Here is a 103,627-nt window from a genome sequence, read left to right as displayed (position 1 = left end):
TAGCAATTAAATTACTAGTTTGTTTTTGTTGAAAACAGCTTTCTGTTTTCTGCCCTGCGATTACCAGTGAGACTTTACGTCTCATTGCTTTTCGTCTTCTTCTTTGTTCAGTTTTCAAAGGTCAGTTAGTCGCTTTTATGCTTGATGTATGAATGTTTTCTTTTGTTTTTTGCGACTTTTAAATCATATCATTTCAGCGTCTATCTGTCAACAACTTTTTAAATTTATTTTATGTATAAAATTCTTTTAAATCACTGCTATTGTAGCGCCGAAAACTAATATATCAAGTTTTGAGATATATGTCAACTGAATTATGCATAAAATTAAATAAAAATGAAAAAAATATAAAAACACCTAGCTAAGCTAAGTGTTTTTGTTTAATTATTTAATTGTTTTTCTTTACATTCTGGACATGTGCCATATACTTCCAGTCTATGATTATCAATTTCATAGCCGGTTACATGGGCTGCGAAATGTTCGACTTCGTCTAAGCCAGGATAATGAAAGTCTACTATTTTTCCACATACATTACAAATTGCGTGGTAATGGTTCGATGTTGAGAAATCGAATCGACTAGATGCATCACCGTAAGATAGTTCTTTAATTAGACCCGCATCTCGAAAAACGCGCAAATTATTATACACCGTTGCTACACTCATGTTAGGGAAGTTTCCTTCTAAAGCCCGATAAATATCATCTGCGGTTGGGTGGGTGTGTGAGTTAATTAAAAATTCAAGTATAGCATGACGCTGAGGAGTGATTCTGACTCCTGTTTTCTTTAAGACATCTACTGCTTCTTTCAGAGTTGCATTAGACACCGCCATGCACTCCCTTCCAAAAATAATTATTATATTAATAATACCGGAAATAACGCTTAACTGTCAATAGAATGGCATAATTTATAGTTTAATAACCTTTGTTTAAATCAATTTCATTACGTAATTTTGTATTTTCTTTCAAATGATTTATATTTTCGAACCAAATCTCAAAACTACGATCTAAATACTTATTAGAATGCCCAGATACATGGGGGGTGATAGTTATATTGTTTGCATGCCATAAATTGCTATCTGGAGGGAGGGGCTCTTCTGGTAAAACATCTAAATAAAAATGAGCGATTTGTCTATCTTTAGAAGCTCGTTCAATTGTCTCTAATTCTACTGCACTTCCTCTACCAATATTGATAAATACAGCACTAGATTTCATTTTCCGAAAAAAAGATAACTGATAAATTCCTGAAGTTTCTTCGGTTTGTGGTAAAACACTAACGAAAAAATCGGCTAATGGAGCTACTTTTTCCAAATCGGTCATAGCATATGTTTTACTAAATGGTTTTGCTGCATGGCCAGTTGTATTAATCCCTAAAACTTCCATATCAAAAGCTTGAGCGAATTCTGCTACTTTTGCTCCGATAGCTCCTGTACCTGCCACTACTAAAGTTTTCCCTGCTAATTCAGTAATAGGTTCTTCACTCGCCCATTCTTCTTCTTTTTGCATTTGATAGAAGAAAGCCGCTTTTTTTACGTGAGACAACATAAATGATAAGGCATATTCACCCATTGGTATTGCGTGAATCCCTCTTACATTAGCAACTTTTATTTTTTGCTTTTGAATAATTTTTCTTGGCAGGCTATCTATGCCTGCAGAAAACACCATTATTAATTTTAGTTTAGTAGCTTTTTTTACTATTTCTTCTGTGATGTTGGATCCGTATGTAATGATGACATCCAATTCGCCTAGATTAGCAAAATGATTAATATTCTCATAATAGAAAGTATCGTCCGGAAATTTTTCCGCTTGTAACTTTTGAAGGTGTTCAGGTACATCGAGTGTAAATAAAACTTTCATACTGCCCACTTCCTCTCTTTAGCTCTACTCTAATTTTATGCTTTTTTTCATTTATCAGCAATAATATTGTTTTTTCGATTGCGGCATCTCACTTTTTCGCATAGAATATAGAAGGTATTAAAATTTTGAGGAGATGACAAAATGGATCATTCAATGTCAAAAAAATTGCATGACGAAGCACTTTTACATATAGTTGGCGGGGTTAATAGCCCATCCAGGTCAAATAAAGGAGTCGGCGGTGGCATACCTGTAACAATGGAGCGAGCTGACGGAGCTTATTTTTATGATGTAGATGGCAATAAGTACATTGATTACTTAGCTGCATTTGGACCAATTATTACCGGACACGCGCACCCTCATATTACAGAAGCTATTACAAAAGCTGCGCAAAATGGGGTTTTGTACGGTACACCTACTAAACATGAAATAACTTTTGCTAAAATGCTAAAAGAAGCCATACCTTCTCTTGAAAAAGTTCGGTTTACAAATTCCGGAACAGAAGCAGTTATGACAACTATTCGTGTGGCTCGTGCTTATACCGGACGGGATAAAATCATTAAATTCGCTGGTTGCTACCATGGTCATTTTGATTTGGTGTTAGTGGAAGCTGGTTCTGGCCCTTCTACACTTGGTATTCCAGATTCTGCTGGAGTGACAAAATCAACAGCGGAAGAAGTTATTACGGTTCCATTTAATGATCTTGCATCTTTCAAGGAGGCATTAGCGGTTTGGGGAGACCAAGTTGCTGCTGTTTTAGTAGAACCAATTGTTGGGAATTTTGGAATGGTTGCTCCCGCGGAAGGCTTTTTAGAGGCTGTGAATGAACTTGCACACGCCAATGGTTCTTTAGTAATTTATGATGAAGTTATTACTGCTTTCCGTTTTATGTATGGTGGAGCTCAAAATTATTTAGGTGTTATTCCTGATTTAACTGCTATGGGTAAAATTATTGGTGGCGGCCTTCCAATTGGCGCTTACGGCGGTCGTGTCGATATTATGGAAAAAGTTGCACCGCTTGGCCCAGCCTATCAAGCTGGAACGCATGCTGGTAATCCAGCCTCTATTCTTTCGGGTATTGCATGTCTTGAAGTTTTACAAGAAGAAGGGCTTTATGAACGCTTTGAAAAATATGGTTCAATGTTAAAAAACGGGATTGAAGATGCTGCTGTTAAACATGGTATCTCGGTGACGGTCAACCAAATTGTCGGCGCTCTAACTGTTTACTTCACGGATGAGCCTGTAACTAATTATGCTGAGGCTGGTGCAACGAATGGTGATTTATTCGGTCACTTTTTTAAAGGTATGTTAGAAGAAGGTATTAATTTAGCACCTTCAAAATATGAAGCTTGGTTCATTACTTCAGCTCATTCAGAAGCAGACATTTTAGAAACAATCCAAGCAGTTGATACTGTTTTTGGAAAAATGGTTCAAGGTAACTAGGTAATATTACTGTATAAACTTGAAAGAAACGTTATAATAGAAGAAGAATGAGCGGGAAAATAAAAAATCCCGCTCAAATAGTCTATAGAAAGGAATAACCTTCCATGAAATTCGGAGCTAGAATTTTGAAAACAGGTATTGCAATTACATTGGCACTTTTTATTGCCCAACTTTGCAATTCACCCTCTCCATCTCTGGCAGGCATTTCCGCCGTTTTTGCTATCCAGCCTTCTATTTATAGGTCATATCGAACTATTCTAGAGCGGGCACAAGGGAACGTTATTGGAGCCATCATTGCAATTATTTTCGGACTTTATATTGGTAATGATTTTATTTTAATTGGTGTTGCTTCGATTATCTGTGTAGCTTTATTAATGCAATTTCGTTTGGAGAATACGATTGGCCTTGCTGTAGTTACTCTAATAATTGTCATGGACTCTCCTGGTAATGACTTCTTAGAAATCGCTCTTATTCGTTTTGGGACAATTATGTTAGGTTTACTTGCTGCATTTATTGTCAATCTATTCTTTTTACCACCGAAGTATGAAGTTTCATTGTTTCAGTTAATTTATAATACGAATAGCGAAATTGTTCGTTGGATTAAATTAAACTTGCGTCATGCCGCTGACTTCCCGCTTCTAAAAAAAGATATGGAATGGATGCAAAAACAGTTAAATCAAACGCGTAACTTATATGGATTATACCGAGAAGAGCGTACTTTTTTAAAGAAAAATGCTATTTCAAAAGGTCGGAAAATAGCTGTTTATAGGCAGATGTTACTTTGCTCACAAAAAGGTTTTGAACTGTTAAAAATCCAACACCGTTATGAAAATGATTATTTGCAACTACCTCCAGATAAACAAGAACTAATTAGGCAACATATTGATTACTTAACAGATAAACACGAGCAACTCTTATTAACATACATCGATAAAGTTTCCATTGATCTCGAATATGTAGAATCACATTTAGCGCAAGATCCGCAAGATTTAATGCAACTTTTCCTACGTGAAATGGAAGAAACAGAAAAAGATGAATACGAAGACATGATGGATAAATATCATTTAATGCGTATTATTGCCTCAGTTTTTGCTTACCAAGAAACAATCGATTATTTAGAAAAATTAATTCATAGTTTTAAACTTCGACACACAGAAGAAAATCAAATCGATATTAATGTTAATGAAGAATAAACAAAAAACGAGCTTGGAGATAGACTCCTAAGCTCGTTTTTTTAACGATATTCTTTATACTTTTCATACCAAATGTCAATGTAATCAGGAGAAAACGGACCTTTTTTGTCCAGAATCCAGTGGCTTAGCACATCTACATTAGTTTTTAGTATCCGATCAATTGAATCTGGATACTTCATTTGGCGACGGTGTTGTTCGTATTCGCCTTCATCAAGCAAATGGAACCTTCCATCTGGGAAAACCTTAATATCGAGGTCATAATCAATGTACTTCAGCGCTTGTTCGTCTACCGCAAAAGGTGTACCTAAATTGCAGTAATGATAAATACCATCTTCTCTAATCATCGAAATTACATTAAACCAGTAATCACTATGAAAATAACAAATTGATGGCTCGCGCGTTACCCATTTACGTCCGTCTGCTTCCACAACTAATGTATGGTCGTTTCCGCCGATAATAATATTCTCCGTAGATTTAAGCACCACTGTCTTTTTCCAAGTACGATGAAGTTTACCGTTATGTTTGTAACTCTTGATCTGTATTATTTCTTTCTCTTTAGGTAAGTACATCCTTTATCCTACTTTCCTCATGTACTATCAAAATCATTTTTATTATAACATAAGGCAAGACAGCAAAAAAACAATATCGTGCTGAAACAGAAGATTTTCCTGAAAAAAGAATGTTTTTTACATCAAACAGCTGATTTTCCCCTGTTTTGCTTTACTATACTAAAAGTGTTCTGCCGCCATCTACTAAAATAGTTTGCCCGCGTATCATGTCTGCTTTCTCACTAGCAAGGAATAATACAGCATTTACTAAATCATTTGGCTCAATCATTCGTCCAGCTGGCGTTTTACTTACTGCGTCTTTTAACAATTCTTCGCGATTTGGAAAGTGATTTAGTGCATCCGTTTCAATTAAGCCTCCAGAAACAGCATTAACCGCAATACCAAATGGTGCAAGTTCTACTGCTAAATAACGGGTAAGTGATTCTACCGCCGCTTTTGAAACACCGACTGTTGTGTAATTTTCTAAATAACGAATGGAACCAATTGAGCTTAAACTGATAATCTTCCCACTTTGGTGGCGTTGCATTAACTTAGCTGCCTCCTGACCTGCAAATAGTAGTGCCTTCGCATTAATATTCATCGTCCAATCCCAATGCGATTCTTCTAACTCCATCAAAGGTCGAAGGACACCGCTCGCTGCATTATTAATAAAAACATCTAAACGACCGAATTCTTCGTCTACCGCTTTAAATAAGTCTCTAATTTTTTCCACGTCACCAACATTTGCTTTAAAAATAACGCATTTTCTTCCTATTTGTTCAATTTCTTGCTGTACTTCTTCTGCCTTTTTGCGATTTCTAGAAAAATTCACGGCGATGTCATAGCCTTCTTTTGCAAGTGCGATGGCTATTTCTCTTCCAAGACCTCTACTACTTCCTGTTACTAATGCTACTTTGTTCATTTGTTACTCCCCCTTAAAATCTTTCCAGGCTTGCCACATTTTTTGATATGGTACTGGAAAAGCAAGCCGTTTCATTTCTTCTTCCGTCGCAAAATACCAATTTTCATTTGGGACTGCTGACTGAAGTTTTGCCACACGAATGTCCATTTTCCAGACTAAATGAGAAAAAATGTGTTTGATATGCGCAATTGGCTCGTTTTCTAGTAAAACTTCTAAGCCATAATTATGTAAAAATTGTAGTTTAGCTACTTCATCATTTTCTTTTTTTGAAATTTCAATAGTAGGAAATTGCCACATATTCGCAAGTAGACCATTTTCTGGCCGTTTTTCTATAGCAATTTTTCCTTCTTCTGAAATAACAATAATGCTTAATAGTTCTTTGGTTTTCGTCTTTACTTTTTTAATTTTTACTGGATAATTCGTTTCGACGCCATTTTTATGCGCTTCACAAAACGATTGCAGAGGACAGAGCAGGCACATTGGTTTTGTAGGTGTACAAACAAGTGCGCCAATTTCCATTAAACCTTGGTTAAAGGCTGCCGGATTTTCTTTGTCGATTAGTTGATATAACACTTCCTCAAAAATTTTCCGAGTGGATGCTTTCATAATATCCTCGCCAATTTCTAATACGCGCGCGATAACACGCATAACATTTCCATCCACAGCTGGTTCAGCTTGATTGTAAGCAATACTTAAGATAGCTCCCGCTGTATATGGACCCACACCTTTAAGCGATAAGATAGTTGTTAAGTCAGTAGGAACTTTACCAGAAAAATCTATCATCACTTGTTTCATCGCTGTTTGGAGATTTCGGACACGTGAGTAATAGCCTAATCCTTCCCATGCTTTTAATATATCTGCTTCATCAGCATTTACAAAACTTTCCATTGTTGGAAATTGAGTCATAAAACGATTAAAATAAGGGATCACAGTATCGACTTTTGTTTGTTGAAGCATGATTTCTGAGACCCAAATCCGATAAGGTTCAGTATTTTCGCGCCACGGTAAGATGCGCTTATTCGCTTCATACCAGGAAACGAGTGCCTCTTGAAAAGCAGTTATTTTTGTTTCATCCCATGTTAGTCTCTTCATTTTTCTCATTTTCCCCTCGTAATTCTAATAGATTTCTAATGTGTGATGCTCCGGATGTGTAGTATAATGTAAACAGGGAATAAAATAGTATACCCATTCTTAAGCCGTTTTCTATTATACCGAAAGCTGACTTAATTGAATAGTGTTGTGCTTTCTCAGACGACACCACTTATATTTTTAAAGACCGATTTTAGAGGAGGCAAAGTCACTTGGATACTGGCACACATGTAGTAATGGGAATTGCACTCGGAGCGTTAGCAACCGTTGACCCGGTAGTTGCCGGAAGTTCTCAAGCTGCCATTGGTATTATGACAGCAACAATTATTGGTTCACAAATTCCAGACATTGACACTGTATTAAAACTTAAAAATAACGCTGATTATATTAGAAATCACCGAGGAATCACGCATTCCTTGCCGATGCTTGCCATTTGGCCATTACTTATTTCATCTATTTTGTATTTACTTTTCCCAGCAGCTACGTTTATTCATTTGCTATTATGGACATTTATAGCGGTTGGGTTGCACATTTTTGTTGATATTTTTAATGCGTACGGAACGCAAGCAATTAGGCCGTTTAAGGAAACCTGGGTTGCTTTTGGATTTATCAATACATTTGATTGGTTCATTTTCGGCTCTCACGTCGTGGCTATTGCGGCTTGGTTGTTAGGTTCTCCTGTACTACCTACGTTTGTCACGCTCTACGTTATTTTGGCACTTTACTATGTGGCAAGATTTGTTACGCAGCGAATGATTAAACATGCGGTTCAAAACTTAATCCCCGATTCAGAAGAAATCATTATCGCGTCCACAATTCATTTCTTTCAGTGGCGTGTGGCGGTTACAACCAAGGATCATTACTACGTAGGTAGAGCTTTCAAACGAAATATCTCTATTTATGAAAAATTTGACCGTTTACCTGTTCCAGATAACGAAATCATCCGTTCTGCGAAAAAAGATAAAAATCTCGCTGCTTTTATCTCATTCTCCAAAGTATATAATTGGCGCATTGAGGAAAAACTAGACGGAACTTATGTAACATTTACTGATTTACGCTACCGTAGTAATGGGCATTATCCATTTGTAGCAGTAGTTAAATTAGATGATAATTTAACTATTATTTCATCTTACACTGGTTGGATTTTCTCCACTGAAAAATTATACAAAAAACTAGCACCTGTTAGTATTTAAAAAAAGACCCGGCATTCCGGGTCTTTTTCGTTTACCTACCAGTACTTCCTACCCCACCAATCCGTGATTCGTTTGCAACATTGTCTGTATCTGCTACTAAGTATTTTTGGAATACGCCTTGAGCGACACGTTCGCCAGACTCAATTTCTACTGATTTTGAAGAGAAATTTTTAATTGCAATACCGATATTACCGTCATTACCTGGGTTACTATAATAAGAAGAATCGATTATTCCAGTACCGTTACATAACAATAAACCTTTTTTAATGCCGATAGAAGAACGCACGTGGATATTTAAAACTTCATCTTCCTGCATATAACTTTTAATATCTGTCCAAAAAATATGTTTTTCTCCGGGTGCGATAGTTATTGTTTCATTGGAGAAAAAATCATAGCCAGCTGAACCTTTGTCGCCGCGTATTGGTAACGATATGGTTTGTTGTGGAAACTTTCTACTTGCTTCATTAACTACTTCAAATCCTCTTACTTTCACTTTGTTCACTCCTATTTGTTTGGGTCTTTGCGTTCTACTTGGTGTAAAAAATTGCCATGGCGCTCGATTTGCTGCCGCACATAATCCGCCGCGTACTCAGGGCCACGGTATGGGTAACCTGCTTTGGCATAGGAACTTTCGAAATCTGACCAAAGCATTTCAATCCACCATAAAGCTTGTTCTTTATCTAAATGCGGGTTTTTAGCCATTAATTCCGCTGTTAGTTCATCTAAATACGTATACAACTCACTCTTCCTCCTCAAAACTGATTTCATTTTCAGTTAGGTATGATTGAATTGTATCATAAGAAAAACCTTTCTGCATTAGTGATGTGATTGTTTTTTGTTTGGCAATACTAGGTTTGTAACGTTTATTTTTACGCATCGTTTTTTCGACTTGCTTTTGTAAAATTTTTGCTTCTTCAGCCACATCCAATTCGCTCGTTGCTTCAGTTGCAGCTACTTTCGCTAATTCACTCGTATAGCCTTTTTGGATTAAATCAGTAATGATTTTTTGTTGGAGCATTTTTTTAGCACTTTTATTATTTCGTTTCATAATTTTTATTGCTTGTTTGGTGGCATTTTCTAGCTGAGCCTCATCCGAATATTCTTCCATTACTTGACTAATAATTTCTCTTGTTAAACCTTTTTCGACTAATTCACGTTCAATCGTTCTTGGACCTTTTAATGTAGTTTTGATTTGTGTTTTTGTATATAGTTCCGCAAATTCGACATCATTAATGTAATCCATATCAGCTAATTTTTTTAAAATCTCATCAATAGCAAAAGCTTCCATTTCTTGTTTTCTTAAATAATCGCGAATTTCTTTTTCCGAGCGGACCCGGTGAGACAAGAAATTAATTGCTTTATTAAGACCTTTGCGAACCATATCAGCTTGTTTAATTTCTTCTATCTCGACTTCAGTCAACACTTTTCCTTTCATCAACTGAAATCGGGCTAAAACCTCTTCATCTACACTAAAGTTGTATTTTTCATCAATAAATATGTTATAGCGTTCTTTGTTTTTTTGTTGGACACTTATGGACGTGATTTTCATAATCCGCCTCCTTCTAGCTTCTATCATACCGCAAAAATTGGTTTTAATACTACTAAAAAGGGAATAAACTAGTTAGGACAATGAAGAGGTGATAAAATTGCATATCTTACTTACAGGCGCAACAGGTTTTATTGGTGATCATTTAGTACATGAACTAGAAAAATCAGATCACGAGCTTTATATTTTAACAAGACAAAAGCTAAAAAACCGCGCAAATATACATTATATTGAATGGTTAAATGAAGATAGATTGCCGAATTTAGAAGATTTAGCAGTGGATATTTGCATTAATTTTGCAGGTGCTGGTTTGATGGACGAAAAATGGACTTACGACAGAAAGAAAGTGATTGTAAATAGCCGCATCGAAGCTACTTCAGCACTCTTATCGATTGTGAAGAAAATGAAATCCAAACCAAAATTATGGATTAATGCAAGTGCAATTGGGGCTTACACATCCTCTAAGTCAACTATTTATCTGGATACAGAAGAAAATACCTATGCTGATAACTTCTTAGGAAAAACAGTTTATGAGTGGGAAAAAACAGCCAGTGCGGCAAGTAATCTAGGTATTCGTGTTGTTTATGCTCGCTTTGGCCTTGTACTTGGAACTGATGGTGGGTCGTTCCCTATTTTCAAAAAATTATTCCAAACATATACTGGCGGAAAATTCGGCAGTGGTAGACAATGGTATTCTTGGATTCATGTCGATGATGTTGTAGCAGCAATATTATTTATTTTTAATCAGGAACAAATTAGTGGTGTAGTTAATTTTACCGCGCCTCATCCTGTTCAAGAAAAGAAATTTGCCGAACGACTTGGTAAAACAATGCATAAACCTTATAAGACTCCAGTACCGAAAAAAATCATTAAATTCATTCTCGGTGAACGAGCAATGACTATTTTAGATAGTCAAAGAGCATATCCAGAAAAATTAATGAGTAATCATTTTGAATTTCGGTTCGAAACGTTACAAGATGCTTTAAATGACTTAATTGACTAAGAAAAACCAGATTCTGCTTTACTCAGAATCTGGTTTTTCTATTTCTTCATTTAGTGGGAAGTCGAGCACTACTTGATTGTTTGCAAGTGGTCGTTTTTTTCCAACAAGAATCATTAGCTGGAGCATCGTAAACGCAATGGAGCTTCGTTTTCTAAATGCTACAAATTTTTGTTCCCATTCTGTTACATATTTAGATTTGAAATTTCGTAAACCTTTAAATCCATAAAAACCTTGACTATAACGGTACACAAGCCCTGCCAATCGTTCACCTAGAAACGCATACTTACTTTCACCAACGTTTGCTAGTGGCGCCATGCCTGCGTTAAATATCTGAAAACCGTCTTCTTTCGCTTTTTCAAATAAATTAATGAAGAGAAAATCCATGATGCCTGATGGAGCTTCTTTTGAGTATCGCATTAAATCAATTGAAGTCATTTCATCCGTATACGACGGCATCATCGAAGCAAAACCAACCACTGTTCCATCTGCATTTTTAGCGAGAGCTATATCTGCTTGTTCTAAATAATAAGTATCAAAGAATCCTAGAGAAAAGCCCTTTTCTTCTCTGCCATCAAGCCATTCATCGGAAACAGCTCGCAAAGTTTTCCATGTGTCATTATTAAAGGGAGGCTGAATAATTTCAAAAGTGTAACCTTCGCGATCTAATTTGTTCATTAGCGCTCGTTCACCTTTTTTCTTCTTACCACTCATTGTAAAGTTTTGGACATCAACAAAACCTTCCTCGCCAAGCTTAATGAAGTCAAAACCGTGATCATGTAAATAAGGAATCATTGTACCCCGTACTTCATAAAACACAGGACGATAACCAAATCTATCTGCATTTGTCATGACTTCTTCAATGGCATCCTCCATTTTGTCCATATTTCCAGTTGGTTCTCCCATAATTACCATCTTATCAGCAATAATTCGGTAAGAAAAAAGTACTTCCCCATTGGCTGCCCAAAATAGTAATTTATCACGTAAGAACATCGTATGGCTTACTTCATTTCCACCCCATTTAGTTAAATGTTCGCGTACTTTGACCGCTTCAAATGGGGAGCCGAGTTTTTCTTTGGTAGTAGATAAGTAAATATAAATAATAACTAAACTAACAACTGCAATAAAGACGCCGACAAACCCTACTAACCATAAATGTTCAGAAGCAATACGTAGATAATCAGGGATTTCTTTGGAATGCTTGATGTTTGGTGAATTATAAATACCGATAACAATATAACCTGCTAAACATACGATAAAGATGATACTATCAATAATTACTTTACTCCATGTGTACACTAATTTTTCTCGGTAAAATTCGTTTCTAGCAAGGAATAAACATAGTAAAACAATTCCTAGGAAAATCGCTTGTTTCATCGAAAATACGCGAGCAAGTGTATTGAAAATAGCGCAACCTAATACGATTACAGTTATAATGTATGCTTTTTTAGTTTTACATTCAATACCTCTGGCAAGTCCTAGAAGCAGAAACCCAAACGCAACAATAGTAATTTGTGATGTAAACAAGAAGTTAAACGGCATGATTTTGTATAAGAACGGAACATGATAAATTGCATTTGGCACTGCGGAAGATAATATTAGTAATAGCCCCGATCCATATACGAAAAACACTAAAAATCGATGTGCCACTTTTTGTAAGAATAGTAGTGGTAAACCTTCTAAAAAATCATTCAGACGTTTTCCAGCTTTTTGAACAAAGAATAGCAAGCCGACAATAAACGGGATAATATAGTAGAAAATACGGTAAAATAGCATCCAAGCAAGCGCTAATTCTTGAGAAACACCTAACTGGCTAAGTCCAAGAATCATCACTACATCAAAAGTCCCAACGCCTCCAGGAACCATCGAAGCAATACCAATAACAGAAGCGATAACAAATAGTGGAAATACCTTGAAAATATCTACTGGTTCTCCCATTAAAACACCAATAATCGCAAAACAACCAAACGCAAAGCCCCACTCTAAAAGAGAAGCTACAATTAAAGTTAATTCTCTTTTAATTGGCAAATCTACAAACAATGATTTGCTTTTCCATTTAGTAATCGTGAATAAAATCGGAAAGTAAAGACCACCAGCTAGAAGCCATGGCCAGTAGTTAACGAAATGATCAGCAAAACCCGGAATGAGTAAAGTTGTTAATGATACTAAACAGTATATTGATAAACCTGATACTAAAAATAAGGCAATTTTAGAGATGGCAAGTAAAATTTCTTTATGAGAAGCATTCTTTCCATAAAAACTTGCCCTTAAACTTGCGCCTAACACCCCACCAAATCCGCCTATATTAGTGAATGTATTTGTAATCCAACCAGATGCAACTACATGAATTGGCGAAAACTTTCCTGGCAAAAGTTTAACAATAACATAATCATATAAAAGCATTGGTGTAACGGCAATTAAGCCTACAATAAACATAATAAAAATTTGTTCTGGGCTTTGAGAAGTAATATTTGCTTTTAATGATGGATAGTCAATTCCTGTCGCAATATTAACAATCTCAAATATAACAAATCCCATTACAAAAGTAATAAAAACTATTTTTACAATCAAACTATTTTTTTGGAACCAAGCATAGGCTTGCATTAACTTTTCTTTCATAACTAATTCTCCTTAACGAATACATTCATCTTCTTTTATTTATACGTTTTCTAACTGGTGGAGTAACATATGCAAGTAACACACCAATTAAACCGCTTAACGTGTTCAAAATAACATCATCTACATCTGTAGAGCGGTTTGGTGGAAGGGAGATGCTTTCAAATCCTGTAATCATTGTGGTCTGAGCAAATTGCAACAATTCAATCCCACAAGAAGTAAGGAAAATAACAAGTATAGTTTTTCCTGCTGTACTCGTGATTTTAAAGTAAAGTAGAAAGAAAGACAGCGGACATAATAATAAAACATTCCCGATTATTTGAATAATTGTTGGCATCGTTGGTAATGTTTGTTCGAATGTATTTTCTATTGTTGTAAAAGGGATTAAATTAATCATTTCTTTTTGAATATGAAAATCTCCTGTATAAGTGCTGTTTACAAAGTCACCAATAGAAATATAAGCCACTAGGTGTACGAGCACAAATATATATAAAATAAATACACAAAACCAGATAAAATCAATCCAATTTTTTAATTTAGCCATTTTCGTTAAAATAAGTGTCGTTAATAAAAGTATAGAACTATTAGTAATCGTATTAATTAAATCAGCATTATTCCCAAATTGTAATGCAAGTGAAACTCCATATAAGAGATATAATACTGGCAGTAACAATACAAAAAAACGGCATTTTTGGACTTGCATTCTCGTACTCCCACGCCTTCCGTTTCAAAATCAGCTTTCAGACTCTCTGAATAAGCACTTAGTATCAGTTTAGCAGATATAAATTTGAAAAGAAAGCTTGTTTATGCTTACATTTTTGCAAGCTTCTTGAAAGCTACTTAGTTCCTATTTTCTTTTTAACTGAAAAAGTGCTACAATTTCTTAATGATATTCTTGGAGGAGACTAGTATGAAAGAATTATTAGGATTATTAAAAGAAGGCAATAAATCAGCTTTAACCGCAGCACTTGTCAATACGATTGTTTCAGTTATAAAAGGCGTCACTTATTTTTTCACAGGGAATATTGCGATGTTTGCTGAAACGTTACATAGTCTTGGTGACGCAGCTAACCAGTTTTTCGTATTTATTGGTTCTGCTTTGAGTAAGAAACGGCCGACGCAACGTTTTCCTCATGGCTTTGGCCGGATGGTTAACTTAGTACTTCTTGGTGCGGTAATTGTTGTTGGCATTATGGCATTTGAGACAATTCGAGAAGGTTTCGCGCACATTATAGACCCGACAAGTTCAACTGGTTTTCTTATTAACCTTCTAGTACTTCTACTTTGTACTACCTTAGAGTTTTCCGTTCTAGTAAAGGCGATGCACGAAATTGCTCATGATGTTGGTTTGGAATCAAAAGGTCTTGGCTTATTTAAAGATAGTATTTTAAATCTTGGTAAGGCAAAAGCAGCGACTAAACTAGTATTTTTGGAGGATTCGGTTGCAACTGGTGGTGGTTTGCTTGCGATGATAGCAGTCATTATTTCTCACTACACCCCTTTTCATCAAGCAGAAGGTATTGCCTCGATGTTAATCGGCGTTATGATGTTTATTGTGGTTGGGAAAGTATTTTTAGATAATGCTGCTGGAGTTATTGGCGAGTCAGATCAAAGTATGCATTTAACAGTTGGACAATTAGTAATGAATGATCCCGATGTACGCGATATACAAGTACTTACTGTATTAAAAGAAGGTGATCTATTTCACGTTGATGTTGAGATAGAGCTTGATCCAATGCTCACACTTGCGGAAGTAGATGATATTAAAGACCGTTTAGAAGAAAATATTGGTAAACTCCGCGGAGTAGCTGATGTATTAATTTCTTTTGATGAAGACGATGCTATTCGTAACTGGGAATATGGCGACGGACGTTAAAAAAGAAAAAGCCAAGTGGGCAAATTGCGCCACTTGGCTTTTTTAGTCTAGAGGATTTATAATTGCTAGTACTTGATGATCTTCCCAAGTTCCATTTATACGCACATTTTGAACCGCTAGCCCTTCTAAATGGAATCCGGCTTTTAGTAAAACTTGCTTAGAACGCTCGTTTTTTGGCATAACACCCGCTTCAATACGATGAAGTCCAAGAATGTCAAATCCAAAATCTACTATTAACTGTACTGCCTCGGTAGCATATCCATTTCCATTATGAGCCTTATCCAAAAAATAACCGATAAATGCAGATTGTAACGATTCACGCAAAATACTAAACAAATTAATCGTGCCAATAAGTTCATCTGTATCTTTCAAGAAAATTCCATAATAATACTCTACATCACTTGCAGCAAAGTCTTCTAATCGCAAAATAAGTGCTTGTTGCTCTTCTACCGTATAAAAACGCTCATCTCGCTCCATCGAATAGCCTGCAAAAAAAGCCTTATTCGCTAAATGAAAAGCTAGTTTTTGATTCGCATCGGTTATTTGAAAAGGTCGTAAGTAAATTCGTTCCCCCGTAATTCGCATCCCTATCCCTCCCGTATTTTTCTAAATTATAAGATTGTTCTAACAGGATTGCAAGTAACTCTACTAAGCTAAATTTTTCTATTTTTTTCATTTTATAAAAAAATAAATCTTCTAATACAAATATAAGTATGTTATTATGTTGATGTTGGTTATTTTCATATTATTTTTCTAAAAAATGGAGGTTTTTTTAATGAATGTTAATGCGGAAACAGAAGACGCAACTCTCCTTCTCGATGGTTTACTTCAAAACGTGGCAATAATTCGTTTTGATACTAATAAAAAAGTAACTTATGCTAATGCACTTTTCGCGGAAGCTATGGGGTATACAGAAGAAGAAATGTTGCAATTATTGCACTCTGACTTATGCTTTCCTGACTTTGTCCAAACTGCTAGCTACAAAGCAATGTGGACTAATCTACTTGCTGGACAAAAATTTCAAAATAAAATTGAACGAAAAAACGCTCGTGGCGAACGTGTTTGGTTTGAAGCGACTTATATCCCTATTATTCGCGAAGAAATAGTAGTCGGAGTTGCAAAAATAGCAACTGATATTACGAGAAGAGAAGAAACGGTCCATGATTTTGCATCTGGTTTAAAAAGCATGGCGACAAATTTAAAAGAACATTCCAGTGTTGGAAAAACGCGTAGTGAAGCTCTCCTGGAACTAGTGAAATCAATCACGAAAGAATCCAATGAAAATACAGTTACACTTCATGATTTACAAATAGAAGCACAAAATATTCATGGTATTATCAATACAATTAATGGCATTGCTTCTCAAACAAATTTACTTGCACTGAATGCAGCCATTGAAGCCGCACGTGCTGGCGATGCTGGGCGTGGATTTAGTGTTGTAGCTGAAGAAGTTCGCAAACTTTCAAGCCGTGTAGAAGAGGCGATAAAAGAAGTTGAAAAAAGCGTCAACGGTATCACACAAGAAATTAATACGATTTCCAGTGGTACAGAACGAGTGGAAGCAAAAGTCGAGGAAAGCCAAGAAGTACTTATTTTATCTTTAGAAGATTTTAATCAAATCGAATCAGCCTCTACTGCCTTAGATCAAAATGCCGGTGCTTTCACAAAAATGATTTAACTGACTGAAAAAAGGAGCGAAGAAATCTTGAAACTTATTGGAAAACATCCTTCTGGTCGCGCCATTATTATCCGTTTGAACAACCAAGAGTACCATTATGAAACCGCAAATAGTTTTGGAAGCGCCACTTCATTAACGCGAGCAAAAACAGAAGCAAGAGCTGATAGTTTTACATCTAGTGAGATGGACCAAGGTTTACATATCGGTAATTGGCACTGGAAAGAACTTGGATGAAAGAGAATCCCACCTAACAATAGGTGGGATGTTTTTATTTATTCAAATCTTGTTCAAGTTGATTTTTAAAGTTGATTGCTACATCAAACACGGTAACAAATTGGAAATCGCTCATGTTGTAATGGACGACAAACTCGTTATCACGCCGGCGAACCATTATGGAAGAGCGGACTTTATCACCGATTGCATCGCCAGCTTGTGTTCCACTATAGAAAACCCAGTGTGTTGCTTCGATTGGATTTGCCATTTTTTCTGCAAGATCGCTTTGAATTAGCTGTTTTATCATAGCACTTAATTCAGGTTCAAACTCATTTTCGATATAACCGTACCAAATAGTTCGGTAGTACTTATTTTCAAATTCATTCGTTTCATCAAATAGTTTTTTCATAGTAGTTCCTCCTGTGTTTGCTATTTATGATACCTTTTTAAGCGTTCTTCTAATGTCCCGGCGTGTAATTCAAACAGATGATTATCATAATCATAAAAATAAACGGATCGTCCTTCGCCTTTTACTCTAGCGCGTTCTGGTTTTATTTCCATGCCGAGTGATTTAATTCGCTCGATATACTCATCCATTTCCTCCGCTTGAATTTGGAAAGCAATATGGTTGTAAGTGCGCTCTTGTAAAGATTCACCTTCCATAATGCAAATCCACAGGCCAGCAATTAGAAAAAATTTTTCTTTGGAAAGCGAAAATGTTTCATCGCCACTAGAATAGATTTCTTCTGCATCAAAAATTTCTTCTAAGAATGTGGTTGTTTTATTCAAATCTTTCACAATTAAAGTGATATGGCTTAATCCTGAAATCATGTACCACCAGTCCTTTTAGTTATCTTTTAATTGCAAAAGCACTACTGTTTCGACGTGTGCTGTTTGCGGGAACATATCGACAGGTTGCATATAGCGAATGCGGTATTTCTTCGCAAGTAAAGCCAAGTCGCGTGCTAATGTGGACGGATTACATGATACGTAAACAAGTTGTTTTGCTTCTACTTGTAACAGCGATTTAATTAAACCTTGGTCACAGCCACTTCTTGGTGGGTCAACGATGACAGCATCTGGGCGGAAACCTTCATTTACCCATTTTGGCAAAACATCTTCTGCTTTCCCTACTTCATAATAAACGTTTTCGATACCATTTTTCTCTGCGTTTCGTTTGGCATCTTCAATGGATTCTGGAATAATATCCATACCGCGGACTTCTTTTACTTTTCCGGCAAAGGCTTGACCAATTGTTCCAACGCCGCAATAAGCATCTACTAATGTTTCACTGCCTGTTAGTACGAGCGCTTTTTCGACTTCTTGGTATAATCGCTCTGTTTGGAACGGATTTAATTGGAAAAAGGCACGAGCAGATAGATCGAATTCGAGTTCCATTAATTTTTCTTCGATGCTTTCTTTTCCGGCTAATAGGAACGTTTCGTCCCCAAAAATAAGTGAGGATTTTGCTTGGTTGACGTTTTGCATAATTGAAGTGACTTCTGGAAGAGCTGCTTCGATTTCTGCAAGCATTTCACGTTTTTTAGGTAACTTTTTACTATTTGTAATGAAGACGAGTTGTGTTTCTCCAGTTTTTACGCCTGTACGGACTACGATCGTGCGTACGATTCCGCTGCCAGCTTTTTCATCATAAATCGGTACGCCATATTTTTCGAGTAAATCACGTACAAAATTGGTTACTTTGATGGTAACTGGTTGTTGGACGATGCAGTCTTCAATCGGAACAAGTTGGTGAGAATTGGCTCCGAAAAGCCCTGTTTCGACTTGACCACTGCCTACCATTCTTGTTTGGAATTGGCTTTTATTGCGGTAACGCCAAGGGTCTTCCATTCCGATTGTTGGGCGGATTTTTAATTTTGCTGGATCGATTTTTGTATGTTTTTCGATTGATTGAATAACAATATCTCGTTTTAATTCAAGTTGGGCGCTATAGGCCACATGTTGCAACTGGCAACCACCACACGCCTCGTATACTGGGCAAGGTGCGGTAACTCGGTTTGGAGATTTTTTACGAATTTTATTTAATTTTGCTTCGGTGAAACGATCGCGAACTTTGACCGCTTCGACAACTACTTCTTCACCTGTAATTGCGCCAGGTACAAATACAACTGCTTTTTTAAAGTAGCCGATTCCCTCCCCGTTGATTCCCATGCGTCTAATAGTTAGCGGGAACTTTTGGCCTTCTTCTACTGGATTTTGATTCATTATTTTCCTCCATCATTCCAAGTCTTCATTAATACTAACAAAAAAACTGCCACTTGTCAGTAGTTTATGGCATGAGTTCAAGACTTTCATCGACAATGATACTTTTTTCAACAGAACGAACCATCGAACAGTATTTTGGGGTTAATTTTAGTGCTTTTTCAAGTGGATTAGGATCTAAGTCAGCACCGGTAATTTTAAAATGAAGATGAATCGCGCTAATCCGATTTTCTTCTTCGGGAATACGTTCCATTGTCGCGTCTACCCATAAATCAGTAAAATCCACTCGTTTTTTCCTTAAAATGTTACGAAAAACAATGGCGCTACAACTGGCAATAGACATCAACATCAAATCTGCTGGTGAATAATCGGTCATTTTGTCATCAATTAAAAAACTTCCTGTGTCAAACCCATTTTCGGTATAAACTAGCTTTAATGGTTTTGTCATCATTATCCCTCATTTCTTCTCTTTTATCGTACAAAAAATCTCCTTATTAAGCAAATTAGTAGTATAATGAACAGATAGTCGACCAAAAAGGAGGCTACTCGTTTTATGGAAGGAGTAGGAAATAAAGTGATTGTTTTAGCAGGAATGATTGGCGCTGGGAAAAGTAGTTATACAGAGCTAATTGCAAATGAACTTGGAACAAAGGCATTTTATGAAAGCATTAAGGATAATCGCATCCTTGAAATGTTTTATGATGACCCAAAAAGATGGGCTTTTGCCTTACAAATATATTTTTTAAATACCCGTTTTCGCAGTATTAAAGCTGCACTAACGGATCAAAATAATGTGCTTGATCGGAGCATTTATGAGGATGCGCTTTTTACGCAAATTAATTTTGAAGAAGGCAACATTTCGGAACCTGAGATGGATACATATCTTGATTTACTCGATAATATGATGGAAGAGCTCGCATATATGCCAAAAAAAGCGCCGGATTTGTTAATTTATTTACGTGGAAGTTTGGACACCGTGTTAAGTAGAATTTCCTTACGTGGCCGTCCTTACGAGCAAACCTTTGATAATCCTGGTTTACTTGATTACTATAAGCATCTCCACAGTCGCTACGATAGCTGGTTTGCGTCTTACGATAAAAGTGATACACTCGTTATTAATATTGATGAGATTGATATTAATAAACCAAGCGACGCAAGATATGTCATGCAACTTATTCATGAAAAATTAAAACGCTAAAACTGCCCACTGCAGTTTTAGCGTTTTTTAATTGATTTCGCCTAGTTCTTTTTTCTTTTTACGGATTGCAAGTGTTGCATTCAGCTCTCCGCCAATCATTAAAATAATACCAGTTAAGTAAAACCACAACATTAAAATAATAATCACACCGATACTACCATATGTTGCGGAATAATTGCCGAAGTTATTTACGTAATACGCAAAACCAACTGAAGCTACTGTCCAGCCAATGGTTGAAAAAAGCGCTCCAGGAAGAACACTAATTAACGTACTACGCCTATTTGGCGCCACCCAATATAAAAAGGTAAAGACGACAAAAATAACAACGAGCGTAACAGTCCAACGAAGATTATTCCAAAAACTAAGAAAGTCTTCCGAGAAATTCAAATGGTTAATTAAAAACATTCCAATTTGTTGTCCAAATACGAGTAATAGCAAAGTAGCCCCCACCGTTGCAAGCATTGCTAACGTGAAAAACATCGATAATAAGCGCTGTACGACATAGTTCCGTTTATTCGTTACACCATATGCTTTATTAAGCGATTTCATCACAGCATTCATACCATTAGATGCCGACCATAAAGTCGCGATAATCCCGATAGAAAGCAATCCACCATTTTTCTGCGTTAGTAAGGTGTTTAAATTTTCTTCTAAAAAGCTCATAATCTGATCTGGTGCAAATTCTTTTATCATATTAAAAACCGAATCTTTATCAATATGAAGATAAGCGAGCAACGTGGCCGCGATTAGAAGCATTGGAAAAATCGAAAACAGCATATAATAAGCTAGCTGTGCTGCATTCCCAGAAACGTCATTTCGCCCTACTCGTGCGCTTACTGTTTGGCCCACTTGGACAATTCCGTTATGTTTGATATAATTTACTACTTTTTTCCACACTGATAAGGTCCCCCTTTTTCTAGTCATTCATCTGGAAGTTTTTCTTCTATTATGGTAAAATTTTGTCTATTAGCTTGAAAGGAGCAAAAAGATGAATCTTGAAACCCCTTCACAGGAAAACTTAGATTTTATGTTAGCAGAGATTACTACTAAACTAAAAATGGTGAATGTTGGCGTTTTTGAAAACCTCGAGCTTGACTCTGTTGATTATAACGCACTTACTGATATTTATCAGCTAATTAAACGTAAATCAAATTTTAGCCCACGCGAAATGCAATTATTTGCAGAAGAGTTGCGGAGGATTAGAAAATAAAACAAATTCCAGCCACTATTTAGTGGTTTTTTGTTTGGAAATAATGGGTTCCAAAATCCACTAAATCACACATATCATAGATTTTAGTTGGCGCTCCTATAATCGTCGTTGGGTGAAAATCACGTTCTTTCTCATATGTACGACCTAACGCGATAAACGCTTCACTGTTATAATCAATTTCCTGATACTTCTCCCAAACAATCTCACCTTGTTTCAAAAATGCAGCTTGATTTTCGATAAGCGGAAACATATTTGACCGTTCTTCTGCTAAATGAAGAGAAGTATTATTATTGTTATCCACTCCAAACAAAATTATTTTAGCTGAAAGTTGATATAACTTACCGAGCGGTGAATCATCCCCTAAGCTTTTTGCAAGAGGTTGGTGAGCTAGTATTTCTTCTTTGTCTTTTCCCCATGCGCAAAACGAATGATATGGATGAAAACTGCGCGCCACATCTGGCATAGCTCGAAAGGTTTCCGCAATTACGCCCATACCACGAGTTGGTGTTACTAATGGATCAAAGGGTGGCGTCTCTGCTCGAATTGTTTTCCACCAGCTTTCTGGAACGGGTGGATTTTCCCATTTTTCCGGGTCGCTCAATTGTCCGGTTTGCGCTGGCATGATGATATTTCCTTTAATGCCAACCGCCTCTTGAAGGGCATAAATCACCGCCACCGGTCCTCCGCAAATCCAGTGTGCTTTTGACATGGAGGCATGAAAAATAACCGTATCACCTTCTTTAATACCCGCTTTTTCCAGGTCTGACACGATTTTTTGTTTTGTTGCTGGTTTTTTCGTTCGCCAGATGGCCATTTTTTCTCCCAATTGTCCTGTCACCACCTCTAAAAATAAAGCCAGATGCCTAGAAAAAACGTTAAAGTAAAAACAGATGTAATAAACTACATGTTTTTACTCCAATTCTGTTCTAAATTCATCTGGCTCACTAATTTAATTAATCATTTTCGCCTTGATAGGTTAAAATTTCTGGACCATCTTTTGTAATGGCAAAGGTATGTTCATATTGAGCAGATAAAGAACCATCAACCGTTCTCGCAGTCCAGCCATTATCATCCATTTTGGCTTTCCACGCGCCCATATTTACCATTGGCTCGACTGTAATGACCATACCTTCTTTTAAGCGTAGTCCTTTTCCAGCATTACCGTAATGCGGAATATCTGGTTTTTCATGTAAAGTAGGTCCAACACCGTGACCAATAAACTCACGTACAACAGCAAGGTTTTCAGATTCTACATATGTTTGGATAGCATGACCAATGTCACCTACTCGAGCTCCTACCTGTGCTTGCTCGATTCCAAGATAAAGAGCTTTATGCGTTACATCCATTAAGTGTTTCACATCATCAGAAACTTCTCCTACTGCATAAGTCCATGCGGAATCAGCAAGCGCACCATGATAGTTCACGACCATATCCACTGTAATAATATCGCCTTGATTTAACTTTTGTTTGCGCGGAAAACCGTGACAAATTTCATCATTAATACTTGCACAAATGGCATATTCATAACCTTCAAAGCCTTTTTGTTCTGGAGTTGCACCATTTTTGCGTAAAAACTCATCTGTAAATACTTCTAAATCCCAGCTAGTAATACCAGGTTTAATGATTTTTTTTAGTTCTTTATGCGTATCGGCAAGGATTTTCCCTGCTGCTTTCATCTCATCGATTTCGCGTCTTGATTTGAGTGTAATCATCTTTTCATTCCCTCCTAAAATTTCCACTATTTACTATTATAGCTCGAAAACCCTTAGAAATAAAGTAATCTGGAAAAAAGGTTGCAGTTTTTCTGAAGACATTTATAATAGAATGTATCAGTTGAAAAATGGTAGACTGGCTTGTGCCATTTTAAACAATAAAAAATTCAGAAAATGGTGATGCAAAATGACAAAAGTGATGATCGTTTATGCCAGCATGACTGGTAATACACAAGAAATTGCCGACATTTTAGGTGAAGAATTAGAAAAATACGATATCGAAGTAGAAATTGAAGAATGTATTTCAGTTGATCCTGAAGATTTACTAGAATATGATGGCGCACTAATTGGTGGCTATACTTATGATGATGGTCAGCTTCCTGATGAATTCGTTGATTTTTATGAAGATATGGCGGACGTTGATTTTAGCGGCAAAGTTTGTGCTTCTTTCGGTTCTGGCGATACTTTTTATGATGAATATTGCTTAACAGTTGATTTAGTTGAAACTCGTCTGAAAGAACAAGGCGCTACAGTTCCAGTTGCTGGGCTAAAAGTAGACCTTGATCCTGACGAAGAAGATGTTGTTCGCGCAGAAAGTTATGCAAAAACTTTCGTTGAGGCATTAAAAGGATAATAAAAAAGCAAGTCCTCTTTTTCGGACTTGCTTTTTTATTTATTTAAAAATAGCAAAAACAGTAGCCTCGTGGTTGCTTTACCTCATTAATTGAGATACAATTCTCGTATTGAATAAAAAGATTGGAGTGATTAATTATGACAGTATTTAGTGAAAAATTAGAAAAGTATGCAGAATTGATTGTAAAAGTTGGTGTAAACGTCCAACCTGAACAGAAAGTAGTAATTATGGCTCCAGTTGACGCGGCTCCCCTAGTTCGCCTTATTTCCAAATATGCTTTTGAAGTAGGCGCAGAGGATGTCATTATGGATTGGCGCGATGAAGAATTAGGCGCATTACGTTACAAAAATGCTCCACTACGCGTTTTTGAAAGCGCTCCGGTTCACCGTGTTGCAGAAAAAACAGAACTTGCCAAAGAAGGCGCTTGTTTTATTTCCATCACCTCGGAAGACCCCGATTTACTAAACGGTGTGGATAGCAACAAAATCGCTACTTTCCAAAAAACAATGGGTGGCGCAATGAGCGAGTTTCGTGAGTTAATGCAAGCAAATGTCGTAAGCTGGACAGTTGTTGCAGCAGCTTCACAAGGATGGGCAGCAAAAGTATTCCCAGATTTAACACCAGTAGAACAAATGGAAACACTTTGGGAAGCTATTTTTGAAACAACTCGTATTAACACAGAAAACCCGGTAGAAACTTGGAAAAATCACGATCAAACACTTGCTGCAAAAGCAGAAAGTTTAAATGAAAAACAATTTACTTCTTTACATTATACGGCTCCTGGAACAGACCTTACAATTGGTCTTCCAAAAAACCATCTTTGGGTTGGCGCTGGTAGTAAGAATAAAAAAGGACATGAATTTATGGCCAATATGCCAACAGAAGAAGTTTTCTGTTGTGCGGATAAACTAAAAGTGGAAGGCTATGTTTCAAGTACGAAACCACTTAGTTATGCAGGAAATATTATCGATGACTTCAAAATCACTTTTGAAAAAGGTCGTATTGTTGGTGTTGAAGCTGCATCTGGCGAAGAAATTTTAAAAGATTTAATCGCAACGGATGAAGGTTCTCATTATTTAGGCGAAGTGGCTCTAGTTCCAGATCCATCCCCTATTTCCCAATCCGGCATTTTATTCTACAACACGCTATTTGACGAAAATGCATCTAACCATCTAGCAATCGGTAGTGCGTATGCGTTTAATGTTAAAGGTGGCGAAGAAATGTCTCGCGAAGAATTAGAAGCTGCTGGTGTAAACAATAGTTTGACACACGTTGACTTCATGATTGGTTCTTCTGAAATGGACATTGATGGTGTAACAGAATCTGGTGAAGTTGTTCCTGTTTTCCGTAAAGGTGATTGGGCATTCTAATCCTTTTTTAAACCTTATACCTTTTGCGTAAAACCCTTGTAGCTACTAGCTTTCAAGGGTTTTCGTTTGTTATTTTCATAGAAGAGAGCGAGGTGCATTAGATGAAATTTAGTACATGGGACATCAATTTAAAAGTAAGGCTTTTTGGGGAAGCACTACTTGATATTTCTTTTTGGATGGTGTTCCCCTTTTTAACGATTTACTTTTCCGAAAGTATTGGCCGTGAACTTACAAGCATTCTACTGATTGTTTCACAAATTTTGGCGGTTTTCACAGCATTACTTGGTGGCTATTTTGCTGATAATTTTGGTAGGAAACGGATGATGAGTATTTCTGTTATCGGAGAAGGTTTTGGTTTTCTTGTTTTTGCGATAGGTGCACTTCATGTTGTGGATTCTCCTTACTTAAGTTTTGCTGGTTTCGCGATTGCGAGTGTTTTTATGGCGTTTTATCAGCCAGCAAGTCAAGCAATGATTGCGGATGTTGTTCCACCTGAGCATCGGACGCATATTTATTCGGTGTTCTATATGATGATTAATATTGCGGTCGTTATTGGTCCGATTCTTGGTTCGGTATTATTTTATAATTTCACGACAGAAACATTACTTGCTATTGTTTGTGCGGACTTATTACTTCTCTTTTTACTGCAAAAATTTGGTCACGAAACAGCACCTCTAATAGTTAATCCAGATTTACAAAAAGCCGTTGTTCAAAAAAGCATTGGCACTGTTTTAATGGAGCAGTTGAAAAACTATAAAATTATTTTTAAAGACAGGATTTTCTTCTTGTATATTATTGCTGGAATTATTGTTTCTCAGGCGTTTATGCAACTGGATTTGCTCTTCCCACTATACATTAAAGAAGTTATCGGTGCCTCTAACTTATTCGCTTTTCATTTTACTGGTGAGCAATTATTTGGTGTTATCGTTTCTATCAATGGATTCTTTGTTGCTGCGCTTACAGTTGTTGTCACTCGCTGGATGAGCCACTTTAGGGAAAAATTTGTCTTTATGAATTCTTCTTTTCTTTATGGAATTGCGATTTTCTTATTTGGTATTTCGACCGGACCATGGGGAGCGATTTGCGCCATTATTCTCTTTAGCTTTGCAGAATTAATGACAGTTGGGTTACAACAAACGTTTGTTTCACAGTTGGCTCCGGAAGATAAACGAGCAATGTATTTTTCCGCGGCCGGTCTCCGTTATACACTCGGTAAAGTAATTGCCCCACTTGCAATTACACTTTCGACTTTAATTGGCTATACTGGAACCTTTACTATTATTGGTATTTTAGCGCTCCTTAGCGGATTGATTTATTACTATATGTATTCAGAGTTTGAAAAACAACGTAAAATTTCCTAATAAAAAACGACTAGCTATTATGGGTAGTCGTTTTTTATTGGATTACTTTTTTTACGATTTATTTACGAAACAACTAAAAAAACTGTTATATCTCGTGTTTAAATTACCTTTTCATGTCAACCATGTTTAAATAATGCTTATACGCTGAAAAAAGTCTATACTGTTAGTTGTACACCTAGAATTTACTCGCTATTTTTAATAGAAAGTTAGGTGTGAGAATGTTTGGAACAACAACTATAGGAATTGATTTAGGTACTGCAAATATTTTAGTTTACAGTAAAGAAAAAGGTATTATTTTGAATGAACCTTCTGTGGTCGCGCTAAATACAAATGATGGAACGGTACTTGCGATTGGCCAAGAAGCAAAAGAGATGATTGGTAAAACGCCCACTTCCATTTCTGCTGTAAGACCTATGAAAGATGGTGTTATTGCTGATTTTGATTTAACGAGTGGATTATTGCGCGAGATTATGCGTCGAATCTCCGTTAGTGGTGTTAAAAAACCTAATGTGGTTGTTTGTACGCCAACTGGTGCAACATCGGTTGAGCGCCGTGCTATTTCTGACGCGGTAAAATCAACTGGAGCTCGTTCGGTTGTTTTAATTGAAGAACCTGTCGCAGCTGCGATTGGTGCTGATTTACCTGTAGCTGAGCCTGTCGCGAATGTAATTGTGGACATTGGTGGCGGCACAAGCGAGGTTGCTATTATTTCGTATGGTGGTGTGGTTTCAAGCACTTCGATTCGAACTGGCGGCGACCATATGGACGAAGAAATTATTCAATACATCCGCAAGAATTACAACCTTTTAATCGGCCAAACGACGGCAGAGCGAATTAAAATGGAACTAGGTTACGCGCCAATTGAACATGTAGCTCAAACTGCTGACATTCGTGGTCGTGATTTACTTACTGGCTTACCAAAAACGATTCAAGTAAGCTCTACGGAAATCCAAAGCGCCTTAGCTGAAACGCTACAACGTATACTGGAAGCTATTCGAAATACGCTTGAACTATGCCCACCCGAGTTAAGTGGGGATATTGTCGATCGAGGTATTATTTTAAGCGGTGGTGGCTCTCTCCTTCAAGGATTCCGCGACTGGCTAGTAGAAGAAATCGATGTCCCTGTACATATGGCTCCAAGTCCGCTTGAATCCGTGGCAATTGGCACAGGGAAGTCCCTCGTTTTCGTAGATAAATTAGCTAAAAACTAATGAAAAGAAGCATTTGGATTGGCGCTTTATTCCCCAATCTAAATGCTTCTTTATCTTGCTCTTAATGTTTATTTCTGGTAAACTTATTTCTGTTGTTTATATCTCAAGTCCCTGTAGCTCAGTAGGATAGAGCAATTGCCTCCTAAGCAATAGGTCGCTGGTTCGATTCCAGTCGGGGACGTCAAAGAATAAAGCTAAAAACCTCATTTTAGGGGTTTTTAGCTTTATATATCTTTTAATATTTTGGATAGCTCATTCTTTTCTTTGTAAAATAAATGTTGATTTTGTTTGGTTAATGGATGATTTGCTAACCAAATTTCTTAAAAACTAATTTTCTTCATTTACTATAAACATTTAGCCAGAACTAAATGTTATTTTCTCTATTTTGTTATATAACTTTGTAAATATTTTGCTGTGTAAGAGTCTTTATTTTTCAATAAATCAATTGGGTACCCTTCAAACAATATCTTTCCACCTAAATTACCTCCTCGAAGTCCCATATCAATAATCCATTGAGCATTACTAATAATTTTGAGATTGTGCTCTAAAACAATTAATGTTTTATTTTTTTTCAAAAGTTTATTAAATAATAGAAGTAAATTATCAATATCAATTTCATGTAGCCCTGTTGACGGTTCATCTAATATTAATATATTTGAAGTATCTTGATAAATTGTCTTAGCTATCTTTAGGCGTTGAAGTTCCCCGCCGGAAAACGTATCTAAAGACTGTCCTAGCTTGATATAACCCAAATTAACATCAATTAGGTCTTGCATGACTTTGGTTAATTGGCCATCGTCAAATAAATTTATCACTTTATCGACTGGTAATTGTAAGATATCATAGATATTTAAGCCGTGCCATAAAACAGAAAGAGCCTCATCGTTATACCTTTTTCCGTGGCACCCCTCACAAACTTGTTCGACATCCCCCATATAAGCTAAGTCTAGCTTAATATATCCTTTACCTTTACAGATAGAACAAGCTCCTTTTCCATTGTAGCTAAACAGAGATGCACTTTTGCTTGAATGATGAGCGAAGATACTTCTAAGCTTATCAAATATGTTTAGATACGTAAGCACATTTGAACGAACACTACCACTTATCTGACTCTGGTCTAATATACTTGCTTCAGGATATCTATTTTTAAAAAGATACCTAATTAAGGTGCTTTTACCGGAGCCAGCTAACCCTGTTACAACTGTTAATGATTGCTTGGGTACTCTTATCGAAACCTTTTTAACATTGTGCAAACTAGCATTCTCTAATTTATAATAACCAGAGAAGTTTTTTCTTTCTGGATTAATATTTACCTTCGTAGATAACACTCTCCCAGTAACTGTATTTGATTTCAATAATTCTCCGTAGCTTCCTTCAAATGTAATAGTTCCACCTCTATCGCCGGCTCCTTGTCCTATCTCAATGATGTGATCTGCCATTTTGATAATATCTGGATCATGATCAACCAGCACTACGGTATTTCCTTTATCTTTTAGTCCTTTAATTATTTTTGATATTCCGTGAACGTCTTCGGGGTGAAGTCCGATACTCGGTTCATCAAAAATATATAGAACATCACTAAGCGCGCTACTGAGATGTTTGGTCATTTTTATTCTTTGAGATTCTCCTCCAGAAAGAGTTGCAGTTGGGCGATTGAGAGATAAATAACTTAAGCCTACATCCTCTAAACTTTTTAATTTTTTAATTAAATCCTCCAAAATTATCTGAACGGTAGGAGACTGAATACCTTTAATGAATTCTATTAATTCAACAATAGTCATGGTTACACAATCTGCAATAGATTTTTCATTAATTTTTGCAGAACGAACTAGTCTATTCACTCTAGTTCCTTGACAACTTGGGCATTCTTTAACTTCTAAAATACGTTTTAATTGCATAGTATATTTATTAGCCGCTTTTTCGATGAAGTTTTTAGTAATTCTTGGAATAATACCAACATAAGTTGCTGTCTTTGGCCATTTTTCCGTAGGATTGATGGGGGAGCTTCCACGATTGTTTAGTAAAAGTTCCAATTCAGTTTTATTATAATCTTTAATTTTTTTATCATTATCAAAATTACCAGATTCTGTATATCTAGTCAGTCGCCATCCACCTGGCTGAAAAGTAGGAAAGTCAATCGCACCATCATTTAAAGACTTGTCAAAATCAATCAGTTTAGATATATCAATCTCTTTAACCTCACCTAATCCTTTACATGTCTCACACATTCCTTTTGGATTATTAAACGAGTATGTCATAGAGTAGCCTATAAATGGGATGGCAATTCTTGAAAACAAGAGTCTTAAGCTCGCATAAATATCTGTTACAGTGCCTACTGTTGAGCGCGCGTTATCCCCTATTTTTTTTTGGCTAATCACAATAGAAACTGGTAAATTTTCTATTTTATCAACAATTGGGTGCGGATAATGCGGCAGTAGCTGTTGAATATAACTGGAGTAAGTTTCATTTAATAATCTTTGAGATTCAGCAGCTAGAGTATCAAAAACCAAAGAAGACTTACCAGAGCCGGAAACCCCAGTTACGACACTGATTTGATATTTAGGAAATTTAAGAGAAATATTTTTTAAATTATTTGTTTTGGCTCCTTCTATAGAAATAAAACTATTCATAATCTCTCAACCTTTCTAATTTAAGCGCATTCAAATATTTTTCCGCTAGGGATTTAAACTGCTCTTTTTCCTCCGTTTCAAAAACTGTATTTGCAACTTGTAAAAGATGAGCGTGTCCACTATCAATTTGAGCTAGTAATTGGTGTCCGTCTTTTGCTAGAAAAGTTAGTAACTCCCGACCATCTTTATCATTTGGCTTCTGTTTAATATAGTTCATTATTTTTAATTCTTTTAATGCCTTTGATAGTTTTGTTCTGCTAGTTCCAAGTAAAATACTGATTTTGGAGGGAAGCATCTCGGACTCTGAATTAAGAAGATTTAAGATATCATATTGAAGCCAACTAATGGTTTTCGGATTATTTCTAGTCCTTTCTGCGACCAATTCACACTGTAAATCCTTTAGCACATTTTCTAACTGAATCATTTACTTGTCCTCCTCGATATAGTTTCTATATAGAAACTATATCAAAAAAGCAATTAAATACCAAGCGCTAATAGTTAAACAGATATAACTTGCCCATCCTAGAGATTAGTTCGTAGCTTGATTCCTCTTATCGGCATTCCAAAAAGCCAAAATTCTTAATTTAACAAGGATTTTGGCTTTTTTACAATCATTATTTTGAAACTTTACTCATACATAAAAATCTAAATCATTTTTCTTTGCTGAAAATTTTAAAGCATATTCAGCATCATCTGAAAATGGTCTGGAAGCAATTTTTACTCTAGTATATTTCTTAGGGCTGATTTAATCACTTTGACACCTATTTCTTCATCAACAACTACACAAAATATATTTAAAGCAAATTGCTTATTGGGATTCGCGGTTTGTCCTATGTCAAAACCATCTACAATTCCTAAACCTTTCCAACCCAGATTGTCATTTAAAACATCTGTATAAAAGAAATTTCAAAAGATAATATAACTCGCAATTATTTTCTGATTGTATACAAAACCCAATTTCCCTTTTCTTTCTCCACTACTTCTCTAAAGCCAATTTCTTTCAAGAGTGCTGTTAGTGTAGCATTTGTTTTATATTCGTCCATATGATAATCAATTTTGTCTTTTTCGGACGACACTATTAAAACACCTTTTTGTGACATGACCCGATAGATTTCTTCAAACCCCTTTTTAGGATTATCCCAATACATATGGGTTTGTATGGCATAAACTACATCGAAAATACCCGCTTGATAATTCATCGATGCAACATCTTGTACAGATAGCTCTACTTTGCCATTATTTATTGCTTTTTTATTCAAATTTGTGGCTGTTTTATAGGAATCTTCAGAAATATCCACACCATAAATAGTTAAATTTTTATTTAGTTCAACGAGGTTTTTAACATTGGAGCCGCCGCCGTAACCAATATCTAATACATAATTAACATCGCTTAGTTCAGTATTACTAATGGTCCACTCACTCAAATCTTCAAAATAGGATGACCATATTTTCGTAGTAATTTCACCAATAATCCCATGCGGGTTCGCCGCTTGTTCGCTTAAATAGTTAATTAATGGTTTATATAAAATAAAACTCAAACCGATGATACCTCCCAAAATGATTAACGTTATTTTCTTTCTTTTTGTTATTTTCATCATAATTAAAGTCCTTTCACGGGTCTTTAGTTTTGAAATAGTTGTATTTATATTTCAAAACCATTGTATAATAATCCCATCTTACAAGTCAATAACTTTTGAAATTTACTGCTTCATATTTCAAATTAAATGCTTTTGTGTTATATTATTACTGAAGATAAGATTAGCTTAGGGAAGTGTTTAGGACATGAATAATTATGAAAAAAGAACACTAAAAAAGAAGACTGCAATTATTCAGGCAGCCCTTTCTTTATTTGGAAAACAAGGTTTTTCTGATGTAAGTATTAAAGATATTGCAAGTCTCGCTGGGGTCTCCCAAGTTTCTATATATAATTATTTCGGAAATAAGGAAGCTCTCGTTGCTGAATGCGCTAAAATCATTATGCAAGATACGATTACTTTAGCCGCAGAAATATTAGTTTCTGAAGGTAGTTTTACAGTCAAACTAGCACGCGCCATCCAGCTTTGCCAAGCGGAAATCAACGTGTCTTTAAGTAAATTTATATCTACAGAAGCCAGCAAGGATTCTCAATTTATAACACTTTTAGTAAACAATATTAACAAGTTAAAAAAAGATATTTATATGGAATATGTTGCCGCTGGAAAAAAAGCAAAAGTAATCAATAACGACATTTCTGATGATGTAATCCAACTTTTCATTGATTCTATTAATGGATTAGGTTTAACAGTTCCAGAAGAAGAACTAGAGAAGAAACAAGCGGAGATTATTCATTTATTTTTGTATGGGTTGATTGGGAGATAATTAGAATACGAAAGACACATATAGGAATGCTAAGATAAAATATCCATCCTATATGTGCCTTATTATATATAGCTGTATCAATTTATAAGTATCTTTCCACTACTGGAATAATCTTATCTGCATGATTAAAAATGTCAATCACATCAACAATCTCTATTGTAGTTTTTCCTTCGTCATTTATCACAAAATAAGTTCTTGCATTATTCATATATAATCTTAAAACCCATTTTCTAATATTATTATCTATAATTATGTTAAAGTAAGATTTATTATCTCTATAAAAGATTCTAGAAGTATCGATAGTATCCTTGAGTAATAATTTAGTTGTTGTAAATGCTTCAATTTCTGCTTCAGTGGTAATAATATCTTCTTCATCGTCATTTACTTCTATTTGAGGAACTTCTAATTCTTCTACTGAAACAGATGTATTAAGCGCTGCATTTAGTTTACTATTCACTTGATCTGCAATAAATTGTCTAAATCCTCTTTTTACAACAGGGGTAAATTTATCAATAATTACTTTTGTTTTCATTCCATCATAAATCTCTCCAAGAATAAATTTAACAAATTCTTCGCTTGGATCATTAACCTCTTTAGTCAAAAATTCTTTGACAAAATTAAGATATTTTAAATCGGATGCTGCTTTTGAAATATTGTCTACATCAAAATTTTCTTTTTGGAATTTAAAAATTTCAGAAATTTGAACATCTTTTATTTCTGTGAGCACAAAGGAAAAGAACGGTGTTTTATCCATTTTATTCGGTTCTTCTAAATCAGTATAAAATCGATATTCATTCCCGTTAGTTAAAATTCCGAATTTAGCTGTTGTAGTTCCAAAATATCTAAATAACTGTGAATCATGGTTTTTTAGATCTTCCTTAATAGATTTCGCTTCAATTAAAATAATGGGATTGTTATTATTTAAAATAGCATAATCTACTTTCTCCCCTTTTTTTATCCCTACATCTGCAATGTACTCTGGAGAAAATTCAAGCGGATTAAAGACATCATATCCTAACAATTGAAAAAAAGGCATAATTAATGATGTTTTAGTCGCCTCTTCTGTTGTGATTGAATCCTTAAGCGCAGATACTCTTTCTCCTAATTTTTTTACATCTAATAACAGCGTTTCACTATCCATTTTCATCGTCTCCTATTTATGTATTATTATTCACATTTATTTCTAAATGGAATAACCGCTCAAACAAGTTAAGTGTAATATAAATTTCTTTATCCGTCTATTCTTTTTAAAATATCACAAATATCAAGTGTTAAAATACACATTTATGGATTAAAAAATAGGTATAATTCACAAAAAATAAATACTAAAAAACAGAAACCCTCTAATATAAAAGAGAATTTCTGCTTTTTTAAAATTTTATTTCTTCTCAACCAATCTAAAATGTTGCCACGGTAGAATGGTATCTAGTAAATAACGCTCTTCTGGAACAATTCGAGCAACAATATTGGTATTGCCTGAGTTTTCCATTTCTTGAAGGGCTACTTGCATTTCGCCTTTGTAGCGTTCGTAGCCGTCGTTGTCGATTGTTACATCGCCTTTTGCAATGGTATTTGTGTCATGTGCAGGGAAGTCAAATTGTTTGAAATTAACACGGGTCATTGTCGAGCGTAAAACATACTCGGAAGCATCGCCACGGTTGAAATGTTTTTGTGTTAAGACAATTTCTTTTTCCACATCTGTTGCACCATCTAAAAATTCAACAGCGAGTTGTAATTCATTGCGGTTTAATTCGCTTAAAGCGCGTAATTCATCTTCTGAAGCGAACATATTACCTACAATGACATCATCAATAAGACCAGTGTTCCAAAGATCTTTCGCTTGAACCGTAATGTCCACGCCACGATGTTCTTCCATTGTTGGAAGCCCGCCATCTACAACAAACCATGGGCCGAATTCGCCGCTGTTAGAAGAAACGAAAGCGGCTGTACGTAAGTTTAAGTCTTTGAATTGCTTACTTGTACGCAAGAAATGTTCTCTAGAAAGACCAGTATATTTTCTTGGGTAGAAGTTGTGACAACCAATAATATTTCCTACGTTTGCTTGGTATGATAGAATATTTTCCACGTAGCGAGTACCATTACTGATGTTTAGCTCGATTTTTAGGTCTGTATCGTCAAATGACATAGCAGCCTCTTCTGAACCAGAGAAGCCCAAATCAAGACGAAGCCCTGCTAAACCAAGTTCTTTAAAGCGATCTAATTCTTTATAAGTGATATTTAACGATTCAAATACAGTCGGATCAACATCAGCAATAACATCAAATCCTAGTTCTTTAGCGCGTTTGCAAATTTTCTCTAATTTAGCAAATTCCGCTTCGTCATTAGCAGAAATCAAACACGTGAAAATGCGGCTAAAACCATATTTTGCAGCTGTTTCAATGTATTCTAATGATTCTTCAAGCGCTACGTGTTGCGGAAATACGGATATTCCTAATTTTCTCATTTAAATCATCCCTTCAAAAGCTTATTTAGAACGGTATAAATCAACAATTTCTTTTGCTAAATCTTTAAAAGTAATAGCATTCATTAAGTGATCTTGTGCGTGTACTAAAAGCAAAGAAACTTCTGCTTTTTCACCGCGCGCTTCCCCTTGAATTAATGAAGTTTGTGAATGATGCGCTTCAAGTAGTGCCGCTTCTGCATTTTTGATTTGCTCATCTGCAACGTCAAAATCCCCTTTTTTTGCCGCTTCGATTGCTAACATTGCATCACTCTTGGCGTTACCCCCGTGTACGATTAATTGCATAATTGTTTGTTCTAATTCCATTGTTTACACATCCTTTTCATTTATCAAAACTGTGTCTTTTTCCTCTTCAAGCAGTATCTAAACTTGAGGTGATTAGTTAATCATTGCTAGTGCATCATTTAGCACTTTTTCGCCGTCCATTGTCCCGTAGTCAATCCCATTAATAATTGCAACTGGAATACCTAATGGATCCAGTACCCGTTTCAAATTCTTCTCTAAAAAACGAACTTGTGGAGCAAGTAAAACGACGTCTACATTGCCTTTATACTTATCAAAATCAGCTTCTGCAACTGCTATTACAGTGGCATCTACCTGATTGTTTTCGATAGCTTCTGTCATTTTTTTTACAAGAAGACTTGTGGACATACCGGCCGAGCATACTAACATGATGTTTTTCATTTCATAAACCTCCCCGTTTGAAAAGCTGCACGTATATATAATATGCAAGATATGTGCCAACTTTTCTTGTTATAAGTTGCTTCCGTTCGAACTTTCCACTTACACAAGTAAAAAAGCCAAGTGTGTAAGACAATACACACTTGGCAGGTTTTTTTCTAGTTTACTTCTACCTGATTAGAGAGCATCATCTGAGTTAAATAAGCAATTTCTGATTGTGGGATAACGATATCATACTCAATTTCAACATTTTCCATCATTTGTTGCGTAATCTGCATTTCAACCATATGATTTTTTGCAAATTCATTTAAATCTGGGAACTCTCTATCTACCGCGCCTAGTTTAACACGTTCAATTAGGAAAGCTAAGTGAAGAATCATACCGATATCTACACCCGATTCAAGAATTACATTAAGTTGCAGCTGTAGTTCTGAAATCACTTTTCTGAGGAAATAAACAAGTTGTTCAGCAGAACTCACGGCTTGTAAATTACCTTCTAATGAGGCGATTAATTTTTCATAAGGTACTTCATCGTTTAAAATTCTGGAAACAATTCCTAAACCGCCTTCTGATAGTACTTCAAGTGCGCTAAAGAATGGAATATCACGATATTCAAAAGCAACTGAACCCATAATTGCTAGAATATTATACTCTTCCATCAGTTGATCAATCCGCTCTCTGAAAGCTTCTTTATGCAAGAACTGTAAAACGATAATTTCGATTTTTGTTTCATCAATAATTGGCGCTACGACTTTGCGCAGTTGTTCAGCTACCCCTTCACCAGTAAAACAAGTAAAGATGACAGCATTTTTCACTGGCTTAGCTCTTAATACATGCGCTTTATATTTATTTTCAAATAATTGCTCACAGCTTTGGTAAATATCTTCTAAGCCACGACCTAAAGATGCTTTTCGCATTGCTTCAAGCACTACAGGTGTACTGACCATTGTTACCGTTTTCGTGCGGATACCGAGTTCTTCTGTAAGCATATTCCCAAATGAAGTGAGTGAACCCATATCAGAAAGTATCAACACACCTTTGACAGGATTTAATTTAATGACGGTTTGTTTTAGTTTTTCATACATCGCTTTCACTTCAACTGTTAGAGGCATATCGAGGGCAATTCCGCTTTCAATGCTTAGTAACTCTTGCACGGTTTCGACCATACTTGTTGCAGTGGACCTGCCATGCATCATGACTATTACTTCAACTTGATTTTCCTGAGAAAGCGCTGTATCTACTACTTCCTCTGTCAAAAACATTGTCAAAAATCCGATTTCATCAAAAGGAATCTCAATGCTAAGTTCTTGTTCAATCAATGCGGATAGATCAATTGCGACTTGGAATTCTTTTGGATATTTTTTACGGATATTATTTAAATCAGGATGAATAATATGTTTTTGTTCACGAACTCGTTCAATCGTGCTTTGTAAATGCAAGGAAAAAGCGAATTTCATTTTTTCATTATATTTACGATTTAATTTTTCTTCTGCCATTGTGTAAACTTTTTCTGTTAATTCCCAAACTGCTGGCGCGATAATTTCTTTGGCTGTTTGGTGGGTAGGTAATTGGACCATATAGTCGTGGAAATATTGATCCACATCGACATAAAGCGCTTCTTCTAACTCACTTTGGTCTTTACCTTCTTTCATTAACTGGTCTGCTTTTTCTTGGATGGCATGGTAAACATCGTGCACATCTTCCACTTCAGCAGAGGCATCACTTGTATCAACAAATTTAAAAATCGCTTTATTAACGTCAATTAAGCGGTTTAATTTTTCTGGTTCGTCTTTTAAATGTAGCAAGCCTTTTTGGACGTGAATAGGTAAGTCATCTTGTTCGATTAAAATATAATTGGCCGTTTTTGTTTTATAATGTAAGAATGCTTTGGCACAGGCTAATTTTAAATCTCTTTGCAATTGACCAACGTTGGCGCTTGCATGATAAAGTAAAAAGGCAATGAGTGCTTTTCGGTGTACGCGAATGGATTGATGCAGTCTGATTGCTTCTTGGTTTAAGAAAAACTCGACTAATTGATAACGTTCTTCTAAGTTTCTTTCAGCAAGGGATGGCAAGGTAATAGTCATCGGAATACGTCTAGTGAACGTTTCTAGTAAAAAGTTATCTGGTGATTCTGTTGTTGCACCAATGATTTGCACTTGCGCATGATGAACGTTAGCGCTTTCTCCAAGTGGCCGAAATTCGCCTTTATCAATGAAAGTGAAGAGCATTTCTTGTCCTTCTGGAGGTAAACGGTGAATTTCATCTAGAAATAAAATACCGCCATCTGCTTTTTTTAGTAAACCTTCACGAGTTTCTTCTGCTCCTGTGTATGCTCCTTTTATAACACCAAAAATATGACCGAATAAAAGTTGCGGGTTTTGCGCATAATCGGCACAATTAAAGGATATAAATGGCGCATCAGCGGGAATAGTCTCAGATTCTTTCGCGAATTGATACATACATTCCGCAAAAAGGGATTTCCCTGTCCCAGTCCGACCTAAAATCAAACTATGAAGTCCATTTGGGGGATATAGTATCGCCGCTTTTGCTTGTTGGATGCTTACTTTTAAGCTATCTTCTGACCCAATTAATCTTCCAAATGCAGACTCTTGATAGATCCCTGTTACTTCTTCTGCTTTAGAAGTAGTTTTTAGTGCCTGATAAAATACTGGTTTCCCAGGAAGTTTGTCTATTCTTTTTTCTTTAAAAAGATCATTTAGATAACGACTAGCGTTTGCTCGGTCCATTTGAAGCAATTCTGCGACATCCGCTGCAGATACTTTTTCTTCTTTTCCATTTAGAAGTTGGAGGACTTCTTCTTTTCTACTAGACATCTACTCTACTCCTTTTTAAAACTCTCTATTTCCATTATACCTTTTTAAATAGCATACTCGCAACGATAAAAATTAAGTAAAAAAAAGCGCGAATGCTTTTCTATCTATCAAGAAAGAAAAACATTCAGCACAGTTTATGATTTTTTAAAATTATTTGGTTTTCTATTAGTTTTATTCGGTTTGTTATTCCTTGTTATTTTAGAAGAACTGGTAGACTTTTCTTTACGGAAAGGTTTTTTCGTTTCTTCTTTTTTACCTTTTTGAACTTGCTTCGGTGGTCTAGTTGCTTTTTTGGCAATTTTATTTTCTGGAACTGCTCCGTCGAGAAGTTTTCCTTGATAAAATCGAACTTGTTTGCCTTTTAGATGATGGATAGTTAAATATTGTTTTAACGTTCTGATTTCACGAGGGTTGGCAAAGGTAATCACCGTACCTGTTTTTCCCATTCGTCCAGTACGACCTGAACGGTGCGTATACTCTTTTTCGCTTGCTGCTAAGTCATAATGAATCACATATGGTAAATCTTCTATGTCTAGTCCACGGGCCGCAACATCTGTTACGATTAAATAAGTTAACGTGCCTTTTTTAAAGTCGTCCAAATATTTTTTGCGTTTTTCTTTACGAATTTCGCCGTGGATTCCAGCTGCTTTTACTTTATCATAATGTAGTTTTTCTAATAAAATTTCCATGCGTGGTTTATCTTTCACAAAAACCAAGCCTCGCATATCTTTTATGTGAGAAATTCGGCGCAGCAGAGTCGCTTTATCGCGTGACTCTACATCCATGTATAAATGCTCTACGTTCGTTAATTCTTCTGGTTTTGCTGTTACTTCAAGCATCACTGGTGTTTTTTCTGTTTGTAAGAAAAAGGCTTCAGGATTTTCCAGTTTTGTTGCGGATACTAATGTCAATTGACGATCGCGCACAGCACTCTCAACTATTTCTAGAGTACTTTTGAAGTTCTCTTGGCGAAGTAATTGGTCACACTCATCCAAAGTAATCGTTTTAATTTCGTGCATTTTTATTTTCTTTTGTTTGATTAGTTCAAGTGCACGACCTGGAGAGGCTACGATAATTTGTGGTTTTTTCTTCAATTTTTCGATTTGCCGTTTTACATTGGCTCCCCCGATTAAAGAGATTACTGTGAGTTCATCACTTGGTAACCACGAACGGATTACTTCCGTGATTTGCATAACTAATTCATGAGATGGCGCTAAAACAAGCCATTGCGTTTTTGGAATTGCTTCTATTTTTTCAAGAGTTGGCAGTGCATAAGCGACTGTTTTCCCCGTTCCAGTTGGTGACACTGCGAGTACATCAGCCCCGTCTTTAATTGGTTGGTACATCGCACTTTGAATCTCAGTTGGCGTTTCATAACCATGTTCTTTCCATTTTTCCGCCCAAAAGCTAGGGATATTTGATTCTGTCATGACCCGACTCCTTTATTAGTTCTTCTCTGTATCATACCATGCTTACTGCAAGTCTGCACTTTTATTTAGAATTTTTGTTGCTAGAAAAATGTAAACAAGAGCCATCAAAAGATTAAAACCCAGCTGGATAAAATTAAAATGAACACTTGAAAAAAGGGAATAATAAAAATGGATTTCTGAGCTACTTTTAGGTAAAAAATCTGTTCCGATAGATATTTGAATGGCGTTAATTAGTACAAAGTAGACTAACGCGCCCATAAAACCAACGCGGAAACCATTGACTGGTACCATACTCAAAGCTGTTGCTAAAAAAAGGATACATACTAAAGAAAAAGTATTAAGACCCATCGCTAAAAAAGTATCAAAAATGATATTTAATATTACTGAAAAAGACATCTCTGCGCCACCTATTATCGCCAAGCTAATTATAATCACAAGAACCCCAGCCGTTAGAATAGCCGTTTCGATTAAGACGATGATTAATTTATTCAATAGAATTTTCCAAATAGGTATTTCTGTTTGAAAAAACAAGTAACGGTTTTCATCGTAAATCCCAGATCGAGCTGCTGCCAAAAATAAAAGTAACCAAATAAGTAACCAACTAGCACCAACAAACCCTATTAAAGCTATGAAAACACCATCGCCGGACCCAAATACAACTCCGTCTATATCTGATTCCATTACAAGCGGCTCAGATAAGCCATTTCCTAATTTAGAAAAAAGGCCAATAAGTAAACTAATCAGCCAACCAACAAAAGTTGCAAAAAATATGTAACGATGCGAGTTCCATTCTAATTTCCAGTGTGCTTTAAGCATGCCCAAATACCTCCCGATAGTAATCCACCACTGATTTACTGTATTCTTCCCGAAGTGTTTCTGTGTCTATTTGCTCGATTATTTTGCCTCGTTTCAAAAAGATAATTTCATCAAACATCATTTCCATATCTTGGATTAAGTGTGTTGTGACAACAAGAGTTGCATCTTCTTTAAGAAACGTCGCGATGCTTTTAATTAGGTCATCGCGCGAAATCAAATCAATTTCTGAAAATGGCTCATCCAGCAAATAAAGATCTACATCTCGACATAAAATAAGTGCCAACATTACTTTTGCAGCATTGCCTTTGGATAAGTATTTGGTATTTTCTTTTACGTTGATTCCCATTGAATGAATCATTTGTTTTGCTTTTTCTTGGTCAAAATCCGGAAAAAAGCTCCGATAAATTTGAAAATAGTCACGAATAACCATATTAGGCAGAAAATCTTCACTCGGTAAATAGGCGATTCTGCTGTTTTCTGCTAAGTTTATTGTTCCTGATGTTGGTTTAAGCAGACCAGATATGGCATTTAACAAAGTCGTTTTTCCCGCGCCATTCGGACCAAGTAGCCCGATGATTTTCCCTTTTTTAAAAGAGAGGTTAATGTCATTTAATGGTTTTCTTTTTCGATATTTTTTCGTTAATTTCGTGATTGTAATAAGATTTTCATCCATGGTTGCGGCTCCTTTTTATTAGTAATTCTATTGCTGTCTGATCATCTAAACCGATACTTTTCGCTTCTTCCAAAAAGCGATTTGTAATTTCATCTGCTAACTCTTTTTTTAATTGGTCGAAAAGTGCTCTGTCGGAAGTGACAAATGACCCCATTCCGCGTTTTGCATAAATATAACCCGCTCGTTCTAACTCTTGATAAGCACGGCTAACGGTATTAGGATTTACTGCAAGCATTACGCCCATTTCCCGAACAGAAGGCAACTTATTCTCCTCCTTCCATTCACCTGTAATCATTTGTTTTTTCATCCAGTCGACGATTTGACTATAGATTGGTTTATCTGTATGAAAAGTCGGATTCATCGCTACCTCCTTTTTAAACGAAACTAGTGTATTAAGTAAATAGTACACTTGTGAGAAAGTATTTGTCAAGAATAAAAAAAGCTAGAAATCGCGAGGGTTTCTAGCTCTTCAACATTATTTTTCTGCGTCAAACCAAATATCGTTTTGGTGGCGTAGTTCGTTTGAAACACGTAATACTTTTAAGCTTAAATCGGCCAAGTATTCGTATGTATCTCGGTCCCCTTGTTCGATAATTCTTGCAAACTCAGCTGCTTCAAATTGCATATCATTAGCGACAACTGGACCAGCCAGTTCTGTTTCTTCTTTTGTCGCATTATCATAAAAAGTAATTTTTTCAATTCCTGTAAGTGGATCTACAATTAATGTTCCTTTTTGACCGTAGATTTCACTTGGTAAGAAGGATTGTGAATTTTTTCCTTGAATGATAGTGATATTGAAGGATGGATATTCAAGAACAATTGGCCCAAGTCCGTCTACACCAGTTGGTAATTTCGTTGCAAAATAAGTTGCTTTAATGGGTTCACCAAATAGTGTAATTGCTGAATATAATGGATAGACACCTAAGTCAACTATCGATCCGCCAGAGAATTTCAACGAGAAAATATTTGGTTCTTCTCCGTTTAAAACTTGATCGTATCTGGAAGAATACTTCATGTAAGCAAGTGTTGCGCCGTGAATTGTGCCAACTTTTTCAATGTTTTGTTGTAATCGTTTGAAGTTTGGTTCTTGAATGTGGCGTGCTGCTTCAAATAAAAAGACATTGTTTTCACGAGCAATTTGGTGCGCATGCTCTAATTCTGCTACGGTAGAAAAAATCGGTTTTTCTACAATAACATGCTTTTTATTTTTCAGTAAGCTCACTGCATGCTGATAATGAAGCGCATTGGGAGAAGCAATATAGACAGCATCAAGCGCATCTGATTTTCCCATTTCTTCGATATTTGTAAAATAAGTTAACTCGCCGTATTTTTCTCCAAATGCGCGTGCTTTTTCTTCTGTTCTTGAATAAACAGCAGTTAAATTCCATTCGCCTGAATTAATTGCGCCTTCAATAAAAGAATCCGTAATCCAGTTCGTTCCCATAATTCCTAGTTTCATTAGCCAACAGCTCCTTTCATTTTATCTTAAGTATACCTTAAAATAAGGAAAAAAGCGTACTAACTGTTTGAAACAGATGGACCACTGATTCTAGTTGTATAGATTATTTCATTTTCAGCTTTTTCACCCTCGAGAAGTTCGACAAGTTTATCCGCAGCCACTGCTCCCCATTTGTACTTCGAGTATTCGATAGTAGCTAGACGCGGCACTAAATATTCGCTAATATCCGTATTATCAAAGCCAATAATTCGCACGTCTTTGCCAATTTCTAAATCCGTTCCAGCAAAATAACGATACATCCCAATCGCCATATTATCGTTTAAAGCAAAGACGGATACAGGTGCTTTCCAGCCTTTAGCAATAATTGCCGCTGCTTTTTCACCACTCTCTTCGGAAAAATCACCTTCAATAATATGCACTTTTTTATCATTCGAACGAGCCAGTTCTTGTTTTGCTGTTTCTAGACGGACTCTTGCATCATAAGAATCTTCCGGGCCGGTAATGACATAGAAGTCACCTTTAAAATTAGTTGATAAGTAATCAATTGCTAGTGTTGCGCCGCCTTTATTATCTAGAAGGACTTGGCTCACGTTCTCATGGGTAAGTTCGCGGTCAAGCACAACTAATTTATGACCACGATTGGCATAATTAATGATCTCACTTGAAGGAAAATTTGCATCTAAAATAATAGCGCCATCAATCATTTTCTCGGGTAAAAAACGGTGTGTTTTTGTACCACTGCAAGCAATTAGTTCATATCCATGTTTGTATAGCGTCTTCGTTAAACCTTCTAGTAAAGTCCCGTAAAAAATTCCGCCGTAATTCGTTAAATAAACGCCGATAATTTTTGTTTCTCTTGTTTTTAACGTTCGCGCTGCCATATTGGGAATATAATTCAATTCATTTGCGATGGTCATAATTCGTTTTCGCGTTTTTTCGGTTACTTTCGGGCTGCCATTAAGCGCGTAGGATACTGTTGAAATGGAAACCCCTGCCTTTTTCGCGATATCTTTGATTCCTACCACATGAATCGCATCCTTTTCTGTTTTCTTTTATTATACACAAAACAACCTTAGAGACGGTTATTTTTTTGAAATTTAATCGTAATTTGTGAACATTTTGTCGTTAAGTTCTTTTTCGCTAAGATGAGCGCGCCATTTCGGTATAGATTCGCTTCATTTTCAACAGGCTGTGCTTCACCGTTAACTATAATTCCAGGCTCATCGGCACTTTCAAAAGTAATATCTAATGGATAATTATCTAGTTCCATATGGCATTCTAACCCATCCAGTTCTTCTGGTAAAATTGGGTCAAAAATAAGCGCATATTCTGTTTGTCGAATACCAAGAACAGAACTTATTAACTGATGTAAATAGATTCCTGGACCGCTAGAATAAATCCGCCAGCCGCCTTTCACCGGAATGTTGCCTTCTTTCACGCGACTAAACTCATTTTGCGCCTGATAGCGATCTAAAAATGCTGCATCAGAACTACTAAAATAAGTGTTACTTTGACGAAGTGCCGCATTTGGAACAACTTCTTTAATATTAATTGGATTAATGACATCAAGCATATGCCAAGCGGATTTATCGCCAATTTTAGCTAAGGCTTCAATATAACGAATATGCGCATGCACGTATTGCAAACCAACTTCTCGGCCAAAATTGGCTGCTTGTTCAGCTCGTTTAAAATGAGTGCTCACGCCACCAGCATAATGTGCTGGCTCGCTCATTAATCTTACGCCATCAGGATGAAGTAAATGCTCGTCAATAATTTCAAAATTACGACTGGCTTGCTTTTTATCGACTAATTCGGCAATGACACTGCGCGTAAGTGGAATTAAGCGATACTTAATATTCGTTTCTTTATCTTCCGGGTGAATCATCCAAACTGGCGCTTTTCCTTCTTCTAAATATAGGAAGCCTGGAATAACATCGGTATCATTTGTCATATATTTCGTAAAGTCCGCTTGAACATTTTTTGCTAGCCTCTCGTATTTCTCACCTACTGGTAAGAATGCAGCTAAACGTCTAAATGTTTGATAAGTTAGCGCGACCGTCCAGCTGGACACCATGTTTTTCTTAAGCTTTGCATTTGCTGGTTGAAGTGTGTCATCCCAATCACCATCGCCGTAATTAGAAAGAGCCGTTCCTTTCATAAAGCGTGCTTCGATTGTTTCTACTGCGAGTTCAATGTGTTCAAGAAGAGTTCCTTGCTCTTTTGTAAAGGTTTTAGATTCGCGGTCAACAAAAGGAATAGCTTCTTCTAAAATCCCTGTATCTCCGCTCATTTCCAAGTAATCACCAATAATTTTCAGAGGCCAAACAATAACATCACCATGGCTCTCTTCTTGCTGAATCGATGTATATTTATCAAACATAAACCATTGTGGCCAATCACCAGTATCTTGATATTGATGAGAAAAAATCGTCAACACTAGCTTACGTAAAACAGCCTTATTGCCCGTTGCAAGGAAAAATTCAAATGGACCTTGACTCACATCACGCGTACCCCAAGCCGCCCCGCTATACTGCTCTAACCCATGCGGCGAGGCATAGTGTACTAACATTTGATGTGCATACCAATAAACCGTTAAATTTAACTTTTCCGCTGTTGTACTTTGATGATTTAAATGGAACTGAGCAGTTAATTCGTCATAGCTAGCGCGAATTACTTTGTTGTTTGCTTCTAAATCCTCCGTTGGTTTCGAAAATTCATCGGTGAGTTTTGCTTGAACGTGGAAAGTCGCTTTATCACTTGGTTCAAAAACAAACACATCCAAACCTGCTGTTCCTGTGTATTCTTTCGCAAAATAACGTTCGTCAGTCAATTCATTATAAGTTCCATCTACGCGGAATTGAAGTGCCGGATAGGTTTCTAAAATCGGCGAGTCTTCTGCTGGAAAATAAGTGACGATTCCATCTTTAATTTCTTTTTTCACGGTAGTATCGTATTCATTTGTTCCCATAGTTACTTGATTTGTTAAGACTAATTTATATGAGTGACCTTTTTCCGAATGAACGGTGACGAATGCCTCTTTACTTTCAGCAGTTAATGTCGTTTGCACCGTGATTAGGTCGCCGTTCCACTGATAATACCAAGTCGAGTAATTCGTACTAGTTTCCCAGACAGACGGTACGCCAAGTAGTCGAAGTTCGGAATCTAACTCGATATAAATTCTTAATCCACTTGTTTGAAGAATATTAAGCGGATTACGAGCATGGCTATTCCATTTGTTCATATTCGTATTTCCAGCAACTAATTGTGATAAAAATGCCCCATACATGTACGTTGTTGCCGAAAGAGTCGCTTCTGGATTTAACACATCGACTTTATCAAGCAAAATACTGCCATGTGGGCGTTCTAATTCTACTTCTTTTTCGCGCATCACAACATGTGCATAGTTTGGTGTGAAAAAGGAAAGCAGCGCGCCGTTTTGTTGTTCTTCTTGAATCCGGTCCGGGAATTTCTCTTGGAGCCAGCTGTCAGAAATTGTTTCGCCGGTAATTGGAGTTCCTATATGTTTATTTAGTATAGCTTTAGTACTTGGTTGGTAAGGTTGCTTGGAAATATTACTTTTTAGTTCTGCTAAATTTTCGATTGGTGCTCCAGATGCTTTTGGTTGATTTTCTGTTGCATACCCGTAAAAGCTTGTTTCACCGTGATTAGTAAATAGCTCTGTTTGTAAGGAAATTTGAGCGAATTCATATTGGTAGACTCGGTTTGGCAATGATTTCCCCTTAAGGTTAGTTAGTTCGCTAGTCAGTTTATAATTAGTTCCATAAATATCAAAACCATCTGTTGCATACCCTACAATTTTCGTTAATGCTCCAATTTGAACTGCTGGGAAACGCTCATTTTGTGGTTGGTTTTGGCGGGCTTGAACCGTGAAACCAGTCGCGTCTTCTGTCACATGATAATCAATATACTGCGACATATAAGCTTCATTTGTTCTCACTGCCGCTTGTTCTGCAAGCCCTAAGTCTTGTAAGTAAACAAGATCAAACTCCAAATCCCCGTCCACTGTAACATCATAAAACCAACCGCGCGGGTGAAAATGCATTTGCACGTTATAACGAAATGGTCCAACTACACCGCGATACTCCACACCGTTTTCATTAAAACTAACTTCCGCATCTCTGTTAAGTAGTGGATAAATTTCTATTTTATCTCCTAAATGCGCGCGTACATATATTTGCGACAGACGATTCTCTAATGGATTTTGAATTACTTGATTTAACATAATATCTTTCCATTTTAGCCAAGCAAGCTCTCCGCTCGGATAAAATGCGGCTGATAAATCCGCTTTTTTAATTTCTTTTAACATTGTCACACATATCCACCCACTTCCACTTCAAAAACGTCTACATCTTCACTACTAGTTCCAACAAAAACTCGGTGAAGCCCCGGTTCCTGCACTTTTTCAAGTTGATGGTTATAGAATGAAAATGCCTCGCTTGTTAATTCAAATGTAACTGTTTTTTCTTCGCCAGCTTGAAGCGCTACTTTTTCAAAAGCTTTTAATTCTTTGACAGGACGCGAAATGCTCGCTGTCACATCTTGTAAATACACTTGGATTACTTCTTTTCCAGCAATTTCACTCGTATTTTTAATAGTTACTTCCACATGAAGCGATTCGCCTAGGTTTAATTCTGTCGGAAGTTCTGCCGTTTTCAGTGCAAATTCGCTATAGCTTTTTCCGTAACCAAATGGATAAAGTGGTTCATTTGGTATATCAAGATAATGCGACACATAGCGTTCACCTTTATTTTCCGGTGTTTGTGGTCGTCCAGTGCGTAAATGATTATAATAAACCGGAATTTGACCCGTTGTTTGCGGGAAGGACATGGATAATTTCCCTGAAGGATTACTTGTACCACTTAATAATTCTGCAGTGACACGACCTGCTTCTGTTCCTGGGAACCATAATTCAAGAAGCGCATCACTAGATTCTGCTAATTCTTTCACTTCGAGCGGTCTACCATTAAATAATGTAATAACGACTGGTTTTCCTAGTGTTTGGACGAATTTTGCTAATTGATATTGTGCTTCTGGTAAACGAATAGTAGCAAGACTTCCTGCTTCACCGCCCCATTCATTTTTTTCACCTAGAGCAAGCACGACAACATCCATATTCTGTACTGTCGCTTTCACTGCTGCTTTGTCTTCTTCTGACAATTCAGTGTACCCTGTTGAAACGATCTCAACTGTTTCAAATACTTCACGCAAACCTGTTTCAACATTGATACCATCTTTTTCTTCGCCGTATACATTCCAACCGCCGAGAATATCAGGTGACGTTGCAAGCGGACCGACTAAGGCAATTTTTGCTTCTTTAGCCAGTGGAAGTAATTGGTTTTTATTTTCTAATAACACAGCGGATTCAACGCCTGCTGCAAGAGCTTTCCCACGACTTTCATCGGTTAAAATGTCTTTTGTGCGGTCGTTATTTTTTAATCCGCGATATGGATCTTCAAATAGTCCTAAATCATTTTTTAAAGTTAACATCCGAAGTACTGCTTCATCTAAAAGGCTTTCGGATAATTTGCCTTCTTCAATTAAACCTTTTAATTCATGGATATAACAAGTCGTCATCATTTCTAAATCAACGCCTGCTTCCATCGAAAACTGTGCAGCTTCTTTAGGATTTCTGGCTGTTCCGTGATTAATTACCTCGGCAACAGCGCCCCAGTCAGAAATAAGTACACCATCAAAATCCATTTCACCTCGTAGTACATCTCGGTTAAGCCATTTGTTCATTGTTGCTGGAATCCCGTCCACCACATTAAATGCTGTCATAACTAATTTAGCTCCGGCTTGAATTGCTGCATGATAAGCTGGTAGATAATTTTGATATAGTTCGCGCGTAGACATATTAACTGTGTTGTATTCCAGTCCAGCCTCCGCAGCCCCGTAAGCCGCAAAATGTTTGACACATGCCGCCATCTGCTCCAAGTTTTCATGTAGTTTACTCGCATCACCTTGGTAACCATCTACCATTGCTTTTCCAAGTTCACTATTTAAAAATGGATCCTCACCAGTTGATTCCATCACACGTCCCCACCGAGGGTCCCGTACTAAATCAAGCATTGGTGAAAAAGTGACATGATGCCCATCTGCCGTTGCTTCAAGCGCCGAAACTTCTGCCATCACTCGAACAGTCTCCCGGTCAAAAGAACAACCAAGTGCAAGTGGAATAGGAAAAACCGTTTTATAACCATGTATAACATCCGCCATAAAAACAAGCGGAATTCCTAATCGATTCGTTTTTAAATAAGCTTCTTGAATTCCAATCATATCAAGTGCCGAACTTGATCCAAGTACCGAACCCGCATTTTCAGTATGCGCATCCGTTAATTTCATTTCTTGAAGAAGTGGCCCAGTTAGTTCTGTATTTTTGCTTGTACCTTTAAAAAGAAAAGGCGAAAGTTGAAGACATTGAGCGATTTTTTCATCTAAGGTCATTTGACTAACTAATTCTTGTACTTTTTCTTGTTTCATAGGAACCTCCTGCACACATTTTTCGAAACGTTTCTATTCAAATATAACAACAGTATAAGCGCTTTCTTTTCTTTAGTCAACCAAAACTAACATTCACATGGTGAAAACATCCGATTTTTCTATTTCTTCTATATTATCTCGTTTCCAAAAAAATCCATTCAACAAGTTTCTCACTACCGAAAACCATTGATACACAACAGTTAATCTCTATAATTTAAAAATAAAATAACAATTTACTTGAAACCGATTACATTATATACTATAATAACCTTGTCGAAACGTTTCTATAAAATATTGTGTATGTGAATTTATTTTCACAATTTGCTTCATCCCGTACGGCGCTCAAGTTCCGTACAACAGTTTTTATTCTTTAACAGCTTTTAGCTAGTCAAGTTGCTTTGAAAAAAACAAAAAAATGGAGGAAAAATCATGAAGAAAAAGATGTTTGTCGTATTAGCTTTAGTGTTATCGCTTAGTTTGGTATTAATGGCGTGTGGCGGGTCAAAGGATGATGTGAATTCCAGCGATTCTAAAGTATTAAATGTTTGGGCAATGGGAGATGAAGCCAAGTCATTAAAAGAACTCGCACAAAAATTCACGAAAGATACTGGCATCGAAGTCAAAGTTCAAGTTATTCCTTGGGCAAATGCACATGATAAATTACTTACAGCTGTTGCTTCTAAATCCGGTCCTGATGTAGTCCAAATGGGAACTACTTGGATGCCTGAATTTGTCGAAGCTGGTGCGTTACTAGATATTACAAAAGATGTCGAAAAAAGTAAAAATATGAATTCTGATTTATTTTTCCCTGGTTCCGTGAAAACAACTCAATTTGATGGCAAAACTTACGGTGTTCCGTGGTATGCAGAAACTCGCGTATTATTCTACCGTACCGATTTACTGAAAAAAGTTGGTTATAATGAAGCGCCAAAAACTTGGGACGAACTTTCCGACGCTGCACTAAAACTTTCTAAACGTGGTAAAGATATGTACGGCTTTGCCATTGATCCAAACGAACAAACGACTGGTTTCATTTTCGGACGTCAAAACGGCTCCCCTCTTTTCGATAAAGATGGGCAACCAGTATTCAATAAAAAACCTTTCGTAGACACTGTTACTTATTTAGATAGTTTCATTAAAAATGGTTCCGCGCCAGACACTGACCTTGGTTTAGATGCATCTCAAAGCTTCGGCGGCGACGGCATTGTGCCAATGTTCATGAGTGGTCCTTGGATGGTTAATACACTGAAAGACACTGCCCCTGACATTGACGGAAAATGGGCAACTGCTGTACTACCTAAAAAAGAAAATAACGAATCAAGCCTTGGTGGCGCTAACCTTTCCATTTTCAAATATAGTGATAAGAAAGATGATGCTCTAAAATTCATGGACTACATGAGTCAACCTGATGTGCAATTATCTTGGTTAAAAGATACAAACTCCATGCCAGCTCGTATGGATGCTTGGGAAGATGATATGCTGAAAAATGACCCTTACTACAAAGTATTCGGCGAACAAATGAAAACAGCTGAACCAATGCCACTTATCCCACAATTTGAGGAAATCGCTCAATTATATGGAAAATCTTGGGAACAAATTTATCGTGGTGGTGCAGATGTACAAACACAAATGGATACTTTCAACGATCAAGTAGAAGCACTTCTTAAAAAATAACGAATAAAAAGGGCAAATGATTTATTCTGCCATTTGCCCTTTTAGAATGGACTGGATGTTATGAAACAATTTTTAAATAAAAATACACCCTATTTGTTTATATCGCCAGCACTGTTTTTACTTCTTCTGTTTTCCCTACTTCCGATTTTGCTTGCTTTTGTCATCAGTTTTACGGACATAGATTTAGTCGGGCTTGCCGATTACTCTAAAATTAACTTTGTTGGTGTGGACAATTACGTCAATATTATGCAAGACCCGGTATTTTTAAAATCTATTTTTAACACGCTTTTCTATGTAGTTATTGGCGTTCCACTGGTTATCGTTTGCTCGCTTGGTATTGCGCTTATGATTAACTTTTCGCAAGCAAAGATTTTCCAATTTTTCCGGTTAATTTTCTATACTCCTTCAATTACAAACGTTGTCGCTGTAGCCGTTGTTTGGAGTTACTTATATAATCCGCGCTTTGGTTTACTTAACTATTTGCTTTCGTTTTTAGACCTAGGACCAGTTCCATGGTTACAAGACCCTACAATTGCAAAATTATCCCTGATTATCCTAGCTGTTTGGCGAGCAATCGGTGTAAATATGATTATTTTCTTAGCCGCACTTCAAGGCATTCCACGTGAATATTATGAAGCAGCCTCACTTGACGGAGCAAATAGCCGCCAACAACTATTTAAAATTACTGTTCCAATGCTTCGTTTCGCGATTTTCTTTGTAACAGTTACAACAATGATCGGTTGGTTACAATTCTTCGAGGAGCCGTTCGTTATGACAGAAGGTGGACCACTTGATAGTACAAACTCTGTCGCACTCTTTATTTATCAAAATGGTTTCCAATTAAGTAAATTTGGTTATGCCGCTGCTGGATCGTTTATCTTGTTTATCGCGATTATTATTATCACGATTATTCAATTCCGGATTCAGCGCAAAAATAATGATGGGGATATTTAAGAGAGGAGTGTTTATAAATGAATCAATATAGACAAAAGTCGCGCGGCGCTCAAATTGCCGTCATTAGTATTTTAACGGTTGGCGGATTCTTTATGATTTTACCGTTCATTTGGATGGTGCTCTCCTCTTTGAAAACGGATGCTGAAATTTTAAAAATCCCACCTACTATTTGGCCAGAAACTTTTACACTAGATAATTTCACCAAACTATTCACTGAAATGGACTTTGCTATTTACTTAAAAAATACGTTAATCATTGTGTTCTTCTCGTTTTTCGGTTTATTTTTAAATGCGATGGCGGGTTACGGCTTTGCTAAATTTAAATTTAAAGGGAAAAACAAGTTATTTTATCTTGTTCTGGCTACGATGATGATTCCAGGGCAAGTAACAATGATTCCCGTTTACTTGCTGCTTAATGCGGCTGGATTAACGAATACAATGACAGGGATTGTGCTTCCTGGACTTGTTGGTGCATTCGGGATTTTCTTATTCCGACAATTTATGTCAACCATTTCCGACGATTTACTAGAAGCAGCAAGGCTCGATGGTGCTAGTGAATTTTACATTTTCTGGCGGATTGTTATTCCGATTTCCAGACCAGTGCTTGCGGTTCAAGGGATTCTTACCTTTATCGCTGGTTGGAACTCGTTCTTATGGCCGTTAATTATCGCCAACGACGAAAAATTCTATACCCTATCAGTTGGACTTCAATTATTAAAAGGTCAATATGGTAGCAACTATGCCTTACAAATGGCTGGGGCAACCTTCATGGTTATTCCAATCATCTTAATTTTCATGACTTTCCAAAAATATATTTTAAAAGGCTTCAATGTTTCTGGAATGAAATAATGGACCAAAAAAGAGCTTACCCTTTTTTAGGATAAGCTCTTTTTTATTAAGGTAAAAATGTTTCACCCATCAAGTAAAAGTCAACTTCACGAGCCGCTTCTCTTCCTTCTGCAATTGCCGTTACTACTAAGCTTTGACCATGACGTGCATCGCCGCAAGCAAATACGCCTTCTTCGCTTGTACGGTAAAATCCTTTAGCAGCATCAATTGTATGGCGTTCTGTTTTTCCTACACCGAAGTTTGTAAAAATATCTTCTGTTGTACCTGCAAAACCGATGGCGATTAAAACCATATCTACTTCAAAATATTTTTCGCTACCTTCTACAGGAATATATTTCCTTTCTTTCTTGTTTTCCACTACTTCTATAGTATGCAGTCCTACAAGATTGCCCGCCTCGTCTTTTTCAAAAGATGTAGTATTAATGAGATACTCACGTGGATCTCTTCCGTATACCGCTTCTGCTTCTTCGTGCGCGTAGTCCATTTTAAAAACGCGTGGATATTGTGGCCAAGGATTCTCTCCAGCACGTAATTCAGGAAGTTTATCTTGAATACCAAATTGATAAATACTTTTTGCACCTTGTCTTAGTGCAGTTGCTACACAGTCGGCGCCTGTATCCCCGCCACCGATAATTACCACATTTTTATCTTTAGCAGAGAGGGTTTGGATCCCGCCGTTGTCCAAATTATCCCGCGTGCTTTGCGATAAATACGGAACAGCAAAGTGAATACCAGCTGCATCACGTCCAGCAAGTGGGATATCGCGTGCATTACCGGCTCCTGTCGCAAGAACGATAGAATCATACTCTTCGCGTAGTTCTGCAAAAGTAACATCTGTCCCTGCTGCAACACCTGTGACGAATTCGATTCCTTCTTCCGTCATCAAGTTCACTCGGCGCGTTACTTGTTCTTTCTCCAGTTTCATCGTTGGAATACCGTACATTAATAAGCCACCAATGCGATCACTTTTTTCAATGACCGTTACGCTATGGCCAGCTTTATTCAATTGATCGGCGCAGGCAAGTCCAGCCGGTCCTGATCCAATTACAGCAATTCGTTTACCGGTACGTTTTTTAGGAGGAGCCGGTTTAATCCAGCCTTCTTCAAAACCTCGGTCAATAATCGCTTTTTCGATGGATTTAATCCCTACAGCAGGTTCCGAAATTGCCACCGTACAGCCACCTTCACACGGTGCCGGGCAAATTCGACCAGTAAATTCTGGAAAATTATTTGTTTTTAATAGTAATTGTAATGCCTCATACCAGTCCCCTCGGTAAACAGCATCATTCCACTCTGGAATTAAATTATGCAGCGGACAACCTGATACGCCGTTTTTAATCTCCATTCCTACACTACAAAACGGTACGCCACAATCCATGCAACGAGCCGCTTGTAAAGTTAAATCTGCTACCGGCATTGGTAAACTATATTCGTTCCAGTCACGGGTCCGACTTTTCGGATCACGCCCTGGAGAGGGAATTCGGTCATATTCCATAAATCCAGTTGCTTTTCCCATGGTTTCACTCCTCTCTATTTCGCCACTCCGGCAACTAATTTTCCATCTTTATGTTCATAAAAAGCTTGTAATTCTGCTTCATCATGGGTTTTTCCAGTTTGTTCTAGTGAAGTTATTCTTGTTAGCATCATTTCATATTCGTTTGGAATGACGAAAATGAAATTCGCCTTTTCATCTTCCCAGTTACTAAGAATTTCTTTTGCAAACTCACTTCCAGTAAAGTTAGCATGTTGCTCGATTAATTGTTTTAGTTTAGCTAATTCTGGTGCAGATAACGTAGACCTCCTGTTTACAAGTTCGTGGTTGATTTTTGTAGTTGTTTCCTGGCTGTTTTTCGTATAAATGTAAGCAACCCCACCAGACATTCCAGCCGCAAAGTTCTCACCAATATCACCGAGAACAACTACCGTACCTCCTGTCATATATTCGCAACCATTGTCGCCGATACCTTCTACTACAGCTGTTGCACCACTATTACGTACAGCAAATCGTGCACCTGCTTTTCCGTGCATATACGCATATCCACCTGTTGCCCCGTAAAGCGTTACATTTCCAACAATCGCGGAGTCATGAGCTTTAATTGGCGTTCTATAATCTGGACTAACAATCAATTTACCACCAGAAAGCCCTTTTCCAAAATAGTCATTGGCATCGCCGTGAATTCGGAGCGTCATGCCAAGTGGCGTATAAGCACCGAAGCTTTGTCCAGCTGAACCAACAAAATCGAGTGAAATGGTATCTTCCGGCAATCCTTCTGCACCATATTTTTTGCTAATAAAGGAACCAGCAATCGTTCCAATCGCGCGGTCAACATTCCGTACATCGAAAATTCCAGTTACTTTTTCACCATTTTCTAGTGCTGGCTGAATTAATGGCACAAGTTCGCGCATATCGAGTGTTTGGTTGATTTTGTGGTCTTGTTGTTTTGTGCAATATTGGACTTGGTTTTTATAGAAATCATCGCTATAAAGCATATTCGAAAAATCGATATATTTTGCTTTCCAATGCGCTTCTTTTTTCTCGTGAGTAGTTAAAAATTCTTTATGTCCAATGATTTCTGTTAAACTTCTAAAGCCAAGTTCTGCCATCATTTCACGCATTTCAGCAACGATAAAATGGAAGAAGTTCACGACATAATCTGCTGAACCACTGAATTTTTTCCGAAGCTCAGGATTTTGCGTTGCTACCCCAACTGGACATGTATCTAAATGGCAAACACGCATCATCACACAACCTAATGTTACGAGTGGTGCAGTTGCAAAACCGAATTCTTCTGCGCCGAGCATGGCCGCAACAAGGACGTCTTTCCCTGTCATTAACTTACCGTCAGTTTCCACAACCACTTTGTTTCTAAGTCCATTGAGAAGTAACGTTTGGTGTGTTTCTGCTAAGCCAATTTCCCACGGTACTCCTGCATGACGGATACTGGTTCTTGCCGCGGCACCAGTTCCGCCTTCATAACCACTTACCAAAATAACGTCGGCATTTCCTTTTGCTACACCCGCAGCAATCGTACCAATACCAGTTTTCGAAACTAGCTTCACATTGATCCGCGCATTTTGATTCGCATTTTTCAAATCAAAAATCAGCTGAGATAAATCTTCAATGGAATAAATGTCATGATGTGGTGGTGGTGAAATCAATCCTACACCTGTTGTTGAACCACGTGTTTTCGAAATCCATGGATAAACTTTATTCCCTGGCAAGTGTCCACCTTCACCGGGTTTTGCCCCTTGAGCCATCTTGATTTGTAGCTCTTCGGCATTGACTAAGTAATGGCTTGTTACACCAAAACGACCAGATGCAATTTGTTTGATAGCACTTCTACGCCAGTCGCCATTTGCGTCAGGAATAAAGCGGTTCGGGTTTTCGCCGCCTTCTCCACTATTACTTTTCCCGCCGATACGGTTCATTGCGATAGCAAGCGCTTCATGAGCTTCTTGACTAATCGAACCATAAGACATCGCGCCAGACTTAAATCGTTTAAAAATCGCTTCTGCCGGCTCTACTTCATCCAGTGGAATCGGCTTGCGGTCACTTGTAAACGTTAATAACCCCCTTAAAAAGGCATTATTTTGATTTTGCATTAAATCTGAATATAGATTATATGTTTCTCGATCATTTTCTCGAGTAGCTTGTTGCAAAGAATGAATCGCAAGTGGGTTATATACGTGATATTCTCCGTTTGAGCGCCACTGATACTCTCCGCCTGTATTAAGTGTGAAACTTTGGTACCCGATATCATGATAGGCTTCGCGGTGTCGCAACCAAGCTTCTTGCGCGATAACTTCCAGTGGAATTCCACCAATTTGTGAGGCTGTTCCCGGGAAATAATTTTTAATCACATCATCGCCAATCCCAATCGCTTCAAAAATCTGGGCACCACGGTAACTTTGAACGGTAGAAATCCCCATTTTTGACATGATTTTTAAAATCCCATCGGTAATTGCTTCAATATATCGGCTTTCCGCCTCATCTAGCGTGAAGCCTTTAATACGTCCTTCTTTAATTAAGCCATCAAATGTATCAATTGCAAGACTTGGAAATACTGCGTCTGCCCCGTAGCCAATTAAAAGCGCACATTGATGAACGTCTCTTGCTTCTGCCGTTTTGATAATAATACTCACTTGAGTTCGCGTTCCAGCTTTAACTAAATGATGATGTAAGCCGCTGACAGCTAAAAGGGCTGGAATTCCAATCCAATCTGCGTTCACCCCGTCGTCTGATAAAATAAGCAATTCTGCCCCACCTGCGATTTTTTCATCTGCTTCTGCAAATAATACTTCTAAACGTGCCGCTAAACCATCCCCTTCCTCTGCTTTAAATAAAATTGGTAAAGTAACAGTTGGTTGGGCAAATTTTGTTTGTTGCTCAAGTGCTCTAAATTCCCTTCGAGATAAAATAGGCGTTTTCAAGCGAATCCGGTTTGCATTTTGAGCAGATGGATTTAGAATATTGCCTTCGTCTCCAAGTAGCGTCATCGCAGAGGTCACTGTTTCTTCGCGGATGCCATCAATGGGCGGATTCGTTACTTGGGCAAAAAGTTGCTTAAAATAATTAAATAATACTTGTGGTCGTTGGCTTAAGACAGCAAGTGGTGCGTCGTAACCCATCGCCCCCATTGGATCCTTTTTCTCCGTTACCATCGGAATCAAAATTTTATTTAGTTCATCTTGTGTGTATCCAAATGCACGTTGTTTTTTAAAGCGTTCTGACTTATCCATTGCTTCATAATTTAAATCTGCTGTCACTAAGTCAGCGATTTCTGCCATTTCCGCATCTAACCAGGCACGATATGGTTTTTCCAAAGTTAGATCTTCCTTTAATTCAGTGTCTGACACAATTCTGCCTTCTTCTAAATCAATTAACAACATCGTTCCTGCTCCAACAGTTTCTTTGCGAATAACCTCACTCGGATCCACTGGCACAACACCTGTTTCCGAAGAATAAATGATTGTATGGTCTTTTGTTTCGTAATAACGTGCCGGCCGTAAGCCATTTCTATCCAAAATCGTCCCGATAACACGACCATTTGTAAATGAAATCGATGTCGGTCCATCCCAAGGCTCCATTAACGTACTATGATATTCGTAAAAAGCGCGTTTTGGATCGGTCATGTGTGGATTTTTGTCCCAAGGTTCTGGAATTAACATCATCGCCGCATGAGGTAACGAACGTCCTGCCTGCACTAAAAATTCTAATGCATTATCCAAAGTAGCTGAATCACTACCACTTTCATCTATAATTGGTAGTAATTTAGCTAAATCTTCACCAAGTAAATCAGATTCTGCTCTTTTCTCCCGAGCTTTCATCCAGTTAACATTGCCTCGTTGTGTATTAATTTCACCGTTATGAATTAAATAACGATACGGATGCGCTCGTTCCCAACTTGGAAAAGTATTCGTGGAAAAACGAGAATGCACCAGCGCAAAAGCCGATACATACGCTGGATCTGCTAAGTCTAAATAATATTGATTAATTTGTTCTGGTAATAGCATTCCTTTAAAAATAACCGTTCTCGTTGATAAACTTGGAACGTAGAAAGTCTCTGTAATTTGTTCGGAAGTCGCCGCAAATTTTTCGATTTGCTTTCTAATTAAATAAAGTGCTCGTTCAAACCCAGCTTCATCTAGCTCAGCTTTTTTTTGAATGAATAGTTGATAAATCGCTGGTTCTGTTTTTCTTGCACCGGCACCAACCTTTGTTACATCAGTTGGTAATTTACGCCAACCAAGGAAAGTTTGGCCTTCACTCGCAATCAGTTTTTCCGTTTCGACCATTAAACATTCACGTTCTGTTTTGTTTTGAGGGAAATTAAACATCCCAACCGCATAATGATATTTTTCAGGCAATTTAATACCTAATTTGCTACACTCACGTCGGAAGAAAGAATCTGAAATTTCAAGTAAAATACCAGCGCCATCGCCCGTATCCCCACCAACTTCTCCACCACGGTGCTTTAACTGACAAAGCATATGAATGCCTTGCTCGACAATTTTATGAGAAGAAATCTTTTTAATATTTGCTACGAAGCCAATTCCACAAGCATCGTGCTCATTTTCCGGATTGTATAGGCCGTGTTTTTTTGGTAAATTAGTTTGTTTCATCTTAGTTCCTCCTCTTCAAAAACCGAATCCTTCAGGGGTTTTTCTGGTAATTATTTAAATTAACTGACAATTAACCAGCGATTCAGCTTACCTTACATTTCTTGTAGTATCTATTTTATTCCTTTTCATTTATCGAAACAATATATATAATAGAATAAAACAATCTCATTTCGAGAACAATTGGAGGTAAGAAATGGAACTACGACAATTAAAGTATTTTATGGAAGTAGCCCGTGTCGAACATATGACCAAAGCTAGTGAGAATTTACACGTAGCCCAATCTGCCGTTAGTAGACAGATAACGAAACTAGAGGAAGAACTAGGTGTTCCGTTATTTGATCGCATTGGTCGCAATATGCAACTTACAAGTGTCGGTCAAGATTTCCTGAGCCAAGCTACCATCGCATTAAATGAACTGCAAAAAGCGGAGGCTCTCGTAACCGAATACACTGATCCCACAAAAGGAACTGTTCGTGTTGGCTTACCCAATTCATTATCTACCAAAGTCTTGCCGTCAGTTATTTCTACTTTTCGAGAAAAATATCCACAAATCACCTACCAATTTATGGAAGGAACAAATGAAGAACTTACCGAAATGCTTGTGAATGGCGTACTTGATATGACTTTTCTTTCACCTGTCCCTGAATCTAATGAACAAATCGAAGCTATTCGTTTTTTTGATGAAAAGTTGAAATTAATCGTTCCAACAACCCACCCACTTGCAGAAAATTTCAATGTTTCACTCAAAGAACTCGCCAATGAAAAATTCGTTCTTTATCCAGAAGACTTTGATTTATATAAGATTGTTACAAAAGCGGCAAATAAAAAAGGCTTCGAACCACAGATAGCCTTTCAAAGCAGGGATTTTTACACAATTCAAGGATTGGTCGGCGCTGGGCTTGGCATTAGCATTTTACCAGAAATGATTTTAGATGGTGCAATTTTTAAAGAAACAAAAAGTATCGCTTTACGGGATAAAGAATTGCGTCGTTCCGTTGGCATTATTACGACAAAAAAACGGAACCTATCCCCTTCCGAGAATTTGTTCCGTTCCTTTATTATTTCATTCTTTTCTCATTAATTATTTTCAGAAAAAGCGGGTGGATAATGAATAGTTCCGGCTAAATTTTCTAAGCTTCCATCATACAATTCTAATAACATAAAGTATTCAGCAGGCACATCAAATGGCGCAGGAATAGCAAAATGCTCAGAAGGAATAAATCCAAATCGCGGATAATAATTAGCATGTCCAAGCACTGCAATGGCTGGATATGCTTTTTCGCGTGATAAGCGGATGCCTTCTTCCATTAGACTTGAGCCAACTCTAGTCCCTTGATATGTTGGTAAAACAGCAAGCGGTGCAAGTGCTAAAATAAACCTACTTCGTCCCGCGGCTTCAAGTGAAATTTCACTAAACATGATGTAACCAACAATAAGTCCATCCTCCGCTTCTGCGACTAGGGATAAACCCGGTTGGTAATAATCGGATGTCCGGATACTTTCAATTAAATCTGCTTCCACAGTGCCTTTAAAAGCTTCCTCATTCACACGACGAATGGCCTCGTAATCTTGTGGTTGTTCTTTACGAATAATCATTTTTACTTAGTCACTCGTTTCATTGCCATACTATCTTCTAACTGTTTCATTGCATTTAATACCACATCAGCCGTCATTTCTCCAGGCATCATATGAATTGTTTCATGCGGTTCAGTTGCACGTTTAGATACTGCCACAAGCGTTTCTTCTGCGAGTGTCGCAAGCCCCATATCATACAAACTAGTTGGAAGACTTAATTTGGAATAAAACGGTATTAGTTGGTCGATTTCATTCCATCTATTTTCGATAACTAGTTGCACTAAGATTCCATAAGCTACTTTATTACCATGTAATAAATGATGTGTTTCTGGAACCATAGTTAGCGCGTCATGAATCGAATGCGCTCCGGCACAACGGCCATAATCATCCCCAAAACCGCCAACCATTCCTCCAACTAAAATATTTGTTTCGATAATTTTCACGAATGCTTCATTTAATTCCTGGTTATCCATTGCGTTAAGTGCTTCTTCACTAAATTGCAGTAAATTATCTCGGCACATTTTAGCAGCAATATGAGCAATTTCGATTTCGACGGATTTAGTTGGTAATGATTTAATAATCACATCTGCTTCATACCATTTAGCGAGCGTATCGCCAATGCCTGCAACAAGCAATTCTTTTGGTGAATCTAAAATCATTTCCGGATCAATTAATAATAAAGCATTGCTGCTAGCGAATACATCATAACGAATCATTGCCCCTTCAACGTCATACATCACACTAAGCGGTGTATAAGCCGCACAAGTGGAAGCAAGTGTTGGTAAAATAATCACTGGTAATCGTAAAACTGCCGCTGCTGCTTTACATACATCAGCAATTTTTCCGCCACCGACTGCTATAATCGCATCCATATTATTTGTTTTCATTATCGCTACCAAACGATCACGTTCCTCATAGGTAGAACCACCATTATATACTTCAAAAGTAGATGTAACACTTGATAATTCAGGGAATTTCTTTTTAGCCACTTCCCAAGACGCATTTCCACGAACTACTAAAACATTTTTCAAACCGCGGCGTTCTAAGTGAGCAGGCAATGTATCCCATGCGTCTACTTGGCAAAAATACTCTTGTGGAGCTCCGCGAACAATCAATTCTTTATTCAACAAAAATCATCCCTTCTGTCTGGCACGGTCGGATATTCGGCTGCGACATTTATAATTCAAATTGTATCGGAACTTAAACCTACTGTCAATCGCGCTATTGCTTAGCTATTTCATCATCACCAAACCATTTTTTACTAATTTCCTGCATTTTTCCTTCTTTGTATAATTTTTCAAAAGCTTCGTTAATTTTTGTTTGCAGTTCTTTATCGCTTTTGCGCATACCTACAGCAAAATCTGTCGGATCAAAACCACCAGTTATAATGGTATAGTCATCTTTGTTTTTTTGTTTATCAATATAGTAACGTGCGTATACTTCATCAATAATCAAGCCATCAATACGTTTATTATTCAAATCAATAAAAGCTGTATCGAACGTATCATACAATTCTGGTTCGTTGTTTTTGATAATATCTGTGAGCACTTCTGGTTTTTTAGCCATATCATCAATGGAACTTGCGCCGTTTTGAGCCCCTAGTGTTTTATCTTTCATATCACTAAATTTATTAATATTATTTGACTTCAATGTCACTAATACTTGTTCATTTTTCATATAAGGTTTACTAAATGCAACTTGTTTTTTTCTTGCGTCCGTTACAGTATAGCCATTCCAAATTAAATCAATCGATCCATTTTTCAGCTCGGACTCTTTCATCGTCCAGTCAATTGGCGTGAATTTCGCTTTAATACCGTATTCTGCAAAAACAGCTTTTGCAAGATCAATATCAAACCCGACTAAATTATCATCTTTATCACGAAATCCCATTGGTACAAAACTATCATCTAAACCAATTACAACTTCCTTATCTTTTTTTATTCTACTCCACTGGTCTTCCTTGGATTCACCACTTGAACATGCCCCTAGCGCTAACATTACGATTGCCATTACCGTTATTAATAATCCTTTTTTCATATTAATTTGCCTCCTTTTTAAGTGGTTCTACTTCCATCATTTGATTTGCAACTTTTTTTGCAAAGTCGTGATCATGTGTCACAATAATCTGTGTAATACCAACATTTTTCAAACTCAAAATTAACGACGCCACATGATCTCGTAAATCAGGGTCTAAAGCCGATGTAGGTTCATCAAATAGTAGTACTTTTGGATTCATTGCGAGTGCCCGAGCAATCGCCACTCGTTGTTTTTGTCCTCCAGATAATTGATAAGGCATATTATCCGCTTTGTCTGCTAAATCAAGTAAGCCAAGTAACCGTTTAGCTTCTTTGATAGCTTCTGCTTTTTTCGTTTTCCTAGCAAGGGTTGGTGCTAAAATCAAATTATCTAACACACTTAAGTGCGGAAATAAGTGGAATTCTTGGAAAACAACACCAATCGTATTTTCGACATCTTTCCTCGACATGGGATCAATTTTTTCACCGTTAATAAAAATTTCTCCGGTATCCATTTTTTCAAGGCCACTAATACAACGAAGCAAAGTGGTTTTCCCGCCACCAGATGGTCCGACGATAGAAAGTATTTCCCCGTCTTGAAGCGCAATATTCACATTATCTAAAATCGTTTTTTGATCAAATTTTTTCGATAAATTTTTAATTTCCAACATTTTCTTCACCTCATTTATAATAACTAAAACGTTTTTCGAGTTGTTTAAATAGTAGCGTTAGGATAGCCGTTAACGTTAAGTAAATTGCAGCAACTAATACGAGCGGTATTAAGGTAACATCTCTACTCATAGCAATTTTTCCTGCTCTTAGTAAATCGCCAATGCCAAGGATGTAAACTAACGAAGAGTCTTTTACTAAATTGATGACTTCATTTCCGATTGCTGGCAAAACACGTTTGACAACTTGCGGTAAAACAATCTTTCGAAGCGTTTGACCGTAAGTAAGACCAAGAACTTTAGCACTTTCATATTGTCCGCTTTCGATTGATAGGAATCCCCCGCGGAAAATCTCTGCGAAATAAGCAGCATAATTTAGAATAAAAGCTATAAACACGGCATCCATTCGGTCAAAAACAACCCCAATAATCGGTAAACCATAATAAATAAAAATTAATTGTAAAAGTAATGGGGTGCCTCGCATAATCCAAATGTAAATGTTTAAAATAAATTTCAGCGGGGCTATTTTACTAATGTTTCCTACTGCCACTATAGCTCCGAGTGGAATAGAACAAACTAGCGTGACGACAAAAACGAGTAAGGTTGTTTTCGCCCCGTCAAGTAATGCTGGTAAAATCTCCATGATATAATCCATAATTATTCGCTCCTTTTTTACATAAAAAAATCTCGTCTCACTTGGCACAAATTGGCCAAGAGGACGAGAATACTATTCACGTGGTTCCACCTCAATTTGCTGATACTTCACAGTACCAACCTCTGTTAGTTCGAGACTAACAAGCTATAACGGGCTTAACCCGAGTTCGCCTACTCACTTATGCTTCAGCAAACCAGCTCCGAGATGTGTTCGATAACGCTATCTTTATCCTTTCACACCAACCAAGGACTCTCTTTTAAAGAATTACGCTCTACTTGTTCTGTTCGACGCTTTTACTTCTTCTTGCTAATACTCTACCACGATAAAGCGATAGAGTCAACAATTTTAATTAACAAAAAAAGACAAGCAAACGAGTCACTGTTTACTTGTCTTTTTATTAATCTTTCGCTATTAGTAAGTAATCGTCTTTTTGTTCGAAATAAAGCCGTACTTCTGTCCCTATTTCACTTTTAGATTCAATACAAATTTCATGACCTAACTTCTTCGCCATTTGTTTAGCAAGATATAGCCCCATCCCAGTAGCTTTTTTTTCTTGGCGACCGATTGTACCTGTAAAGCCTTGTTCAAATACACGAGGTAAATCTTCTTCTTTAATACCTCGACCGTTGTCTTTAATGTGAAGCACTTTTTTTCCAGTTACTTCAGTGTCGCACCAAATTTGAACATCGCCACCATCAGCAGTATATTTTAATGCGTTAGATAACACTTGGTCGATAATAAAGCCAAGCCACTTACTATCAGTTCGCACATCAATATCTACATTTTGCAAATCAAGTTTCATTTTTTTTCCAATAAAAAGTTTGGAGTGACGCTTAACTGACTCACGAACAACAGCACCAAGGTTTTGTTCTTGGATAAAATAGTCTTTAGAAAATGTATCAAGCCTTGAAAAATAGAGTGCTTGCATTACTAATTTATCAATTGTCTCTAATTCTTCATCAATCTGTGTAAAAATTGTTTTGGTATCATTTAAATCTGGGTTATTAATTAACATTTTGCTTGCTACAACAGGAGTTTTCACTTCATGTACCCAGTATAAAATGAAATCATGATATTCTTGCTGCTTATCTTGAAGTTTACTAATAGTTCGTAATTCTTCTTTATGTTTTTTTGCCATTAGCTGATTAAAAAAAGCTTGCTCACGCGTTCGCGGTTTTGGTAGTAATTCAATAATATTTTCTTCAATTTCGCCACTTACTAGGTCTTCCATTTCGCGCCAATAATTGTATTTAAAGAAGTAGCCTAACACTAAGTAAGAAAGTAGGAAGACAAAAACAAAGACATACAAGTAAATGAAATTCCCGAGAGTTAATTTACTATTAGGATCAATTGAAATTAATACCCCGACGAAAAACATAATACTGCAAAAGAACAACAAGAAAAATCGTTTATCTTTTATATAGCTCCACCAGTTCATATCGCACCTCCCTCATTCAAGTTAATTTACTTCAATTGGAATAATTTGGAATGTCGCAAAATCAAATAAGCCTTGATCGGTTAGTTTTAATTCAGGGATTACTGGTAAAGTCAGGAATGACAATGTTAAAAATGGATCAAATCCTTTAGCTTTACTTATCTGATTAAATGCTTTTAAGAGCCCAGCTAAATCATTTTCTACTTCTTCGTATGATTTATTGCTAAGAAGACCTGCGACCTGAAGTGCTAAATGATGCAATACGTTACCTGCAGCATCTACTACCGCAATGCCACCGCCTGTTTTTGTCACATGGTAGATTGCTTTTTCCATAGCCTCATCGCTCACACCAACTGCGACAATATTATGGGAATCATGCGCGACGGTCGTTGCAATTGCTCCTTCTGTTAAACCGAAACCTTTAACCACACCTAAACCAACGCAGCCAGTATTATGATGACGTTCCACAACAGCCATTTTTAGTAAGTCTTTTTCGATTGATGGGACAAATTTGCCATTTTTAATTGTAACTTGTTCAATCAGTTTTTCTGTAAAGAGATTATTTTTTTTCATCCCAATGACATAGCAAGTTTCATTTGTTAATGGAAGTTCTAAATCTTTGATGTTTAAATGATGATTAATTTTTGGAGAAATGAACTTCGCTTTGATTTCCTTTTTAAAGGCTGCTTCTTTACGAGTTCCGTTTTCAACGACTACTTGGCCATTTTTTAAAACTTTGCTAATTTCAATTGTTTTTAAGTCTTTTAGAAAAACAATATCTGCCTGATAGCCTGCTGCAACTGCACCGAGATAAGGCAAGTTATGGCAATTAGCCGCATTAATTGTCGCCATTTGGATGGCCGTAATTGGCTCAATATCGTTTTCAATTGCGAGTCGGACATTATAATTAATCGAGCCTTCTGTTATTAAATCATTAATTAGTTTATCATCCGTACAAAAACAAAAACGATGGCTATTTTTTTCCGTTACTGCTGAAATAGTTTGCTTTAAATCTCGACCAACAGTTCCTTCGCGTAGCATTACAAACATTCCCGCACGTAATCGGTCAAGTGCTTCTTCTGTATTCGTACTCTCATGATCGGTTCGAATGCCAACAGCAAGATAATTATTTAAATCCGCACTCGTTAAACCCGCCCCGTGGCCATCAATTCTGCCACCTTCTTTTTTTGCATCAATAATTTTTGTCAAAATATCAGCACTACCTTTTGCAACAGATGGGAAGTCCATCACTTCTGCGAGACCGATTACTTTTTCGTGTTTATAAAGAGGATGAAGATGTTTTGCATGAAGTGTTTCGCCGTTATGTTCACCTTCTGTTGCTGGTACGGATGATGGTAGCATGACAAACATATCGAGTGGGGCACCTTTTGCATCTTCAAGCATAAATTCAATGCCTTTTTCTCCGGCAACATTGGCGATTTCATGTGGATCCGTAATAATTGTAGTTACGCCATTTGGAAGCAAAACCCTGGCAAACTCAGAAGGTGTTACCATTGCACTTTCAACATGGACGTGCGCATCAATAAAACCTGGTACGATAAATTCTCCAGCAGCATCAATTATTTGATCGGCATCCGGAAAATGGCCAATTCCAGCTATATAGCCGTTTTTAATTGCAATATCACCTTCCATAATTTCACCTGAAAATACATTTACTATACGTCCGTTTTTAATAACTAAATCTGCTTTTGCACGGCCATCACTTACTGCGACCCGCTCCTGCAGTTGCTTTAAATTCTCCACCGATTTTTCGCCTCCATTAATTATGCTCCAAAAAAACCTTCGTCAAGTAAATAACCTTCTGCTGCTTCTATCGTTGGGAAAACGGCTTCTAAATTTTCTCCTGTGTAAATAACCCACATTTTATTTTCATAGACTAAAGAAAGTTTTTCCCCTTCATTGTCTTGATATATTTTTGTAAAACCTTCTTTAAACCCGTCTTCATCTTTATCCATATACTCTTTCGCTTCAAGTAACAATACGCGAATTTCATTTTGAGAGTAGTCTTTTACGTTAACGTAGCCTTGCTTATCTAGCGGTTCTACTTCTAAAAACGGAGCGTAAATAAACGCATTTCCATTAGGGTGAAGATGTTTGACGATGATTTTTTTATCTCTTTTACTCGCCGGATAATGTACGTTCACGCGCCCCATAGAAATTTCATGCAGCTCAAAACCATCGATTGATTCTATTAGCGCTTTTTTATCTTCAAAATTTAACATAATATATTTTTGCCTCCATGATTAATTTTCTTTTAAAATATCCGTCACGAGCGCTGGTAACCAAACTTGTAGATTTTCAAAAGTAAAGCCAGCTTCTGTCGCTTTTCTATTATCTAAGTAATACGTTTTATTAATGCTAAACGGCGATTCATCCACATCATCTGTTACTTCTTCTACGAGTGCCACTTCACCTATTTTCGTTTCAAGCATTTTGATAAAAGCATTTAACGAATATGTACCGTTAGAGCTAGCATTAATTGGTCCAGTAAGGTCTGATTCCACCCCTACCCATTCTAAAAAATGAGCCGCTTCATCTGAGGTAATAAAACTTATTTCCGCCTGCGCATTACTAATACCAATTTCTTCATGGTTTTTAATATGCTCCAAATGAAAATGTAGACGTTTTGTATAATCATCGCATCCAAGGACAATGGGAAAACGGACTGCTACTACTGGAAAAGAAGCTTTTTGAAAAAACACAGCTTCAGCAAGTCGTTTGCCTTCCCCGTAATCAAAATCATCTTTGTCACCACTCACAATTTCATAATGTGCTGAATTAAAATCATCCTCGACCAAAGCGCGGTCTTTTTGACTATAAACAGACAAAGAAGATGTATATATGTATCGTTTTACTTTTCCTTTAAATGCATCTACTGCATAAAGAGCTTCTTTCGGTGAGAAACAAATATTATCATAAATAATGTCCCATTCTTCTTTTGCTAATTGGAATAAGGCATCTCTTGATTCACGGTCTAATACAACACGCTTTACAGAATCACCAAAATCATCTTTTGTTTTCCCTCTCGTGCCAATGGTAATATCATGCCCAGCAGAAACAAGACGCTCTACTAATTTCTTTCCAAAAAACGCGTACCACCAAATACTAAAATTTTCATATTGACTCCTCCTTCATTTACGAAAAACAGGAAGTTCGCGTTTTTTGGCGCTATCTTCCTGTTTACTTTCTTCATTCAATCATATAACCTTGCCCTTTTTTAGTCTTAATAAATTCATCTAAGCCGATTTCAGCTAGTTTTTTACGAATTCGTACAACGTTGACTGTAAGTGTATTATCATCTACAAAACTTTCATCTTCCCAAAGTGCACGCATAATTTCATCGCGACTTACAATGCTACCTTTTTGTTTCATTAATTCATATAAAATCAAAAATTCATTTTTCGTTAATTCAATTTTATCTTCTAAATGGGTAAGTGTATTAGTATCAATGTGTAAAAATACATTATTATGTTCCATTACGTTCGCTTCTTCTAAATCCGCATACGAATATGTCCGTCTCAAAAGTGCATTTATCCTAGCCATTAATACATCCAAATCCACTGGCTTTTCAATATAATAATCTGCCCCCATGTTCATTCCCATGATTTGATCCATTCGCGAGTTACGTGATGATAAGAAAATAATTGGTACATTCGAAACTTCGCGAATTTGATTACACCAGTAGAATCCATCAAAAAATGGCAGATTCACATCTAAAATAACCAATTGAGGCTCAAAAGATAAAAACTCTTGTAAAATATTATTAAAATCATCAACAATCCCTATTTCAAATCCCCATTTACTTAAATGTTTTCTGATAGTATCACGAATTACCTCATCATCTTCTACGATATATACCTTAACCATTTCTTGTACCTCCTCGGCAGAACTCTCTTTTCATTTTAGCTGAATTAAACACAAAAGCCAATTACTTTTTATCTGCCATAACGATTTTAATAAAAGAATTAATGCATAAAAAGTAATAAGCTGCATAACAAATAATGTAAATACACGTTCCAATTAAAACAGGATATTTTATATTATCCATTAAGTTAATCGAAATTCCCCACAAGGCAGCCATTGAATGGGCGATTCCAAAAAATAATGGAATAGCAAAAATAGGCCAAACTTGTTTGGAAATAATCCTTCGTACTTCCTTTTCGGTAACACCTAATTTAAATAATATATCAAACTTAGATTTTTCAGATACAGCATCCGTTACAAGTTTGAAATAAATAATACTACCTGTCGCTAAGAAAAATACAATTCCAATGAAAATTCCAATAAATAATAAGGAGCCTACTAATGTGGAAATCAAATGATAATTCGTATAATAAGAAGAAACATTTTCAGAAAAAAGTGAAGGTTCCCCGTCCACGATAGTTTGCACTTTCTTATCTAAATCTTCACTGTGATTAGGATTCGTAATATCGAACATTGCTACTAATTCTGGCGAGAATACTCTTTCTAAATCATCATAATATTCATCTGAAACAACGAGCGTCTCATAAGAAATACCCGTATTGAAAATGGAGTTCTCTCGAAAATCAACTACTTTTATTGGTGGCATTTTTTTAGCCAATGGTTCGTTCGATTGGATTACCATTTTTCTTGTTAGCCATTTATCTTGAATTTCCTGCCTAGCGTAGTAGGTGGTTTTTCCAAGTAAAATAGCGTCTCCATATGCTAGTTTTTTTGGCTTCTCAAAATCACTTTGTTGTTTTGCACCAATACGATTATATTCAGATTCGGCTACAACCGTATGAATCATATTATCCATCCGCATTTTATATTTAGGCATATCTTTATATTTTAGCTTAGCACTAACCATTTCTGCTTGCATCAAACTTTTTAATTGATGGTTTTGATCACTCTGTATCGTTTGAATAATTTTTTGTTCATCTTTTGCCGAAATATCAAGTACTTGGTAACTAGAAGGATTTTCTGCTGAAATATCATTTATCGTTCGGACATAAAAGCTACTCATCGACCCAATAATCGTTAAAGTCGTCGCACTTAACACCGCAATCATCGCAATCGTTCCAGCATTTTTCTTTAATCTAAAGCGAAGAGACGTCACACCAATCATGTTTGTTCCGTTGTAAAAGAAACGTTTATTTCCATATAACTTATGGATCACATATGGTGTTCCAAATCTGACCATAAGCCATGTACCTAAAATAACAGCGCATAAAATTACTAGAACTACATCAAAAAAATCATATGCTAACCAAATGGTTGATTCTTCAATATTGCTAGTTGCCAAATAGTATCCAGATATAATAAGAACAAATCCAATTAACATTAAAATCACAGAACCTTTAGCTACTTTCTCTTCTTTTTCATCGTTTTTAAATAATTGGCTTAAATTATATCTTAATACAATGAAAACAGCATAAAAAGATGTAAATAGCATGATTCCAAAAAAAACAAGCCCTGTATCAACAATCGCTTTAAATGAAATAATAAATTCTGCATCTATCGCTAGTCCAACGATCCAAAATAAAATCATCGCGAAAAACTTTGAAGAAAATATCCCAATTAAAACACCAAACAAAGTCGCAAGCATGTATAATAAAGCATTTTCATAAAATAAAACTACAACTATTTGTGATTTCCGTAATCCAAGCAATGAATAAAGTCCAATTTCTCGTTTCCTTCTTTTAAGAAAAAAACTGTTAGAATAAAATATGAAAAAGAAAATAAATAATATCAACATTACACTCGCAGATGAAAACATTGCTGGACCAAACAATTCCCATCGTTTAAAAACCTTATCAATGAGTGGATTATAAGAAAGTGAAACAAATGTAAAAAATACTAATACACACACAATAAGCGAAACAAAGTAGACGATATATTGGTTAAAATTCTTTCGCATATTGGTCAGCGCAATTTTAAATAACATTATTTTCGCCACCTCCAAGAAGCGCCAACACATCTAACACCTTTTGGAAAAATTGTTTTCGTGAGCTTGTTCCGCGGTATATTTCGGTAAAAATTTCGCCATCTTTAATGAACATAATTCGTTCGCAGTAACTCGCTGCAAAAGCATCGTGGGTGACCATCAAAATAGTAGAATCACGTACACTTTTAGCTTGAGAGAGCCCCTCTAACAAATTAGTTGCTGATTTAGAATCAAGAGCGCCTGTTGGTTCATCAGCAAAGATTAATGTGGGTTCTGTAATCATTGCACGACAAACCGCCGTTCTTTGTTTTTGCCCTCCTGAAATATCTGTCGGGTATTTATTCCTGAGATCGTAAATGCCAAACTGGCGCGCGATAATCTCAAAACGTTCATCAATTTCTGTTTGCTTTACACGTGCTAGGGCTAGAGGTAGCACAATATTATCTTTTACTGTCATTGTATCTAATAAATTATAATCTTGAAAAATAAAGCCTAGCTGATCTCTACGAAACACAGCTAAATCTTTTCCTTTCATTTTAGAAAGCTGTTTCCCGCCAATTTCTATTTCTCCAGAAGTAGGTTTATCTATAGAAGATAAAACATTAAGTAATGTGGATTTACCTGCACCTGATGGGCCCATAATACCTACAAATGAGCCTCTTTGAATTTCTAAACTAATACTTCCTAACGCAGAAAACAAGTTTCCTTTTGAACCATATACTTTTCTGACTTTAAGCGCCTTTAGCACTGTATCCATTGTTTTCCTCCCGTTATACGATTATTTGCTTATTTTACCTTATAATGAGCTAAGATACCATGGGCTATAGTTGTATTTATCAAAAAAATCATTTCTCTATTTTAAGAAAACAGAAAAATGATCCTTGGTATTATTTTTTTTCAATGAATATTTCTTCCCCAACTGTATTATCATCTGTATACGTTTCTTGCATGGACTGGATAATTGCTCTTAATTCTTCTAAACTAACAGACACATCTGCCGCAACAATATCCCAAGCAACCTCTTCCCGGCCGTTGATCGATGTCATAATCTTTAATCTACCCTGAGAAAAAAGAATCACTGCTGGCTTAATTAGTTCTGTCCCTTTAATTTCATTCCATGGCTTAAAATCGCCACGATAAGCAAGGCCACGTTCTGTTAACTCTACAGTCGGTGCAATATTGATTAAACGCAGTAATGGTCGTAAAACACAAAGACCAATAAACACAAGTAAAATCACTTCCTCTGTACCTGTAACACCTTTTATATGACTAAAAATAACATATAATAATAATCCTGCAGCAATCCAAAGTAAACAACTTGAAAAAATTAGGCGGCGGTTTACGCCAAATTCAATTTTTTCGGTTTTATTCGTTTGATTCAGCTCATCTTCTATCATCATTTTCCTCCAGTTTACTTCTCTCTTATTTCTATTGTACTAAAAATGTACTACAATGAAAAGAAAGCATTTTATTGTTTAAAATCGCTAGCAAAACAGATTATTTATTGTTGACGTTTCTAGCATTTATGATATAATTTCTTTAATGCTTTTAAGTAGTAAAATATAAAAACTAATAAAGGAGGAGAACATCATCGATCAAGTTATCTTAATTGGCTTCATGGGAGCTGGAAAAACAACGGTTGGCAATATACTCGCAAAGTTAGCTGATTTGCCTTATATTGATATTGACGAAGTAATTATTCGCGAACAAGGAATGAGTGTATCTGAAATTTTTGCAAAGTATGGTGAACAAGAATTCCGCCGGCTAGAACATGAGAAATTAAAAGAACTAGCTAATACCAAAGCCGTTATTGCAACAGGCGGTGGTATCGTTCTAAATCCTGAAAATAGAAAAGTTTTAAAAAATACATATCCGGTTATTTATTTAGAAACTGATCCTGAAGTATTTATGAATCGTTTAAAAGGTGATACGACACGCCCACTAGTTCAACAAAAATCTCCTGAAGAAATTCGTGCAATTTTTGAACCGAGAATTGCCCATTATCAAGATTCCGCAGACTTCATTGTAAATACTGACAACCGCAATCAACACGAAGTAGCTAAAGCCATTTTAATGATGCTTGATAAGTAGAAAAGAGCGCTAATAATTTAGCGCTCTTTTTTTACTCTGTGCAGTGTCGACACCACATATCCGGCAAAACGGAAGTATAATCTTTCGTAAATGTTAATAAGTCATAAAACATACTATCGGCATAACCTGCATCAATATTTTCGATTTTATTCAGTTCTATTTCACGATGAAGCGATTCAAGCGCGGCATCACGAAGACCAGGAAGTACATAGCCAGTTATTTTAATTTGTGCTAACGCAGCCGAAACAGTTATCCGGTCTGATTCTCTTACAGCACTACCATATTCCGCTAAAAGTTGTTGTAAACGGTCCACTCCATCATCTTTTGCTGGCACATAGGTAGAATGTTTGACTGTTTCCATCATGTATCGCGGAAAAGCAGCTAAATTAAGACCTTGGTCACTCTTATCGCTAAAATATTCTTCTAAACGATGTAATACCTCCATTCCATCTTCATAGCCAAAAGGGCTGAATGAATCGGTTTTGTCTAAATAATAACTTGCTTTAAAATGTTCTTTAAAATGGGGATGGGTTGTCTCTAGGTCAAGTGCAGCATCTGGGCGGTCAATATACATAGTAATAGCCATTTTATAAGTTCCTCCATTCATGTGAAATCCGTTACATACATCTTACCAAATTCAACCAGTTATGGAAAGCGAAAAAATATTATGACAATTTATCGACAATTTCATGTCTTTTTCATTGTTTATTTTGTATCTTAAATAACTTTTCAATGCTAAAACAGTATATTTTTTAAATTATGATATTTAAAAAGTTAAAAATAACACCTTTGACCATATTTTTAATTCATGGTTAAATAATAACTGGACTTGATTTCTGCAAATCTCGTCTGTTAATTTAACTTAGTCAAACACACACACTCGAAAAACAAAAACCGCCATTTATCCCATTTTGGCGGTTTTTGTTTTTTTATTTTAAATTTAAAACGGTCACAGCTTCAATATGGGTCGTCATTGGAAACATATCTACAGGTTGTACTTTCTTCGCTTCATAACCGCCTTCTGTTAATATTTTCATATCTCGAGCTAGTGTTCCTGGATTACAAGAAACATAAACAACCTTTTTCGGTTTCATTGCAAGGATTGTGTCAAGGAGTGTTTCGTCGCAACCTTTTCTCGGTGGGTCAACTACTAAAACATCTGCTACGATACCATTTTTATACCACTGAGGAATAACCTCTTCTGCTTTACCTGTTTCAAAGGTTGTATTCGTTAGGTTATTTAATTTCGCATTTGCACGGGCATCTTGAATAGCTTGGTCAACGATTTCAACCCCATAAACATGTTTTGCTTTTTTAGCAAGGCAAAGCGAAATGGAGCCAATTCCACAATATGCATCAATCACAGTTTCTTCACCAGTTAATTCTGCAGAATCAATAGCTTGTTGATACAAAACCTCTGTTTGCAAAGGATTTACTTGATAAAAAGAACGTGCAGAAATGGCAAACTTAATACCATGAATCGTATCTTCAATAATATCTTTTCCCCAAAGTGTTTTTATGCGATCACCGAAAATTACATTTGTTTTTTGTGGATTAATATTTTGAACGATGGAATGTACTTCTAATTGATTCGTTAAATCATGAATAATTTCCGCTTTAAAAGGGAGACGCTCTTTCGTCGTTACAAGGACAATCATTAATTGCCCTGTAGTATGTGCAAACCTAGTCATAATATGGCGGATATCACCTTTACCCGTTTTTTCATCATAAGGTTCCGTACCATATTTAGCCAGAATTTCTCTTGTTTTTTGAACAGCGAGATCTCCTTTTTCATTATGAATTAGACAAGTTGACATATCAATAATATCATGACTTCTTTTTTGATAAAAACCAGCTGTTAATTTCCCATTCACAAAGCCAACTGGGACTTGTGATTTATTACGGTAACGCCACGGATTTTCCATACCAAGGGTTTCTGGTACTTCTACGCTTAATTTACCAATACGTTTCATCGTTTCTTCTACTTGATTTCGTTTAAAAGCTAATTGTCCGCTGTAACTCAAATGTTGTAAACTACAACCGCCACACTTTGAATAAACGGCACAAGGTGGTTCAACACGTTCAGTACTAACAACTTCAATAGTTTCCATCCGTGCAAAACCGTAATTTTTATTTAATTTAGTAATTTTTGCTCTCACTTTTTCTCCGGGCAGTGCATTTGGAATGAAAAGTGGGTAGCCATCAATCTTGCCTACACCACTACCATCATGTGTTAAATCTTCAATAGTTAGTTCAACAAATTGATTCTTTTTTAAAAGGGATACTTTCAAAGTCCCTTGCTCCTCTCTTTGCTTTACTTAATAATGTACTCGATGCCGATTGGTTCTGTGATAGTGGCTTCTTTTTGGTCTTTAAATATAAGCATCGTATTTTTTTGCAAAGTAAAATCATATATAAATGATTTTGGATAAATCATTACATTCTTTTGAGCGCTTAAATTCTTTGTATTGTCATTTATCGTTATTTCATCAGGAATTTTATTGCTAAAAATATTTGCAGCTACTTCGGCATCTTTGCTTGAGTAAGCCGTTTCAAGGGTTAATTTAATATCGTTTTTATTGGTCGTTTCTACTTTTATAGCTTTTGGTCCTGTTTCAATCGTTCGTTCACCACTTTTAATTTCGTAATTAGCAAGCTTTTTTTGGATAGTAGTTGTTGGATAGCGATATTTTGTATTAGTAATATATTCTGAAACTTTTTTTGCATCAATACGAAGACGATATGCTTTCATTTCTTTGTAGCGATTATTAGAAGAAGCTAATTTATTTAAAATTTCAGGATTAGTTGTGGCTATAATTAAATCACCATTTTTAGCGATTGTGGCCTCTGTACTCGGAGATGGGATAGACAAAAATACATTATCTTCTAAGGGAATTTGCATTTGGTCATTTACCCATACTTTATTACTTTCAATTAATTCCGTTTTACTTACTGTTGGAGCTTGTTCTTCGGCATCAACTCGCCAGAAGAAGAATATAGCCGTTGCGATAGTAATGATAAGAATAAGAATAGCTATTATCATAATGAATTTTTTTAATACATATCCACTTGTCATATCGCTTTCACCTCATTTCATGTCAGAATACCTATTATACTTGTTTTGTTCAAATAAGACAAATATCTAACAATAATTACATCCTTCTTACTATGTTGCAGTTAGGACATTTAGGCTAAAGAAAAAAACTACCATGTTGGGCAGTTTTAGTTATTTTCTTTTATAAATAAATCGGTTGCTGGTATATCATCTACACTCGCAAAAAATTCAATATGTTGTTTCAAATTGCGGAATGCCATTGGCGTTTCCCCACCAAGCTCTCCGTCAAGGTTAATTAACATTTTGTCTTCAGAGTGTACAATTACTGTTTCTGATTTCACATAAATAACGTTTGGTTCTTTAATATGATCTCCTCTAAGTGCCAGAGTAACTAAGCGAATAAATTCTGCTAAATTCACTTTTTTGACGATGATGAGCGAAAACTTACCATCATCTAACTTGGCATCAGGGGCAATTTTTTCAAAGCCTCCGATAGAATTGGTTAAACCTAAAAGAAAAAACATGACTTCCCCTTCAAAGACACCTTGATCATATTCTACTTTTACTTTAGTAGCTTTCAAAGAAGGTAGCATTTCAATTCCTTTTAAATAATAAGCTAATTGTCCAAGCATCGTTTTTAATCGACTGGGGACATCATATGTGAGCTCTGTGAGTCTACCCCCGCCGCCAATATTAATAAAATAAGTATCATTTGCTTTACCTATATCCATTGCTACACTTTGACCAGCTGCTATAATCTTCGTTGCTTTTATCACGTCTCTAGGAACATGTAAGGCTCTTGCAAAATCATTCGTTGTTCCTGTTGGAATAATCCCCACTTTTGGTCGATATTCTTTTTCGGCAATACCGTTAATGACTTCATTAATGGTTCCGTCTCCGCCTGCCGCTACAACTAAATCAAATCGATTTCTTACAGCTTCTTCCGCAGCATGTTTAGCGTCATCTGGTTCTGCAGTTGTTGCGTGGGCAGATGTTACGTAGCCTGCTTGCTCTAATATCGAAAGGACATCTGCGAGATTTTTCTTAATAATTTCTCTTCCAGATGTGGGATTATAAATAACTCGAGCGTGTTTTTGCATTATGTTCGTCCTCTCCTTCATTCAAACAGCGTTGTTCAAAAGAAAAGCGCGTTTTGACACATGATAGTAATATTATAGCAAATTTCGCTATAAATTCCTAATAAATAAAGCAGTGAAGCGAAAAGCCCCACTGCTCATAGTTTAACGTTTGTTCATTTCTTCAAGTAATAGTTTATTAACCATTGGTGGATTTGCTTGGCCTTTTGTTGCTTTCATTACTTGACCAACTAAGAATCCAACGGCACGGTCTTTTCCATTTTTAAAGTCAACAATCGATTGCTCATTGTTATCTAAAATTTCGCTAATGATTGTGCGTAAAGCTCCTTCATCGGAAATTTGAACAAGTCCTTTATCTTTGACAACTTGCTCTGCTTCGCCACCATTTTGCGCTAATTCGCGGAAAACTTTTTTAGCAATTTTAGATGAAATAGTACCTGCTTCGATTAATTTAATCATGCCTGCAAGATTTTCAGGAGTTAGCCCTGTTTCATGAAGTTCTTTTTGTTCGGCATTTAAATAGGCGGAAACTTCGCCCATCAACCAGTTAGAAGCTTGTTTAGCGTCCGCTCCAGCAGTAAGAGTTGCCTCAAAGAAATCAGACATTTCTTTTGTTAGCGTTAGAACCATCGCATCATATGCTGGTAGACCAAGATCATTAATATAACGAATTTGGCGTTTGTCTGGAAGTTCAGGAATTTCTGCACGAATGCGTTCTTTCCATGCTTCATCAATAAATAAGTCTACTAAATCTGGCTCAGGGAAATAACGATAATCGTCGGAACCCTCTTTAATACGCATCAAGGAAGTTTTTCCAGTTGCTTCTTCAAAACGGCGTGTTTCTTGTTCGATAATGCCACCAGACTTAAGTACTTCAGCTTGGCGTTTTTCTTCATATTCAATACCTTTACGCACATTGTTAAATGAATTCAGGTTTTTTAGTTCCGTTTTCACACCAAATTCTTCTTGACCAATTGGACGAATAGAAATGTTGGCGTCACAGCGCATGGAACCTTCTTCCATTTTCACATCGGATACGCCAGTGTATTGAATAATAGATTTTAGTTTTTCCAAGTATGCATAAGCTTCTTCTGCAGAACGAATGTCTGGTTCAGAAACGATTTCGATGAGCGGTGTTCCTTGGCGGTTAATATCCACTAAAGAATAACCGTGCGATGTATGCGTATTTTTCCCTGCATCTTCTTCTAAATGAAGACGAGTAATACCGATTTTTTTCTTTTTACCCCCAACTTCGATTTCAATCCAGCCATGTTCGCCAATTGGTTTATCGAACTGGGAAATTTGGTATGCTTTCGGATTATCAGGGTAAAAATAGTTTTTACGGTCGAATTTTGTATGTTCAGCAATCTCGCAGTTGATTGCCATGGCTGCTTTCATACCATATTCGACAGCGCGTTTATTTAAAACTGGTAAAACTCCTGGCATTCCTAAGTCTACCACGGTTGTATTTGTATTTGGTTCTGCTCCAAAATGAGCTGGCGCAGAAGAAAATATTTTTGAATTGGTTTTTAACTCTACGTGAACCTCAAGTCCAATAACTGTTTCAAAATTCATTGCTACGCCTCCTATAAGTTTGGTTTTTCTTTATGGAATGTTGTTTCTTGTTCAAATGCGTGCGCTACTTTGTATAATAATGATTCTTCAAAGTAGTTACCGATAATTTGTAATCCTACTGGTAAGCCATCTGAGAATCCACATGGAATAGAAATAGCTGGCACACCTGCTAAGTTAATCGGAACAGTTAAAATATCATTGGAGTACATTGTAATCGGATCATTAATCATACCGTCAATTTTAAAAGCTGTTGTCGGAGAACTTGGTCCGATAATAACATCGTAGTTTTCAAATACATTAACAAAATCTTGTTTAATTAATGTACGAGCTTGTTGCGCTTTTTTATAGTAAGCATCATAGTAACCCGAACTTAATGCATATGTTCCAAGCATAATACGACGTTTTACTTCATCTCCAAAGCCTTCAGAACGCGTTTTTGTGTAAAGTTCTTCTAAAGTAGTCGCGTTTGGAGAACGGTACCCGTAACGAACGCCGTCAAAACGAGAAAGGTTAGAAGAAGCTTCACTAGATGCTAAAATATAATAACTTGCTACACCGTATTCAGAATGTGGTAAAGAAACTTCATCCCAAGTAGCACCAAGTTTTTCGAGTGTTTTAAGTGCATCTAATACTGCTTGTTTGACACCAGGATCAACACCTTCACCAAGATATTCTTTTGGAACACCAATGCGTAGGCCTTTAATATCCCCAGTTAAGCTATCTGAGAAGCGCTCTACTGGTTGATTGATGGAAGTAGAATCATTCGCATCTAAACCAGAAATCGCTTCTAGTAAATACGCATTATCTGCTACGTTTTTTGTAATTGGGCCAATTTGGTCTAGAGAAGACGCAAAGGCAATTAAACCGAAACGAGATACACGGCCATATGTAGGTTTCATTCCGACTACCCCACAAAAAGCTGCTGGTTGACGGATAGATCCACCAGTATCACTACCAAGCGAGAATAAAACTTCGCCTGCTGCAACTGCGGATGCACTGCCACCTGAAGAGCCACCAGGAACTCTGGATAAATCCCATGGGTTATGTGTTTTGTGAAAATACGATGTTTCTGTAGAAGATCCCATCGCAAATTCATCCATGTTTAATTTTCCGATATTAATTGTTTGCGCCTTTTTTAATTTAGAAACAACGGTCGCATCATAAATCGGGTCGAAGTTTTCTAAAATTTTACTTGCTGCTGTTGTACGCAAGTTTTTTGTTACGATGTTATCTTTAATCCCGATTGGAAGCCCTGCAAGCATGTTGTTAGGATCTATGCCAGCATCTCCAAGCTCTTCTGCTACACCAAATGCTGCCTCTTTATTTAAAGTAATAAAAGAACCAACTTTGTCCTCTACAGATTCAATTCGGTTGAAAGATTCTGATACTAAATCAAATGGTGAAATCTCTTTTTTTACTAATTTATCATGTAATTCTTTTACTGAAAAATCAAATAAGCCCAAAATATTTTCCCTCCTTAACGTGTTTATTGTTCCATAATTGTAGGTACCTTGAACATGCCGTCTTGCTCATCTGGCGCATTTTTCAGTACTTCTTTACGATCTAATCCTTTTGTTGCCACATCTTCACGTAACACGTTCGATACGTCGATTGCATGGCTGGTAGGTTCTACATTCGTTGTATCTAAAGTATTTAATTGCTCTACTAGCTCAATAATTTTACCGAGCTGACCCGCAAAAGCAGTTGCTTCTGTTTCTGAAACTTCTAACTTGGCAAGATTTGCTACTTTTTCTACTGTTTCTTTGGATATATTTGACAAAATGCCATCCTCCTTTTTAGTGGTACTTTCTACGCGATAGTACTTCCCGCCTGTTAAAAATGGGAAGAACTGTCCTCTCCTGCATAATTATACAACAGGAAAGAACAATTCGCATTGTTTTTTATTAATCATAAATGTGAGCAGTAGCTGCATCTTCATTTGCTTTTCTAGTAATTAAAGCGGCTGGACCGTCCGATGTAGATATATTTACTTGTAAATCAGCTGTTTTCGGAATATGTTGTCCTACTAAATCTGTCACATATTGCGTAAAGCCAATAATTTCCGCTTGTCCATAAAATTGTAATGGGATATCAATACTAAGTTCTGTTAACTGCCCGTCTTCATATCTACCACGACCAACTACGCCTGTAAAATTCGGATAGTAATCTTCAATAGATTTTTTGAAGTTAAGGAAATTATCATTGTCTGTTTTGTGATTTTTTGCAGCTTCTGTGGATGGTAAAACGTAATTTTTTTCGTCAATGTCTTTCCAATTAGATAAGCTATCGCCATTTGCTGTTGTATAAGTAAGAAAATTACCTGGAGCTACAGCATCACGTGGCCCTTGCTTATAAATAGCAATCGTAACTGGAACATTTTCCAATCCTTTTGTTTGGCGAATTCGATTCAACACAGTAGCAGACATTTCTTTTCCTTGTGCTAGTAAATCGCTGTCACTGATTTCTTGTTCAAAAGTATCTCCGTATTGTTCTTTTTGATAGTAATCAACAGAATTCATTGCCAGCGCGATAGAAATCCCACCAAGCGCTACTGTATCTTTATCTGTTTGTTTTAAATAATCTTGTTCTAAAATATGTGCTAAGTAAATTGGCTTACGATCTTTTCCGTCACCATTACTTTCTGGATTTAAACCATTGGGATTTTTTTTGCTTTTTCGGTCTAACCATTTTTCTAATGTATCCTTATCCAAATATTGTCCTTCTTGAAAAAGGTAATTGTCTGGCGAATATTTATTTTGGGAAATTCGCATTAAACCCGATTCCAACTCGTTAATATCATACCGAGAGTATATATTCGATACTACAAGACCACGAGATTTACTTGCTTTATACGGTAATACTGTTTTGTAATAATTAGATGAAATTTGATTTTTTGTCATGATGCCCGTTTCTGCTTTTTTATCATCTTTTTGTACCACTTTATCGTTTGAGTCGAGTTTTGGGGCACAGCCAGAGAGAATAAGCGTTAAACCGAGCGCTGCAATTATGAGTTTTTTCATTCGTTTAATCCACCTTCGTCTGGTAAGTACTCTATTAAGTCTTCTTCGGACCAAATAGGAATTGCTAGTTCTTCAGCTTTGGCTAGTTTAGAACCAGCATCACTGCCAGCTACAACAACATCCGTTTTCTTACTGACGCTTCCAGAAACATTTCCACCGAGAGATTCAATTAATGCTTTTGCATCGTTTCGTGTTAGCTTTTCCAGTTTTCCAGTTAAGACAACTGTTTTTCCTGCAAAAACAAGTTCCTCTTCGGACATGTTTTCTAGTTTTGGCCCTGTATAGGTCATATTGACGCCAGCCCTTTTTAGTTCTTCTAGTAAATCATGTACTTCTTCATTCGCAAAATAAGTCACAATACTGTCTGCCATTTTTTCCCCAATATCGCTAATACTTGTCAATGTTTCTTTGTCTGCTATTTTCAAATTATCCATTGTTTCAAAATGAACTGCAAGCGATTTGGCTGCTTTAGCACCAACATGGCGAATTCCCAAGCCAAAAAGTAATTTTTCAAGCGAATTTTGTTTACTTGCTTCGATGGATGTCAGTAAATTGGTTACTGATTTCTCACCCATTCTTTCTAATTCTAACAGTTTCTCTTTCGAAAGGAAAAACAAATCTGCTACATCTTTAATTAAATGCATTGAAAATAGCTGAATAATAACTTTTTCACCAAGACCATCGATATTCATCGCATTTCTTGAAACAAAATGGATAAGCCCTTCTTTAATTTGAGCTGGACACTTAGGATTAATACATCTTAGTGCTACTTCTTCTTCTAAGCGAACGAGTTCACTATCACATGTTGGGCAGTTTTTTGGCATGTGGAAAGGTTCTTCACTACCGTTACGTTCTTCGGTAATGCTCTTAATCACTTCAGGAATAATATCGCCAGCTTTTTTGATTAAAACGGTATCGCCAATGCGAATATCTTTTTCTGTAATTAAGTCTTCGTTATGAAGTGAGGCACGGCTAACTGTAGTTCCTGCTACTCTTACTGGTTCTAACACCGCTGTGGGAGTTATTACGCCAGTTCTGCCAACGTTCAATTCAATATCCAGCAGTTTAGTTGGTACTTCTTCTGCAGGAAATTTATAAGCAATTGACCATCGTGGTGATTTCACTGTTGTCCCCATTTGCCGTTGTTGTTCTAAATTGTTTAATTTCAAAACGATACCATCAATATCGTAAGCTAAACCAGCTCGTTTTTCTGTCCACTCGTCAATATAAGCATATACTTCCTCTAAATTATTGCAAAGTCTACGCTCTTTATTGACTTTAAGACCTAGCGTTTCAAGCATGTCTAAGCCTGCACTATGTGTCTCAACACCCATTTCACCAAAATCGGCTACAGCATAAAGAAAAATATCAAGATTTCTAGATGCAGCAATTTTTGTATCTAATTGACGAAGTGATCCGGCCGCTGCATTTCGCGGATTTGCAAATAACATCTGGCCTTCTTCTTCGCGTATTTCATTTAATTTTTGGAAGGAACGTTTTGGCATAAAAGCTTCCCCACGAACTTCAATGGAATAAGCTTTTTTCAGTTTCATTGGGATAGAACGAATCGTGCGCAAATTAGCAGTGATGTCTTCACCAACTGTTCCATCACCTCGCGTAGCACCTTGATTGTACTTACCATTTTCGTATTGAAGTGATACGGCTAGTCCGTCAATTTTCAGTTCGCACATATAACTAATGTCATCACCGACTTTATCACGGATACGGCGATCAAAATCAGCCAAGTCATCGCGATTAAACGCATTTGCCAAGCTTAACATTGGTGTGTCATGTTCTACTTTTTTAAAACCTTCTAAAACTTCTCCGCCTACTCGTTTCGACGGGGATTCAGGTGTAACCCATTCTGGATGCGCTTCTTCTATTTTAAGTAGTTCTTGCATCTTTTGATCGTATTCGGCATCTTCTACTGTTGGATTATCTATTACATAATAATCATAGCTGTATTGATCAAGTATGTTTATTAGTTCTTCATACCGTTTTTTATCAGCCATTTCTTCACCTGCTTTTTCCAAATTTATACTTTTTCAATTGGCGCAAATTCTGCGAGCAATCGTTTGACTCCAGTTGGGCTTGGGAATGCAATATCAAGTTCCATTCCGCTACCTTCTCCTTTGACACTTACGACTGTTCCTACGCCCCATTTCTTATGACTAGCTTTATCGCCGACTGTCCAACCGAGTGTTTCCGCTCCAGAAGATTTGTAAGCAGTAGTTGCTTTTTGCGGCATGCGCGCTTTGGCATAAGGTTTATCAGCTGTTAATTTATTTTCATTACCTAATTCTAGTAAGTCACGAGGAATTTCGCCAATAAAGCGAGATTCTTGGTTAGATGATGGGCGCCCATAAAGCATCCGGGAGTACGCGCTCGTTAGGAAAAGTTCTTCTTCTGCTCGAGTAATACCAACGTAAGCAAGTCGGCGCTCTTCTTCCATTTCTTCTTCTTCATAAATGGCTCTAGAATGTGGGAAAATCCCTTCTTCCATCCCAACTAAAAAGACGACTGGGAATTCTAGCCCTTTGGCAGAGTGAAGCGTCATAAGCGTCACAGCACCGTTTTGTTCTTCATTGTCTTCATCTAACTTATCCACATCTGCAACGAGAGCTAAATCAGTTAAAAAGGCAATTAACGTTTTATCGTCATTTTCTTTTTCAAAATTTTGTGTGACAGATAAAAACTCGTCGATATTTTCTAAACGTGTTTGTGCTTCAATTGTTCGTTCATTTTTTAGCATTGCTCGGTAACCTGTTTTTTCAAGGATTTCTTCTACTAGTTCGGTTACAGATAAGAAATCTTGCATTTGCGTGAAGCCACGAATTAAATCATGGAAGGCAACTAAGTCTTTGCTTATTTTAGGAGAAATCCCTGCTAATTCGATGCGGTTAAGTACTTCAAATAGACTGAGGTCATAAGTTGTCGCAACATTGTTTAGCTTATCTAATGTGCCTGGTCCAACACCGCGTTTTGGTACGTTAACAATACGGGTCAAACTAATATCATCTTCATTATTACTAATTAAACGTAAATATGCCAAAATATCTTTGATTTCTTTTCTGTCATAGAATTTCGTACCGCCAACCATCGTGTAAGCCATATTCGACTTCATGAAATATTCTTCCATTACACGGGACTGTGCATTGGTTCTATAAAGAATCGCAAAATCAGAAAGTGGTCGATTCGAGTTATTTATTTCTTCTTGAATTTTCATAACCACATAGGCAGCTTCTTCTTTTTCCGTTAGAGCCTTATGATAAAAAATCTTTTTCCCTTCTGCATTACTTGTCCAAAGATTTTTCGGCTTACGATTACCATTGTTTTCAATCACGCGGTTTGCCGCTTCTAAAATACGTTTGGTCGAACGATAATTTTCTTCTAGCAAAATAGTCTTCGCATTAGGGTAATCTTTTTCAAAAGACATAATGTTACTAATATCTGCCCCGCGCCAACCATAGATTGATTGATCCGAATCTCCGACGACGCACAAGTTTTTGAATCTTGAAGCAAGTTGTTTCACGAGTAAATATTGCGCGTGGTTTGTATCTTGGTACTCATCCACATGAATATATTGAAACTTACGCTGATAATATTCTAAAACATCTGGTACGCGTTCAAATAACTGAATCGTTACCATAATTAAATCATCAAAATCGAGTGCTTGGTTTTTCTTAAGTTTCTTTTCATATTTTTCATAGACTTCACCGACCATTTTGTCGTAAAAACCACTTGCTTCTTTAATATATTCGCTTGCTGTTATCAGTTCATTTTTTGCATTGCTAATAGAAGCCAAAATACCCCTTGGTTCAAACTTCTTGGGGTCGACATTCTTTTCTTTTAAAATGCCTTTAATAACTGATAATTGGTCACTACCATCTAAAATGGTAAAATTCCGTTCATAACCGATTCTGTCAATATCACGACGTAAAATTCGTACGCACATGGAGTGAAAAGTGGAAATCCAAATTGATTCCGCTTCTCCGCCCATCAAATTGCCAATACGCGATTTCATTTCGCGTGCGGCTTTATTAGTGAACGTAATCGCTAAAATATTATAAGGATTCACGCCACGTTCTCTTACTAAATAAGCTATGCGATGGGTTAATACACGTGTTTTACCACTCCCTGCACCAGCCATAATTAATAGAGGTCCTTCTGTACTTTCTACTGCTTTCCGTTGTTCTGGGTTTAATCCGTCAACTAATTCTTTTGCATTCAATTGCATTTTCCTATACACCACCATACAAACATTTGTTCTTATTTTATCATACTACACTTTATAATCAAACCGTTTTCTTTCCAAAAATAGTTGCGGTTTCTAGTGCTTTTTCTAAATCCTCATAAATAATATTGCCCACAATAATCGTATCCGCGTACTTTGCCATTTCAGCAGCTTGCTCTTTGGAACGGATTCCCCCACCATACCAAAAATTGGTGTCGCTTAAAACTTCACTTACTTTTCTTACTGCTTCCGGATCGCCGTACATACCGCTATATTCAACATAAAAAATCGGCAGATGAAATATATTCTCTGCTAATCTCGCATAAGCAACAATATCTTCATCCGTTAAATCTGTTTTTGCTTCTGTTAAACGGGCAACTTTTGCGTCTTTATTTAAAATAACATAACCTTCTGATGTAACTCGCTTCCAAGGAATAAAATCCCCTAGTTCCTTGATTAAATCTTTGTGTAAACCATGCGTCCATTTACTATTTTCTGTATTTAATACGACTGGAATTAAAAAATGTTCTGCTTCAGGCAAAATCATGGATTCATCGCTTACTTCAAGGAAAATCGGTAAATCTGTTTCAGCTAATAATTCGTACAAATTTTCGACTGCTTCTATTTCTAAATTATCTGTCCCTCCAATGATAAATCCATCGGTTCCAGAATGAATGAGCTTTGTGACACTATTATGAGGTAAATTCTTTGCTGGGTCTAACTTGAATAAATGCTTCATTTGCTTCTCCAATTCTTCTCTATAATGGGATATCTTATTATAGCATTAGTTACATTTCATCGCACCCTTACAATAGGAAATTTTAACTTTTTTTAAGCTTTTTTTACGACTTCTTGTTGGGATAGCTTTTATTTTATGGTATGATGAGGAAAATTTGATTTTATTAAGACTTCTAGAGCACTGACATAGAAAAAGGAAATGGGGATATTATGCAAGAAAACAGAGAAGAATGGGGCTCAAAAGTCGGGTTTATATTAGCATCCGCTGGGTCCGCAATAGGAATTGGTGCGATTTGGAAACTGCCTTATGTGGCCGCAACTGCAGGAGGTGGCGCATTTTTCTTATTGTTTTTAATTTTAACCTTACTTGTAGTCATGCCACTTTTGATTGCTGAATTTATGATTGGACGAGGTTCTGGTGGAGATGCAGTTCAAGCTTATAAGACGCTCGCCCCCGGAACAAAATGGAACTTACTTGGAAAATTAGGCGTAGTGGGTGCAAGTATTTTATTTTCATTTTATAGTGTTGTTGGTGGTTGGATTATTACTTATTTAATTAAAACGCTCGCTGGTGGGATTGCCGGAGAAAATCAAGCAAGTTTGCTGCATGATTTTCAAGTGACGACAGCTAATCCGTGGATTTCGGTTGGGGCCACCGTTTTCTTTATTTTACTCAATGTAATTGTAATTAGTCGCGGGGTTGTTAGCGGAATTGAAAAAATGAGCAAGTTTATGATGCCCGCACTTTTTATTTTATTTATAGTTTTAATTATCAGGTCTTTGACACTACCTGGTGCAATGGAAGGTGTCGCATTTTTCTTACGACCCGATTTTAGTCATTTTACTGCTCAAACGGTTCTTATTACTCTTGGTCAGGCGTTCTTTTCACTCAGTGTGGGGATTTCGGTGATGGTTACGTATAGTTCTTACTTGAACCGTTCGACTAGTTTACCTCAGTCAGCGATTTCGGTTTCGCTTATGAATGTGTTTGTTTCGTTACTTGCGGGATTAGCAATTTTCCCAGCGGCATTTTCGTTTAATATTACGCCAGATGCTGGACCAGGATTGCTATTTGTTATTTTACCCTCGATATTTAATCAAATGCCGTTTGGAATGTTGTTCTTTATTATTTTCTTGATTTTATTCTTATTCGCCGCATTAACCTCCAGTTTCTCGATGCTCGAAGCAACTGTTGCGCCACTGATGAATGCTGGCGTTAATCGTAAAAAAGCGAGTCTTTGGATGGGGCTTGTGATTGTGTTAATGGCAATTCCAAGTGCTCTTAGTTTCGGTGTTTGGAGCGATGTTCAGATTTTTGGACTAAGTATTTTTGATGCTGCCGATTATCTTGTGTCGAATATTATCTTGCCAGTTGGTGCTTTATTTATCGCGATTTTTGTTGGCTACCGATTACCACGCGAGTTGCTTTTAAAAGAATTTACCACGAGCAGCCATTTTGGCAAAAAGGTTTTTATTATTTGGCTCTTTCTCATTAAATATATTGCACCAATCGCGATTATTTTTGTCTTCCTATCCGCGACCGGCTTAATTGATTTTCTGTTTTAACAAAAAAAGCAATCCGCTAATTTTTTTAGCGAGATTGCTTTTATTATATTGCCATCAGTACGATACTAGTCACACAAATCAAGATTCCACTTAGGCCAATCGCCGTTCCAATTGCTCGTTTTTCTCTAACATTAGCAAGCGTCGTGAAAATAAAACAAACAATAAAGACCCAGTGCCATAGTAAAGAAAAATCAAGCCCAGTGCCAGTGGAAATCATATTAATCACAAAATAAATAACTGCAAGAGCAAGAATAGAGATGATTACAATCTGATAGGTTTTACTATTAAACTTTTTCAATATTAATCCCTACCAATCTTATTCTGGCTTTGTCATTCTTGAAAACACCACATCGTACATATCGTTGCCATAATGAAGTGAACGTTTTACACGTGAAATGGTTGCTGTACTTGCTCCAGTTTCTGATTCAATTACATTATATGTTTTTCCATCATGAAGCATTTTTGCTACTTGGAAACGTTGAGCCATGGACTGTATTTCATTCACTGTACAAACATCATCAAAAAAAGCATAACATTCTTCTAAATTCTCGAGCGTTAAAATCCCTTGGAAGAATTCATCCAATCCTTGTCCACGCAACTTCTCTATTTGCATATCTTTACCTCCAAATAATCTCATATATCCTACTTTCATATTTTAACGTACCAACGCGTAAAATACAAACGTTTCTCTTTACGAAACAAACAAAAAAGTACCATCTAGGAATTTATCCTGAGATAGTACTTTCTTTATTATTCTGCTTTTGTGCCAATATCGATGCGATAAAAGAAATTTGGATTATCCAATTTTTGCATTTCTGGATACAGTAAAGTCCTTGCATCACTCATGGTTTCAGCTTCTTTTGCTAGCAATAACACACGTCCACCATCAGAAATAAAATCGCCATTTTCATCCTGTTTGGTACCTGCATGATAAATTGCTACATCTTCTGCAACATCATTTAGTCCGGTTATTTTATTTCCTTTTTCATAATGCTCCGGGTAACCAGCGCTTGCTAATACCACACCTAGTGTAAGTCCCGTTTTCTTAAATCGAACATCTGGTTTTTCGTTATGGAGTAAAGCCTCTATAAGCGCTGCAAAATCACTTTCTAAACGTGGTAAGACGACTTGTGTTTCTGGATCCCCAAATCGTGCATTAAATTCAATTACTTTTGGACCATCTGCGGTTAGGATAAGGCCTGCATATAGAATTCCGCGGAAGTAACGACCTTCTTCTACCATCCCTTTTGCTGCTGGGCGAAGGATTTTTTGGACAGCTTCTTCTATTACAACTTCAGAAATATGTGGCACGGGAGAATAGGCACCCATTCCACCAGTATTGGGTCCTTTATCGCCTTCATAAGCACGTTTATGGTCTTGCGCAATTGCCATTGGATAAACTTCTTCTCCGTTTACAAAAGCCATCAAAGAAAACTCTTCTCCTGCTAAGAAGTCCTCGATAACGACCTTAAGAGATGCGTCACCGAATTTTTCTTCTAACATCATATCTTTTAACGCAAGAACTGCTTCTTCCATTTCTAGCGCTACTGTGACTCCTTTTCCGGCAGCGAGTCCGTCTGCTTTAATAACGATTGGCACACCGCGCTCATCCAGGTATGCTTTAGCTTCTGCATAATCGGTAAAGGTTCTTGATGCTGCCGTTGGAATAGCATATTTCTCCATAAATTGTTTCGCAAAATCTTTACTACCTTCAATTAAAGCTGCATTTGCTTTTGGACCAAATGCTTTAATTCCTGCTTCTTCTAGAGCATCGACAACACCTTCCAAAAGAGGTACTTCAGGTCCAACGATAACAAAAGCAATTTCTGCCTTTTTAGCAAAATCAATTAAACCTGCTTTATCTGTCTCAGAAATAGCTACTAATTGAATGTCATCTATACACATTCCGTCATTTCCCGGAGCGCAATATACTTTTTCGACATTGTTTGATTCTAGCAATTTTTTACTAATAGCATGTTCTCGACCGCCGCTACCAACTACTAATAAATTCATTTAATGACACGTCCTTTTTATGAGGATTAATGTTTGAAATGGCGTACATGTGTTAGAACCATGGAAATACCATATTTATCAGCCATTGCAATTGATTCTTTATCTTTGATTGATCCACCAGGTTGAATAATCGCTGTAATGCCTGCTTTTGCCGCAGCTTCAACTGTATCATCCATCGGGAAAAAGGCATCGGAAGCCAGTACAGCACCTTTTGCTTTTTCACCAGCTTGTTCTATTGCGATTAAGGCTGAACCGATTCGATTCATTTGACCAGCGCCAATTCCAAGCGTTTGTTTTTCTGAGCCAACAACAATCGCATTGGATTTGACATGTTTTACAATTTTCCACTGAGCTAGTAAAGCTTTCATTTCTGAGTCGGTTGGTTGTTTTTCTGTCACTACTTCATAACTTGTTGTATCTTCTACAAGAGCATCATTCGCTTGAATAAGAAGCCCGCCATTTACAGAAGTTTTCTCGAAACCTTTTACGGAACTCGCAAATGGAACAGTTAACAAGCGAATATTTTTCTTTTTCGCTAAAATCGCAAATGCTTCTTCAGAAAAACTTGGTGCAATGATGATTTCTAAGAAAATTTTGCTCATATGTTCTGCTGTTTTCGCATCGACTTCTTTATTTAAGGCAACAATTCCTCCAAAAATAGACGTTTCATCTGCTTCGTAAGCTTTCAAATAAGCTTCTTCAATAGTTTCACCAACGCCAACACCGCATGGATTCATATGTTTTACTGCAACCGCAACTGGCTCCGTAAATTCACTAGCAATTTTAAGGGCTGCATCTGCATCACGAATATTGTTATAAGATAACTCTTTACCGTGCAACTGTTTCGCAGCACTAATCGAGTTTTCTACTGTACCAGGATCTGTATAAAAAGCTGCATTTTGGTGAGGATTTTCACCGTAGCGCAAGACTTGTTTTCGATTGTAAGTGAACGTCACTTTTTCTGGGAATGCTTCTCCAGTGATGTTCGTTAAGTATTCTGCAATTAAAGCATCATAGGCCGCTGTGTGTCGGAATACTTTCGCAGCTAGACGTTGGCGCGTTTCAAAAGTAGTTGCACCATGTTCTTGTAGTTCTGTGAGTACTGTATCATAGTCCGCTGTATCAACCACTACCGTTACCGCCGCATAATTTTTCGCAGCTGACCGTAACATCGAAGGTCCGCCAATATCAATATTTTCAATCGCTTCTTCTAAAGTAACACCAGGTTTTTGAATCGTTTCTTGGAAAGGATATAAATTAACGATGACTAAATCAATTGGCTTGATATCGTGTGCTGCAATAGCTTCCATATGTTCAGCTGTATCGCGTCTTGCTAGTAACCCGCCATGAATTGCTGGATGAAGTGTTTTTACGCGGCCATCAAGCATTTCGGGAAATTCAGTTACTTCTTCTATTCCAGTTACTGGTACGCCAGCTCGTTCAAATGCCGCTTTTGTTCCACCGGTCGAAATAATTTCTACTCCAAGTTCTACTAATTTTTCTGCAAATGGCACGATGCCGTTTTTATCTGACACACTAATAAGCGCTCTTTTCATGATAATTAATCGTTCCCTCCATTTTGAATTAATCCTCGAATCACTTTTGGATAAAAAATATGTTCTACTTGATGAATTTTTTCAGCTAAAGTATCTACAGTTTCTGTTTTAGCGATTGCTACTTTGACCTGGTCGATTATTGGTCCTGTATCCATCCCGGCATCCACGAAATGAGCTGTAACACCAGTTTCTGATACTTTCGCTTCGATAGCTTGACCAATCGCGTCTTTCCCTTTGAATGCAGGTAATAACGACGGATGCAAGTTAACAATTTGTTCAGGGAATTCTGCAAGTAACGTAGGCCCTATCAAACGCATATAACCCGCAAGCACTAATAAATCAATTTCCAAACCGCGCAGTTCTAATAAAATTTCGGTTTCAAAAGCCTCTTTATCTGGATAATTTTTCACATCAAATAGGAAAACCGGAATATTTTGCATGTTTGCGCGTTCTACAACATAGGCGTTTGGTTTATCACAGACAAGTAGCTTCACATGAGGCTTAATGAGCTCATCATCTACTAAAGCTTGAAAATTCGAGCCATTACCAGAAGCAAAAATAGCTATATTCATCCGTTTGCGCCTCCGAAAATAACAGCATCATCAAAACGCGTTGTAACTTCTCCAATAACATAAGCCGCTTCCCCGTTTTGAACAAGTACTTCTAATGTTTTTTCGACATCCTCTTTCGCAACTGCCAACACCATGCCAATGCCCATATTGAAAATTTCATACATTTCAAGTTCGCTCAATTGACCATATTTTTTCATTACATCAAAAATTGGAAGAACCGGCCACGAGCCAAGCTCCACTTTGACAGCTAAATCATTTGTTAACATCCGCGGTAAATTCTCTACAAATCCGCCACCTGTCACATGAGTAATACCGTGAACATCCACTGCTTTTAAAACTTCTAAAACTGGCTTCACGTAAATGCGTGTCGGCTTAAGTAACTCTTCCACAAGTGGCACATCTAGTTCCGTGAACATTTCATTTAACTTAAAGTCATTATCTTTAAAGAAAATTTTTCGAACTAGTGAGTAACCATTACTATGAATTCCGCTCGACGGGATACCAATGAGCGTATCTCCTGCTTTGACTGCACCTTCTGTAATCAGTTTCTTTTTCTCGACAGCTCCGACAGTAAAACCTGCTAAATCATAATCGTCTGACCCGTACATATCAGGCATTTCAGCAGTTTCGCCGCCAATTAAAGCAGCACCAGCTTGTTCACAGCCGTCAGCTACCCCTTTAACAATTTGTTCCATTTTAACAGGATCTGTCTTCCCTGTTGCAATATAATCTAAGAAAAATAAGGGCTCGGCACCTTGAGCTAAAATGTCATTCACACACATCGCCACGCAGTCAATCCCAATCGTATCATGCTTATCCGCTTCAATAGCTAAAAGTAATTTTGTCCCAACGCCATCCGTACCAGAAACAAGAACAGGCTCTTTTAAATTCAAACTACTTAAGTCAAACATGCCACCAAAAGAACCGAGTGCACCAATTGCGCCCATCCGCTCTGTTCTAGCTACATGCTTTTTGATACGCTCGACTACTTGATAGCCAGCATCTACATCCACGCCTGCTTTACTATATGCATTCTCTGCCATTCGATTTGTCACTCCTCATTATTTTTCTGCTTCTAAGCTCGCTAAATATTCTGCTTCATAATCGTATAAAGGGGTCGGATAATCGCCGTTAAAATAAGCCATACAAAGTCCCCCATAAGGTTCATTCGGATAAGGTCTTCCAATGGAATCTACTAAACCTTCTTCACTCAAATACTCTAAAGAATCTGCGCCAATAATACGGCAAATTTCATCAACGGAATAATTAGAAGCGATTAATTCATTTCTTGTTTGAATATCAATTCCATAAAAACAAGGGTAAGCAAGTGGTGGAGAAGCAATTCTCACGTGAACTTCCGCCGCTCCTGCTTCTCGTAAAAGCTGGACAATCCGTTTACTTGTCGTCCCGCGTACGATTGAATCATCAATCATCACAACCCGTTTACCTTCCACAACACCTCGCACGGCAGAAAGCTTCATTCTAACCCCTTGTTCCCTAAGTTCTTGCGATGGCTGAATAAAAGTTCTTGCCACATATCTATTTTTGATGAGACCAAGTTCGTACGGCAGTCCGGCTTCTTCTGCATATCCAATCGCCGCAGAAATACTTGAATCCGGCACACCTGTCACTACATCCGCATCAATAAATGCTTCTTTTGCGAGTCTTTTCCCAGAACGCTTTCTGGCTGAGTGAACATTAATTCCAGCAATATTAGAGTCTGGTCGAGCAAAATAAATATATTCCATGCTACAAATGGAATGCGTCACATTCTCCGTGAACTTTTCAATCTGAAGCCCATCATCATTAATAATAATCAGTTCGCCTGGCTCCACATCTCGAACAAATTCAGCGCCAACCGTTTCAAAAGCACACGTCTCCGAAGCAACTACGTACGAATCACCAATACGGCCAATCGAAAGCGGTCTAAACCCATTCGGATCAAGCGCCGCATACATGGTATCTTCCGTCAGAAGCATATACGCAAAGCCACCTTTGACCTTATTTAAAGCCACTTTCAAATCTTCAACAAAATCACCTGTATGGCTCCGTTTAATTAAATGAGCTAATACTTCTGTATCCGAACTCGTTTGGAAAATAGCTCCCTCTTCTTCTAATTCACGGCGTAAACTTTTTGCATTAACCAAATTCCCGTTATGCGCAAGTGCCAAAGAAGAACTATGAAAATGAAATAAAAATGGTTGTACATTGCCTAAGTTTTTTTGACCAGCAGTTGCATATCGAACATGACCAATGGCTGCTTTACCTTTTAAATCGTCTAATTCACCGTGTTTAAATACATCTGCTAAAAGCCCGAGATTCCGGTGACCTTTTAGCGTTTCTCCATCTGTTGAAACAATTCCGGCACCTTCTTGACCGCGATGTTGTAAACTATGCAACCCATAATAGGTGATTTCTGCTGCATTAGGATGATCCCAAATACCAAAAATCCCACATTCTTCATTAAGTCCTTTTACTTCAGCAAGCATGGAATAGCCCCTTCCCAAATGGATCGTAATTCCGTTGTTTTCGCTGTTACTATTTCTTCTTTATGTTTCACACGAATCGTATCATCTGCCGTTACTACACCAACTCGGTAAACTTTTTCCTGATCCATTAATTTAGCAAAAGCTGCTTCATTTTCTGGTTTTACAGATACTAAGAAACGTGATTGTGATTCACTGAATAGTTGATTCAATTTAAACGGCACTTCTACATCGGCACCAAACCCTGCTTTAAATGTTGCTTCCGCAAGCGCAACCGCAAACCCGCCTTCTGCCAAATCGTGACTAGAAGCAACTAGACCTTCCTGAATTGCCGTTAGAAGTAAGTGTTGGTATTTTTTCTCTGTCGCTAAATTTAATTCTGGCGCGCGTCCGCTAATTTTTCCTTGTTGTAATTTCTGTAATTCCGAGCCGCTATATTCAGCTTTTGTTTCACCAATTAAGAAAATCACATCGCCACTATTTTTAAAATCTTGTGTTGTAATGTGTGACAAATCTTCTACTAAACCAACCATCCCAATCACCGGCGTTGGATAAATTCCCGTACCATCTGTTTCATTATAAAGCGAAACATTTCCCGAAATAACTGGCGTATCAAGCTCTAGACAAGCTGCACTAATGCCATCTGCTGCTTTTTCAATTTCCCAAAAAATTTCTGGTTTTTCAGGATTACCAAAATTAAGTCCATCTGTAATCGCGAGTGGTCTCCCGCCAGAACAAACGATATTGCGCGCCGCTTCCGCAACCGCTATCGCTCCGCCTACTTCTGGATCAAGATACAAATAGCGCGAGTTACAGTCAGTTGTCATCGCAATTGCCTTCTCGGTCCCACGCACACGAACAATTGCCGCATCTGATCCGGGCGCAACTGCTGTGTCTGTGCGCACTTGATAATCATATTGTTCATAAATATGTCGCTTACTAGCAATCGTTGGCTGAGCAAGTAACTCTTTCCAAACACCGACCACATCTTCAATCACCGGCACAAATGCTTCCTCTTCTTGGAAAGCTTGATAACGAGCTGGCTCTTTCGAAGGCTTATGATAAACAGGTGCATCTTCTGCAAGTGCATCAACAGGAACATTCGCAACCACTTCACCGTGATGAATAATTTTGTACATTTTATCATCCGTTACTTTTCCAATGACAACTGCTTCTAAACCATATCGTTCAAACAAAGCTTGAATTTCTTCCACATGTCCTTTTTTCACACATAAAAGCATTCGTTCTTGCGATTCAGAAAGCAACATTTCGTATGGTGTCATATGTAGTTCACGTTGCGGCACATCGTCCATAATTAATTCCAGTCCAGCACCTGCTTTTGACGCCATTTCGGAACTTGAGCTAACAAGCCCAGCAGCTCCCATATCTTGAATTCCCACTAAAATATCCGAATGATCACGAATCACATCTAAACATGCTTCAAGCAATAATTTCTCCATAAAAGGATCACCCACTTGTACAGCAGAGCGTTGTTGTTCGCCTTCTTCACTAAACTCTACAGATGCAAAAGTCGCGCCGTGAATCCCGTCACGACCAGTTTTAGCACCAACATACATAACAGGATTGCCAATTCCTTTTGCTTGTCCCTTTTGAATATCTTTTGCTTCAATTAAACCGACACACATTGCATTAACTAGCGGATTTTTCGTATAACAAGGATCAAATTGGATTTCGCCACCAACTGTTGGGATCCCAATAGAGTTGCCATACCCAGCAATCCCCGCAACCACTTCACTAACTAAATACTTTGCATGCGATGTATCTAATTCACCAAAACGAAGTGAATTAAGCATTGCAATCGGTCTAGCTCCCATCGAAAATACATCACGAATAATTCCTCCAACACCCGTTGCTGCTCCTTGATAGGGCTCCACATAAGAAGGGTGATTATGACTTTCCACTTTAAAAGCAACACCAAGACCATCGCCTATATCTACAATCCCAGCACCTTCGCCCGGACCCTGCAATACTTGTTTTCCTTCTGTAGGAAATTTCCTTAGTACCGGTTTAGAATTTTTATAACTACAATGTTCCGACCACATAACGGAGAAAAGTCCAGTCTCTGTATAATTAGGCTCACGTCCAAGAATGGAACAAACAAGCTCATACTCATTATCCGTTAAACCCATTTCTTGATAAATCTTTTGTTCTTTAATTTCTTTTGTCGTTGGTTCCAAGTTAGGCATTTACTCGTTCCTCCTTCCAAGCTTTTACAACGGACTCGAAAAGTCTTAAACCATCAGTACCGCCAATAATTTCTTCTACCGCACGCTCTGGATGTGGCATCATTCCAAGCACGTTCCCGCGTTCATTTACGATACCAGCAATATCCGCACGACTGCCATTTGGATTCACGCTATCATATGTAAACACAATTTGGTTATTATCTTTTAATTTTAAAAGTGTTTCGTCATCACAGTAATAATTACCTTCCCCGTGAGCAACTGGAACTTGGATAATTTCGCCTTCTTCATAAAGTTTTGTGAACATCGTATCCGCATTTGCCACACGAAGCGGCACTGTTTTACAAATAAAATGCAAATTATTATTTCTAATTAACGCACCTGGCAGCAAACCAATTTCCGTTAAAATCTGAAATCCATTACAAACACCAAGCACTGGTTTTCCCATTTCAGCAAAGCGCAAAACTTCTGGCATAATACTTGAAAATTTTGCAATCGCACCAGTTCGCAAGTAATCTCCGTAAGAAAATCCACCTGGAAGTAACACCGCATCAAAACCTGCTAGACTTGTTTCCGCATGCCATACATATTCCGCCTCCTCGCCAAGAGAATCGCGAATCGCATGTAGCATGTCAAGATCACAATTAGAACCTGGGAACTGAATGACAGCAAATTTCATCGTTTACGCCTCCTCAATTTCATATCGGTAATCTTCCATCACCGGATTGGTTAACAGTTTATCGCACATTTCATTTAATACTTCATGAATATCTCTTTCTGACTTCGCTACTTTAAGTTCCATAAATTTACCAATACGAACATCTTCTACTTCCACGTAACCCATGCTTTTCGCTGCATCTTTTACTGCAACACCTTGTGGATCTAATACGCTTTTCTTTAAAGTGACATAAACTTTGACATTATACATTTTGTGGCCTCCTAGTTTTGAACTTGCTTTAATCTATTCAATACTTCTGTATACACATCTGTTAAATTGCCAATATTCCGACGAAAGACATCCTTATCGAGCTTTTGATTTGTTTCTTTGTCCCAAAGTCTGCATGTATCTGGTGAAATTTCATCTGCTAGTAAAATATTTCCATCCGCATCACGACCAAATTCTAATTTAAAATCAATGAGAGTAATATTCATTTGATTAAATAAAGTCTGCAATGCTTCATTAATAGTACGAGCTGCCTTTCGAATCGTTTCCATCTCAAGCTTTGTCGCAATTCCGAGATACAACACATGATCGTCATTAATAAACGGATCATCTAAGGCGTCATCTTTATAATAAAATTCCACAATCGCATTTGGAATTTCCTCGCCTTCTTCTTTACCAAGACGTTTCGCAAGACTACCAGCCATCACATTACGAACAACTACTTCAAGTGGAATAATTGATACCTCTTTCACCAATTGCTCCGTTTCCGAAATCATTCGGATAAAATGACTCTTTATTCCCGCTTCTGCTATATGGGAAAAAATAAGCGATGTAATTTGGTTATTAAGCTGACCCTTACCAGCAAAAGATTCCTTTCGTAGGCCATTGAGCGCCGTTGCATCATCCTTATAAGCCACACGCAAGACCCCAGCTTCTTTTGTTTTAAAAAGTCGTTTTGCCTTTCCTTCATAAACCAATTCATTAGTCACGATAATTTATCTCCTTATAAAGTACTTAACCTCTTTGAAAAAATAAATATCAAAGAGGTTAGGTTGTATTCTGCCCGTAATTATAATCCTAAGCGATCAAAAATTAAGTCGACATTCTTCAGATGATAGTTGTAATCAAAACAGTCTGCAATTTCTTCTGCAGATAGATTTTCAGTAATAGTTGCATCTTGTTCTACTAATTCACGAAATGGTACTTGTTGTTCCCAAGCTTCCATCGCTCTTGGTTGCACGACATCATAAGCCGCCTCACGAGCTAAACCTTTATCAATGAGCGCTAGTAATACGCGCTGTGAGTAAATAAGCCCAAGCGTTCTGTCCATATTGCGCTTCATATTTTCTGGGAAGACCGTCAAGTTTTTCACAATATTACCAAAACGATTTAAAATATAATCTAATAAAATAGTTGAATCCGGTAAAATAATTCGTTCTGCTGAGCTATGAGAAATATCACGTTCATGCCAAAGCGGTACATTTTCATAAGCAGTAACCATATGCCCACGAATAACGCGAGCTAGTCCAGTTACATTTTCAGAACCAATTGGATTACGTTTATGCGGCATTGCGGACGAACCTTTTTGTCCTTTTGCAAAGAATTCTTCTACTTCGCGTACTTCACTTTTTTGTAGTGCACGTACTTCGACTGCAAATTTTTCGACAGAAGTAGCAATTAAAGCAAGCGTTGCAAGATATTCTGCGTGACGATCACGTTGCAATGTTTGCGTTGAAATCGGCGCTGGAGTAGTTCCTAGTTTTTCACAAACATATGCTTCCACAAAAGGATCAATGTTAGCATAAGTCCCAACAGCTCCGGAAATCTTTCCGAACTCTACACCGTCAGCAGCAAAGTTAAACCGTTCTAAATTACGTTTCATTTCCTCGTACCATAGAGCAAGTTTTAAACCAAAAGTAGTTGGCTCCGCGTGAACACCGTGCGTACGACCCATCGTTACTGTATATTTATGTTCTTTCGCTTTTTCGCCAATAATCGCAATGAAATTCTCCAAGTCTTTTCTTAAAATTTCATTTGCTTGTTTGAGTAAGTAAGAATTCGCTGTATCTACTACATCTGTTGAAGTTAAGCCATAATGAACCCATTTACGTTCCTCACCAAGTGACTCAGAAACCGAACGAGTGAACGCCACCACATCATGTCTCGTTTCTAGCTCAATCTCATGAATACGTTCCACATCAAACTTCGCATTAGCACGAATCTTCGCTACGTCTTCTTTCGGAATATCACCAAGCTCTGCCCAAGCTTCACAAGCCAAAATTTCTACCTCTAGCCAAGCCTGATAACGGTTTTGTTCTGTCCAAATGTTGCCCATTTCTTTACGAGTATAACGTTCTAACATCCTTTTTAATTCCTCCAGTTACTTCCAAATTTGCGTTTCTTCTATATCACTCAATACCGCTTTTGGTTCATCAGTCAAGATAGTTATATGACCCATTTTGCGATTAATTTTAGCTTCTTTTTTACCATAATAATGTACAAACCAATGTGGATAATCTATCATTTGTTCATTCACTGCCTCCACATGTTGCCCTAAAATATTGACCATTAACGCTGGTTTCAATAGCTCAGGTTTTACGAGCGGTAAGCCAACTATCGCACGAATATGCTGTGTGAACTGCGAAATCGAACAAGCTTCAATCGTAAAATGTCCTGAGTTATGAGGTCGCGGAGCAAGTTCATTTACATAAATCGCCCCAGAACTAGTCACAAACATTTCTACAGCTAAAACACCACATAATTGAAGTACATCAGCTAATTTTTTAGCAATTTCTTCCGCTTCTTCATGGACATCCGCTGCTACTTTGGCTGGTGCAATAGTCGTATGCAAAATATTGTTTACATGAACATTCTCAGCTACTGGGAATGTTTCCACTTGTCCATTTAAGTTACGCGCAACAATCACAGAAATTTCTTTTTCAAAAGGAATCCAAGCTTCTAACACACAAGAACCGTAACGCAACAATTGTGCCGCATCCTCAATATCACTTGCATTGTGAATAACAACTTGTCCCTTCCCATCATATCCGCCTTGCGCTGTTTTTAAGACAGCAGGATAACCAATACTTCTTATCTCATTTTCGATTTCTTCTTTATCAACAATTACAGCATATGGCGCAATATTAATGTTAGCAGATTCTAAATAAGCCTTTTCTAAAATTCTGTCTTGCGTAATCGAAAGTAATTCCGATCCTTGTGGGACAGATACTAAGTTTTGCGTCATTTTTAAAGCATCATAGTCGATATTTTCAAACTCATAAGTAACTACATCTGCTTTTTCGGAAAGTTCGCATAATGCTACTTTATCATCATAATCAGCTACGACTTGTTCATCGCTTACTTGAGCTGCTGGACAATCTGCTGTAGGATCTAAAACAATAATTCGATAACCCATTGCTTTTGCAGCTATCGCTAGCATACGTCCTAATTGTCCACCACCGATGATACCAATTGTACTATTTGTCAGTAAAAATTTTTTATCCAAGAGAATCACTACTTTCTAGAACTGTTTCTTCTAGTGTAGCACGTCTTTTTTGTAATCTGTTAGTAATTGCATCGTCCGTTATAGATAAAATTTGTGCGGCTAGAAGTCCAGCATTTACTGCACCACTTTCTCCAATAGCAACTGTCGCTACCGGAACACCTCCAGGCATCTGTACAATAGAAAGTAACGAATCCATTCCATTCAACGCTTTTGATTTAATTGGCACACCAATTACAGGCAAAGTCGTCTTTGCTGCAACCATACCTGGCAAATGCGCCGCGCCCCCAGCACCGGCAATAATAATTTTTAAACCACGTTCCCGCGCTTGTTCTGCATATTGAAACATTAAATCTGGTGTACGATGAGCAGAAACCACTTTTTTCTCATAAGCTATGTCTAATTCATCTAATACATCACATGCTTTTTTCATTGTATCCCAATCTGAGGTACTCCCCATAATGACACCAATTACAGCAGGCATTACGTGATCAACTCCTTAATAATCTCTTTTCGACTCTTTCATTCTAACAATAGGTACGATAAAAGTCAACGTAAAATCGAACATTTAATTGTTACATTTTATTAACGTTCGTGTTTAGGGCGTATTTGGTCTTTTTACTAGCATTATGTATCCAATTTCACCAAATAAATAAAAAAAGAAGCTACCATCATAGGTAAGCTTCTCTTCATTTCCGAACCTGTTTAACCCAAAAACCACCATGGATTTGTTTTGGCTCAGAAGAAACAATAAATGCACCATTATCAATTTCAATAATATGTTTATATAATTTCCGCTCATTTTTTCTTTGTGTCAAAATTTCAAGCATCATCCGTTCACCATCACGACCACTCGCAAGCCAACTAGTAACCCCATATCCTAAATCACGAATTTGATTTGGCAAGTCTAAGTTATATTCTTTTGTAATAACGTTCACTGTAATATACCCTAAAGCAATTCGCTCTTCAATTTTCATACCAACGATAATTCCTACGCCAAATCCAATTGCATACGCTAAAACATTGGCAATATTATTTAAGTTATCCAAAACCAAACTAAGGGCAACTACATAGATAATCATTTCAAACACACTTGAAAGAGCAGCTAAATAACGATAACCTTTCATCGTCAAAAGTAACCTCACCGTATAAATCGTCACATACAAAATATTTACAATAAAAATAGTAACCACTATAAATATACTGTTATCCACTAAAATACCCCCCACCAAAAAACTACATTTCATTGTGAGTCTTTTACTAATATAACATCCAATAAGGTAGCTGACAAAAGAAACACCTCAACAAAAAAAGTCCTAAATAATTAGGACTTTGTTAGATTGCCCGGCAGCGACCTACTCTCGCAGGGGGAAGCCCCCAACTACCATTGGCGCAGAGAAGCTTAACTACCGTGTTCGGGATGGGAACGG

94 protein-coding genes, 1 tRNA gene, 1 rRNA gene, 2 pseudogenes and 1 other annotated feature are annotated in these 103,627 nt (G+C 37.1%); of the genes and pseudogenes, 21 read left to right on the top strand and 77 right to left on the bottom strand.

Annotated elements, in window-relative coordinates; genetic code table 11:
* Nucleotides 1-377: 377 nt before the first annotated feature.
* Together perR and HCB38_RS14470 are read right to left on the bottom strand one after the other, a co-directional pair.
* A complete protein-coding gene (perR, locus tag HCB38_RS14475; RefSeq protein WP_185320052.1) occupies nucleotides 378-824 on the bottom strand; it encodes a peroxide-responsive transcriptional repressor PerR in 447 nt (148 codons plus the stop codon).
* An 82-nt stretch (nucleotides 825-906) separates the two neighbouring features.
* Nucleotides 907-1,848 (bottom strand): NAD(P)-dependent oxidoreductase, encoded by a 942-nt coding sequence (locus tag HCB38_RS14470; RefSeq protein ID WP_185320051.1) that lies wholly within the window; start codon nucleotides 1,846-1,848, stop codon nucleotides 907-909.
* 141 nt (nucleotides 1,849-1,989) lie between these two features.
* On the opposite strand from HCB38_RS14470, the gene HCB38_RS14465 reads away from it, so the two are divergent.
* Nucleotides 1,990-3,288: a glutamate-1-semialdehyde 2,1-aminomutase gene (locus tag HCB38_RS14465; protein WP_185620001.1), complete on the top strand. Its 1,299-nt coding sequence runs from the start codon at nucleotides 1,990-1,992 to the stop codon at nucleotides 3,286-3,288.
* Between the two features lie 104 nt (nucleotides 3,289-3,392).
* A complete protein-coding gene (locus HCB38_RS14460) occupies nucleotides 3,393-4,481 on the top strand; it encodes an aromatic acid exporter family protein (RefSeq protein WP_003767254.1) in 1,089 nt (362 codons plus the stop codon).
* A 41-nt stretch (nucleotides 4,482-4,522) separates the two neighbouring features.
* Here HCB38_RS14460 and ntdP read toward each other — a convergent pair whose 3' ends face one another.
* From ntdP to mutY, 3 genes are all read right to left on the bottom strand, one after another.
* Nucleotides 4,523-5,050 carry a nucleoside tri-diphosphate phosphatase gene (gene ntdP, locus HCB38_RS14455; protein WP_003719986.1) on the bottom strand — a complete coding sequence of 176 codons (528 nt, stop codon included), beginning with the start codon at nucleotides 5,048-5,050 and terminating at the stop codon, nucleotides 4,523-4,525.
* Between the two features lie 154 nt (nucleotides 5,051-5,204).
* Entirely contained in the window at nucleotides 5,205-5,951 is a 747-nt protein-coding gene (gene fabL, locus HCB38_RS14450; RefSeq protein WP_185320049.1) for an enoyl-[acyl-carrier-protein] reductase FabL, read from the bottom strand.
* A 3-nt stretch (nucleotides 5,952-5,954) separates the two neighbouring features.
* Nucleotides 5,955-7,052, bottom strand: coding sequence for an A/G-specific adenine glycosylase (mutY, locus tag HCB38_RS14445; protein ID WP_185320048.1), 1,098 nt, complete (start codon nucleotides 7,050-7,052; stop codon nucleotides 5,955-5,957).
* 200 nt (nucleotides 7,053-7,252) lie between these two features.
* On the opposite strand from mutY, the gene HCB38_RS14440 reads away from it, so the two are divergent.
* Nucleotides 7,253-8,233, top strand: a complete 981-nt coding sequence (locus HCB38_RS14440; RefSeq protein ID WP_185320047.1) for a metal-dependent hydrolase — start codon at nucleotides 7,253-7,255, stop codon at nucleotides 8,231-8,233.
* Between the two features lie 31 nt (nucleotides 8,234-8,264).
* On the opposite strand, the gene HCB38_RS14435 is transcribed toward HCB38_RS14440, so the two are convergent.
* Genes HCB38_RS14435 through recX form a run of 3 tightly spaced genes read right to left on the bottom strand, consistent with a single transcriptional unit; the run spans nucleotide 8,265 to nucleotide 9,782 of the window.
* Nucleotides 8,265-8,726 (bottom strand): dCTP deaminase/dUTPase family protein, encoded by a 462-nt coding sequence (locus tag HCB38_RS14435; protein ID WP_185638881.1) that lies wholly within the window; start codon nucleotides 8,724-8,726, stop codon nucleotides 8,265-8,267.
* Nucleotides 8,727-8,737: 11 nt separating this feature from the next.
* On the bottom strand, nucleotides 8,738-8,971 hold the full coding sequence (locus HCB38_RS14430; protein WP_003767261.1) for a YfhJ family protein: 234 nt from the start codon (nucleotides 8,969-8,971) through the stop codon (nucleotides 8,738-8,740).
* A gap of 1 nt (nucleotide 8,972) precedes the next feature.
* Nucleotides 8,973-9,782, bottom strand: coding sequence for a recombination regulator RecX (gene recX, locus HCB38_RS14425; protein ID WP_185638879.1), 810 nt, complete (start codon nucleotides 9,780-9,782; stop codon nucleotides 8,973-8,975).
* 97 nt (nucleotides 9,783-9,879) lie between these two features.
* Between recX and HCB38_RS14420 the strand changes: the two genes are divergently transcribed.
* Entirely contained in the window at nucleotides 9,880-10,782 is a 903-nt protein-coding gene (locus HCB38_RS14420; protein WP_185638877.1) for a TIGR01777 family oxidoreductase, read from the top strand.
* A gap of 18 nt (nucleotides 10,783-10,800) precedes the next feature.
* Here the strand turns inward: HCB38_RS14420 and mprF are convergent, their stop codons facing one another.
* Together mprF and HCB38_RS14410 are read right to left on the bottom strand one after the other, a co-directional pair.
* Nucleotides 10,801-13,398, bottom strand: coding sequence for a bifunctional lysylphosphatidylglycerol flippase/synthetase MprF (gene mprF, locus HCB38_RS14415; RefSeq protein WP_185638875.1), 2,598 nt, complete (start codon nucleotides 13,396-13,398; stop codon nucleotides 10,801-10,803).
* Nucleotides 13,399-13,423: 25 nt separating this feature from the next.
* Nucleotides 13,424-14,098, bottom strand: a complete 675-nt coding sequence (locus HCB38_RS14410; protein WP_185320042.1) for a VanZ family protein — start codon at nucleotides 14,096-14,098, stop codon at nucleotides 13,424-13,426.
* Nucleotides 14,099-14,305: 207 nt separating this feature from the next.
* Between HCB38_RS14410 and HCB38_RS14405 the strand changes: the two genes are divergently transcribed.
* Nucleotides 14,306-15,271, top strand: a complete 966-nt coding sequence (locus HCB38_RS14405) for a cation diffusion facilitator family transporter (protein ID WP_185608190.1) — start codon at nucleotides 14,306-14,308, stop codon at nucleotides 15,269-15,271.
* A gap of 42 nt (nucleotides 15,272-15,313) precedes the next feature.
* Here HCB38_RS14405 and HCB38_RS14400 read toward each other — a convergent pair whose 3' ends face one another.
* Nucleotides 15,314-15,856 carry a GNAT family N-acetyltransferase gene (locus tag HCB38_RS14400; RefSeq protein WP_185320040.1) on the bottom strand — a complete coding sequence of 181 codons (543 nt, stop codon included), beginning with the start codon at nucleotides 15,854-15,856 and terminating at the stop codon, nucleotides 15,314-15,316.
* A 190-nt stretch (nucleotides 15,857-16,046) separates the two neighbouring features.
* Here HCB38_RS14400 and HCB38_RS14395 point away from each other — a divergent pair, with 190 nt between their 5' ends.
* Nucleotides 16,047-16,949 carry a methyl-accepting chemotaxis protein gene (locus HCB38_RS14395; RefSeq protein WP_185638873.1) on the top strand — a complete coding sequence of 301 codons (903 nt, stop codon included), beginning with the start codon at nucleotides 16,047-16,049 and terminating at the stop codon, nucleotides 16,947-16,949.
* Nucleotides 16,950-16,976: 27 nt separating this feature from the next.
* The gene (locus tag HCB38_RS14390) at nucleotides 16,977-17,183 is read left to right on the top strand and encodes a hypothetical protein (RefSeq protein WP_009931772.1); all 207 of its coding nucleotides are present in this window, start codon (nucleotides 16,977-16,979) and stop codon (nucleotides 17,181-17,183) included.
* A gap of 34 nt (nucleotides 17,184-17,217) precedes the next feature.
* Here HCB38_RS14390 and HCB38_RS14385 read toward each other — a convergent pair whose 3' ends face one another.
* The 4 genes from HCB38_RS14385 to HCB38_RS14370 all read right to left on the bottom strand — a co-directional run bounded on the left by HCB38_RS14385 (nucleotide 17,218) and on the right by HCB38_RS14370 (nucleotide 19,833).
* On the bottom strand, nucleotides 17,218-17,571 hold the full coding sequence (locus HCB38_RS14385) for a hypothetical protein (protein ID WP_185320038.1): 354 nt from the start codon (nucleotides 17,569-17,571) through the stop codon (nucleotides 17,218-17,220).
* Between the two features lie 20 nt (nucleotides 17,572-17,591).
* On the bottom strand, nucleotides 17,592-17,993 hold the full coding sequence (fosX, locus tag HCB38_RS14380; RefSeq protein ID WP_185638871.1) for a fosfomycin resistance hydrolase FosX: 402 nt from the start codon (nucleotides 17,991-17,993) through the stop codon (nucleotides 17,592-17,594).
* Nucleotides 17,994-18,008: 15 nt separating this feature from the next.
* Nucleotides 18,009-19,388 (bottom strand): 23S rRNA (uracil(1939)-C(5))-methyltransferase RlmD, encoded by a 1,380-nt coding sequence (gene rlmD / locus HCB38_RS14375; RefSeq protein ID WP_185320036.1) that lies wholly within the window; start codon nucleotides 19,386-19,388, stop codon nucleotides 18,009-18,011.
* A 64-nt stretch (nucleotides 19,389-19,452) separates the two neighbouring features.
* Nucleotides 19,453-19,833, bottom strand: a complete 381-nt coding sequence (locus HCB38_RS14370; protein ID WP_185638869.1) for an OsmC family protein — start codon at nucleotides 19,831-19,833, stop codon at nucleotides 19,453-19,455.
* Between the two features lie 105 nt (nucleotides 19,834-19,938).
* Here HCB38_RS14370 and HCB38_RS14365 point away from each other — a divergent pair, with 105 nt between their 5' ends.
* Nucleotides 19,939-20,583, top strand: a complete 645-nt coding sequence (locus HCB38_RS14365) for a deoxynucleoside kinase (protein WP_185638868.1) — start codon at nucleotides 19,939-19,941, stop codon at nucleotides 20,581-20,583.
* A 27-nt stretch (nucleotides 20,584-20,610) separates the two neighbouring features.
* On the opposite strand, the gene HCB38_RS14360 is transcribed toward HCB38_RS14365, so the two are convergent.
* Nucleotides 20,611-21,480: a YihY/virulence factor BrkB family protein gene (locus HCB38_RS14360; protein WP_185320034.1), complete on the bottom strand. Its 870-nt coding sequence runs from the start codon at nucleotides 21,478-21,480 to the stop codon at nucleotides 20,611-20,613.
* A 91-nt stretch (nucleotides 21,481-21,571) separates the two neighbouring features.
* Here HCB38_RS14360 and HCB38_RS14355 point away from each other — a divergent pair, with 91 nt between their 5' ends.
* Nucleotides 21,572-21,793 carry a DUF1128 domain-containing protein gene (locus tag HCB38_RS14355; RefSeq protein ID WP_003768985.1) on the top strand — a complete coding sequence of 74 codons (222 nt, stop codon included), beginning with the start codon at nucleotides 21,572-21,574 and terminating at the stop codon, nucleotides 21,791-21,793.
* A gap of 19 nt (nucleotides 21,794-21,812) precedes the next feature.
* On the opposite strand, the gene HCB38_RS14350 is transcribed toward HCB38_RS14355, so the two are convergent.
* Nucleotides 21,813-22,619: an AAC(3) family N-acetyltransferase gene (locus HCB38_RS14350; RefSeq protein WP_185320033.1), complete on the bottom strand. Its 807-nt coding sequence runs from the start codon at nucleotides 22,617-22,619 to the stop codon at nucleotides 21,813-21,815.
* A 127-nt stretch (nucleotides 22,620-22,746) separates the two neighbouring features.
* Nucleotides 22,747-23,505, bottom strand: a complete 759-nt coding sequence (map, locus tag HCB38_RS14345) for a type I methionyl aminopeptidase (RefSeq protein ID WP_185320032.1) — start codon at nucleotides 23,503-23,505, stop codon at nucleotides 22,747-22,749.
* Between the two features lie 187 nt (nucleotides 23,506-23,692).
* On the opposite strand from map, the gene HCB38_RS14340 reads away from it, so the two are divergent.
* The 5 genes from HCB38_RS14340 to HCB38_RS14320 all read left to right on the top strand — a co-directional run bounded on the left by HCB38_RS14340 (nucleotide 23,693) and on the right by HCB38_RS14320 (nucleotide 28,262).
* Nucleotides 23,693-24,139, top strand: a complete 447-nt coding sequence (locus HCB38_RS14340) for a flavodoxin (protein WP_003767289.1) — start codon at nucleotides 23,693-23,695, stop codon at nucleotides 24,137-24,139.
* 137 nt (nucleotides 24,140-24,276) lie between these two features.
* A complete protein-coding gene (locus HCB38_RS14335; protein WP_185320031.1) occupies nucleotides 24,277-25,509 on the top strand; it encodes an aminopeptidase in 1,233 nt (410 codons plus the stop codon).
* Nucleotides 25,510-25,610: 101 nt separating this feature from the next.
* Nucleotides 25,611-26,870, top strand: coding sequence for an MDR family MFS transporter (locus HCB38_RS14330; protein ID WP_185320030.1), 1,260 nt, complete (start codon nucleotides 25,611-25,613; stop codon nucleotides 26,868-26,870).
* A gap of 218 nt (nucleotides 26,871-27,088) precedes the next feature.
* Complete coding sequence (gene mreBH / locus HCB38_RS14325) at nucleotides 27,089-28,081, top strand: rod-share determining protein MreBH (protein WP_185320029.1); 993 nt, start codon at nucleotides 27,089-27,091, stop codon at nucleotides 28,079-28,081.
* 107 nt (nucleotides 28,082-28,188) lie between these two features.
* A tRNA-Arg gene (locus HCB38_RS14320) sits at nucleotides 28,189-28,262 on the top strand.
* Between the two features lie 199 nt (nucleotides 28,263-28,461).
* Here the strand turns inward: HCB38_RS14320 and HCB38_RS14315 are convergent.
* The 4 genes and pseudogenes from HCB38_RS14315 to HCB38_RS14300 all read right to left on the bottom strand — a co-directional run bounded on the left by HCB38_RS14315 (nucleotide 28,462) and on the right by HCB38_RS14300 (nucleotide 32,309).
* The gene (locus HCB38_RS14315; RefSeq protein WP_185638867.1) at nucleotides 28,462-30,711 is read right to left on the bottom strand and encodes an ATP-binding cassette domain-containing protein; all 2,250 of its coding nucleotides are present in this window, start codon (nucleotides 30,709-30,711) and stop codon (nucleotides 28,462-28,464) included.
* Nucleotides 30,704-31,135: a MarR family transcriptional regulator gene (locus tag HCB38_RS14310; protein WP_185320027.1), complete on the bottom strand. Its 432-nt coding sequence runs from the start codon at nucleotides 31,133-31,135 to the stop codon at nucleotides 30,704-30,706. The genes HCB38_RS14315 and HCB38_RS14310 overlap by 8 nt, the downstream gene beginning before the upstream one ends.
* A gap of 207 nt (nucleotides 31,136-31,342) precedes the next feature.
* Nucleotides 31,343-31,605 (bottom strand): annotated as a pseudogene (locus HCB38_RS14305) (hypothetical protein); the annotation flags it as partial.
* Nucleotides 31,606-31,640: 35 nt separating this feature from the next.
* Nucleotides 31,641-32,309 carry a class I SAM-dependent methyltransferase gene (locus HCB38_RS14300; RefSeq protein WP_185638866.1) on the bottom strand — a complete coding sequence of 223 codons (669 nt, stop codon included), beginning with the start codon at nucleotides 32,307-32,309 and terminating at the stop codon, nucleotides 31,641-31,643.
* 184 nt (nucleotides 32,310-32,493) lie between these two features.
* Between HCB38_RS14300 and HCB38_RS14295 the strand changes: the two genes are divergently transcribed.
* Complete coding sequence (locus HCB38_RS14295) at nucleotides 32,494-33,069, top strand: TetR/AcrR family transcriptional regulator (RefSeq protein WP_185638864.1); 576 nt, start codon at nucleotides 32,494-32,496, stop codon at nucleotides 33,067-33,069.
* 82 nt (nucleotides 33,070-33,151) lie between these two features.
* Here the strand turns inward: HCB38_RS14295 and HCB38_RS14290 are convergent, their stop codons facing one another.
* From HCB38_RS14290 to HCB38_RS14230, 13 genes are all read right to left on the bottom strand, one after another.
* Complete coding sequence (locus HCB38_RS14290) at nucleotides 33,152-34,216, bottom strand: type I restriction endonuclease (RefSeq protein ID WP_185638862.1); 1,065 nt, start codon at nucleotides 34,214-34,216, stop codon at nucleotides 33,152-33,154.
* A gap of 231 nt (nucleotides 34,217-34,447) precedes the next feature.
* On the bottom strand, nucleotides 34,448-35,533 hold the full coding sequence (locus HCB38_RS14285) for a DUF871 domain-containing protein (protein ID WP_185638860.1): 1,086 nt from the start codon (nucleotides 35,531-35,533) through the stop codon (nucleotides 34,448-34,450).
* Nucleotides 35,534-35,554: 21 nt separating this feature from the next.
* Nucleotides 35,555-35,857, bottom strand: a complete 303-nt coding sequence (locus HCB38_RS14280; RefSeq protein WP_003722196.1) for a PTS sugar transporter subunit IIA — start codon at nucleotides 35,855-35,857, stop codon at nucleotides 35,555-35,557.
* A 72-nt stretch (nucleotides 35,858-35,929) separates the two neighbouring features.
* On the bottom strand, nucleotides 35,930-36,235 hold the full coding sequence (locus tag HCB38_RS14275; RefSeq protein ID WP_185620017.1) for a PTS sugar transporter subunit IIB: 306 nt from the start codon (nucleotides 36,233-36,235) through the stop codon (nucleotides 35,930-35,932).
* A gap of 155 nt (nucleotides 36,236-36,390) precedes the next feature.
* Entirely contained in the window at nucleotides 36,391-39,069 is a 2,679-nt protein-coding gene (locus HCB38_RS14270) for a sigma-54-dependent transcriptional regulator (protein ID WP_185620019.1), read from the bottom strand.
* Between the two features lie 134 nt (nucleotides 39,070-39,203).
* The gene (locus HCB38_RS14265; RefSeq protein WP_185320021.1) at nucleotides 39,204-40,499 is read right to left on the bottom strand and encodes a DEAD/DEAH box helicase; all 1,296 of its coding nucleotides are present in this window, start codon (nucleotides 40,497-40,499) and stop codon (nucleotides 39,204-39,206) included.
* Between the two features lie 42 nt (nucleotides 40,500-40,541).
* A complete protein-coding gene (locus tag HCB38_RS14260; RefSeq protein ID WP_185638858.1) occupies nucleotides 40,542-41,315 on the bottom strand; it encodes a hypothetical protein in 774 nt (257 codons plus the stop codon).
* Nucleotides 41,308-41,988, bottom strand: a complete 681-nt coding sequence (locus HCB38_RS14255) for an ABC transporter ATP-binding protein (RefSeq protein ID WP_185638856.1) — start codon at nucleotides 41,986-41,988, stop codon at nucleotides 41,308-41,310. The genes HCB38_RS14260 and HCB38_RS14255 overlap by 8 nt, the downstream gene beginning before the upstream one ends.
* On the bottom strand, nucleotides 41,981-42,349 hold the full coding sequence (locus HCB38_RS14250; protein WP_185320018.1) for a GntR family transcriptional regulator: 369 nt from the start codon (nucleotides 42,347-42,349) through the stop codon (nucleotides 41,981-41,983). Before HCB38_RS14250 ends, HCB38_RS14255 begins: the two co-directional genes overlap by 8 nt.
* 114 nt (nucleotides 42,350-42,463) lie before the next feature.
* Nucleotides 42,464-43,447 (bottom strand): Gfo/Idh/MocA family protein, encoded by a 984-nt coding sequence (locus HCB38_RS14245; protein ID WP_185320017.1) that lies wholly within the window; start codon nucleotides 43,445-43,447, stop codon nucleotides 42,464-42,466.
* A gap of 59 nt (nucleotides 43,448-43,506) precedes the next feature.
* Nucleotides 43,507-44,472, bottom strand: a complete 966-nt coding sequence (locus HCB38_RS14240; RefSeq protein ID WP_185320016.1) for a LacI family DNA-binding transcriptional regulator — start codon at nucleotides 44,470-44,472, stop codon at nucleotides 43,507-43,509.
* Nucleotides 44,473-44,519: 47 nt separating this feature from the next.
* Nucleotides 44,520-47,780, bottom strand: a complete 3,261-nt coding sequence (locus HCB38_RS14235) for a 1,2-beta-oligoglucan phosphorylase (protein ID WP_185638854.1) — start codon at nucleotides 47,778-47,780, stop codon at nucleotides 44,520-44,522.
* Nucleotides 47,777-49,948, bottom strand: coding sequence for a glycoside hydrolase family 3 N-terminal domain-containing protein (locus HCB38_RS14230; protein ID WP_185638852.1), 2,172 nt, complete (start codon nucleotides 49,946-49,948; stop codon nucleotides 47,777-47,779). Before HCB38_RS14230 ends, HCB38_RS14235 begins: the two co-directional genes overlap by 4 nt.
* A 429-nt stretch (nucleotides 49,949-50,377) precedes the next feature.
* On the opposite strand from HCB38_RS14230, the gene HCB38_RS14225 reads away from it, so the two are divergent.
* The 3 genes from HCB38_RS14225 to HCB38_RS14215 are packed head-to-tail and all read left to right on the top strand — an operon-like array spanning nucleotide 50,378 to nucleotide 53,424.
* Nucleotides 50,378-51,622 (top strand): sugar ABC transporter substrate-binding protein, encoded by a 1,245-nt coding sequence (locus HCB38_RS14225; RefSeq protein ID WP_185608197.1) that lies wholly within the window; start codon nucleotides 50,378-50,380, stop codon nucleotides 51,620-51,622.
* Nucleotides 51,623-51,682: 60 nt separating this feature from the next.
* Complete coding sequence (locus HCB38_RS14220) at nucleotides 51,683-52,576, top strand: carbohydrate ABC transporter permease (protein ID WP_003762776.1); 894 nt, start codon at nucleotides 51,683-51,685, stop codon at nucleotides 52,574-52,576.
* A gap of 17 nt (nucleotides 52,577-52,593) precedes the next feature.
* Nucleotides 52,594-53,424 (top strand): carbohydrate ABC transporter permease, encoded by an 831-nt coding sequence (locus HCB38_RS14215; protein ID WP_003729785.1) that lies wholly within the window; start codon nucleotides 52,594-52,596, stop codon nucleotides 53,422-53,424.
* 46 nt (nucleotides 53,425-53,470) lie between these two features.
* On the opposite strand, the gene HCB38_RS14210 is transcribed toward HCB38_RS14215, so the two are convergent.
* Nucleotides 53,471-54,940: a glutamate synthase subunit beta gene (locus HCB38_RS14210; RefSeq protein ID WP_185608198.1), complete on the bottom strand. Its 1,470-nt coding sequence runs from the start codon at nucleotides 54,938-54,940 to the stop codon at nucleotides 53,471-53,473.
* Between the two features lie 14 nt (nucleotides 54,941-54,954).
* On the bottom strand, nucleotides 54,955-59,547 hold the full coding sequence (gltB, locus tag HCB38_RS14205; RefSeq protein WP_185638850.1) for a glutamate synthase large subunit: 4,593 nt from the start codon (nucleotides 59,545-59,547) through the stop codon (nucleotides 54,955-54,957).
* Between the two features lie 193 nt (nucleotides 59,548-59,740).
* Between gltB and gltC the strand changes: the two genes are divergently transcribed.
* Nucleotides 59,741-60,628, top strand: a complete 888-nt coding sequence (gene gltC, locus HCB38_RS14200; protein WP_185620037.1) for a glutamate biosynthesis transcriptional regulator GltC — start codon at nucleotides 59,741-59,743, stop codon at nucleotides 60,626-60,628.
* On the opposite strand, the gene HCB38_RS14195 is transcribed toward gltC, so the two are convergent.
* The 13 genes and pseudogenes from HCB38_RS14195 to HCB38_RS14135 form a co-directional block, all read right to left on the bottom strand.
* A complete protein-coding gene (locus HCB38_RS14195; protein WP_185320009.1) occupies nucleotides 60,625-61,143 on the bottom strand; it encodes a GNAT family N-acetyltransferase in 519 nt (172 codons plus the stop codon). The genes gltC and HCB38_RS14195 overlap by 4 nt on opposite strands.
* A 2-nt stretch (nucleotides 61,144-61,145) precedes the next feature.
* Entirely contained in the window at nucleotides 61,146-62,252 is a 1,107-nt protein-coding gene (locus tag HCB38_RS14190) for an iron-containing alcohol dehydrogenase family protein (protein ID WP_185320008.1), read from the bottom strand.
* 91 nt (nucleotides 62,253-62,343) lie between these two features.
* Nucleotides 62,344-63,159: an amino acid ABC transporter substrate-binding protein gene (locus HCB38_RS14185; protein WP_185320007.1), complete on the bottom strand. Its 816-nt coding sequence runs from the start codon at nucleotides 63,157-63,159 to the stop codon at nucleotides 62,344-62,346.
* Between the two features lies 1 nt (nucleotide 63,160).
* Nucleotides 63,161-63,808 carry an amino acid ABC transporter ATP-binding protein gene (locus HCB38_RS14180; RefSeq protein ID WP_185320006.1) on the bottom strand — a complete coding sequence of 216 codons (648 nt, stop codon included), beginning with the start codon at nucleotides 63,806-63,808 and terminating at the stop codon, nucleotides 63,161-63,163.
* A 10-nt stretch (nucleotides 63,809-63,818) separates the two neighbouring features.
* On the bottom strand, nucleotides 63,819-64,460 hold the full coding sequence (locus tag HCB38_RS14175; protein ID WP_185638848.1) for an amino acid ABC transporter permease: 642 nt from the start codon (nucleotides 64,458-64,460) through the stop codon (nucleotides 63,819-63,821).
* Nucleotides 64,461-64,516: 56 nt separating this feature from the next.
* Nucleotides 64,517-64,757 (bottom strand) — a binding site (T-box leader).
* Nucleotides 64,758-64,857: 100 nt separating this feature from the next.
* On the bottom strand, nucleotides 64,858-65,898 hold the full coding sequence (locus tag HCB38_RS14170) for a sensor histidine kinase (RefSeq protein ID WP_185320004.1): 1,041 nt from the start codon (nucleotides 65,896-65,898) through the stop codon (nucleotides 64,858-64,860).
* 21 nt (nucleotides 65,899-65,919) lie between these two features.
* Complete coding sequence (ade, locus tag HCB38_RS14165) at nucleotides 65,920-67,659, bottom strand: adenine deaminase (protein WP_185638845.1); 1,740 nt, start codon at nucleotides 67,657-67,659, stop codon at nucleotides 65,920-65,922.
* A gap of 20 nt (nucleotides 67,660-67,679) precedes the next feature.
* Nucleotides 67,680-68,138: a hypothetical protein gene (locus tag HCB38_RS14160; RefSeq protein ID WP_185320002.1), complete on the bottom strand. Its 459-nt coding sequence runs from the start codon at nucleotides 68,136-68,138 to the stop codon at nucleotides 67,680-67,682.
* A 21-nt stretch (nucleotides 68,139-68,159) separates the two neighbouring features.
* Nucleotides 68,160-69,034, bottom strand: a pseudogene (locus HCB38_RS14155) (SDR family oxidoreductase).
* 71 nt (nucleotides 69,035-69,105) lie between these two features.
* Entirely contained in the window at nucleotides 69,106-69,783 is a 678-nt protein-coding gene (gene virR, locus HCB38_RS14150) for a two-component system response regulator VirR (protein ID WP_185320000.1), read from the bottom strand.
* Nucleotides 69,784-69,844: 61 nt separating this feature from the next.
* Entirely contained in the window at nucleotides 69,845-71,824 is a 1,980-nt protein-coding gene (locus tag HCB38_RS14145; RefSeq protein WP_185620044.1) for an ABC transporter permease, read from the bottom strand.
* The gene (locus HCB38_RS14140; RefSeq protein ID WP_185319998.1) at nucleotides 71,814-72,581 is read right to left on the bottom strand and encodes an ABC transporter ATP-binding protein; all 768 of its coding nucleotides are present in this window, start codon (nucleotides 72,579-72,581) and stop codon (nucleotides 71,814-71,816) included. The genes HCB38_RS14145 and HCB38_RS14140 overlap by 11 nt, the downstream gene beginning before the upstream one ends.
* A gap of 130 nt (nucleotides 72,582-72,711) precedes the next feature.
* The gene (locus HCB38_RS14135; protein WP_185319997.1) at nucleotides 72,712-73,221 is read right to left on the bottom strand and encodes a hypothetical protein; all 510 of its coding nucleotides are present in this window, start codon (nucleotides 73,219-73,221) and stop codon (nucleotides 72,712-72,714) included.
* Nucleotides 73,222-73,396: 175 nt separating this feature from the next.
* Between HCB38_RS14135 and HCB38_RS14130 the strand changes: the two genes are divergently transcribed.
* Nucleotides 73,397-73,915 carry a shikimate kinase gene (locus tag HCB38_RS14130; RefSeq protein WP_311769041.1) on the top strand — a complete coding sequence of 173 codons (519 nt, stop codon included), beginning with the start codon at nucleotides 73,397-73,399 and terminating at the stop codon, nucleotides 73,913-73,915.
* 31 nt (nucleotides 73,916-73,946) lie between these two features.
* On the opposite strand, the gene HCB38_RS14125 is transcribed toward HCB38_RS14130, so the two are convergent.
* From HCB38_RS14125 to pcrB, 11 genes are all read right to left on the bottom strand, one after another.
* Complete coding sequence (locus HCB38_RS14125; RefSeq protein WP_185638843.1) at nucleotides 73,947-74,501, bottom strand: molybdate metabolism regulator; 555 nt, start codon at nucleotides 74,499-74,501, stop codon at nucleotides 73,947-73,949.
* 343 nt (nucleotides 74,502-74,844) lie between these two features.
* Complete coding sequence (gene rlmD / locus HCB38_RS14120; RefSeq protein ID WP_185638841.1) at nucleotides 74,845-76,206, bottom strand: 23S rRNA (uracil(1939)-C(5))-methyltransferase RlmD; 1,362 nt, start codon at nucleotides 76,204-76,206, stop codon at nucleotides 74,845-74,847.
* Between the two features lie 23 nt (nucleotides 76,207-76,229).
* Nucleotides 76,230-76,991, bottom strand: a complete 762-nt coding sequence (locus tag HCB38_RS14115; protein ID WP_185319994.1) for a hypothetical protein — start codon at nucleotides 76,989-76,991, stop codon at nucleotides 76,230-76,232.
* Between the two features lie 146 nt (nucleotides 76,992-77,137).
* On the bottom strand, nucleotides 77,138-78,070 hold the full coding sequence (locus tag HCB38_RS14110) for a diacylglycerol kinase (protein ID WP_185319993.1): 933 nt from the start codon (nucleotides 78,068-78,070) through the stop codon (nucleotides 77,138-77,140).
* 141 nt (nucleotides 78,071-78,211) lie between these two features.
* Nucleotides 78,212-79,642 (bottom strand): Asp-tRNA(Asn)/Glu-tRNA(Gln) amidotransferase subunit GatB, encoded by a 1,431-nt coding sequence (gene gatB, locus HCB38_RS14105; protein ID WP_185319992.1) that lies wholly within the window; start codon nucleotides 79,640-79,642, stop codon nucleotides 78,212-78,214.
* 11 nt (nucleotides 79,643-79,653) lie between these two features.
* On the bottom strand, nucleotides 79,654-81,105 hold the full coding sequence (gene gatA, locus HCB38_RS14100; RefSeq protein WP_185319991.1) for an Asp-tRNA(Asn)/Glu-tRNA(Gln) amidotransferase subunit GatA: 1,452 nt from the start codon (nucleotides 81,103-81,105) through the stop codon (nucleotides 79,654-79,656).
* Nucleotides 81,106-81,128: 23 nt separating this feature from the next.
* Complete coding sequence (gatC, locus tag HCB38_RS14095) at nucleotides 81,129-81,422, bottom strand: Asp-tRNA(Asn)/Glu-tRNA(Gln) amidotransferase subunit GatC (protein ID WP_003722233.1); 294 nt, start codon at nucleotides 81,420-81,422, stop codon at nucleotides 81,129-81,131.
* 124 nt (nucleotides 81,423-81,546) lie between these two features.
* Nucleotides 81,547-82,662: a CamS family sex pheromone protein gene (locus HCB38_RS14090; RefSeq protein ID WP_185319989.1), complete on the bottom strand. Its 1,116-nt coding sequence runs from the start codon at nucleotides 82,660-82,662 to the stop codon at nucleotides 81,547-81,549.
* Nucleotides 82,659-84,674 carry an NAD-dependent DNA ligase LigA gene (gene ligA, locus HCB38_RS14085; protein ID WP_185319988.1) on the bottom strand — a complete coding sequence of 672 codons (2,016 nt, stop codon included), beginning with the start codon at nucleotides 84,672-84,674 and terminating at the stop codon, nucleotides 82,659-82,661. Before ligA ends, HCB38_RS14090 begins: the two co-directional genes overlap by 4 nt.
* A 23-nt stretch (nucleotides 84,675-84,697) precedes the next feature.
* The gene (gene pcrA / locus HCB38_RS14080) at nucleotides 84,698-86,893 is read right to left on the bottom strand and encodes a DNA helicase PcrA (RefSeq protein WP_185320053.1); all 2,196 of its coding nucleotides are present in this window, start codon (nucleotides 86,891-86,893) and stop codon (nucleotides 84,698-84,700) included.
* 64 nt (nucleotides 86,894-86,957) lie between these two features.
* Nucleotides 86,958-87,635: a heptaprenylglyceryl phosphate synthase gene (pcrB, locus tag HCB38_RS14075; RefSeq protein WP_185638839.1), complete on the bottom strand. Its 678-nt coding sequence runs from the start codon at nucleotides 87,633-87,635 to the stop codon at nucleotides 86,958-86,960.
* A 209-nt stretch (nucleotides 87,636-87,844) separates the two neighbouring features.
* Here pcrB and HCB38_RS14070 point away from each other — a divergent pair, with 209 nt between their 5' ends.
* Nucleotides 87,845-89,200: a sodium-dependent transporter gene (locus tag HCB38_RS14070; protein ID WP_185319986.1), complete on the top strand. Its 1,356-nt coding sequence runs from the start codon at nucleotides 87,845-87,847 to the stop codon at nucleotides 89,198-89,200.
* Nucleotides 89,201-89,243: 43 nt separating this feature from the next.
* On the opposite strand, the gene HCB38_RS14065 is transcribed toward HCB38_RS14070, so the two are convergent.
* The 16 genes from HCB38_RS14065 to rrf all read right to left on the bottom strand — a co-directional run.
* A complete protein-coding gene (locus HCB38_RS14065; RefSeq protein WP_185319985.1) occupies nucleotides 89,244-89,498 on the bottom strand; it encodes a hypothetical protein in 255 nt (84 codons plus the stop codon).
* Between the two features lie 18 nt (nucleotides 89,499-89,516).
* On the bottom strand, nucleotides 89,517-89,813 hold the full coding sequence (locus HCB38_RS14060; RefSeq protein ID WP_003720075.1) for a YerC/YecD family TrpR-related protein: 297 nt from the start codon (nucleotides 89,811-89,813) through the stop codon (nucleotides 89,517-89,519).
* Between the two features lie 137 nt (nucleotides 89,814-89,950).
* Nucleotides 89,951-91,213 (bottom strand): phosphoribosylamine--glycine ligase, encoded by a 1,263-nt coding sequence (gene purD / locus HCB38_RS14055; protein WP_185638837.1) that lies wholly within the window; start codon nucleotides 91,211-91,213, stop codon nucleotides 89,951-89,953.
* A 26-nt stretch (nucleotides 91,214-91,239) separates the two neighbouring features.
* Complete coding sequence (gene purH / locus HCB38_RS14050) at nucleotides 91,240-92,769, bottom strand: bifunctional phosphoribosylaminoimidazolecarboxamide formyltransferase/IMP cyclohydrolase (RefSeq protein WP_185638835.1); 1,530 nt, start codon at nucleotides 92,767-92,769, stop codon at nucleotides 91,240-91,242.
* Between the two features lie 5 nt (nucleotides 92,770-92,774).
* Nucleotides 92,775-93,341 (bottom strand): phosphoribosylglycinamide formyltransferase, encoded by a 567-nt coding sequence (purN, locus tag HCB38_RS14045; protein ID WP_185620054.1) that lies wholly within the window; start codon nucleotides 93,339-93,341, stop codon nucleotides 92,775-92,777.
* Complete coding sequence (purM, locus tag HCB38_RS14040; protein WP_185638833.1) at nucleotides 93,338-94,384, bottom strand: phosphoribosylformylglycinamidine cyclo-ligase; 1,047 nt, start codon at nucleotides 94,382-94,384, stop codon at nucleotides 93,338-93,340. The genes purN and purM overlap by 4 nt, the downstream gene beginning before the upstream one ends.
* An 18-nt stretch (nucleotides 94,385-94,402) precedes the next feature.
* Complete coding sequence (gene purF, locus HCB38_RS14035; protein WP_185638831.1) at nucleotides 94,403-95,830, bottom strand: amidophosphoribosyltransferase; 1,428 nt, start codon at nucleotides 95,828-95,830, stop codon at nucleotides 94,403-94,405.
* Nucleotides 95,815-98,034, bottom strand: a complete 2,220-nt coding sequence (gene purL / locus HCB38_RS14030) for a phosphoribosylformylglycinamidine synthase subunit PurL (RefSeq protein WP_185638829.1) — start codon at nucleotides 98,032-98,034, stop codon at nucleotides 95,815-95,817. Before purL ends, purF begins: the two co-directional genes overlap by 16 nt.
* The gene (gene purQ, locus HCB38_RS14025) at nucleotides 98,027-98,710 is read right to left on the bottom strand and encodes a phosphoribosylformylglycinamidine synthase subunit PurQ (RefSeq protein WP_185319978.1); all 684 of its coding nucleotides are present in this window, start codon (nucleotides 98,708-98,710) and stop codon (nucleotides 98,027-98,029) included. Before purQ ends, purL begins: the two co-directional genes overlap by 8 nt.
* Before the next feature lie 3 nt (nucleotides 98,711-98,713).
* Nucleotides 98,714-98,959, bottom strand: a complete 246-nt coding sequence (gene purS, locus HCB38_RS14020) for a phosphoribosylformylglycinamidine synthase subunit PurS (protein WP_185319977.1) — start codon at nucleotides 98,957-98,959, stop codon at nucleotides 98,714-98,716.
* An 11-nt stretch (nucleotides 98,960-98,970) separates the two neighbouring features.
* A complete protein-coding gene (gene purC, locus HCB38_RS14015; RefSeq protein WP_185638828.1) occupies nucleotides 98,971-99,684 on the bottom strand; it encodes a phosphoribosylaminoimidazolesuccinocarboxamide synthase in 714 nt (237 codons plus the stop codon).
* Between the two features lie 80 nt (nucleotides 99,685-99,764).
* Nucleotides 99,765-101,057, bottom strand: coding sequence for an adenylosuccinate lyase (gene purB / locus HCB38_RS14010; RefSeq protein WP_185319975.1), 1,293 nt, complete (start codon nucleotides 101,055-101,057; stop codon nucleotides 99,765-99,767).
* Between the two features lie 18 nt (nucleotides 101,058-101,075).
* Nucleotides 101,076-102,200 carry a 5-(carboxyamino)imidazole ribonucleotide synthase gene (gene purK, locus HCB38_RS14005; RefSeq protein ID WP_185638826.1) on the bottom strand — a complete coding sequence of 375 codons (1,125 nt, stop codon included), beginning with the start codon at nucleotides 102,198-102,200 and terminating at the stop codon, nucleotides 101,076-101,078.
* On the bottom strand, nucleotides 102,193-102,681 hold the full coding sequence (gene purE, locus HCB38_RS14000) for a 5-(carboxyamino)imidazole ribonucleotide mutase (RefSeq protein ID WP_185319973.1): 489 nt from the start codon (nucleotides 102,679-102,681) through the stop codon (nucleotides 102,193-102,195). The genes purK and purE overlap by 8 nt, the downstream gene beginning before the upstream one ends.
* A gap of 205 nt (nucleotides 102,682-102,886) precedes the next feature.
* Nucleotides 102,887-103,411 (bottom strand): DUF2179 domain-containing protein, encoded by a 525-nt coding sequence (locus HCB38_RS13995; RefSeq protein ID WP_185319972.1) that lies wholly within the window; start codon nucleotides 103,409-103,411, stop codon nucleotides 102,887-102,889.
* Nucleotides 103,412-103,539: 128 nt separating this feature from the next.
* Nucleotides 103,540-103,627: ribosomal RNA gene (rrf, locus tag HCB38_RS13990) — 5S ribosomal RNA — on the bottom strand; the annotation flags it as partial.

The sequence above is a fragment of the Listeria farberi genome (genome assembly GCF_014229295.1).
GTDB classification, from domain to species: domain Bacteria; phylum Bacillota; class Bacilli; order Lactobacillales; family Listeriaceae; genus Listeria; species Listeria farberi.
The sequence above is the reverse complement of the archived record's forward strand: the minus strand, read 5'-3'. Positions and strand labels throughout refer to the sequence as shown.

Coding starts and splice junctions, on each gene's coding strand:
- HCB38_RS14285 (WP_185638860.1), bottom strand. CDS start 35,533: ATGAGAAAATTAGGAATATCCGTATTTCCGCAACACGTAGCGCTTGAA.
- HCB38_RS14260 (WP_185638858.1), bottom strand. CDS start 41,315: ATGCTTAAAGCACACTGGAAATTAGAATGGAACTCGCATCGTTACATA.
- ntdP (WP_003719986.1), bottom strand. CDS start 5,050: ATGTACTTACCTAAAGAGAAAGAAATAATACAGATCAAGAGTTACAAA.
- virR (WP_185320000.1), bottom strand. CDS start 69,783: ATGGTTAAGGTATATATCGTAGAAGATGATGAGGTAATTCGTGATACT.
- HCB38_RS14160 (WP_185320002.1), bottom strand. CDS start 68,138: ATGTTAAATTTTGAAGATAAAAAAGCGCTAATAGAATCAATCGATGGT.
- HCB38_RS14170 (WP_185320004.1), bottom strand. CDS start 65,898: ATGAACTGGTGGAGCTATATAAAAGATAAACGATTTTTCTTGTTGTTC.
- HCB38_RS14460 (WP_003767254.1), top strand. CDS start 3,393: ATGAAATTCGGAGCTAGAATTTTGAAAACAGGTATTGCAATTACATTG.
- HCB38_RS14300 (WP_185638866.1), bottom strand. CDS start 32,309: ATGATGAAAATAACAAAAAGAAAGAAAATAACGTTAATCATTTTGGGA.
- gatB (WP_185319992.1), bottom strand. CDS start 79,642: ATGAATTTTGAAACAGTTATTGGACTTGAGGTTCACGTAGAGTTAAAA.
- HCB38_RS14210 (WP_185608198.1), bottom strand. CDS start 54,940: ATGGGAAAAGCAACTGGATTTATGGAATATGACCGAATTCCCTCTCCA.
- HCB38_RS14245 (WP_185320017.1), bottom strand. CDS start 43,447: ATGAAACTAGGAATTATGGGAACGAACTGGATTACGGATTCTTTTATT.
- HCB38_RS14365 (WP_185638868.1), top strand. CDS start 19,939: ATGGAAGGAGTAGGAAATAAAGTGATTGTTTTAGCAGGAATGATTGGC.
- fosX (WP_185638871.1), bottom strand. CDS start 17,993: ATGATTTCAGGATTAAGCCATATCACTTTAATTGTGAAAGATTTGAAT.
- HCB38_RS14280 (WP_003722196.1), bottom strand. CDS start 35,857: ATGGAATTAGAACAAACAATTATGCAATTAATCGTACACGGGGGTAAC.
- map (WP_185320032.1), bottom strand. CDS start 23,505: ATGATTACACTCAAATCAAGACGCGAAATCGATGAGATGAAAGCAGCA.
- fabL (WP_185320049.1), bottom strand. CDS start 5,951: ATGAACAAAGTAGCATTAGTAACAGGAAGTAGTAGAGGTCTTGGAAGA.
- HCB38_RS14110 (WP_185319993.1), bottom strand. CDS start 78,070: ATGCAAAAACACGCTCGAGTTATTTATAATCCCACATCTGGAAGAGAA.
- HCB38_RS14310 (WP_185320027.1), bottom strand. CDS start 31,135: ATGATTCAGTTAGAAAATGTGCTAAAGGATTTACAGTGTGAATTGGTC.
- HCB38_RS14265 (WP_185320021.1), bottom strand. CDS start 40,499: ATGACAGAATCAAATATCCCTAGCTTTTGGGCGGAAAAATGGAAAGAA.
- HCB38_RS14370 (WP_185638869.1), bottom strand. CDS start 19,833: ATGACAAAACCATTAAAGCTAGTTTATACCGAAAATGGGTTTGACACA.
- HCB38_RS14255 (WP_185638856.1), bottom strand. CDS start 41,988: ATGGATGAAAATCTTATTACAATCACGAAATTAACGAAAAAATATCGA.
- HCB38_RS14115 (WP_185319994.1), bottom strand. CDS start 76,991: ATGACAAGTGGATATGTATTAAAAAAATTCATTATGATAATAGCTATT.
- HCB38_RS14275 (WP_185620017.1), bottom strand. CDS start 36,235: ATGAAAAACATCATGTTAGTATGCTCGGCCGGTATGTCCACAAGTCTT.
- HCB38_RS14340 (WP_003767289.1), top strand. CDS start 23,693: ATGACAAAAGTGATGATCGTTTATGCCAGCATGACTGGTAATACACAA.
- HCB38_RS14175 (WP_185638848.1), bottom strand. CDS start 64,460: ATGGATTATATCATGGAGATTTTACCAGCATTACTTGACGGGGCGAAA.
- HCB38_RS14470 (WP_185320051.1), bottom strand. CDS start 1,848: ATGAAAGTTTTATTTACACTCGATGTACCTGAACACCTTCAAAAGTTA.
- HCB38_RS14250 (WP_185320018.1), bottom strand. CDS start 42,349: ATGAATCCGACTTTTCATACAGATAAACCAATCTATAGTCAAATCGTC.
- mreBH (WP_185320029.1), top strand. CDS start 27,089: ATGTTTGGAACAACAACTATAGGAATTGATTTAGGTACTGCAAATATT.
- HCB38_RS14400 (WP_185320040.1), bottom strand. CDS start 15,856: ATGCGAATTACGGGGGAACGAATTTACTTACGACCTTTTCAAATAACC.
- pcrB (WP_185638839.1), bottom strand. CDS start 87,635: ATGAAGCATTTATTCAAGTTAGACCCAGCAAAGAATTTACCTCATAAT.
- gltB (WP_185638850.1), bottom strand. CDS start 59,547: ATGAAACAAACTAATTTACCAAAAAAACACGGCCTATACAATCCGGAA.
- purF (WP_185638831.1), bottom strand. CDS start 95,830: ATGCTTGCTGAAGTAAAAGGACTTAATGAAGAATGTGGGATTTTTGGT.
- recX (WP_185638879.1), bottom strand. CDS start 9,782: ATGAAAATCACGTCCATAAGTGTCCAACAAAAAAACAAAGAACGCTAT.
- mprF (WP_185638875.1), bottom strand. CDS start 13,398: ATGAAAGAAAAGTTAATGCAAGCCTATGCTTGGTTCCAAAAAAATAGT.
- purL (WP_185638829.1), bottom strand. CDS start 98,034: ATGCCTAACTTGGAACCAACGACAAAAGAAATTAAAGAACAAAAGATT.
- perR (WP_185320052.1), bottom strand. CDS start 824: ATGGCGGTGTCTAATGCAACTCTGAAAGAAGCAGTAGATGTCTTAAAG.
- HCB38_RS14185 (WP_185320007.1), bottom strand. CDS start 63,159: ATGAAAAAAGGATTATTAATAACGGTAATGGCAATCGTAATGTTAGCG.
- HCB38_RS14295 (WP_185638864.1), top strand. CDS start 32,494: ATGAATAATTATGAAAAAAGAACACTAAAAAAGAAGACTGCAATTATT.
- purE (WP_185319973.1), bottom strand. CDS start 102,681: ATGCCTGCTGTAATTGGTGTCATTATGGGGAGTACCTCAGATTGGGAT.
- HCB38_RS14270 (WP_185620019.1), bottom strand. CDS start 39,069: ATGTCTAGTAGAAAAGAAGAAGTCCTCCAACTTCTAAATGGAAAAGAA.
- HCB38_RS14060 (WP_003720075.1), bottom strand. CDS start 89,813: ATGCAAATAGAGAAGTTGCGTGGACAAGGATTGGATGAATTCTTCCAA.
- HCB38_RS14090 (WP_185319989.1), bottom strand. CDS start 82,662: ATGAAAAAACTCATAATTGCAGCGCTCGGTTTAACGCTTATTCTCTCT.
- rlmD (WP_185320036.1), bottom strand. CDS start 19,388: ATGAATCAAAATCCAGTAGAAGAAGGCCAAAAGTTCCCGCTAACTATT.
- mutY (WP_185320048.1), bottom strand. CDS start 7,052: ATGAGAAAAATGAAGAGACTAACATGGGATGAAACAAAAATAACTGCT.
- HCB38_RS14465 (WP_185620001.1), top strand. CDS start 1,990: ATGGATCATTCAATGTCAAAAAAATTGCATGACGAAGCACTTTTACAT.
- purM (WP_185638833.1), bottom strand. CDS start 94,384: ATGGCAGAGAATGCATATAGTAAAGCAGGCGTGGATGTAGATGCTGGC.
- HCB38_RS14405 (WP_185608190.1), top strand. CDS start 14,306: ATGAAAGAATTATTAGGATTATTAAAAGAAGGCAATAAATCAGCTTTA.
- HCB38_RS14070 (WP_185319986.1), top strand. CDS start 87,845: ATGCAAGAAAACAGAGAAGAATGGGGCTCAAAAGTCGGGTTTATATTA.
- HCB38_RS14125 (WP_185638843.1), bottom strand. CDS start 74,501: ATGGCTATTACTATGTATATTGACCGCCCAGATGCTGCACTTGACCTA.
- HCB38_RS14145 (WP_185620044.1), bottom strand. CDS start 71,824: ATGTTATTTAAAATTGCGCTGACCAATATGCGAAAGAATTTTAACCAA.
- HCB38_RS14215 (WP_003729785.1), top strand. CDS start 52,594: ATGAATCAATATAGACAAAAGTCGCGCGGCGCTCAAATTGCCGTCATT.
- HCB38_RS14230 (WP_185638852.1), bottom strand. CDS start 49,948: ATGAAACAAGAAAAAGTACAAGAATTAGTTAGTCAAATGACCTTAGAT.
- purH (WP_185638835.1), bottom strand. CDS start 92,769: ATGAAAAGAGCGCTTATTAGTGTGTCAGATAAAAACGGCATCGTGCCA.
- HCB38_RS14225 (WP_185608197.1), top strand. CDS start 50,378: ATGAAGAAAAAGATGTTTGTCGTATTAGCTTTAGTGTTATCGCTTAGT.
- purN (WP_185620054.1), bottom strand. CDS start 93,341: ATGAATATAGCTATTTTTGCTTCTGGTAATGGCTCGAATTTTCAAGCT.
- purQ (WP_185319978.1), bottom strand. CDS start 98,710: ATGAAATTTGCTGTCATTCAGTTCCCAGGTTCTAATTGTGATCTTGAC.
- HCB38_RS14410 (WP_185320042.1), bottom strand. CDS start 14,098: ATGCAAGTCCAAAAATGCCGTTTTTTTGTATTGTTACTGCCAGTATTA.
- HCB38_RS14140 (WP_185319998.1), bottom strand. CDS start 72,581: ATGGATACAGTGCTAAAGGCGCTTAAAGTCAGAAAAGTATATGGTTCA.
- gltC (WP_185620037.1), top strand. CDS start 59,741: ATGGAACTACGACAATTAAAGTATTTTATGGAAGTAGCCCGTGTCGAA.
- ligA (WP_185319988.1), bottom strand. CDS start 84,674: ATGGCTGATAAAAAACGGTATGAAGAACTAATAAACATACTTGATCAA.
- purB (WP_185319975.1), bottom strand. CDS start 101,057: ATGTTAGAACGTTATACTCGTAAAGAAATGGGCAACATTTGGACAGAA.
- purS (WP_185319977.1), bottom strand. CDS start 98,959: ATGTATAATGTCAAAGTTTATGTCACTTTAAAGAAAAGCGTATTAGAT.
- HCB38_RS14385 (WP_185320038.1), bottom strand. CDS start 17,571: ATGAAAAAACTATTTGATGAAACGAATGAATTTGAAAATAAGTACTAC.
- purD (WP_185638837.1), bottom strand. CDS start 91,213: ATGAATTTATTAGTAGTTGGTAGCGGCGGTCGAGAACATGCTATTAGT.
- HCB38_RS14180 (WP_185320006.1), bottom strand. CDS start 63,808: ATGTTGGAAATTAAAAATTTATCGAAAAAATTTGATCAAAAAACGATT.
- HCB38_RS14195 (WP_185320009.1), bottom strand. CDS start 61,143: ATGATTATTCGTAAAGAACAACCACAAGATTACGAGGCCATTCGTCGT.
- HCB38_RS14395 (WP_185638873.1), top strand. CDS start 16,047: ATGAATGTTAATGCGGAAACAGAAGACGCAACTCTCCTTCTCGATGGT.
- HCB38_RS14135 (WP_185319997.1), bottom strand. CDS start 73,221: ATGATAGAAGATGAGCTGAATCAAACGAATAAAACCGAAAAAATTGAA.
- HCB38_RS14220 (WP_003762776.1), top strand. CDS start 51,683: ATGAAACAATTTTTAAATAAAAATACACCCTATTTGTTTATATCGCCA.
- HCB38_RS14355 (WP_003768985.1), top strand. CDS start 21,572: ATGAATCTTGAAACCCCTTCACAGGAAAACTTAGATTTTATGTTAGCA.
- HCB38_RS14335 (WP_185320031.1), top strand. CDS start 24,277: ATGACAGTATTTAGTGAAAAATTAGAAAAGTATGCAGAATTGATTGTA.
- HCB38_RS14315 (WP_185638867.1), bottom strand. CDS start 30,711: ATGAATAGTTTTATTTCTATAGAAGGAGCCAAAACAAATAATTTAAAA.
- HCB38_RS14290 (WP_185638862.1), bottom strand. CDS start 34,216: ATGAAAATGGATAGTGAAACGCTGTTATTAGATGTAAAAAAATTAGGA.
- HCB38_RS14330 (WP_185320030.1), top strand. CDS start 25,611: ATGAAATTTAGTACATGGGACATCAATTTAAAAGTAAGGCTTTTTGGG.